The organism is Planktothrix tepida PCC 9214, from assembly GCF_900009145.1.
GTDB classification, from domain to species: domain Bacteria; phylum Cyanobacteriota; class Cyanobacteriia; order Cyanobacteriales; family Microcoleaceae; genus Planktothrix; species Planktothrix tepida.
The window spans coordinates 230687-346029 of the sequence record NZ_LN889812.1 but is presented as its reverse complement, the minus strand read 5'-3'; the positions used below and the strand labels follow the sequence as shown (position 1 = coordinate 346029).

99 protein-coding genes and 1 tRNA gene (2 of these 100 running past the window's edge) are annotated in these 115343 nt (G+C 38.8%); 49 read left to right on the top strand and 51 right to left on the bottom strand.

From position 1 onward, the window contains the following. Positions 1-1535, bottom strand: partial view of an ABC transporter ATP-binding protein/permease gene (locus tag PL9214_RS21400; RefSeq protein ID WP_072721190.1) — the 5' portion only. Its footprint begins 430 nt before the window's first position; 1535 of the gene's 1965 nt are visible here — the first part of the coding sequence; the start codon lies at positions 1533-1535; its stop codon lies beyond the left edge, outside the window. Positions 1536-2179: 644 nt separating this feature from the next. Here PL9214_RS21400 and PL9214_RS21395 point away from each other — a divergent pair. Together PL9214_RS21395 and PL9214_RS21390 are read left to right on the top strand one after the other, a co-directional pair. Next, positions 2180-2500 (top strand): 2Fe-2S iron-sulfur cluster-binding protein, encoded by a 321-nt coding sequence (locus PL9214_RS21395; RefSeq protein WP_072720758.1) that lies wholly within the window; start codon positions 2180-2182, stop codon positions 2498-2500. A 273-nt stretch (positions 2501-2773) separates the two neighbouring features. Further along, positions 2774-2962, top strand: a complete 189-nt coding sequence (locus PL9214_RS21390) for a DUF8621 family protein (RefSeq protein ID WP_072720757.1) — start codon at positions 2774-2776, stop codon at positions 2960-2962. A 104-nt stretch (positions 2963-3066) separates the two neighbouring features. On the opposite strand, the gene PL9214_RS21385 is transcribed toward PL9214_RS21390, so the two are convergent. Then, positions 3067-3264, bottom strand: coding sequence for a heavy-metal-associated domain-containing protein (locus PL9214_RS21385; protein ID WP_072720756.1), 198 nt, complete (start codon positions 3262-3264; stop codon positions 3067-3069). 75 nt (positions 3265-3339) lie between these two features. Beyond that, positions 3340-4194 (bottom strand): 3-deoxy-7-phosphoheptulonate synthase, encoded by an 855-nt coding sequence (gene aroF, locus PL9214_RS21380; protein WP_072720755.1) that lies wholly within the window; start codon positions 4192-4194, stop codon positions 3340-3342. A 500-nt stretch (positions 4195-4694) separates the two neighbouring features. Here aroF and def point away from each other — a divergent pair, with 500 nt between their 5' ends. Then, a complete protein-coding gene (gene def, locus PL9214_RS21375) occupies positions 4695-5258 on the top strand; it encodes a peptide deformylase (protein WP_072720754.1) in 564 nt (187 codons plus the stop codon). A gap of 16 nt (positions 5259-5274) precedes the next feature. Then, positions 5275-5478, top strand: a complete 204-nt coding sequence (locus PL9214_RS21370) for a hypothetical protein (protein WP_072720753.1) — start codon at positions 5275-5277, stop codon at positions 5476-5478. Between the two features lie 179 nt (positions 5479-5657). On the opposite strand, the gene PL9214_RS21365 is transcribed toward PL9214_RS21370, so the two are convergent. From PL9214_RS21365 to PL9214_RS21355, 3 genes are all read right to left on the bottom strand, one after another. Continuing rightward, positions 5658-7571: a hypothetical protein gene (locus PL9214_RS21365; RefSeq protein WP_072720752.1), complete on the bottom strand. Its 1914-nt coding sequence runs from the start codon at positions 7569-7571 to the stop codon at positions 5658-5660. A gap of 21 nt (positions 7572-7592) precedes the next feature. Continuing rightward, a complete protein-coding gene (locus tag PL9214_RS21360; RefSeq protein WP_072721188.1) occupies positions 7593-8735 on the bottom strand; it encodes a restriction endonuclease in 1143 nt (380 codons plus the stop codon). Positions 8736-8818: 83 nt separating this feature from the next. After that, positions 8819-9694, bottom strand: a complete 876-nt coding sequence (locus tag PL9214_RS21355) for an alpha/beta fold hydrolase (RefSeq protein ID WP_072720751.1) — start codon at positions 9692-9694, stop codon at positions 8819-8821. A gap of 262 nt (positions 9695-9956) precedes the next feature. Here PL9214_RS21355 and speB point away from each other — a divergent pair, with 262 nt between their 5' ends. The 7 genes from speB (at position 9957) to PL9214_RS21315 (ending at position 20637) form a co-directional block, all read left to right on the top strand. After that, on the top strand, positions 9957-10877 hold the full coding sequence (gene speB, locus PL9214_RS21350; protein WP_072720750.1) for an agmatinase: 921 nt from the start codon (positions 9957-9959) through the stop codon (positions 10875-10877). A gap of 181 nt (positions 10878-11058) precedes the next feature. Further along, entirely contained in the window at positions 11059-11598 is a 540-nt protein-coding gene (locus tag PL9214_RS21345; RefSeq protein ID WP_072720749.1) for a thioredoxin family protein, read from the top strand. 208 nt (positions 11599-11806) lie between these two features. Beyond that, complete coding sequence (gene pyrH / locus PL9214_RS21340) at positions 11807-12535, top strand: UMP kinase (protein ID WP_072720748.1); 729 nt, start codon at positions 11807-11809, stop codon at positions 12533-12535. Then, on the top strand, positions 12522-13070 hold the full coding sequence (gene frr, locus PL9214_RS21335; protein ID WP_072720747.1) for a ribosome recycling factor: 549 nt from the start codon (positions 12522-12524) through the stop codon (positions 13068-13070). The genes pyrH and frr overlap by 14 nt, the downstream gene beginning before the upstream one ends. A 101-nt stretch (positions 13071-13171) precedes the next feature. Continuing rightward, a complete protein-coding gene (locus PL9214_RS21330) occupies positions 13172-14260 on the top strand; it encodes a geranylgeranyl reductase family protein (RefSeq protein ID WP_072720746.1) in 1089 nt (362 codons plus the stop codon). Positions 14261-14616: 356 nt separating this feature from the next. After that, positions 14617-17421 carry a GAF domain-containing sensor histidine kinase gene (locus tag PL9214_RS21325; RefSeq protein WP_072720745.1) on the top strand — a complete coding sequence of 935 codons (2805 nt, stop codon included), beginning with the start codon at positions 14617-14619 and terminating at the stop codon, positions 17419-17421. 204 nt (positions 17422-17625) lie between these two features. Next, positions 17626-20637: a GAF domain-containing protein gene (locus PL9214_RS21315; protein WP_083580120.1), complete on the top strand. Its 3012-nt coding sequence runs from the start codon at positions 17626-17628 to the stop codon at positions 20635-20637. Positions 20638-20649: 12 nt separating this feature from the next. On the opposite strand, the gene PL9214_RS21310 is transcribed toward PL9214_RS21315, so the two are convergent. Together PL9214_RS21310 and PL9214_RS21305 are read right to left on the bottom strand one after the other, a co-directional pair. Then, positions 20650-22221: a metallophosphoesterase gene (locus PL9214_RS21310; protein WP_072720744.1), complete on the bottom strand. Its 1572-nt coding sequence runs from the start codon at positions 22219-22221 to the stop codon at positions 20650-20652. A gap of 105 nt (positions 22222-22326) precedes the next feature. Further along, positions 22327-24123: an N-acetylmuramoyl-L-alanine amidase gene (locus PL9214_RS21305; RefSeq protein ID WP_072720743.1), complete on the bottom strand. Its 1797-nt coding sequence runs from the start codon at positions 24121-24123 to the stop codon at positions 22327-22329. 187 nt (positions 24124-24310) lie between these two features. On the opposite strand from PL9214_RS21305, the gene PL9214_RS21300 reads away from it, so the two are divergent. The 9 genes from PL9214_RS21300 to PL9214_RS21260 all read left to right on the top strand — a co-directional run bounded on the left by PL9214_RS21300 (position 24311) and on the right by PL9214_RS21260 (position 33219). After that, positions 24311-24763 (top strand): KGK domain-containing protein, encoded by a 453-nt coding sequence (locus tag PL9214_RS21300; protein WP_072720742.1) that lies wholly within the window; start codon positions 24311-24313, stop codon positions 24761-24763. Between the two features lie 251 nt (positions 24764-25014). Then, positions 25015-25503 (top strand): KGK domain-containing protein, encoded by a 489-nt coding sequence (locus tag PL9214_RS21295; RefSeq protein ID WP_072720741.1) that lies wholly within the window; start codon positions 25015-25017, stop codon positions 25501-25503. Between the two features lie 550 nt (positions 25504-26053). Next, entirely contained in the window at positions 26054-26881 is an 828-nt protein-coding gene (locus tag PL9214_RS21290) for a cobyrinic acid a,c-diamide synthase (protein WP_437126730.1), read from the top strand. Positions 26882-27003: 122 nt separating this feature from the next. Next, positions 27004-28155, top strand: coding sequence for a glutamate--cysteine ligase (gene gshA, locus PL9214_RS21285; RefSeq protein ID WP_072720740.1), 1152 nt, complete (start codon positions 27004-27006; stop codon positions 28153-28155). Between the two features lie 135 nt (positions 28156-28290). Continuing rightward, positions 28291-28752, top strand: a complete 462-nt coding sequence (locus PL9214_RS21280; RefSeq protein WP_072720739.1) for a tRNA (cytidine(34)-2'-O)-methyltransferase — start codon at positions 28291-28293, stop codon at positions 28750-28752. Positions 28753-29287: 535 nt separating this feature from the next. Then, positions 29288-31450: a peptidoglycan DD-metalloendopeptidase family protein gene (locus tag PL9214_RS21275; protein ID WP_072720738.1), complete on the top strand. Its 2163-nt coding sequence runs from the start codon at positions 29288-29290 to the stop codon at positions 31448-31450. Between the two features lie 137 nt (positions 31451-31587). Next, a tRNA-Met gene (locus PL9214_RS21270) sits at positions 31588-31660 on the top strand. Between the two features lie 206 nt (positions 31661-31866). After that, entirely contained in the window at positions 31867-32460 is a 594-nt protein-coding gene (locus PL9214_RS21265; RefSeq protein ID WP_072720737.1) for a peroxiredoxin, read from the top strand. A 201-nt stretch (positions 32461-32661) separates the two neighbouring features. Beyond that, a complete protein-coding gene (locus PL9214_RS21260) occupies positions 32662-33219 on the top strand; it encodes a peroxiredoxin family protein (protein WP_072720736.1) in 558 nt (185 codons plus the stop codon). On the opposite strand, the gene PL9214_RS21255 is transcribed toward PL9214_RS21260, so the two are convergent. Beyond that, the gene (locus tag PL9214_RS21255) at positions 33188-33832 is read right to left on the bottom strand and encodes a DUF4241 domain-containing protein (RefSeq protein ID WP_072720735.1); all 645 of its coding nucleotides are present in this window, start codon (positions 33830-33832) and stop codon (positions 33188-33190) included. The genes PL9214_RS21260 and PL9214_RS21255 overlap by 32 nt on opposite strands. A gap of 383 nt (positions 33833-34215) precedes the next feature. Here PL9214_RS21255 and PL9214_RS21250 point away from each other — a divergent pair, with 383 nt between their 5' ends. Then, positions 34216-35565, top strand: coding sequence for a lysophospholipid acyltransferase family protein (locus PL9214_RS21250; protein WP_072720734.1), 1350 nt, complete (start codon positions 34216-34218; stop codon positions 35563-35565). A 196-nt stretch (positions 35566-35761) separates the two neighbouring features. On the opposite strand, the gene PL9214_RS21245 is transcribed toward PL9214_RS21250, so the two are convergent. Together PL9214_RS21245 and bchL are read right to left on the bottom strand one after the other, a co-directional pair. Beyond that, positions 35762-36628, bottom strand: a complete 867-nt coding sequence (locus PL9214_RS21245) for a DUF5331 domain-containing protein (RefSeq protein ID WP_072720733.1) — start codon at positions 36626-36628, stop codon at positions 35762-35764. Positions 36629-36664: 36 nt separating this feature from the next. Beyond that, on the bottom strand, positions 36665-37531 hold the full coding sequence (gene bchL / locus PL9214_RS21240; RefSeq protein ID WP_072720732.1) for a ferredoxin:protochlorophyllide reductase (ATP-dependent) iron-sulfur ATP-binding protein: 867 nt from the start codon (positions 37529-37531) through the stop codon (positions 36665-36667). 130 nt (positions 37532-37661) lie between these two features. Here bchL and PL9214_RS21235 point away from each other — a divergent pair, with 130 nt between their 5' ends. From PL9214_RS21235 to PL9214_RS21225, 3 genes are all read left to right on the top strand, one after another. Beyond that, on the top strand, positions 37662-37901 hold the full coding sequence (locus PL9214_RS21235; RefSeq protein ID WP_072720731.1) for a hypothetical protein: 240 nt from the start codon (positions 37662-37664) through the stop codon (positions 37899-37901). 303 nt (positions 37902-38204) lie between these two features. After that, the gene (locus tag PL9214_RS21230; RefSeq protein ID WP_245824325.1) at positions 38205-38438 is read left to right on the top strand and encodes a type II toxin-antitoxin system HicB family antitoxin; all 234 of its coding nucleotides are present in this window, start codon (positions 38205-38207) and stop codon (positions 38436-38438) included. Beyond that, positions 38428-38643, top strand: a complete 216-nt coding sequence (locus PL9214_RS21225; RefSeq protein ID WP_072720729.1) for a type II toxin-antitoxin system HicA family toxin — start codon at positions 38428-38430, stop codon at positions 38641-38643. The genes PL9214_RS21230 and PL9214_RS21225 overlap by 11 nt, the downstream gene beginning before the upstream one ends. A 52-nt stretch (positions 38644-38695) precedes the next feature. Here the strand turns inward: PL9214_RS21225 and PL9214_RS21220 are convergent, their stop codons facing one another. Both PL9214_RS21220 and PL9214_RS21215 read right to left on the bottom strand, forming a co-directional pair. Beyond that, positions 38696-40522: a ShlB/FhaC/HecB family hemolysin secretion/activation protein gene (locus PL9214_RS21220; RefSeq protein WP_072720728.1), complete on the bottom strand. Its 1827-nt coding sequence runs from the start codon at positions 40520-40522 to the stop codon at positions 38696-38698. Between the two features lie 212 nt (positions 40523-40734). After that, complete coding sequence (locus PL9214_RS21215) at positions 40735-41622, bottom strand: DUF928 domain-containing protein (protein WP_083580119.1); 888 nt, start codon at positions 41620-41622, stop codon at positions 40735-40737. 215 nt (positions 41623-41837) lie between these two features. Between PL9214_RS21215 and PL9214_RS21210 the strand changes: the two genes are divergently transcribed. Both PL9214_RS21210 and PL9214_RS31510 read left to right on the top strand, forming a co-directional pair. Then, the gene (locus PL9214_RS21210; protein ID WP_072720726.1) at positions 41838-43529 is read left to right on the top strand and encodes a transglutaminase-like domain-containing protein; all 1692 of its coding nucleotides are present in this window, start codon (positions 41838-41840) and stop codon (positions 43527-43529) included. Positions 43530-43640: 111 nt separating this feature from the next. Then, on the top strand, positions 43641-43790 hold the full coding sequence (locus PL9214_RS31510; protein WP_186440431.1) for a hypothetical protein: 150 nt from the start codon (positions 43641-43643) through the stop codon (positions 43788-43790). A gap of 65 nt (positions 43791-43855) precedes the next feature. Here the strand turns inward: PL9214_RS31510 and PL9214_RS21205 are convergent, their stop codons facing one another. From PL9214_RS21205 to PL9214_RS21175, 7 genes are all read right to left on the bottom strand, one after another. Further along, complete coding sequence (locus tag PL9214_RS21205; protein ID WP_083580118.1) at positions 43856-44935, bottom strand: UbiA prenyltransferase family protein; 1080 nt, start codon at positions 44933-44935, stop codon at positions 43856-43858. Between the two features lie 43 nt (positions 44936-44978). Continuing rightward, a complete protein-coding gene (locus tag PL9214_RS21200; protein WP_245824323.1) occupies positions 44979-45341 on the bottom strand; it encodes a DMT family transporter in 363 nt (120 codons plus the stop codon). A gap of 45 nt (positions 45342-45386) precedes the next feature. Beyond that, positions 45387-46412: an NAD-dependent epimerase/dehydratase family protein gene (locus PL9214_RS21195; RefSeq protein ID WP_072720725.1), complete on the bottom strand. Its 1026-nt coding sequence runs from the start codon at positions 46410-46412 to the stop codon at positions 45387-45389. A 121-nt stretch (positions 46413-46533) separates the two neighbouring features. After that, the gene (locus tag PL9214_RS21190; RefSeq protein WP_072720724.1) at positions 46534-47100 is read right to left on the bottom strand and encodes a YdcF family protein; all 567 of its coding nucleotides are present in this window, start codon (positions 47098-47100) and stop codon (positions 46534-46536) included. 2 nt (positions 47101-47102) lie between these two features. Further along, positions 47103-48167: an NAD-dependent epimerase/dehydratase family protein gene (locus PL9214_RS21185; protein ID WP_072720723.1), complete on the bottom strand. Its 1065-nt coding sequence runs from the start codon at positions 48165-48167 to the stop codon at positions 47103-47105. A gap of 74 nt (positions 48168-48241) precedes the next feature. Continuing rightward, positions 48242-49699, bottom strand: a complete 1458-nt coding sequence (locus tag PL9214_RS21180) for a GMC family oxidoreductase (protein WP_072720722.1) — start codon at positions 49697-49699, stop codon at positions 48242-48244. 11 nt (positions 49700-49710) lie between these two features. Then, positions 49711-50079 carry a hypothetical protein gene (locus PL9214_RS21175; RefSeq protein WP_072720721.1) on the bottom strand — a complete coding sequence of 123 codons (369 nt, stop codon included), beginning with the start codon at positions 50077-50079 and terminating at the stop codon, positions 49711-49713. 58 nt (positions 50080-50137) lie between these two features. Between PL9214_RS21175 and PL9214_RS21170 the strand changes: the two genes are divergently transcribed. The 3 genes from PL9214_RS21170 (at position 50138) to PL9214_RS21160 (ending at position 53797) form a co-directional block, all read left to right on the top strand. Beyond that, positions 50138-51940: a hypothetical protein gene (locus tag PL9214_RS21170; RefSeq protein ID WP_072720720.1), complete on the top strand. Its 1803-nt coding sequence runs from the start codon at positions 50138-50140 to the stop codon at positions 51938-51940. Between the two features lie 49 nt (positions 51941-51989). Next, complete coding sequence (gene thiO, locus PL9214_RS21165) at positions 51990-53081, top strand: glycine oxidase ThiO (RefSeq protein ID WP_072720719.1); 1092 nt, start codon at positions 51990-51992, stop codon at positions 53079-53081. Positions 53082-53188: 107 nt separating this feature from the next. Then, positions 53189-53797, top strand: coding sequence for a hypothetical protein (locus PL9214_RS21160; protein ID WP_072720718.1), 609 nt, complete (start codon positions 53189-53191; stop codon positions 53795-53797). Here PL9214_RS21160 and PL9214_RS21155 read toward each other — a convergent pair. The 3 genes from PL9214_RS21155 to pgl form a co-directional block, all read right to left on the bottom strand. Then, entirely contained in the window at positions 53778-54284 is a 507-nt protein-coding gene (locus PL9214_RS21155) for an FHA domain-containing protein (RefSeq protein ID WP_072721178.1), read from the bottom strand. The two genes, PL9214_RS21160 and PL9214_RS21155, sit on opposite strands and share 20 nt — an antisense overlap. Before the next feature lie 265 nt (positions 54285-54549). Further along, positions 54550-55287 carry a double zinc ribbon and FHA domain-containing protein gene (locus tag PL9214_RS21150; RefSeq protein ID WP_072720717.1) on the bottom strand — a complete coding sequence of 246 codons (738 nt, stop codon included), beginning with the start codon at positions 55285-55287 and terminating at the stop codon, positions 54550-54552. Positions 55288-55347: 60 nt separating this feature from the next. Then, complete coding sequence (gene pgl / locus PL9214_RS21145) at positions 55348-56067, bottom strand: 6-phosphogluconolactonase (protein ID WP_072721177.1); 720 nt, start codon at positions 56065-56067, stop codon at positions 55348-55350. A gap of 142 nt (positions 56068-56209) precedes the next feature. On the opposite strand from pgl, the gene PL9214_RS21140 reads away from it, so the two are divergent. Genes PL9214_RS21140 through PL9214_RS21130 form a run of 4 tightly spaced genes read left to right on the top strand, consistent with a single transcriptional unit; the run spans position 56210 to position 59341 of the window. Next, a complete protein-coding gene (locus PL9214_RS21140) occupies positions 56210-57415 on the top strand; it encodes a hypothetical protein (RefSeq protein WP_072720716.1) in 1206 nt (401 codons plus the stop codon). Positions 57416-57426: 11 nt separating this feature from the next. Continuing rightward, complete coding sequence (locus PL9214_RS31985; protein ID WP_222425265.1) at positions 57427-57585, top strand: hypothetical protein; 159 nt, start codon at positions 57427-57429, stop codon at positions 57583-57585. A 21-nt stretch (positions 57586-57606) separates the two neighbouring features. After that, positions 57607-58755, top strand: coding sequence for an AAA family ATPase (locus PL9214_RS21135; protein WP_072720715.1), 1149 nt, complete (start codon positions 57607-57609; stop codon positions 58753-58755). Beyond that, on the top strand, positions 58745-59341 hold the full coding sequence (locus PL9214_RS21130) for a hypothetical protein (RefSeq protein WP_072720714.1): 597 nt from the start codon (positions 58745-58747) through the stop codon (positions 59339-59341). The genes PL9214_RS21135 and PL9214_RS21130 overlap by 11 nt, the downstream gene beginning before the upstream one ends. A gap of 23 nt (positions 59342-59364) precedes the next feature. On the opposite strand, the gene PL9214_RS21125 is transcribed toward PL9214_RS21130, so the two are convergent. From PL9214_RS21125 to PL9214_RS21110, 4 genes are all read right to left on the bottom strand, one after another. Further along, positions 59365-60543, bottom strand: a complete 1179-nt coding sequence (locus PL9214_RS21125; RefSeq protein WP_072720713.1) for an LptF/LptG family permease — start codon at positions 60541-60543, stop codon at positions 59365-59367. After that, positions 60540-61268, bottom strand: coding sequence for an LPS export ABC transporter ATP-binding protein (gene lptB, locus PL9214_RS21120; RefSeq protein ID WP_072720712.1), 729 nt, complete (start codon positions 61266-61268; stop codon positions 60540-60542). Before lptB ends, PL9214_RS21125 begins: the two co-directional genes overlap by 4 nt. 22 nt (positions 61269-61290) lie before the next feature. Next, positions 61291-61836: an LptA/OstA family protein gene (locus PL9214_RS21115; protein ID WP_072720711.1), complete on the bottom strand. Its 546-nt coding sequence runs from the start codon at positions 61834-61836 to the stop codon at positions 61291-61293. Between the two features lie 204 nt (positions 61837-62040). Next, positions 62041-62817 (bottom strand): LemA family protein, encoded by a 777-nt coding sequence (locus PL9214_RS21110; protein ID WP_072720710.1) that lies wholly within the window; start codon positions 62815-62817, stop codon positions 62041-62043. Positions 62818-63042: 225 nt separating this feature from the next. Here PL9214_RS21110 and PL9214_RS21105 point away from each other — a divergent pair, with 225 nt between their 5' ends. The 3 genes from PL9214_RS21105 (at position 63043) to PL9214_RS21095 (ending at position 69569) form a co-directional block, all read left to right on the top strand. After that, positions 63043-65844 (top strand): cation-translocating P-type ATPase, encoded by a 2802-nt coding sequence (locus tag PL9214_RS21105; protein ID WP_072720709.1) that lies wholly within the window; start codon positions 63043-63045, stop codon positions 65842-65844. 302 nt (positions 65845-66146) lie between these two features. Then, the gene (locus tag PL9214_RS21100; RefSeq protein ID WP_072720708.1) at positions 66147-67658 is read left to right on the top strand and encodes a NupC/NupG family nucleoside CNT transporter; all 1512 of its coding nucleotides are present in this window, start codon (positions 66147-66149) and stop codon (positions 67656-67658) included. Positions 67659-67763: 105 nt separating this feature from the next. Then, the gene (locus PL9214_RS21095) at positions 67764-69569 is read left to right on the top strand and encodes an SLC13 family permease (RefSeq protein WP_072720707.1); all 1806 of its coding nucleotides are present in this window, start codon (positions 67764-67766) and stop codon (positions 69567-69569) included. Positions 69570-69629: 60 nt separating this feature from the next. Here the strand turns inward: PL9214_RS21095 and PL9214_RS21090 are convergent, their stop codons facing one another. The 8 genes from PL9214_RS21090 to PL9214_RS21055 form a co-directional block, all read right to left on the bottom strand. Further along, positions 69630-70121: a DUF302 domain-containing protein gene (locus PL9214_RS21090; protein WP_072720706.1), complete on the bottom strand. Its 492-nt coding sequence runs from the start codon at positions 70119-70121 to the stop codon at positions 69630-69632. A gap of 100 nt (positions 70122-70221) precedes the next feature. Further along, positions 70222-70494, bottom strand: coding sequence for an acyl carrier protein (locus PL9214_RS21085; RefSeq protein ID WP_072720705.1), 273 nt, complete (start codon positions 70492-70494; stop codon positions 70222-70224). A 209-nt stretch (positions 70495-70703) separates the two neighbouring features. Continuing rightward, a complete protein-coding gene (locus tag PL9214_RS21080; RefSeq protein WP_072720704.1) occupies positions 70704-71669 on the bottom strand; it encodes an acyl-CoA desaturase in 966 nt (321 codons plus the stop codon). Positions 71670-71735: 66 nt separating this feature from the next. Beyond that, the gene (locus tag PL9214_RS21075) at positions 71736-72668 is read right to left on the bottom strand and encodes an acyl-CoA desaturase (protein WP_072720703.1); all 933 of its coding nucleotides are present in this window, start codon (positions 72666-72668) and stop codon (positions 71736-71738) included. A 37-nt stretch (positions 72669-72705) separates the two neighbouring features. Beyond that, positions 72706-73659: an acyl-CoA desaturase gene (locus tag PL9214_RS21070; protein WP_072720702.1), complete on the bottom strand. Its 954-nt coding sequence runs from the start codon at positions 73657-73659 to the stop codon at positions 72706-72708. 71 nt (positions 73660-73730) lie between these two features. Continuing rightward, a complete protein-coding gene (locus PL9214_RS21065) occupies positions 73731-74717 on the bottom strand; it encodes an acyl-CoA desaturase (protein WP_072720701.1) in 987 nt (328 codons plus the stop codon). A gap of 60 nt (positions 74718-74777) precedes the next feature. Next, positions 74778-76523, bottom strand: coding sequence for a fatty acyl-AMP ligase (locus PL9214_RS21060; protein WP_072720700.1), 1746 nt, complete (start codon positions 76521-76523; stop codon positions 74778-74780). Positions 76524-76679: 156 nt separating this feature from the next. Continuing rightward, positions 76680-78179, bottom strand: a complete 1500-nt coding sequence (locus tag PL9214_RS21055) for an FAD-linked oxidase C-terminal domain-containing protein (RefSeq protein WP_072720699.1) — start codon at positions 78177-78179, stop codon at positions 76680-76682. 50 nt (positions 78180-78229) lie between these two features. Between PL9214_RS21055 and grxC the strand changes: the two genes are divergently transcribed. Further along, positions 78230-78487, top strand: a complete 258-nt coding sequence (gene grxC / locus PL9214_RS21050) for a glutaredoxin 3 (RefSeq protein ID WP_072720698.1) — start codon at positions 78230-78232, stop codon at positions 78485-78487. Positions 78488-78536: 49 nt separating this feature from the next. On the opposite strand, the gene gshA (PL9214_RS21045) is transcribed toward grxC, so the two are convergent. The 3 genes from gshA (PL9214_RS21045) to PL9214_RS21035 form a co-directional block, all read right to left on the bottom strand. Then, entirely contained in the window at positions 78537-79658 is a 1122-nt protein-coding gene (gene gshA / locus PL9214_RS21045; protein WP_072720697.1) for a glutamate--cysteine ligase, read from the bottom strand. Between the two features lie 5 nt (positions 79659-79663). After that, on the bottom strand, positions 79664-80701 hold the full coding sequence (locus PL9214_RS21040) for a sterol desaturase family protein (protein WP_072720696.1): 1038 nt from the start codon (positions 80699-80701) through the stop codon (positions 79664-79666). 85 nt (positions 80702-80786) lie between these two features. Further along, positions 80787-81767 carry a DMT family transporter gene (locus tag PL9214_RS21035; protein ID WP_072720695.1) on the bottom strand — a complete coding sequence of 327 codons (981 nt, stop codon included), beginning with the start codon at positions 81765-81767 and terminating at the stop codon, positions 80787-80789. 301 nt (positions 81768-82068) lie between these two features. Between PL9214_RS21035 and PL9214_RS21030 the strand changes: the two genes are divergently transcribed. Continuing rightward, on the top strand, positions 82069-83304 hold the full coding sequence (locus PL9214_RS21030) for an RNA-guided endonuclease InsQ/TnpB family protein (RefSeq protein ID WP_072720694.1): 1236 nt from the start codon (positions 82069-82071) through the stop codon (positions 83302-83304). Between the two features lie 131 nt (positions 83305-83435). Next, a complete protein-coding gene (locus tag PL9214_RS21025; protein WP_072720693.1) occupies positions 83436-88427 on the top strand; it encodes a type I polyketide synthase in 4992 nt (1663 codons plus the stop codon). A gap of 182 nt (positions 88428-88609) precedes the next feature. On the opposite strand, the gene PL9214_RS21020 is transcribed toward PL9214_RS21025, so the two are convergent. The 9 genes from PL9214_RS21020 to PL9214_RS20980 form a co-directional block, all read right to left on the bottom strand. Further along, on the bottom strand, positions 88610-90580 hold the full coding sequence (locus PL9214_RS21020) for a hypothetical protein (protein WP_072720692.1): 1971 nt from the start codon (positions 90578-90580) through the stop codon (positions 88610-88612). A 116-nt stretch (positions 90581-90696) separates the two neighbouring features. Continuing rightward, positions 90697-91173: a DUF6575 domain-containing protein gene (locus PL9214_RS21015; protein WP_072720691.1), complete on the bottom strand. Its 477-nt coding sequence runs from the start codon at positions 91171-91173 to the stop codon at positions 90697-90699. 4 nt (positions 91174-91177) lie between these two features. After that, complete coding sequence (locus tag PL9214_RS21010) at positions 91178-91606, bottom strand: hypothetical protein (protein ID WP_072720690.1); 429 nt, start codon at positions 91604-91606, stop codon at positions 91178-91180. A gap of 97 nt (positions 91607-91703) precedes the next feature. Then, positions 91704-92861, bottom strand: coding sequence for an NAD-dependent epimerase/dehydratase family protein (locus tag PL9214_RS21005; protein WP_072720689.1), 1158 nt, complete (start codon positions 92859-92861; stop codon positions 91704-91706). Positions 92862-92919: 58 nt separating this feature from the next. Beyond that, positions 92920-93510, bottom strand: a complete 591-nt coding sequence (locus tag PL9214_RS21000) for a chromophore lyase CpcT/CpeT (protein WP_072720688.1) — start codon at positions 93508-93510, stop codon at positions 92920-92922. A gap of 132 nt (positions 93511-93642) precedes the next feature. Continuing rightward, positions 93643-94164 carry an ElyC/SanA/YdcF family protein gene (locus PL9214_RS20995; protein WP_072720687.1) on the bottom strand — a complete coding sequence of 174 codons (522 nt, stop codon included), beginning with the start codon at positions 94162-94164 and terminating at the stop codon, positions 93643-93645. Positions 94165-94183: 19 nt separating this feature from the next. After that, positions 94184-95518: a tetratricopeptide repeat protein gene (locus PL9214_RS20990; protein ID WP_072720686.1), complete on the bottom strand. Its 1335-nt coding sequence runs from the start codon at positions 95516-95518 to the stop codon at positions 94184-94186. A gap of 5 nt (positions 95519-95523) precedes the next feature. Next, positions 95524-96927 carry an ATP-binding protein gene (locus tag PL9214_RS20985; RefSeq protein WP_072720685.1) on the bottom strand — a complete coding sequence of 468 codons (1404 nt, stop codon included), beginning with the start codon at positions 96925-96927 and terminating at the stop codon, positions 95524-95526. Between the two features lie 147 nt (positions 96928-97074). After that, on the bottom strand, positions 97075-98085 hold the full coding sequence (locus tag PL9214_RS20980) for a CHAP domain-containing protein (RefSeq protein ID WP_072720684.1): 1011 nt from the start codon (positions 98083-98085) through the stop codon (positions 97075-97077). Positions 98086-98274: 189 nt separating this feature from the next. Between PL9214_RS20980 and PL9214_RS20975 the strand changes: the two genes are divergently transcribed. After that, complete coding sequence (locus PL9214_RS20975) at positions 98275-100920, top strand: protein kinase domain-containing protein (protein ID WP_072720683.1); 2646 nt, start codon at positions 98275-98277, stop codon at positions 100918-100920. Between the two features lie 61 nt (positions 100921-100981). On the opposite strand, the gene PL9214_RS31505 is transcribed toward PL9214_RS20975, so the two are convergent. Beyond that, a complete protein-coding gene (locus PL9214_RS31505) occupies positions 100982-101155 on the bottom strand; it encodes a hypothetical protein (RefSeq protein WP_186440430.1) in 174 nt (57 codons plus the stop codon). Positions 101156-101451: 296 nt separating this feature from the next. Between PL9214_RS31505 and PL9214_RS20970 the strand changes: the two genes are divergently transcribed. Both PL9214_RS20970 and PL9214_RS20965 read left to right on the top strand, forming a co-directional pair. Beyond that, positions 101452-102846 carry a helix-turn-helix domain-containing protein gene (locus tag PL9214_RS20970; protein ID WP_072720682.1) on the top strand — a complete coding sequence of 465 codons (1395 nt, stop codon included), beginning with the start codon at positions 101452-101454 and terminating at the stop codon, positions 102844-102846. Next, positions 102827-104185: a tetratricopeptide repeat protein gene (locus tag PL9214_RS20965; protein WP_072720681.1), complete on the top strand. Its 1359-nt coding sequence runs from the start codon at positions 102827-102829 to the stop codon at positions 104183-104185. The genes PL9214_RS20970 and PL9214_RS20965 overlap by 20 nt, the downstream gene beginning before the upstream one ends. A 42-nt stretch (positions 104186-104227) precedes the next feature. On the opposite strand, the gene PL9214_RS20960 is transcribed toward PL9214_RS20965, so the two are convergent. After that, complete coding sequence (locus PL9214_RS20960) at positions 104228-105376, bottom strand: esterase-like activity of phytase family protein (RefSeq protein ID WP_245824322.1); 1149 nt, start codon at positions 105374-105376, stop codon at positions 104228-104230. Positions 105377-105557: 181 nt separating this feature from the next. On the opposite strand from PL9214_RS20960, the gene PL9214_RS20955 reads away from it, so the two are divergent. After that, on the top strand, positions 105558-106835 hold the full coding sequence (locus PL9214_RS20955; RefSeq protein WP_072721173.1) for a tetratricopeptide repeat protein: 1278 nt from the start codon (positions 105558-105560) through the stop codon (positions 106833-106835). A 35-nt stretch (positions 106836-106870) separates the two neighbouring features. On the opposite strand, the gene PL9214_RS20950 is transcribed toward PL9214_RS20955, so the two are convergent. After that, the gene (locus PL9214_RS20950) at positions 106871-107524 is read right to left on the bottom strand and encodes a GNAT family N-acetyltransferase (protein ID WP_072720680.1); all 654 of its coding nucleotides are present in this window, start codon (positions 107522-107524) and stop codon (positions 106871-106873) included. A 208-nt stretch (positions 107525-107732) separates the two neighbouring features. On the opposite strand from PL9214_RS20950, the gene PL9214_RS20945 reads away from it, so the two are divergent. After that, on the top strand, positions 107733-108914 hold the full coding sequence (locus PL9214_RS20945) for an RtcB family protein (RefSeq protein ID WP_072720679.1): 1182 nt from the start codon (positions 107733-107735) through the stop codon (positions 108912-108914). A gap of 104 nt (positions 108915-109018) precedes the next feature. Here the strand turns inward: PL9214_RS20945 and PL9214_RS20940 are convergent, their stop codons facing one another. Beyond that, positions 109019-109870 carry a DUF3598 family protein gene (locus PL9214_RS20940; protein ID WP_072720678.1) on the bottom strand — a complete coding sequence of 284 codons (852 nt, stop codon included), beginning with the start codon at positions 109868-109870 and terminating at the stop codon, positions 109019-109021. Between the two features lie 29 nt (positions 109871-109899). Between PL9214_RS20940 and PL9214_RS20935 the strand changes: the two genes are divergently transcribed. The 5 genes from PL9214_RS20935 to PL9214_RS20915 form a co-directional block, all read left to right on the top strand. Next, entirely contained in the window at positions 109900-110853 is a 954-nt protein-coding gene (locus PL9214_RS20935; protein WP_072720677.1) for an SAM hydrolase/SAM-dependent halogenase family protein, read from the top strand. 157 nt (positions 110854-111010) lie between these two features. After that, on the top strand, positions 111011-111316 hold the full coding sequence (locus tag PL9214_RS20930) for a YkvA family protein (RefSeq protein WP_072720676.1): 306 nt from the start codon (positions 111011-111013) through the stop codon (positions 111314-111316). Between the two features lie 170 nt (positions 111317-111486). Continuing rightward, positions 111487-112821, top strand: a complete 1335-nt coding sequence (ovoA, locus tag PL9214_RS20925; protein ID WP_072720675.1) for a 5-histidylcysteine sulfoxide synthase — start codon at positions 111487-111489, stop codon at positions 112819-112821. 150 nt (positions 112822-112971) lie between these two features. Then, positions 112972-113229 (top strand): helix-turn-helix domain-containing protein, encoded by a 258-nt coding sequence (locus PL9214_RS20920; protein ID WP_072720674.1) that lies wholly within the window; start codon positions 112972-112974, stop codon positions 113227-113229. A 24-nt stretch (positions 113230-113253) separates the two neighbouring features. Then, positions 113254-115343, top strand: the 5' portion of a protein-coding gene (locus PL9214_RS20915; RefSeq protein WP_072720673.1) for an ATP-binding protein. 3295 nt of this gene lie beyond the right edge of the window; 2090 of the gene's 5385 nt are visible here — the first part of the coding sequence; it begins with the start codon at positions 113254-113256; the stop codon falls past the right edge of the window.

Below are 115343 nucleotides of genomic sequence, written 5' to 3'. Positions count from 1 at the left end.
ATCATATAGGGACGTTGGGGTAAAAATAACATCGACGATAATTCAGGACGAACTAATCGGCCTGTTCCTGATGTCCATAACCCAGCAATTGCCCGTAATAGAGAACTTTTTCCGACTCCACTTTGACCCATAATCACTAATCCTTCGCCCGAAGCGAGAGTCAGAGATAAGTCTTTAACTAATATTTTTTGATAATTAGGAGTATTCAGGGTAATGTGTTCTAAAGCCAGGGGAGAATCAATCGTTAAATCAATCTGTCTATCTCCTTGATGAACCGTTTTTGGATATTTTAAAAATTCAGAAAACGTTGCTAAACGATTAATTCCCGCCGCAAACGCACTCAGAATTTCAATCTCACTGACGACAATAGAAAAAGCACCTAGAACTTGAGCAAAAGCAAAATTAGCTTGAGTAATATCCCCGTATTTAATCGTTCCCGCGAAATAAATAGGAGCCAAAATTAACGACGGTAAAATAATGACTGCATATTCATAGCTCTTAGTAAAATAATTAACATTTCGTTGCCAACCCACTAATAAATTAAAGTTTTCAAAGGCTTTAAAAAACCGTTGTTTAACTTGGTTAAGTTCTTGGTCTTCCCCTTGATAAAAAGCAATAGATTCTGCATTATCGCGGACATGAACTAATCCATAACGAAAATCGGCTTCTCGTCTTAATTGATTAAAGTTTAGGGGAATTAAACGCCGTCCAATTACAACCGTAATTAAAGTCCCAATGAAAGCATAAATCAACAGAAAAACCGAAAGAGATTTGGAAATAGAAAAGAGAATTCCCGTAAAAGAAATCACATCAATAATTGAACCTAGGATAATCAGTAAAAATCTTAAACTGGTAATCGTAAAAGATTTAATATCTTCGGTTATCCGTTGATCCGGGTTATCAATCTTTCCGTCGGATTCGATTTGATAAAAGGCGCGTTGACTTAAATACCGATCTAAAAATTCATCCGTTAACCACTTTCGCCAATAGTTTCCTAAGCGATCGCGGGTATATCCATACAAGACAACGATGGGGGTTCCCACAACAAAAACACCCGCATAAACATAAAGAAATCGCCAAAATTCATCCTGACTTTTTTCAGCTAAAGCCGTTGTAAAAAAGTTACCCACATAGCTAATAATGACATTTAATCCACTCACAGATAGGGATAACAATAAGAGAACGCTTAAAAATGCCCAAGGTTGCCAACGAGTTTTTATTTGATTTCGATACAGGAAAAACGCCCCCATCGGAACTAAAAGCATTAAAAGGACAATAATAATAGAGGGAGAGTAAATAATACTAGCAACAGATTTATATAAACCGGGAGCAATACTATTAAAGAAATCAGGAAAAATATACTGACTTACAATCGAAACTCCACTCACTAAAACAAAAACAGCAGCAAACAAAAAGATTAATAATAAAAACAATAAACTCAAAAAAACTTTCCCGCTTCCTGCTTCTAAAGGATAAAAGAAGGGTTGAGCAATCTTTAAAAATCGATGCCAAAGTAAAGGATCAAGTTGATTCATATTTTTCATTGTTTTGAACACAGACGTCCTATCCTATCAAAGTTCCGTATTCCCTGCTAGTTTCTACAAACTTAGCGTGTGAAATCGGCTAGATTTTTGATTAATTAGTTACAAAAATTGGCACAAGAGGGTGAGGCGATAAACCATCTTAACTCTAACATTTCCCCATAATCTATCCACATCCGATGATCAGAAAGGCTAAAATCACTACAAAATCCGCCAATAAGACTACAAAATACTCGATCAGGCAATTTACGAGACGCGCGGAAAATGAAGCAAATCCCCATAACTGTATTGTGAAAGTTGATCTCTAGTTATAGCAATAACACAAAGACCCTGTAGAATGCACTCTTTTGATCAAATTCGCTTTTTGCTCAAGGGTTCTCTTTTTACTCTTGATCGGAGTGAATTAACAATAGCACAATGCTTTCAACTCTTAGACACCCGATTAAAAAACTCAACTGTAAACTTGAATCTCCTCCAACTGCGTTCATCATTTTGCCAAATATTCATCTTAAGATAGATGACAAGAGTTTATGCAAACTGTCTCAGTAACTTGACGTAACCCTCAACTTTCAGGGAAGGTCATTACTGGAATCGGTGGCACTCAGCGATACAATGGTTCAGGGTTTAAAAAGAACACGATGTCTAAAACCTATACAGTTGAATTTCATTACCAAGGGAACGTCCAAACCGTCGAAGTTCCAGAGGATAAACAAATCCTCAAAGTCGCATTGGATGCCGGGATCACATTACCCAATTCTTGCAATGCAGGAGTTTGTACTACCTGTGCTGCCCAAATTATCGAAGGTGAAGTCGAGCAAAGTCAGGGTATGGGATTAAGTCCTGACCTACAAGCAGAAGGTTATGTCCTGCTTTGTATCGCCTATCCCCGTTCTAATCTAAAACTGGTTCCTGGAAAAGAAGAAGAAGTCTATGATCGCCAATTTGGTCAAGGTTCTTAATTAAAATGACGGTGGATGGTTAACTGTTGCTTGTTATATGAAATCCTCAAATTTATACTACAGATGATCCCTAAATTCCCTGTAGAGACGCGCCATGGCACGTCTCTACACGATACGGATGCGTAGCAAATATTTCAAGATTTCATATTAGCTGTAGCGAGGATATTGCGGTGTTCAGGTGTTGCTGTACCCGTTATCACTCATCAGTTGACCGTCTACTGCCTCTGATTTGTTGAGTTTTTGAAGAGACAATATTGAGGATTAAACAAAACCATGACAACTCATTTTATTACAGCTGAAATTGATTTACAGGAATCTCCAGTCGAGTTAAATCAAGCTATTGAAGCAGAATTACAAAAACGCGGTGAACCCATACGATGGGCAATTACCAGTATTGATTCTGAACAACAAAAAGCTAAAGTTGAAGCTGTTGTCACGGTTCAGAAAACAATTGACAGTTGACTATTAACGGTTGACTGATGACTGATGACTGTTAATTTTTCGTGGGTACTATCATAATCGCACCTGACCTTTACCCTCGCCCGTTTCCAGTCAACTGTCAACGGTTAAGACTCTACGGTATGACCAACGGATACGACCGCTTCTTTAACGGCGGTTTCCGAAGGTTTACCCTTAATATTGACCGTTTTCGTGTCTAAATTAATTTGCACATCAGCCTCAGCATCCAAAGATTTAATGGCTTTGGTAATAGTATTGGCGCAGGCTTGACACACCATCGAAGGAACTTTGATTTCAATAGTCATGGTTCAGGTATTTATATACAATTCTGCTATTTATTATTACTGCTAGAGACGCGCCATGGCACATCTCTACAGCAATTAAACGAATGCCAGTGCTGGAGATTCAACCTGAAGAATCTCTCGTCCGACAGCTACCGCAACGGGACGTAAATGATTAACCAACTCCGCCATATCTTCTAAAGATAAGGCTTGTCTAGCATCAGAAACGGATTTTTCCGGTTCAGGATGACATTCAATAATCAGTCCATCCGCCCCACAAGCAATAGCGGCTTTTGCTAAAGGTTCAACTAATTCTCGTTTTCCGACCGCATGGGATGGATCAACAATAACAGGTAAATGGGTTAACTGTTTTAAACCAACAACAGCCCCTAAATCTAACACATTGCGGGTGAAATTATCGAAACTGCGAATACCCCGTTCACATAAAATAACGTTAGGGTTGCCATGACTTAAAATATATTCAGCCGCCATCACAAATTCTTCTATAGTTGCTGCTAAACCTCGTTTTAATAGAACAGGTTTACCCGCTTTTCCCAAAGCTTTTAATAATTCAAAATTCTGCATATTGCGGCTTCCAATTTGCAGCATATCTGCATAAGTTACAACAGATTCAATTTGTTCAATAGACATTACCTCGGTCACAACAGGAATATGATGGCGTTGACTAATACCCTTTAAAATATGAAGTCCTTCCAAAGCTAGACCTTGGAAGGAGTAGGGAGAGGTTCTCGGTTTGAAGACCCCGCCTCGCAACATTTGTACTGAAGTATGGGCGAGATGGCGGGCGACTTGTTCCATTTGTTCTAAACTTTCCACCGCACAGGGGCCACCAATAATTAATAAGTCTTGACCTCCGACAGTCACGGTATCGGAAATATTAATAACGGTTTGATGTTCAGGATGGGTTTTAGAAACGAGTTTAGCGTCTAACATGGGAATTCTCCTTTTGTGTTCATAGAAACGGTAAGCATTTAAAAAGCCCGAAACCTGTTTGAGGTTCCGGGCTTGGCGTTTGTGAAAACAGCAGCAAACTTTACCCAGAACCTGTTCGGGGCCAAAAATAAAAGCTATAAAACCAAGATTGGATAAAGTTTGTCATTGCTGTTTTGCTGTAAAGCCGAGAAGGTTGACCATTAAAAAACCGCAGCCTTTGTTTCTGCGGTTCACTAGGGAGTTTCCATACACCAATGGATTCACTCTCTGTGAACCGTGCTACACCAAAAATAAAAGTAATAGCAATTCCGAATTGGCATGGGTGTTTTGATCAAACTTATATGTTCGTTTCTACGACCCTAGCACAGTGATCGCTCAATGTCAAGCGATCGCTGTAGGGTGTGTAAGCGCAGCGCACGCACCAACCCCCTTTTAATTGTTAAAATCCATTAAGATAAAAGAAGAACCATATTGTTTCAAAAGCTAAGAGTAACCCTTCCATGACATCACAAGTTTTAGTTGAAAAGAAAAAATTAGAAAAACCGCCCTTTGAAATCCATTATTTAGGCGATCGCGCCTTGAGAACGCCTGCAAAACGAGTGTCCCGCGTTGATGATGAGATTCGCAAACTCGTGCGGGAAATGTTACAAACCATGTATAGTGCGGATGGTATTGGTTTAGCCGCCCCTCAAGTCGCCGTTAATAAACAGGTGATTGTGATTGACTGCGAACCGGATAATGCTGCTAACCCGCCTTTAGTGTTAATTAATCCCACAATTATTAAAAGCAGTACAGAGATTTCACCCTTTCAAGAAGGATGTTTAAGTATTCCGGGGGTGTATATGGATGTGACTCGCCCGGACGTGGTGGAAGTATCATTTAAAGATGAAAATGGCAGACCTCGAACCCTGCGGGCGACGGAATTATTATGTCGTGCTATTCAACATGAAATGGATCATTTGAATGGGGTTTTATTTGTTGATCGAGTTGAGAATCAATTGGCATTAAATGAAGAGTTAGCCAAACATAAATTCTCACCCAAAGCTGTTAAACCCGTTAAATAATATAGGATAATTCGACATGGTTGGCACTCCAAAAAGCATGGTTTTGTTATTAGGGTCTTGTGTCGCTGCGATCGCGGCTGTGGGTTCAGTTTTTGAACTTTCTTCGGGAGTTCCCCAACTGGGAAGTTTAACCACCAGTGTTATTTTAGCCTTGAGTATTCCATTAGGTGTGTTTCTATTTTTTGCCGCCGTCAAAGATGCTCAAATGAATCAAGAATAACCTCGTAGTAAGCCCTGAAGGGCTTAATTCCCCGACTTCGTAGTAAGCCCTTCAGGGCTTAATCCCCTAAACCTAACACTAATAAATTAAATTTATTGTTATTGGTGTTAGGTTTTGCTGCTAAGTCTAGGGAAGAAAGCCCTGAAGGGCTTACTACTTTTAGGAGTGTTAAAAGCCTTTTATCCAAAATTATCAGATACATAACTTTCAGCTAACTTTACAAAATCAACGGTTTTAAGGTGAATATATCCATCCATAAACTTCTGTCCATCCTCAATCATAGATTTTTGATTATATCCTGGTAGCCAAAAACTACTACGAATTTTTAATTTGGGAAACTTTTCAAGTTTCTTTTGCATCAGATATTCATAAACAAACTGCTTTCTAACACTTCTATCTTTTATATCTTCTATATTATTTTTTGAATCTAATAGATAATCAATCTCATAATATTTTATATCAATAATATCAATATAATTATCATTTATAGAGAAAATTTTTTGAAGAGATTGAAGAAATTGATTTAATTGCTCATTAACTTCTTGCTCAGTCATTTCTTGTGTTCCTACCCTTAATAGTGAAGTTTTAATAATATCTTTAAGACGAAAATACCATCCATCTTTAAACTCCTTTTCATTTTGGATCTCAGGTTCAAATTTTTGATTGTTTACTGTTTCCCATAAATCAAAGTTTTTAAGCATATAAATATTGAGGTATATATAAAACAAATGATTAAAACAATACATTTTATACACTTCTTCAATATTTAATTTTGGAGGATTAATTAGCCAAAATGAGCTAAATTCAATAGGCAAAGGTTTATTAATTATTAATTTTTCTTTTGATATGGCGTTGTATTTTTGATGGTTTTTATCCATGTATTTTGTATCATAATTATTCATTAAATCAAATGTATGTTCGTCTATATCCTGGTGAGCATGAGCAATTTTCAATACTTGATCTTGATTTAATATAAATTCGGTGTAATAATTATAATCATTCCAACCTAGATTTGGATAAATTTCATAGCGTCTTTCTTCTATATTATTCAAAATGGATGAAAAAACTACTGCATCAGGAACAAGCGGAAAACCATTGATTTTAAATAAATCATTAGATAAAGGAACTATTTTTGAATAACTATTGAACAATTTAAGCCAATAATTAGAGATAAAATGACTATCTAAATGCAGCAGATAATTAAGATTTTCTTTTACTATATAAGTTAAACACATCGACTCCCAAACACTATGAAAGTTTTTAATTCCCCAGATCTCACCCTCATCCGTTTGACGAAGTTCTCCATATAGGAATAACTCTATTGCATCATAAAATTGCCAATAGTCAATATCTTTAAAGGGGGTATTGTGATCAATTAACTCTAACGCATCTTTTAAACTATCGATCACTTGGCTATAATATTCTTCTTCAAATAAACCATAATTTCCACCGATATAGTGTTGTTTAAACTGTTCTGCTAGAGCTTTAATTTCTACGCCAACTTCCTGCTGAAGTTGTTGTTTGATTTCCCATAAAATATAACAGTACATCGCCACAATATCTGTTGACTGAAAGCGAACCTGTTGACGGGGTAAGTCCATCGAGTCAATATAAGCAGCACCATTCCGTAAAAAAACAGCACGATGTAAAAATTTGTGAATTTGACTATGATCAAAACTGTCTGACCTACCCAGTCGATAAACTAAACTTAAAATCTTGGGTTCATCATGGGCGTTCAATATTCCACTAATCATATCGAGTTTAGAATAAAAAATATTTTCATCTAACTCGTCATCTTCGGTAATATCTGCACCTTTATGAATTTTTACCATACCATCTCGGTCACGTGTAGTCATTTTATTATTTTCTTCTAAATACCCTTTTTCTATACAAATATTCTTAAATTTGTCAAAGACTTTGTAAAGCATAAAAAATAAGTCACGCTTTGTATTAAAGTCAAAGGTTTGAAGTTCTTTTGGTTTATTAGGAAATCCTTTCGGTAGACAAAAACGAATTTGGGAGTTACGCCGTTCTAGTCCAACAAAAGAATATTTTTCATTAACAACCAGTTCAAGATTATTAAAGTTAATCATTTTTGCTTATTTTAATAAAATTTAAAAAGGAATCGGTTTTTGTTCATCTAGATATTCAAAGATATTTTTTGTATACTTAACAAAATCATCATAAGTAATTAATTTAACATCTGTTTGAACAGCTTTTGAAATAAATTCTTCTAGGGGTCTTTTATCTCTAGCAAAAACACTATCCCAAAGATAGAACATTAGTTTACTCTGAATTTCTTTTAAATGTATTTTTCCACTGTCATCAGGTTTAATAAACCAAAAGCCGATTTGTTTATCTTCAATCCTTTTAATAGTCTTATAATTATCTTTGATAATTTCATTAATGCCTTCTAAAATGGGAATCCATTCTAGCTCTATTGTGGATTTTTGCCCATTTGGTATAACTAATTTTACTTCGTTCAAAATTTCCTTGTATTTTAATTCAAACATTTTTTTACTACTTTCGATTGAAATTTGTTCATAAGACCAACGGCGTTTAAATGCAGTATCAAGATAATAAATTGATTCATCAGAAGTATTAATTGTTGCTATAATAGATAAATTTTGAGGAATACTAATTTTGTTTTGCTTGAGAAGCTCTAAAACTCTTAAGCCGTTATTGTTACTTTTATTTTTTAAATCAATTTCTAGTTCTTTACAAAATGTATCAAATAGATTCTCCGTTGTTCTATTCTCATGAATTTTAATTGAACCATCGCTTAGGACATTGATTTTATATCCCATTGAATTTAATAATCCTACTAACTCCATTTCAGAAACATCAACCTCATAACTAGACCAATGATCACTTTCTCGATCTAAAAGTTGAAAAACTGTTCCAAAAATAGCAGCCGCATTCCCTCGGTTGAGTTCATCAATCACTAATAAGTAATGTTCATTATTTCCCTCTATTAACCCTCGGTAAGCCATTCCCAAGACTTTTAAAAAATGTCCAGGGTAAAACTTATACATTACGTTAGTTCCCTGAGTCAGAGGTAACAGTTTACCCATGAAGTCACCATAGGTATATTCAGGATGGAATACCGTTTTGACCGTATTTTTAAGAATTTTAGTATCTGAATCAAAGGTTATGTTTAGCTGGTTTTCAGCAATTTCGCGAATTTTGTAGCTTTTCCCTGTCCCTGGACAGCCAAACAGAATTTTTTGGATGGGTGGTTTAATAGTGTCGGTCATACTGGAGCAAAATTTACTGGTGGAGGTTAGTTTTATGCTGGGTCGATTTAGTTTATTATATCGCATGAGAGCGATCGCTAATTTTAAGACAGCATCCAATCTAATAAAATAGGATTAACTAATTCGGGGGCTTCATCCTGGGGACAATGACCGACTCCTTCTAATCGAATAAACTGTTTAACTGTTGAATACTGTTTAAATTCTTCTCCCAATTCTATCGGTTCCCAAGGATCATCCGTTCCCCATAATATTATTGCTTTACAGGGTAATTTAGGGAATAAATCTTCTGGTAATGGCCCCTGAGAATAGCGAGTAAAGGCAGCAAAAACATCTACTGCACCTTGATCTTGGGCAGGTTTTAATAACATTTCGACTAATTCATCCGTAACGGCTTCATCCCGTTGATAAGCTTGTAATAATACTTTTTTAACAGTTTGAGGCGTTGCTAATTGTTTAAAAAAGAATTGATTAAACCAAGAATATTTTAATAACCCTTGGGCAACACTCGCCCCATAATTACGATACCAAGGAAGTTTATCCCGTTTGCGATCGTGTAATAATCTTAAAGAACAGTTTAATAAAGCAACTTCTTGAACAATATCAGGGTGATCAATGGCGGTCTGCATCACCGCAATACAACCTATTGAATTTCCGACTAAAAAAGCAGGTTCTTGAACAACTTCTCGACAAAAATCAGCGATTTGTTGTCCCCAAGTTTCAAAAGTATAACTGATTTCTTCCGTCGGTTTGGGTTTAGCTGACCCTCCAAAGCCAATTAAATCTAATGCAAAGACGCGACAATGTTTTGCTAAGTCAGGGATATTTTTTCGCCAATGTCCCCAAGATGCACCAAACCCATGCACTAGAATCACCGCAGGGCCATTATTACCCTCCCTCACATAACAAATGGGGAAGCCTTTCCAAATCCAAGTTTGCGAAACAGATGAAGCAATCAACATAACTCTTAAGGTAGAAGCAGTAAAAAGTAAATAGTCTGTAAAATTCTAGCCAAAACTCATGTATTCCGTAATTGCACGGTTAACGATCGTCCCCGTTTTGTGTCAAAATTAAGAGGTGTTAATCCCTTAGTGCAGCGTAGCAAAAATAATTGATTCCTGATCAGTTAATCGTTAAGAGTTCTCGATCAGGGATGACTGCTGATTGTAAAATCCTCTGCTTTCGTGCACTAGCCCACTGAAATTGCTTCGGACTAAATTGAAGATGAGATCAACTTTCCCTTCGACTGCTGTTGTAGACTTTCTAGGTTCTGAAATTGTCCCTGACTACGAAACGGCTAAAGTCGTAATTTTACCTATTCCCTATGAAGCCACAACCAGCTATCGCAAGGGATGTGAAAATGGCCCTGCTAGTTTATTAGAAGCTTCTCATCAATTAGAATGTTATGATGAAGAACTTGATCGAGAAGTCTGTTTTGATGCGGGAATTTTTACCCATACTCCGATTGCAGATACTCGCAATGGTAAGAGTGTTTCCGCCGAAGAAATGTTGAGTGTGACTCAACAAACTCTGAAGTCTTTAATTGAAGACCAAAAATTTGTGATTTCCATTGGTGGAGAACATAGTATTACCGCCGGGGTTGTACAGGGATATCGTCAAGGATATCAAGAACCGTTTACGGTGGTTCAAATTGATGCTCATGGCGATTTAAGACATGAATATGAAGACACAATTCATAGTCATGCTTGTGTAATGCGTCGGATTGTTAATATGGGATTACCCACTGTTCAAGTGGGAATTCGAGCCATTTGTCAAGAGGAAGCTGATTTAATTAAAGAGAAAAATTTAACGGTTTTTCGAGCTAGAGAAATGGCGTTTAATCTAGATTGGATTGAACAAGCGATCGCTAGTATTCCTACAGAAAAAGTGTTTTTAACCATTGATGTTGATGGGATTGATCCGAGTTTAATTCCTGGGGTAGGAACCCCCGAACCAGGTGGATTAAATTGGTATTCTACCCTCACCTTTTTGAGGCGATTATTTGAGTCTAAAGATGTGATTGGCTGTGATGTTATGGAATTAGCTCCGGTGGTTGATTCCGTTGTTTCTGAATTTACCGTTGCTAAATTAACCTATAAATTAATCGGGTATCAAGCCCTATCAAAGGGATGGATTAAGCAATAACCAGGGACAAGGGAGGGATGGGATATTCCTTTTTCCTCCCAGTAAAAATCTAATCGACTCACATCCGATCAGGTTTAGAATAAGAAAGGGTGCAGCTAGATCATCGGTTAAACCTTTGAGCCAGAAAGATTACATCTACTCAATACAATTGCACTGTTTTAAGAAGGTGAGAAGACTAACTATGCAGGGTACTTTAATTCATAGCTACGCTCCAGATTTTGAATTACCAGGAGTTGATGATGAAGTGCATCATTTAGCTCGTTATTTAGAAGAATATCGAGCCGTTGTTGTTATATTTATGTGTAACCATTGCCCTTATGTTCGTTTTTATTTAAACCGTCTGAAACAGTTGCAACAAGAATATCAGGAACAAGGGGTAATTTTAGTGGGTATTAATGCGAATGATTCCAGTCAATATCCTGATGATAGTTTTGAAAATATGAAAATTTTTGCGGAAGAACAAAAGCTAAATTTTCCGTATATTCGAGATATCACTCAAGAGGTTGCTCACTGTTTTGGAGCCTCTCATACCCCAGAAATTTTTTTATTAGATCATCAAGGAATTATTCGCTATCGGGGATTAATTGATGATAATCCGACATCGGCTGAAGCCGTGACAACCCCTTATTTAAAAAATGCGATCGCCCAACTCCTGAATAACCAACCTATTACTCCAGAACATACAGATTCTATCGGATGTTCGATTAAGTGGAGACATTGAAGTTGTCGGCTGTGTAGAGACGTACCTGGACACGTCTTACTGGTTGTTGGCTGTTGAGTGTCAGCACTCCCAACAAGAGTTAACCTTCAACTTGAACTATAAATATCCTGATATGATAACGCCAATGTCTAGGCTAATAGTAACGATAAACCCACTTCGTTTACGAAAATTGGCGATGTTGATTACTACAGAGGCTATGGGAGTATAAATGGGAACAGCGTACAAACGCATTTTACTAAAATTAAGTGGCGAAGCCTTAATGGGAGATTTGGGCTATGGTATTGATCCAGCCGTCGTTCAAGACATTGCCCAAGAAGTCGCCGAAGTTGTCAATATGGGCGTACAAGTCGCCATTGTAGTCGGAGGCGGTAACATTTTTAGAGGGGTGAAAGCCGCCGCTGGGGGAATGGATCGCGCAACCGCCGATTATGTCGGGATGATTGCAACAGTAATGAATTCCATTACCTTGCAAGATGCTTTAGAACAAATTGGAGTTCCGACCCGGGTACAAACGGCGATCGCCATGCAGGAAATTGCAGAACCCTATATCAGACGCAAAGCCATACGCCACCTAGAACTCAATCGGGTGGTTATTTTTGGGGCGGGTTCAGGGAATCCTTTTTTCACAACGGATACAACCGCAGCATTACGAGCGGCGGAAATTGATGCCGAAGTGATTTTTAAAGCCACCAAGGTAGATGGTATTTATGATAGTGATCCCAAAAAGAACCCAGACGCAAAACGTTATCAAACCTTGACCTATGGCTACGTTCTCACCCATGATTTACGGGTAATGGACAGTACAGCCATTGCGCTGTGCAAAGAAAATAATATCCCTATTATTGTATTTGACCTGACTGTCCGGGGAAATATTAGCCGTGCGGTGAGTGGTGAACCTGTTGGAACCTTAGTAGGAGGTTTGTGTGAAGTTACCTGAAGTTGAAGATCACATGATCAAAGCGCTGGAAGCAACTCAGCGCTCCTTTAATACGATTCGGACTGGCCGAGCCAATACCAGTTTATTGGATCGAATTACAGTGGAATATTATGGCAGTCCCATGCCTTTAAAAGCCGTGGCAAATATTAGCACCCCCGATGCCACCACCATTGCGATTCAGCCTTTTGAACGCAATATGCTTAATATCGTTGAAAAAGCGATTTTAGTCTCTGATATTGGGTTAACACCCAATAACGATGGTTCTATTATTCGTCTGAATATCCCCTCCTTAACCACTGAACGACGGAAAGAATTAGTCAAACAAGTGGCTAAATTAGCTGAAGAAGGGAAAGTCGCGGTGAGAAATATTCGTCGGGATGCCATTGACTCTGTACGGAAACAAGAAAAAAGTAGCGAACTCTCTAAAGACGAAGCGGCTGATTTACAAGATTCCGTCCAGAAACTCACAGACAAATACATTGCTAAAATCGACGAAGCCTTAGCAGCCAAAGAAAAGGACATCACGACTGTTTAATCGCCGTTGACAGTTGATAGTTGAGTGTTGACAGGTCTGACTTAACCGTTAACTGTCAACGTTCAACCGACAACATAATCCCTAAAATACCCATGACAACGATGTTTGACTGTATTATTGTTGGTGCTGGCCCAGCAGGGGGAGCAGCAGCCTATCATTTAGCAAAACGGGGACGTTCCGTGTTAATTTTGGAACGATCTGCCTTTCCTCGCTTAAAACCTTGTGGTGGGGGTGTTTCTCCCGCCATCGCCCAATGGTTTGATTTTGATTTTAGTCCGGCTATTTCCACAACCGTTGAGCGAATTCGCTATACCTGGCAATTAGATGATGCGGTGGAATCAGAAATTCCCACTCCGATGTGGATGGTGCGGCGAGACGTTTTCGATCAGTTTTTAGTGGATCAAGCTAAAGGTCAGGGGGCGCAACTACAGGATAATACGGAAGTCACAGGGATTCAATTTAAAAGCGATCATTGGCAAGTGAACACCGCCACTGAACCCTTAACGGCGCGATATTTAATTGGGGCTGATGGGGCGAAAGGTTCCATGGCAAAATGGTTAGGCTTGAAACAGTCTAAACTGCGTCAAAGCCAATTTATGGAAGTTTCAACGGATCAATCGTTGCTACCGAGTTTTGAGTTTGGCCTGGTGAAAAATGGCAGTATTTGGGGGTTCCCGAAAGCTGATGGTTATTCCCTAAGTATTGCCACCTTTATCGGGGGAGAACCTAAAGATCTCAGCAAGGACTTACTAAATTATTCAGCTAAAGCAGGTTTAGGGAATTCTACAATTTATCAGCATCCCCTGTGTCTCTGGGATGGAGATAAAACCCTTCATACCCAAAATGCCCTAATTGCAGGGGAAGCCGCCAGTTTAGTTGACCCATTATCGGCGGAGGGAATTCGTCCTTCTATTCTCAGTGGAGTTAAAGCCGCAGAAGCGATTGATCAAGCCTTAGGGGGTCTGGGTAATGCCTTAGAACGCTATACCCAAACGATGAAGGAAGAATGGGGTTCCGATATGGTTTGGGCTGGACGTTTAGCGGGTGCATTTTATCGGTTCCCAAAAGTAGCTTATAAAGCTGGGGTGAAAATGCCCGCCGCCACGAAAGTGATGAGTAAAATTTTCTGTGGTCAACTGCGGTATGGAGATATTGCTAATAAAGCCATTAAACAATTAATGCCATTCTAAAGCCATCAAAACAACTGCCAATTCCTGAGAAAACCGGGTTTCTGATCACCAGGAACCCGATTTTTATATCCAGCCGTATTGGTCAGTACGCCACGTTATAGTCCCTATTCATAATTCGTAATTCGTAATTCATAATTCCCTATTCCCTGTTTCCTAGCCAACAAAAAACCGTTGATTCGGTATAAAATAGAACTGTTTTCAAGGACGCATCATCCTACCCCAAGAAAGATAATTTGAGATCAAGGTTAGGGGAAAAATTTAAATAGTCTGTTTCGCTGTGAACACTCAAGATACTTGAGTGCTGTTTTTTTCATTATCTCAGTGAAGCTTAAAAAAGCTTGCTATAGGACAAGATTATGAATGGGCTGGAAAATACACAACAACTTCAATCTCAATTAGATCAACAGGTTTTACTGCATCGGATTACGAACCGGATTCGACAATCCCTAGACTTACCCGGTATTTTAACAGCCACCGTTGCCGAAATCCGTTCATTTCTAGGAACGGATCGGATTATGATTTATGAATTTAGTCCCGATGGCAGTGGGGAGGTGGTAGCAGAATCTCGGTTTGGAGATCGCCTCCCGTCCTTATTGGGATTACATTTTCCCGCCGATGATATTCCTGCTTATACTCGTGAAATGTATTGTTCCCTCCGTCAACGCACCATTGTGAATGTTGCAGGGGGAACTATTGGTATCAGTCACCATTTAGAAGAGACTGGAACCTCATCGGGGATTGATTATCGCACCCTTGATCCCTGTCATCAAGCTTATTTAACCGCTATGGGGGTAGAGGCTTCTCTGGTGGTTCCGATTTTACTCCATCCCCTCAATCCGGTTAGTTCTGAGAAACCTAAGCTTTGGGGATTATTAGTTTCCCATCACGCCGAACCTCAACCTATTTCTGAATCCGATATCCACCTTGTCCAATTATTAGTCGATCAACTGGCGATTGCTATTGCTCAGGCAAATTTACTCAGTGAGACGCAACAACAAGCCCAACAGGAAGCCACGATTAACACTGTTGTGTCTCTCCTCCATGAACGCCCCACCATTGAACTGTTAGCAGCCTTAGAAGCAACGGTGAAAGCGTTGCAAGGAGTGGGAGGACGGCTTTATATTCAACCCAATGCGCCCCATTCCCCGGAAGTCTTTACCTGGGGGAAACAGCCCCATCCTCCTGCTGGAATTCCTTCAGGGATTTTAGAAGAACATCCGTTGTGGCAACATTGGTTAATCAATGGTTATGGAGCCTCCTCTCAAGCTAACCCCACCCCGAATCCAGCCTTATCTCCTTGGGTAATTACGGATGTTTATAAAGAACCTCAATGGCGAGTCTTGCTCCGCAATTTTCAATCAACACCGATTCGAGGAATATTAGTTTTACCGATTCAATATCGTCAACAATTATTAGGGGTTTTGACAATTTTTCGGGACGAAATTGATACCGAAACCCTTTGGGCGGGAGAATTTGACCCTAGTGTCAAACAAATGATGCCTCGACAGTCCTTTGAAATTTGGCGAGAATCTAAACAAGGTCAAGCCCAACCTTGGACAGAAGCAGAATTAACCTTAGCCAAAGCATTAATTCATCAATTTGCAATGGCAATTCAACAATATCGATTATATCAAGAAGTTCAGTGTTTAAACCTGAATTTAGAGGAGCAAATTGATGAACGAACCAATCAACTTAAACGAGCTTTAGATTTTGCTAAAACTTTAGAACGAATTACGGATCAAATTCGTCGAACGTTAGATTTAAAAACTACATTGTCGTGTTTAGTCCGAGAAGTTAGAGCGTTATTAGATACGGATCGGGTCGTTATTTATCAGCTGATCAATCAACAAGCTGGAGAAGTCGTATTTGAAGATCGGCGAGACTCCATTCGTTCCATTGTCGGGATGCAAACACCGGAGGATTGTTTTCCTGAAGACATGGTGATGCTTTATCGACAAGGACGAATGAGAGCAATTTGTGATGTTTATAATGAAAATTTAGCACTGTGTCATCAGGAATTTTTAGAAAGTTTGGGGGTGCGGGCTAATTTAATTGTTCCCATTAACCAAGAATTGAAGATCTGGGGATTATTAATTGCCCATGAATGTACCCATCCTCGCAATTGGGAAACTGAGGAATTGGATATTTTAAAACAATTAGCGGATCAAGCTGCGATCGCCATTGCTCAAGCTGAATTGTATGAACAAAGTCGCAGAGCCGCCCAAAATGAACAAGCTAAAGCTGAACAACTGACTCATACCCTCAATGAACTCCAAAAAACTCAAAGTCAACTAATTCAAACGGAAAAAATGCTCAGTTTGGGGCGATTAGTTGCGGGGATGGCTCATGAAATCAATAATCCAATTAATTTTATCTTTGGTAATTTGCTATATGCCAGTGAATATACCCAGAATTTATTAAATCTAATTCAACTTTATCAACGCTATTATCCCTATCCGACCTCAGAAATTGTTAACTATATTAGTACCATCGAGTTAGATTTTATTGCTAAAGATCTGCCTAAAATTTTGGAATCTATGCAAAGTGGAGCCGACCGCATTCGTCAATTAGTGTTATCCCTTCGCAATTTTGCCCGACTCGATCAAGCGGATTTAAAATTTGTTGATCTCCATGAAGGAATTGAAAGTACATTATTGCTGTTACAACATCGTCTCAACATTAATTCCGACGCTCCCGAAATTCAAGTTAAGCGACACTATGGCAACCTTCCTCCGGTGGAATGTTATGCCAGTCTCTTAAATCAAGTGTTTATGAATATTCTCAGTAATGCCATTGATGCGTTAGCATTTAAAACACAAGGATCGAATCAGACTTTTTCCACCTCTGAACAGACACAACCCTGCTTAGAGATTCGTACCGCTTTGAGGGATGAAATTACAGCTTTACCGAAAATTGTGATCTCGATCATTGACAATGGTACAGGGATTCCTAACGCATTACTTCCCCATATCTTTGATCCGTTTTTTACCACAAAACCTGTGGGCCAAGGAACAGGGTTAGGATTATCAATTAGTTATCAAATTATTGTTGAAAAACATAAAGGATCGCTAAAATGTCTTTCTCACTGGGGGCTGGGAACCGAATTTAAAATTGAAATTCCCTTGCGGCAATCTCTTTCGGATGTTACCCTCAATTCCTAAATTACCCAATTGAGATCCGCTAGGATAAGCATTTTTTAACTCATATACGGAGGTCAAATCAATGATTTAAAACTAAATTTTTGTATTAGAAAAGCAGGGATCAACTTTCTTGAATATCATCAATGTGAGCCCATCTCAGGTTGGTTAAATTTCGGAGAACTTCAATTTTTTAGGATAACTTAACATCATTTTAGGCGCGAGTGTATGATCGTAAATCAGCATCAATGGGAGCAGTTACGAGAATGCTGTCGAAATGACGTTGCATTTGCTCAATTACAGGAAATTTTAAATCTGAAACTGTTACCGTCTGAACTAGAAATAGCGGGTTTGACGGGTTGGGTAGACTTAGAAGATCTTGCCAATAACAGTGAAGATATTTTTATTGAATATGATCTGAATTTACGTTATGTTCAGATTAATCTAGCGGGAGCGATCGCGTTAGGGATTCATCCATCTGACATTGTAGGAAAAAGAAATCAAGACTTTTTTAATCAGCAAGCCAGAGAACTTGATCAATCTGTACAGTATGTCTTAAAAACGGGTGAAAACTTACGGGTGAATCACGAAATTTCTTTACCCACGGGCGGGAAAGTTTATAATAGTTTATATACCCCGATTAAAGATCCCGATGGAACAGTGACAGGTGTGATTGGAGTGTGTCGAGATATTAGCCATTTACGGCAACTTCAAGAACTATCAAATCCTCCCTTAATTCAAGCCCAATTAAAATATCAACGCTATCAATCTTTATCCACAATCATTGAACGCATTAATCAATGCCTGGAATTAGAAACCCTTTTACAAACTGCTACCCGCGAACTTCAAAACGATCTGAATGTAGATCGGGTTGCCATTCTACAATGGTATCCCCAAGCAGAAGAAATTAAAGGGAAATATATTGCAGAAACCGTTTTAACTGCGTTTCCATCTTTGTTGAATTTTGAGATTACCACTGAGGAATTATTAGGGTTTAATCTTAACCATCCATCGCAGCAAGCGATTATCATTCCAGATATTTATTATGGAGGATTTAATCAATTACTGTTACAATGGAGTATTGATTACCAAATCAGAGCCAACTTAGGGGTTCCTTTATATACAACCCAACAGTTGTGGGGATTTTTATGGGTGCAAGATTGCCACCAACGCCGAGATTGGCAACCTAATGAAATTGAATTTATCCAAGAAATTGCTAAACATTTAGAAACCGCGATTCAGCAACGAGAATTATGGCAAGCAACCTCTCGACAATTAGACCAACGAAAAACCTTAACACGGGTGATTTCTCGAATTCGGAACACGTTAAATTTAGATCAGATTTTTCAAGCCACAGTCACAGAAGTTCGACAACTTTTAAATGCAGATCGGGTTGGTATTTTCTATTTTAACCCTAATTCAGGATATGGAGAAGGGGAATTTATCTCAGAAGCGGTGGTAGCTGAATTTGATTCAGCTTTAGAGAAAAAAGTCAATGATCATTGTTTTTCTGAACGATTTTATCATCTGTATCAGCAAGGAAAAATCAACGCCATTTCTGATATTAATCAAGCCAATTTACAAGACTGCCATTTTCAGATTTTGGCAGAATTTAAAATTCGAGCTAATTTAGTCGTTCCTCTATTAAAAGCTGAAAAATTATGGGGTTTACTCTGCATCCATCAGTGTAACAGCCCTCGCCATTGGCAATCAGAAGAAATAGAATTTGTGAGTCAAATTGCTCAAAATTTAGAAGTTGCTTTACAACAAATTGATTATATTGAACAAGTTCAAGAACAAGCTAAAAAACTGGTGCAGTTAACGGAACGAGAAAAAGCAGCAGAACAGCAAAAATTATTATATCAAGTTGTTGAAAAAATTAGAAACTCCTTAGATATTGCCACTATTTTTAATACCACTGCTGCCGAAGTCCGAACCTTTTTAAATGTAGATCGAGTGGTGGTTTATCGGTTTAATTCCGATTGGTCAGGTTATTTTGTAGCAGAATCTGTGATTGAGGGATGGAATTCTTTATTTGATACCGTTCCCATGATTCAAGACACCTATTTACAAGAAACTTTAGGAGGACGTTATCGAGATAATAAAACCTATGCCGTTGATGATATTTACACCGCCGGACATCAAGAATGCCATGTGAGATTATTGGAACAATTACAGGCGAGATCCTATATTATTGTTCCGATTTTGCAAGGACAATTTCTCTGGGGTTTACTCGCTGTTTATCAAAATTCCTATCCCCGTCATTGGCAAGATGAAGAAATTAAATTATTAGCTCAAATTGGCACTCAATTTGGAATTGCTTTATTACAAGCTGAACTTTATGCTCAAACCCAAAAAAGAGCAGAAGAACTCGCGCAAGATTTACGACAAACCCAAACTCAATTAGTTCAAAGTGAAAAGATGTCAAGTTTGGGACAGTTAGTGGCTGGAGTTGCTCATGAAATTAATAACCCTGTTAACTTTATTTATGGAAACTTGAGTTATGTCACGGACTACACGAGAGATTTATTAGATTTAGTTCAATTATATCAAGAAAAATCCCTAAATGCTGAACCCGAAATAGAAGAAAAAATTGAGGAAATTGAATTTGATTTTATTCGGGAAGATTTACCGAAAATATTATCTTCAATGAAAGTTGGAGCCGACCGGATTCGTCAATTAGTATTATCCTTAAGAAACTTCTCCCGCTTAGATGAATCTGAGGTTAAACCCGTTGATATTCATGAAGGTATTGATAGCACCCTGTTAATTCTTCAACATCGCTTAAAATCCAAACCGGAGCGTCCTCCGATTGAAATTATTAAAAAATACGGGAAATTACCTAAAGTGGAATGCTATGCGGCTCAACTCAATCAAGTTTTTATGAATATTATTAGTAATGCCATTGATGAATTAGAATCACTGAGTAAGGAATGTTCAGAAACCCAATATTTAATGATCCAAATTCAAACTGAGTGGCTTTCGAGTACCAAAGAACATCCCCTAGAACGGGTCAGAATTGCAATTCAGGATAATGGTCATGGCATCCCTGAACACATCAGAAAACATATTTTTGATCCGTTTTTTACAACCAAACCTGTGGGGAAAGGAACGGGTTTAGGATTATCCATTAGTTATCAAATTGTTGTGGAAAAACATAAAGGGATGATTGAATGTCAAGCCTTACCAGAACAAGGAACAGAATTTATCGTGGAGATTCCGGTTCATCAAGGGAGATAAAACGTTTCCCAGTTAAAGTATAAAAGCGTTCTGTTCTTGGGTCTTCCATCGACTTTTAAATCGTTCTGTAATTAAGGGTTTGACCCTAAATTTCGGTGATTTTCCCCCTAAAACATCAATGCGTAAACCCGAATAGGGGCGACGTTTTTCTCGACCCTGACCTGTACGACCTACAAATAATAACGATTCCGCAATTGAGCGCGATTTTACTCCGGTTTCGGTTTCAAAAAACTCCATTAGTTGATTCCCTTCGGGGCGTTGTCGGCGTAAACTATAGCCACTTCCCCCACAAATTAACCAATGAATATAGGAATCTGCAAAGCCTGTATTTCCTGTATATAAATGTTCTAAACAATGAGCATGACCATTCAAAACTAAATCTACAATCGGGCGATTTTCTATCAGGTTGCCAAGGGTATTAGACACTTCATTTAAAACATAACGCAAGTTATTTCGCACAGCAATAGTTTGAGCTTGATTCCATTTTGTGGCTTCTGTAACATAAGGAGGATGATGGAAATACAGCACTCGTCCTCGCACTTCTGAAGTATGCCAAGATTCAATTAAACGTTGTTTTAACCAGTTCAGTTGTTCAAAATCAATGGTAATATCTTGAGGAGCATTCAGTTGTTTCTGAATATCCATTTTTTGTTCTTCTAATTGTTCTATTTTTTCTAAATAATCATGAACAATTTCATCGCTTTTTCCCGGCTGACCTTGAAGGATATCTAATTCTTTCATGAATTGTTGTTTTTCCAGTTCAATTGTATTAGATCGTTGCTGCAATTGCGATCGCAAATCTTCCCCCTGAAGCGTATTCGGTAAGGGTTCAGGAGCATTAAAGGTATTAGAATCTAAGGCAAAAAAATCAATTTCACCATAACGAAAGGTATAGTAACGATTCGGTAAACGAGTAAACAGTCCGGGTTGATAGCGCAGACATCGACCTGTATTGGTTTTAGCGGTATAATGTTGGTCTAAATGGTGTTGAAGTTGTAAAGGATTAATCGTTGCTAAATAATCTAAAAACGCTTGAGCATAAGCTTTTCCTTGAAACGAACCATGCCAACCAATATCAAAATCAAATTGAGAAAAGAGAAGATGACGAGGCAACCAAATCAACTGAGCTAATAAACTATAAACCCAAGGTAAATCATAATAATCATGATTACCTAAAACGGGTAAAAAAGGCAAATTAAATACCATTCGATCATAAGGAATCTTTTGAGGAGTTTCCCCTCCAACTAAAAATTCTCGATAGGGATGAATAAAATTATCCGGGTAATATTCACTCGAACCGACTAAATAAACAACATCTCCCGTATGAATAATAAAACGGCAATTCTCCTGGTTTTCTAATAACAATTCTGCAACTTTTCGTTGAGGACTGGGATTCGGTTTATACCCTGTTCCACTATCTCCAATTACTAAAAAGGAAAATTCAGTATCCTGATTTTTTCCATCGTCAATGACTAAAGAGGTTTGATCAATACCTTGATTCATAATTAACGGATCTTGCCACCGAACCCGCTCTTTCATTTTATTGATTTTTCTGGCAATGGGAGGATCAAATACAAACTGCATATTAAAAATTTTTTCCGATTTAATATAAGTTTTAAAATCTCAGGAGGTGCGTACACGATGCTTACGCACCCTACTGGTTATTGTAACACTTAAAACCTATCTTAATTATTGGGTTAATTTTACCCATTCTACTATCCCATCTGCTAAAGTTATAGCTAATTTTTGTTGTTCTTGAGGATTAACAATCCATTCAAATTCTTCTGGATTAATCATAAATCCTAATTCCAGTAAAACCGATGGCGCGACCGTGGGACGAGTTAAGGCTAAATTATTCCAAAAGACCCCATAGGAAGGACGGTTTAATGTCTTCACTAAATAGTGATGTAAAAACACCGCTAAACTATGAGCTTGGGGGTTATACCAAAAGGTGCTCACTCCTTTTGTTTTAATGGCATCTCCATTATCGGGCAAAGCATTATAATGAATAGAAATTGATAAATCGGGTTCTTGTTTATTGATCATTTTTACTCGGTCTTGGGGATACAAATCCTCATCCCCTTGGCGGGTCATAAACACCGAAGCACCGCGTTTAATCAGTTCTGCTTCTAATAGTTTAGAAACCACTAAAGTAACATCTTTTTCAGGATAACCCGTTGGCCCTTTTGCCCCTAAATCATTTTGACTCCCATGACCTGGATCAATTAAAATATTTAACCCCGATAAAGGTAAATTTGATTGTAATTGCGGGGGATTTTTGAAAGATAAAACTAAGGTTGTACCATCATAACGCAATTTATAACCCCATTGTTGTTTTGTTTTAAAATGAAAGGTATATTGCACCGCATCTTGTGCTTTTTCTCCCAAAGGAGATAACACAGGTTGCCAATCCATACGGGAAATTAAAGCATTATCATTAAAACGAATTGTATCCGTTTGAGCCGTTGTATTATAGAGGGTTAAAGTAAAACTTTGATCTTCTTGTTTAACCGTTATTGGAACAGGTGTTTGGAGGGGAAATGACACTTCTAACCAGTCTCCAACTTGGCGAGAACTTGCACTTCTAATTAGAGAATTTGGTGGTATTGGTTCGGTGGTAATTCGGGTTTCATTCGCTTTAATCCACCCCCCATAATCAAGCCGTAAAAACTCCCCTTGTCGTCCTATAATTCGAGCACGAGTTCCTTTAGGCAAGGGGGTTAAACGAGAATTATCGGTACTAGGCCCGGTGCGTGCAGTTCCTTCCTCCGCAATCACTTCAGCAATTTCAAATTGAGTGGGAGAAAGAATAGAAATTTGCCCGGTTGCATTTTGAGTAAGGGTCTGATTATTCAGGGTTAATTGATACTCAGGTTTGCCTAAATCTAATATTTTTTTATCTGCTGAAAAGCTTAAATTGTTTGCAATGACACCACAGCCTTGATATTTTACAGTATTGGCTTTGATAGGTTGATTCTGTCCGGTTAAAACGGCTTTGTTATCGGGTAATTCTAAGCTTTGAGATTGTGAGGATAACGGAATTGTTTGTCCCGCTAATTTAACAGAAACCGTTGCCTTTTGCGGAGCGATCGCACTAAAACAAACAAGCTCCCCTGGAAGTATAGCGATATTCTCAGAGGGAGTCAATGAATCCTTTAAAAAGCTTACTGTTTCTAAGGGAGTAGCTTCCGTTGAAATTCGAGTAATATTGAGTTTGATTTTTTGATTTTTATAGCGTAGAATGAAGGTGTTTTCCCCAAGCTGCAATCGAACAGTGGGTGCAAAGTGACCAGCAGGACTTCGGGGAATAACTTGACCATTAATTGACACTTCTCCTTCCTGTGCAGCCGTTCCAATTAAAAAAATACGGTCAGATGTTGTTTTGTGATCATCGGGTGGATAAGCAACATATAAAGGTTGTTCTGCCGATATTGAAGATGACAAAGCCAAACTGATCATGGCTGTTAATCCTAGAATCTGTTTCATGAGTGTTGTTTGAATTCGTTCTCAACTTATTTTATCCGTTTAGGGAGTATGATACTACCCTTATTTTCTCCCTGTTTTGATCAAGTTTAATTTTTATTGCCTGATGCAATAAAACTTGATAAAAAAAAAGCAGCTAAGTTAGGGTATTAGGGTGCAGCCAAGAAAAATAGCCATAAGGAAGCCTACCATGAATCATGAGTTTTTTAGCTTAACTGAAGATGAGTATATTGTTAAGCTAGGGAAAGATACCTTCACAATTTCACGATTAAAAGAATTAATTGCGATTCAGTTTGAAGAGCATATTATGAATTACGGAGACTTTTTTAATTTGACATTTTCTCCAGCCAAGCATGATGCTTTTTGCTTTGATATGCGGAATGTCTTGTTAATGTTTCCTTTGGAAGGAATGAGTGGTTATTTATTGCCATTGGGTTCTAAAGATTGGATTTCAGGTCAAGTCAGAATTCAAGCCAATTTAAACTCAGATCCCGAAACTTTGAATCAAAATTTTTCCGTCGAGATTCAGTTTGCTGCGGATGAACCTCGATTAATGAATCTCTTTCATTATCCTAGCGATTTTCAGGAAGAACCTAATTCTAATCACAAACTTTCTTCTTGTCATTTAGTCCATCAATCCTAATTGGGGATACTCTTAATTCTCGAATTCCCAAAAATTTCATCTACGGCTTGAATCAAATTCAATTCTCTCTAACCATCAGGGTCTTCAATAACCAATAATCGCCTCAATCCCATATAATTTGAATTTTGTAGAAATAAAATTTTTAATCAATTAAACTTCACTTAAAATTTAAGCTAATTTTGTGAGATAATTCAAAATATAGGTGTATCAGCAACACACACCCATCCTAACTGAGTTGAGGCGTTAAACCGATGAGTGAATTGTTTGTTAAGTTGGAACAGGATGACGATATTGTCATGTTGGGGAAGGATACATTTACAGTATCCAGGTTGAAAGAGTTAGTGGATGAGAATATGAAAAGTAAACTTTTCGCTTACAATAACGTTATTGCAAATACTAACTTTGCTGTAGTTGATTTCTTATGCCGTAACTTAAAAATAACAGATAAATCAATAGAACTGAACTTAGAAGAATTTAGATTAGTATTTCCTCTTGATGGAATAGACTGCCAGTTACTTAAGTTAGAGTCTAGGTATTGGATTTCAGGTAAAATCAGATTTCAAGTTAATGCAGATTATAAAAGAGATGATTTAAATACTCGAAAGAAGATAGTTAATATTGAATTAGAATTTGCTCCTGATGAAATAATATCTAACGAAACACAAGAACAGAAAAATGCTAATTCCAATGAAAATTTAGATGAAATTAGAGCCAAATTAAACCAAATCAACGCTCTTTAATTGTAGGGTGCGTAAGCAAAGCGCACGCACCAATATTTTATTAAAATCAATCAAAATCATGAATAACCTCAAAGAATACGTTAATCAAACCGCCTAACTGATTCATTTATCCATTCCTCCTGAATATCATCAAGGTGTCATAATTAAGAAGTAGGATAATCTGTGACTGTATTTTCCACAATGCAGTAAACCTAGAAGGGTCAGGAAAATGAATCAGACACTTGGGTAAATCTGGTCAAAGTTTAGCGTGATCGAAATCCACTTTTGATTGTGATTAATGTCACATTAGTAAAAAAGGCTCAATGGGCTCTGCGAAACGGGAAACTATCAAGACACAATTCAGCCAAACGGTAACAAATATGGCTCAGATCCCTTAGAATTAAAGACAATTCATCCAGTATTTTAGGGCTGACTTACTAGAGTCCAGATTGTCATTAGAAATCAACGGGAATCTTTGGGTAAAGTGTTTGAGGTTTAGAGGGAAATCTAAACCCAGGGGAAGAAGCAAGAGTGGATCACGGTAAATCAGCTTGATGGGGAATGAAATCAGATGATGAATCTTGAATACAGCGACGAACAACAGAGCGATTTTGCACGCCTGATGAGCCATAATATTTTATTTGATAAATTGCCCATTGAGGTGCAAAAGTGGGCTGAAAGTTTGCCCTGGAATCAACGGCGTTATGTCCTTTCTTTATGTTATATTTTATGTGCTTCTTCCCCAGAAAAACAAGCGGAATTTTTAGATGAATATACCGCCGACGGCTTAATGGCGAAGATGTTAGAAGATATTGATACGCTGCAACGAATCAAACAATATCTCAGTTGTTTTCGGATTAAAGCCGCCTTAAATGAATCGGTTTTACGCGGTTATATTCGGCAATTTTATATTCATTCTGCCCAAGATGCTCGTTGTCAACCCGGCCAATATTTAGAGTCGGCTTTAAAGTTGGCATTAAGTCCGAAAGATAAAGATAATGTGTTTAATTATATTCTCGGATTTGAACTCATTAAACTCATGTTTCAAATGAGTTGGCTACAACAGGAACGACTTTCTCGATTACAAACTAATCAGGACTATTTTATCAAAAATTATCTCAAGCCGATTCAACACGCCCATCGAGTTAATGGCATTATTGTTCCTAAAGACGAACGGGTCTTTTTTGCTAAACGAGATTTCTATGTTCAGAAACCCGAAATTAAACCCAGAACCTTAATTGAATTAGTCATAGCAACCTTTACAACTAGCCAAGTCATTGCTTGTGGATTTTCTTTGACTCGTCATAGTCGAGCGTTTGAGTTTGATTATGATTATATTTTTAATTCTAACGAACCCGACAGCATTTTTCCCTGGGGTTCAGAATCCATGTTAGGATAAAAAATGGCTCTTGTTTTGTAACAGCCACAAACCCTAAATTTAAGGTTCAAACTAAAGGAAGTTTAATTAACTGATTGCTGTTCTATTGATTAGCTCTTTACACTCCGCCCAGGAACTGAACTATGCTCTTATCCAAAGGTTTTGAAGTTGAAATGTATACGGGAACTCCCCAGGGCGATATTGTGGGGCTGTCCGATAAAATTGTTGCGGATTTAGACGGATTTGTTCGAGAACCTGATAGCCGAAACGTCGAATATACCACCGCCCCCCTGTGTAATTATGATCGTTTGTTGTGTGCCTTGATTCGACCTCGACGGATACTGCGAAATTATTTACAACAGTTGGGAGACTATACCCTGTTACCGGGAAGTACATTATCCTTGGGAGACACAAAGCATTTTTATCGGTCTGATCCGCAAAATCCCTATCATACTTATATTGAACAAACCTACGGTACCGATGTCGTCACCGCCAGTATTCATATTAATGTTGGCATCGCTGACCCCGAACAGTTAATGCAAGCCATTCGCTTAGTGCGGGTTGAAGCCCCCCTTTATTTAGCGATGAGTGCCTCTTCTCCCTTCTTAGGCGGTGAAGTCACGGGGTATCATTCCACCCGTTGGCATCTGTTTCCCAAAACCCCAGCCTATGTCCCCTTATTTGAAAGCCATCGCCATTTTATTGACTGGACAGAAGAACAACTTCAAAAAGGAACCATGCAGAATGTTCGTCACCTGTGGTCATCGGTACGGCCCAATGGCGATCGCCGTCCCTATAACTTAAATCGTCTGGAACTGAGAATTTGTGATTTGATGGTTAACCCCATTGCCTTGTTAGCGGTCACAGCTTTATTAGAAGCACGCCTTTGGCAACTGTTAGAGAACCCTGACCTAGATCCACTCCAACACAGTGAACTTCCGGCAACTCGTCGTGCTGAAGATTTAGTTGCCCTGAGCGATGAAAATGAAATCCAAGCCGCTCACCATAGCTTAGATGCCCAATTGCGACATTGGCAAGACGGACGTTTAATCATCGCTAGAGATTGGATTGAACAACTGTATCAAGAAGTTTGGCCAATTGCCAAAAAACATGGGTTTAGCTGTTTTTTGTCTCCGGTGAAAAAATTACTGCGAGAAGGCTCTACAGCCCAACAATGGGTGAATTTGTCCCAACAAGGTTGGGAAACTCGCGCTATTGTTCAGCACGCCATTCAAAACATGGAACAGCAAGAGCAAGAATTTGAAGATCAGATTTGTCAACCGTTAGTAGCGTGAAAAATGGCCCATTTTTTGATGAGAATATCTTATCGATAAATTTCTTTACAAAACATAAAGAAAAACTATAGATTTGTTCTCAATGCCGGGGGGTGAGCACCCCCTAAAGTCCTTGTTTTCTGGTTTGATTACCTCATGCCTCACGTTGTCTTAGTTCAGCCACAAATCCCACCCAATACCGGGAATATCGCTCGTACCTGTGCAGCCACCTGTACCCAATTGCATTTAGTCGGGCCATTAGGATTTGAAATTAGCGATCGCTACCTCAAGCGAGCGGGTTTAGATTATTGGCCCTATGTTTCCTTAACCTATCATCCCGATTTCTTCACCTTTGAGACCTATCATCAACAACAGAGTGGACGTTTGCTGGGATTTAGTACCAGAGGTGCTTCCAACTATGCCCAGTTTCAGTTTCAAGATTCAGACTGGCTACTGTTTGGAAGTGAAACCACAGGGCTGCCCTCCGATGTGTTGGACGCTTGCACCGCCACCGTCTATATTCCAATGGCCCAGCCCGGAGTTCGGAGCTTGAATCTCTCCGTGAGTGTTGCCATTAGTTTATTCGAAGCCCGCAGACAATTGGGTTACTTTGCCTAAAATCGGTGAATCAAAACCCCCGGTTTTAGGAAAAATTTCTGTGATAACTTTTTTTTATAAATACCCGGATTCAATTGACCCCCAACAGTGATAGATTTTATTCATCTAAACGGGTGTTTTTTGACCCGGGTCAAAAAAGCCCAAACCCTTAATTGACTTCAATCTTAGCTTCTTCACCGTTGATTTGCGAACTATCTGGCAAGCTAATCTCCATAAATTCAAGGGATTCCATTCCTATTGTATTTCTGGTAGAAACTGGTGTAGATTCTCATCTGGACTCTTGTAACAGAGTTCACTTAATCTTTAAAGTTCCTCGACCCTCAAGGGTTATTGTTTTTAAGAACGTTAGTTTTCAGGGTTTGCCTTTCTATGGAACTTTCGCTTTTCTTGCCGAAATTGAAAAAGCAAGGTAATCTGACGTAATCAGGATTATTGTCAGTGATTTCAATCAATCATTAATGTGATTAGATCTACTGATATTACGTTCTTGAGCGGTTCGAGGACAGTTCAGCGCTTCTCCATAGGAGGTCGTTCTTTGAAAGGAACAGTTCCAAATCATGATCAACCTGTTGCCATGCCTAATTTAGATTTAGATTCCGGTTTAGATTTAGATCAGAGTGCAACAGGGCAGACCAAACAACAGGTCTCACACTCTGGCAGTTATAAGGTTCGTACCTCTGTCGCATTTTTGGGTTTAGCCATTGCTTCTGGGATTCTCAGCAATCAAGCCAATGATTATGCCGTGGCGGCAGAGTTATCCAATCCTGATCCGAATCCAGCCTTGCAGTCATCCTCCGCGATGACCGATGCGTCTCCCAATCAAGTCAATACGGGCTCTGGGGAACAAGCATCTCAATCGGACTGGCAGCCGTCCCTGTTACGAACAGTTTCCCGTCTCAATGCAGGCGAGAACGTTGTCAACAGGAGCAGTCAATCTCCTGATGTCGGGCTAGAAACATCGGATCGAACCGATGTAGAAGCGGTTTCTACACCAGAGTCTCAACCTAGTGTTTCCTCGGAATCGTTGCCTCAATCGGTTACGCTGAACGAATCTCGCACCCCATCCATTGGGCAGATTCGTCCCTCCCATGAAGTTGAAACCTCAGCAACTCAGAACTCTTTAGATCCATCGGTGCAGATTTCAGAAACGCCCACTGAAGCGACTCAGGAATTGCAGCCAAACCATACGGCTCAGGGTAATTCCTTAGATACACTCTCCCAAGAGAGCGCTGGAGCGTTTGTGATTCCGACCGATGCGAGTAACCCAACTGTTGCAGAAGTTTATCAGGTGGGTTCGGGTGACACCTTAGATCGGATTGCTACACTGCACAATGTTTCTGTAGATGCCCTGATCAAGGCAAATCAACTAACAGATCCTAATGTTCTTAGTGTTCATCAAAGTCTAAAAATTCCTAAGCAACTGGCGAGTAGTTTTTCTAGCAGTCCGTCTTCTCCAGTAACGAATTCTGGGCCAGATTCTCAAATTCGTTTAGAGGCTTCCCCCTCTTCACAACAGCTTTCTTCAACCACAGACTTAAGTGCTTTAGGCGGGAGATTACCTCAAGCCGTACTTCCAGCCGTCATTCCCTCAGAACTCAATAGCAAGGGTTCTTCAGTCACCGATTTTCCGAAGGAAGCGGTTGCCACCTTGAGTTCAATTCCGACCCACAGCACTTTAAATCAACTATCGTTAAACCAATTAGCTTCCCGTGTGGTCAATGGGGTTGAATCTCCTACTCCCGTTGCGGCTGAAGCGGTTTCCATTCCTGTTGAAGTAGAAAAATCTTCCCTGTCTCAACAGATGGCCGTTCAACAGGTTTCTGTCCGTAAATCAGAAGCCGTTAATAAGTTGTATTCAGATCGCCTGAGATCTGAAGTAGAACGCCTGCGAGAGGAATATAAAGCCCAGAGTGGCTATCAGGTGATGAATATATCCTTAGAGTCAGGTGAAGAGTCAACGGTGAAAACCTTGACCTCGGTGACGACGACTTCTGCACATCGGCAAAAACGAATTAATCCAGAGTTCAATCCTCAAGGGTATTCCCAGCAGCAAAAAGCCACTCAAGTTGAACAGAACTTATCTGCTCAACAGTTGGCGCAAGTGTCTCGGAATGCAAATAGAACTCCATCGACTCAACTGCAACCGGAGTCCAGACGTTCGGTGGTCGCTACGGCTCCCATTGGGGCTAAAGCCTACGATCCGTTAAATAACCCTACCTTGGGTCAGATGGTTTCTCCGCAGTTACCACCCCTGCCTGGGCCAGATGCTTACTTGCCTAATGGTTCCATGCGCTTCAATGGCTATATTTGGCCGGCTGCTGGGATTCTGTCTTCTCCCTATGGTTGGCGCTGGGGACGGATGCACAAGGGAATTGATATTGCTGGCCCTATCGGAACTCCGATTTTTGCGGCGGCTCCTGGGGTTGTGACCTACGCAGGATGGAATGATGGTGGCTATGGCAATTTAGTCGAAATTGAACATCCCGACGGCAGTTTAACCGTTTACGCCCACAATGATCGTGTCCTGGTCAACGAAGGCCAAAAAGTAGCTCAAGGGGAGCAAATTTCAGAGATGGGAACTACAGGTCGCAGTACAGGGCCGCACCTGCACTTTGAAATCCATCCCAAGGGTGAAGGTGCTGTTAACCCAATTGCCTTCTTGCCTCCCGACAGTTCAATGGTGTCTCAGAATTATTAGCTAGGGGTTAAGGGTTGACCATTGAGAGTTGACCGATGCCCAATCTCTGATTCCTTAAACCCCCTAAAAAAAATTTAAACAGGGGGTTTACATTTGGGAACAAGTTGTGCGATATTAATAAATCGTGAATCAATCAAGGCTCAGTAGCTCAGTGGTTAGAGCAGGGGACTCATAAGCCCAAGGTCGCAGGTTCAAATCCCGCCTGAGCCATGTAAACGAAATGGTATAAGCCTCTGCTGTAAGGCATTGAGTCAGTCAGATGATGGCTGACTTTTTTGATAAATCTTGTCTAACTGTACTCATTTCGAGTATGATATAATTGTAATAAATTGTAAAACAATCAAAAAATTGGGATTAACGCTATCCTAATTTTCTTGAAGGAAACTTTACCATCATCAGTTTAAGGAGTATTATTCATGGCTGAGTGCCTGCGTGTTGGCCAAGTCGCCCCCGATTTTACAGCGACGGCAGTTGTTGACCAAGAATTTAAAACGATCAAACTCTCTGACTATCGGGGTAAGTATGTGGTTTTGTTCTTCTACCCCTTAGACTTTACTTTTGTTTGTCCGACTGAAATTACTGCGTTTAGCGATCGCGCCGAAGAGTTTACAAAACTCAACACTCAAATTCTCGGCGTGTCTGTAGATAGCGAATTCTCTCACCTGGCTTGGATTCAAACTGATCGTAAATCCGGTGGTGTAGGTGATCTGAACTATGCTTTAGTGGCTGACCTGAAAAAAGAAATCAGCACGGCTTACAACGTTCTTGATCCCGATGCCGGAATTGCCTTGCGGGGTCTGTTCATCATTGACAAAGAAGGGGTAATTCAACACGCTACGATCAATAACCTCGCCTTTGGTCGCAACGTGGATGAAACTCTGCGGACACTGCAAGCCATTCAATATGTTCAAGCCCACCCCGATGAAGTTTGCCCTGCGGGTTGGCAACCGGGTGATAAAACCATGATCCCTGATCCCGTCAAGTCCAAAGAATTCTTTGCTGCGGTCTAGGTCTAAGATTATTCCCGACAAAAAACTATTCACAACCCGTCTTAACAATTGTGTGAAGGCGGGTTTACATTTTATAGTAGTGGCACCTGGGGTGTTAGGACATAGACTGATAACCGTACACTCCTATGAACCTATCTGTTCCCTGTTCCCTGCTATATAAGATTGTTTTAAACTGGGAAGAGTAATCAACAACAAACTCTTATGCTGACTTCTAACGATTTTACGGGTTTAATTAATCGCCGATTTTGGAATAACTTTTTTCCGATCCCCGCCACCAGTAATTTACAGTTGGGGATGAAAACGCCAGATTTTGCATTACCGGATATTACCAATGGTCAATTAATCCGGTTGTCTCAATTTCGAGGGGATCGCCCTGTGATTTTGGCTTTTACCCGCATTTTTACAGAAAAACAATATTGCCCGTTTTGTTATCCCCATATTAAAGCCCTGAACGAACACTATGAAGAATTTGTTCAACGGGGAGTGGAAGTGTTAATGATTACGAGTACCGATGAACGTCAAAGCAAAATTGTCGTCAAAGATCTAGGATTAAAAATGCCATTGCTAAGTGATCCAAGCTGTGGCATTTTTGGATTGTATCAAGTAGGACAAGCTCTAGGTGCACCCTTACCTGCTCAATTTGTTTTAGATCAAAAAGGCATTCTGAAATATAAACATTTGTTTTCTTTTTTGGATCACAATGCCAGTATTAAAACCTTACTGCAAGTTATTGATCCTCTCGCAACTCAAACAGTTTAAAATCGGTGACTAAACAAACTGGATTACCTTGTTGATCATAACCCCAATAGGAGGAATAATACCCTTCTCCCCAACCGGAATGAAAGGCAATAATATTCAATCCGGTTGATTCTTCTAAGCAGAAATTGGCCCAATCCCAAGTATCCAGATAGGTTTGATCTAAGGTTTGATCTAAGTGATGATAATAGGTTTCAAACTCAGTTTGTGACAGGGAAGATAACCGTTGAACCACTTCGCCATCCATAAAACATCTGGTTCCTGAATCCACAGGATAACCCGATTCTGGCACTCCCTGAAAAGAAACTGCTAATTCCCATGTTACCGCAGGTTGCTCTTGAAGGACTAACATTGCACAGGCAACTCTTTGCTCTTTTCGGTCATGGAATGTGGCAATACTGAGTTTAACCGGATAACGACCTACGGGCAGGGGTTGAGTCAAACACAGATGAGGATTAAGCGGAACTAAAGGATCACAAAGGGCAATTTTTCCAGTGGTTACAACTAATTCACCGATGGTCTGAACAGAATAGGTGACTTGATCTGTATAGTGATCAAGGGGGGTTGGGAAACAATAACCAGTTGGAAATGCTTGGGTCAAGTCGGTGGGGTTCATCCTTTCTACCTGCCTTCTAAGAGAAAATTTGATAATTTGTCCTTTTACTTTTAAAGGAAACCGTTTTTAGGTGTAAAGTTCGGTTGTCATTGTAACGAATTATGGGTAAATTTTAGACATTGACAGAAATATTCAAGAGTTCTATGATGATGTGTTTTACCTAATGCAGAGTCAGGTGTTGTAAACAGGAGAAGCATTTAGGCAAACAATAAGGAAAACAACAAAAACTCTCTGACTGAATGTTATGCTGAACAGCAAACGATCATCAGTGCAGGAACATAGAAATTACTGGATGATTAACTTTTTATTTTCTCATCCCCTTGCTGGCAATTGGCTGGGTTAAATAAGCGTTAATACTTATTAAATTTTCTCAACCTTAATTTATGGTTAATCTGATTACTAATATACAACCCACCCTGGATTTTATTCCTCCTAATTTTAATCCGTTTGTGCTAAAAATTTGCCAGTGGGGAATTCCCTTTTGGATTAAATGGAAAACACCGTTAGTAGAGATTAAAGGAGAAAAAGTTGAACGCTTAGTGAATCTTTATCAACAGTTCCAAAGCGGAAAAATTCGATTTTTATTAGCATTTCGTCATCCCAATACAGATGATCCGTTTTGTATGAGTCAATTATTATGGCGATTTGTTCCTGAAACTGCAAAACAACAGGGAATTGCTTTATCTGATCCAATTCATGCTCATTTTATGTATGATCGGGGTATTCCCTTATGGGCGGGACAATTTGTTACTTGGTTATTTCCAAAATTAGGAGGAACGTCAATTTTAAGGGGAAAAGTTGATCGATTAGGATTACGTTCGGCGAGGGATTTATTTCTAACAGGTCAATTTCCCTTAGCTGCTGCACCAGAAGGGGCAACCAATGGGCATAATCAAAGTATTAGTCCTTTAGAACCCGGAATTGCTCAATTAGGATTTTGGTGTGTAGAAGATTTAGAAAAAGCAGAACGAACTGAAGAGGTTTATTTAGTTCCCATTGGAATTCAATATTTTTATATTCAAGATAATTGGCAAGATTTAGAAAGATTAATTTCTCAATTAGAAAAAGATTGTAACTTACCTCAAAAAACTGAAGAATTAACAACTCAGTCTCTCTATGGTCGTTTAATGCGATTAGGAAATTATCTATTAGATACGATGGAAAATTTTTATCGCCAATTTTATCATCGCAGCATTCCTCAAGATGAAACCCTTGATTTTTCAGAACGTTTAAAACGATTATTAGATATTGCGTTAACTGTTGCTGAAGAATATTTTAATCTGAAACCAACGGGGGATTTAAATAGTCGTTGTCGTCGTTTAGAACAAGCAGGATGGGATTGTATTTATCGATATAATCTTAAAGGAAATGATAACTGGTCGGTCGTAGAATTGGGATTAGCGGATCGGGTGGCAATTGAAGCGAGTTTGAGAATGTGGAATATGAGATTAGTGGAAAGTTTTGTGGCGGTAACGGGTCGTTATATTCGAGAAAATCCCACGTTTGATCGGTTTGCAGAAACAACTTTAATTGTTTGGAGAATGATCAATCAGTTAAAGGGGAATACTTCGATTAAACCTCCTAACTTAGGGAAAAAAAGAGCTAAATTAACCGTTGGGGAACCGATTTCTGTCAGTCAAAAATGGTCAGATTATCAAACGAATCGCCGTCAAGCAGTTGCGAATTTAACCCAAGATTTACAAAACGCTTTAGAGCAGATGATTGAGTATTAAATTTCAAGTCATTGTAGGGGCGAGGCGCGCCCCATTGGCGTCAACTTAAGGAGCGATCGCCCCAAACCTGCTGTGTAAGAGCATCAATTTCTCGATGTCGTTTTCGAGTGGATTTGACCAAGCCAAATAACTTCTAATGTTTGGTTAATGAAATTTCTGACTTGAAGAAACCGGGTTTCGGGATGTATTCGTTAATTCATGACAAAGNATCTAAGCCCATGTCTAGGTCATCAGCACCCATCTCATCGGAATCTAAGCCCATGTCTAGGTCATCAGCACCCATCTCATCGGAGTCTAAACCCATGTCCAGGTCATCAGCACCCATCTCATCGGAATCTAAGCCCATGTCTAGGTCATCAGCACCGACGGCTTCTGATTCATCCTCCAACCCTAGATCAAAGTCTTCCTCGGCTACGCTAGCCGTCTCTGTGTCGATATCTAAATCCAGATCCCCATCGACATCAGTGTCCTCCATTGCCTCTGCATCCAGATCATCCATTCCGAAATCATCATCCATGCCGGAATCATCCAGGCCCATCTCATCGATGGTGATTTCTTCTTCGGTATCAAGCTCGAGTTCATCGGAGTCATCCAGGGTATCGGCAATCACCGCAGCCCCTCCAACAACAGCGGCAGCACTGGCAACGGCCACGGCAGCACCCGCTATATTGGGTTGTTCTACCAGAGTCACTTCCTCCTCTAAATTCAGTGTCTCTGGAGGGGCCGGAGGAACCGGAGTTGGCGTTGGAACAACTACCGTTGGAGATTCTCCTGGGGTAGGCCTAATGCCCAACGCTATATCGGGATCAAAATTCAGCCCTAAAACATCAATCAGTTTTTCAGGATCTGGATTGAGTTTAGAAAAGGGCAACATGAGTTGGGCTGCCTCTGGGTCAAGCGCGTTGATCGTTCCCAAAATGAGGGAGGAGGCGGGTCTTCGACCCCCATCGGGGGTCGGTATTGAATTCAAATCCATTTGCAGTACCAGCCACTCTCGATTGGCTTGGTAATATTGCAACCACTTATCTTTAAGCGCGGTGGTAAAGTCTTTGAAGAAAGCCATAACCTCTATATCCTCATCCTGAGATAGCTAGACATATTAAACCATCATCAGGTCTAGCTCATCTTCCTGACTTTGAACAAGGGGTTGAGTCGGATTTAGATAAAAATCTGATAACAAGGTGAATAAATCCCGATCTGGCGCGTCTTGAGGAACTACTCCTTCGGGTTGTGACAGCAGTTGATCGGCAATATTCAGATAATAATCACAAACGTAGTTGAGGGATGGATCACTTTCGGCCATCTCAAACAAGGTTTTTCCTTTAACGCGGGACACCCGAATGTCCTCGATTAAGGGTAATACCTCTAAAACAGGCATGGGAACGGATTCAATATATTTTTCAATCAGATCCCTTTTGGAGGTGCGATTTCCGATTAATCCAGCTAATCGTAAAGGGTGAGTCCGGGATTTTTCGCGGACTGAGGCGGCGATGCGGTTGGCTGCAAATAGGGCATCAAAGCCATTATCGGTGACAATGACGCAATAGTCGGCATAGTTGAGGGGGGCAGCAAACCCACCACAAACCACGTCCCCTAAAACGTCAAACAGAATCACATCGTATTCGTCAAAGGCGTTGAGTTCTTTGAGGAGTTTGACGGTTTCTCCCACAACGTAACCGCCACATCCTGCGCCTGCTGGAGGGCCACCTGCTTCTACGCAATCGACACCCCCATAGCCTTTATAAATCACGTCTTCTGGCCAAATATCTTCGTAATGAAAGTCTTTTTCTTGCAAGGTATCAATAATCGTGGGGATTAAAAATCCTGTGAGGGTAAAGGTGCTGTCGTGTTTGGGATCGCAGCCAATTTGCAGGACTTTTTTACCTCGTTTGGCTAAAGCGGCTGAGATATTACAGCTTGTGGTTGATTTACCAATTCCGCCTTTACCGTAGACTGCTAATTTCACGCTGGCTTCTCCTTAATCGGTTTTTATTAAAAACTGTTGACGGTTGACTGCTGGAGCAGTGGGTTTTCTGGTTCGATACAGCCATTATTGGCATAACTACCCCAGAAAATAAAGGGGCAAGTTTAATGGATTGGGCTATAAACTCAAGCTTTCTAGTTTATTAAAGATTTATTTTAATTTAATCAACCCAGAATCAGCTTCAAGCTTTCTTTTAAAAAAAATTATTATTTTATATAACAATTTTTATAAAAATGGTTACAATAAGCAAAAAAATAAAATAGAAGTGTCTGCAACGGTAAAAAAGTTACCCCCACTGATCACCCCAGATCAAAGAGAGTTAGGAGTCTTGACCAAGGGTTTCCCTGGGTAAAATTTTGATGAATATTAAATCTTTCCGGTGTAATTGAGGAATTTTTTCAAAAAAACACTAAGCAATTGTACGGATTATTTTCAGGAAAAACCTTTAAAAATCTCAGGATCAAAATCAAAGGAGTTAAATGTTAATTTTTGCAAAATTCTCTGAATCACACTGGAAAGTAGAAAGTGAAAAGTGGAACGGGTGTCCCGCCCGTCAAAAGTCTTCAAAAGTCAAAAGTTTCAGGAAAACAGGCAAGATGCCTGTTCCACGAGATGAGCGATCGCCAATCAGTTAAAATTAAAATCAAGACTGATAATGCTGATAGCCATGAAGATTTTACAAGACTATACGATTGTTACCCGTCCTGATGATAACGGAACGTTTGTTGCTTATGTTCCAGCAATTTTGGGTTGTCATGCTTGGGGAAAAAGCTCACAAGAAGCTTTATCTGAATTAGTTTATGTTTTTGAAATGATTCAGGAAGAATATCAAGACAAAGGAGAGACATTACCGGAAGATGTTGAGTTGGTGGTTGCTAATGCCAGCTAAAGTTAAAGAGTTAGAAAAAGTTGCCCGAATATTAGGGTTTGAAAAAGTTAGACAGAAAGGAAGTCATGCTCGTTGGCAACATCCAGATGGACGAGCAACAACAATCCCGATTCATGGGAATGCTGAAATAGGTGGTTGGCTGTTGTCCCAAATTTTGAAGCAAATGGGAATTACTGAAACAGAATTTAATCAATTTAGAAAGTAGCTTAATCATCTGATAACTAAGTTAGGGCGGGAAAACCCCGCCCCTACTGGGATTAAGGGGTATAAGTAACACCAAAATAAATTCCATCATCTTGAATATTATTGCCTCGATCATCGATACCAATGAGGGGAAGACCATAATCAAGGCGGAGATTTAACCCGGAAACTGGTTGCCAAATTACGCCTAATCCTGCACCTGCTAAAAAGGTTTTACCAATAATCCGGTTGGGATTTCTGTCATTGTTCCAAACCCCACCAAAATCAATAAAGGGCGCTAGTTGAAATACAGGTTCAGAGTCTTGATTTCGATCTAGGGTAATTCGATCTTCGAGGGAAATCCGAAAGCCATTATCTCCAGCCCGGACGTTTTGACGATATCCTCTTAAAGATAAAGCTCCTCCAATCACAAATTGCTGGGAAGGAAATAACGGATCAGCCGATAGTTGAATATCGCCTTGAGCAATTAATAAATTATCTTCCCCTAGTCGTTGTACCCGTTGGACTTGACCTAACCAACTCAAAAAGGAAGCATTGGGTGTGCCGACATCCGTAGCGCCGAGAATATCTAAACCCAGGTTAAATTGCGATCGCAAAGCCCAAGCCCCTTCCGTATCTCGAATCACATAATCTTGTCCAAACTTCAAAACACTGGTGCGCGTATACCCATTACTATCTGGCCCGGATGCAAAAGGTTCTCCGTTATTATCTAAAAGGGTTTGACTATCTTGATACGCAAAGCCAAAAGATAAAGCTAATTCAGCGATGGGGTTACGGATAATTGGCTGACGATAACTGATTTCATAGCGTTGAGATTTTCCTTCAATATTCAACGCATCAAAGGGATCTTGAATAATGCGGTTTTGGTAAGGTTGGACTCGCAATTGTATAGTTCCGTTCATGGGGTTGATGGGAATGCTATACAAGGCGTCGATAATATCCGATTCACCATCCGCAATTAAACGAGTCGTATTGTAGGATAGTCCCAGAAAGTCTCCCCGACCTGTTAGGTTAAGATGACGCACACTAATTCCCATGCGTTCAGAACCGATGCTTGGGGGGGAATAGTTATCAATATTGAGACTCACCCCGAAAGGCGGTGCTTCTACCACTCGAACAATCAGAATACTTTGGCCTTCTTGGGTTCCCGCCCTTAAACTAGCTTCTACACTTTCAAATAAGGGATTAATGCGTAACAGTCGCAATTGATCTTCTAAGGAGGCCGTACTCAGGGGTTTTTCCGCGCCTAAACGAATGCGACTGGTGATATAGGACGGATGGAGGCGTTTGATTCCTTCAACTTCAATATTTTCTAAAGTTCCTTCAATGACCTGAATCTCGACAATGCCATTGTTAATCGTTTGTTCAGGAACAATTGCCCTAGAGGTAATGTAACCTCGTTCTAAATAAATCGCTGTAATTTTATCGGCGAGTTCCCGTAGTTCCGTCAGAGTCACAGAACGATTTTCTAGGGGGGTAACTAAGGTTTGAAGTTCCTCTGAAGTGAGAATTGTGCTACCTGTAACGTTAATTTTTTGAACGGGAATGGGGGTTTCATCTGTGGGTGGGTTCGGCGTTGGGCTAGGAGTGGGAGTGGGTTGTAACTCTGGGTTATTGGGGGGTTCCGGTTTAGGCGGAATAGGAGGTCGTGGTAAAAATCGATCTTTGTTGGGATCGGGTTGGGGAACTTGGGGCGGAATATTAATTGATCCGCCTTGGGCCAAAGTCGGACAATTTTGGCGATCGCACAACTCCCCAGTCGCAGCAAAGGAACGAGTTTGAGAAAGACCTTGACGAGAAAATAGGGATAAAACCAGCAATAGGGTACTGGTTAAAATCACTCCACACTGACGAAAATGAATCAGATTTTCACTCCTACCCATAAAATGCCTACTTTTGGTGAACGATGGGGTTGGTGGCTAACTAGGTTAAGTTTAGTTTAGATTAGAAAACAGGCAACAGTGAATAGGAGCGGAATTGAATACGGTCGAGATTAATGCAGACAACCCCCAAAAAATCGGGTTTCTGAAAAAAATATCTTGATTTTTCTCTCTAAAATTAGAGTCAAAAACTCGGTTTTTAGAGAGGGACTGAATTAATTGATTTGAATTTTTAAAATAGGCGCATCAAGAATTGTCTGAGCTTTATTTTTTTCATTTTGAGTTTCTTTTAAAGCCGGATCAAAACCAATAGATTGTAAGAGTTGATTCCATTGATTTTTAATCGCTACATCTCTGGATTGTTCTAATCGTAAGCTGGCTAAAGTTGCAATTGTTTCATACCAAAGTCCCTGTTGAACATAGAGTTTAAGCTTTTCTAAGGGATCTTGAGTTTGCTCTAATTGACGTTTTTGATCATTCGTTAAAGTGGCTAAATTAATCCATCCACTTACAAGAATATCTTTTGAAGAATCACTGACATCACATTTAATAGTCAGATACCAGCGATAATTTTTATCGTCTTCTAAAGTAATAAATTTAGAGTTAGGAGACCATTGAATTCCCACAATTCCAGGGCGATCAATATTGAGGGTAAAGGTGGTTTTATATAGGGTTTTATCGATTTCATCGGTAATTTCAAATTCAGTTACCTTTTGATCGAGTGTCCCTGGAATATAAAGAAAAAAGGCAGGTTGTTTTGACGCTGTGCGCCCCATTGTAGACTCTGGGATTAAGGCAGTCACTGGACTGGGACAATCTCCACCCCGAGTTCCGCCCCCTTCCCGACGCCCCGGTACACCCCGTTGAGGTGGGGTAAAGGCATTCCAATTCGTAAAGGGTGAATGACCCGTGGGCGAGGAGGGTTCAGAGTTCTGAGCCTTGTCCCCCTGTCTAGGAGTGATTCCCTGCTGTTCATCTCCCCCAAGAGGAGGTAAAGATGCTGAATGGGCGATGGGTACAATTAAACTATTGCCCAAAATGATTTGCAACAGTAACGTTAGTCCAAGTGTTGCACGGTGGAGGAAAAACATTGGCCTAGCCATAATCAATGAAGCTCACCGATTAGCAGAGTAGCATTTCTTGACAGAACTATTGTATCCAATGTTCCTGCGAAAGTTGTCAAAATCTGTGCTTAATCTTAAATGTTTGAGGCGAAATCGGATTTGAGGAAACGGTTGGTTTTGTTTCCGATGGTTAATCTGAAGTTTGACCTCATACACGCACTAAAGATCGTTATTTTATCACCATGACAATTTCTATGAATCTTAACTCACCAACTTTGGGGCAAAATACGGGTTTTAAACCCCGGACAATTCGACCGATGGGGGTTTCTGCTTTATATGGGTTAATTGGGGTAGGAAATTCCTTATTTGCCGTTGATACCTTACGCGGATTTTTACTTAAAATTGACCCCAAAACCGATAATGCAACGGTGGTTAATCCTGATTTAACGTTAGCATTTAGAGATGTTACAGGGTTAGCGGTCTGGGAAAATACCCTTTGGTTTACTCGCGGTCGAGAAGTTTATTATTGTCCCCAAGTGATTGCAGGGAATTCTATTGTTAATCTTGAGCCTCTATTGTTTCTGGAATTACCTTATGCTGTCACCGGAATTGCGGTTTGGGAATCTACCCTTTATTTAGCTTGTGATCGACTGGCTTCTATCTTAGTTTATAGTCGCAATACCCGACAGGAAATTACGCGCTTCCATTCCCCAGGAATTGGAGTAGAAAATCTCACGATTAAAAATGAGGAATTATGGGTTTGTGATCGAGAAGAACAAACGGTATATTGTTTAGAACGGGGAACGGGAGAAACGCGATTTAGTGTGTTAACACCGTTTGAATCTCCCACGGGATTAACCTTTTATACTGATCCTGAAACGGGTGAGGAAGTTCTTTATGTTGCCTATGCTGGGGATGAGCTTTATATTCGAGATAATCCCAGTTCCTATGAACAATTTCAATTAGCAAAACGCGATCGCACGTTTATCCATCCTCTCTATTTTCATTATAACGAATCCGAGCATTATGCTACATCTAATGGCTATTTGATCGAAATGTCTTATGTAGAAGAGTTAGAACCGTTAGATGCCGTTTACATTGAAGATTTAGAATGGCGAATTGCTTTACCGTCTAATACGAAACGGCAAAAAGTTGTGGAAGTGTCTTATATTGGGATTCCCTTTAGGGAAGAAATTGAAGAGGGGGAAAAAGTCGCGGTTTTCAGATTTAATCCGTTAACTTCAACAGAACGTTTAATTTTTGGTTGGAAAGCGTTGTTAGAAGTTAGAAGTATTAAATATCAAATTAATCCTCGTCAGGTGGAAAATATTCCTCGTTTGTCACCGGATTTTCCCCAAAAATATTTAGTTGATGATGATCATTTAGCCATGAATACGGCTATTGTTCAAGAAGCCGCCCAAGCTGCGATTCGCAATGAAACTAATTTTTTACGGCAACTTTTAAGTATTCGCAATTATGTTTATGATCAGTTATCCTATAGTCTGACTTCTAAGATTGAAAATCCTGATGTGGTTTTGAAGCGAGGGATTGGTTCCTGTGGGGAATATGTAGGAGTTTTATTAGCTTTAGCCCGATTAAATGGCATTGCTTGCCGCACCATTGGACGGTATAAATGTCCGCAGTTTGCTGACCGTCGAGGGGTTTCTTTAGAACCTGAATATAATCATGTTTGGTTGGAATTTTATATTCCGGGTTTCGGTTGGGTTCCCATGGAATCTAACCCGGATGATATTCAAGAAGGGGGGCCCTATCCGTTGCGGTTTTTTATGGGTTTAGCTTGGTATCATATTGAAATTGGCAAAGGAATCCGCTTTCAACGATTAACCAATCAAGGGGTTGATGTTGACCGAGAAAAAGTCTCTGTGGGTACTTTAGCAATTAATCATGTTCGGTTTACTATTTTAGATGAGTTACCTGCGGTTTAAACAGTACAAACTCGGTTTCTCGGTTGTAGAAGGGGTGATGATCAATGAATTGATGTCATCTCTCCTACCTTTTCAATTAAAATGGATAAAAACTGCTTTTTGAATTGACCTATGGAAGTTTTACAACAGTTGACAATTGTTGATATTTTGGTATTGGTTGCTTTCTCTCTGCTGATTATTTTTACGGGGGGTGTAATTTATTTAACTCTCGCAGAATGGCGCGATCGCAGACGCAGAGAAGAAGAAAAACGTCTACGGTAAGTCAGTTATCAGTAGAGACGTGCCATGGCACGTCTGTACCAGTTATCAGTTATCAGTTCTATATTTTAATGAAATAAATGAATATTAAAATACAAGATTGCTAAATAACTAATCAGCCAAGCCCCTAAACTTAATTTAATCGTAGTATCTTGAATTAAAATGCGGCTGGGTTCTTCTCCTTCAGCTAAAACTGTAACTAACCATTTATAGTGCATTACGGCATAATAAACAATCGGGACGGTAATGACTAAAGAAGGATTTTTACCCGATGTTATTGTAAATAAAGCATAACACATAATGGTCATTGTTGCTGTGCTATTGAGAAGAGAATCTAAATAAGGTAAGGTGTATTGAGAGAGAACTGGACGTTGTTGGTTTTTTCTTCCTCGTTGATAAAATAAGTGCAAATAAGAGCGTTCTAACGGTGCTGATTTTTCATGTTCTGGAGGTATATTTTCAGACTCTAAACTGTCTTGATGGTTTTGAAAATGCAAGAGAGATAAAAGTTCAGAACGTCGCTTAGAAAACCCTAAAAATAGAGTTAGAAAAAAGGTACATAAAACAATCCAAGCCGTTGGCATATCTCCTAACGCATAGATTCCTGCTAATAGCCTTAACACAAACCCAAAGGCAATGCAATTCACATCAAATAAAGCTATATTTTTAAGTCTGAGAGAATAAGCAATATTATTAATGGCGTAAAGTAAAACACAAATTAATGTGGGAATTCCTAACGAATAAGCACCTAAAAACGAAAGCGTTGCTAAACAAAATGCGATCGCTAACCCCAGTTTAACTGAAACTTGACCACTCGCAAGGGGACGATACTTTTTTTTCGGATGCAGGCGATCGCGTTCTCGATCTTGAATATCATTAAAAATATAAATGGCTGATGCCATTGCTGAGAAGAAAATTACCGTTAATCCTGATAGCAAAATGCTCTGGGGTTGTAATAGTCTACCACCAAACAAAAGTCCGGCTAAACAGAATAAATTTTTTGTCCATTGGTGGGGACGAAGAAGTTTGATTAGGGGGGGAAGGGTTTTAGATTGAGTCGATACAAATAAAGGATCAGTGGTATCAGAAATTGTCTCTAATACAGAAGTAGAATCACCTGAATAATAATCTTGATTTGCTGGTTTCATGAATCCTTTAACTCCTCACAGCTTACTTTAATGGTTTTTTATTTCAACGAGACATAATAACAATTCCAGCCACAATCAAGCTTAATCCTATCATTTGATTGATTCCAAACCGTTCTCCTAAAAATAAACTTCCCATGAATGCAACTAAGCTAAAACCAATAGCAGCAAAGACAGGATAAGCAATGGAAACGGGTAAGCGATCTAAGGCTTTAGCAAAGACAATTAAGTTAATTCCATAGACGAGGATTGCAGCAATAAACCAAGGAGATAATAATAGAGTCAGTAAACTGGGATCAGGGGCTTCTAGTCGGGATTTTTTTAGTAATAAATTGCCAATTCCCGTGTTCATAGCCGCAATTAAAACTAAACTCCATGAAATCCAATTAGCTGAGTTAATATTGTTCACGATTTGTTATTCAAATAGCTAAGTTAATCATTGTTAAAAATTAGTTTAGGAGAGTTGTTTTAACACCCAAAGTAATTTTTCTTTGACGGGGCGACGATGGGCTGAACCTGCTTTTTCCGCTTGCAGTTGATTATAGTTCTTTTGGAACCAATCATAACTTTCTCGGAACATTTCATCATTAGAATATTTGGGTTTCCAGCCGAGTTTTAGCAGAGGATCAACATCAAAATAAAATTCTTTGTGATAGGTTAAATAATGCCAAGGGGCGAGAGGACTTAACCCCATCCAGTCTAATAGTTGTAAAGTTCCAATTGTTAGTCCAGTGGGTAAACTTTTAACTTGAGATTTTGTTCCTGCATATTCAATTAAATGTTCTAATCCTTCTCGTAACGTGCCAAAACGATCGGTTCCGACATTATAGATTCCGGGTTGACCTAAATCAAGAGCAAGAAGATAGGCATCCATCAAATCATGAGCATGAACAAACTGAAATTTAACGTTACCACTTCCAATCACATAAACATTCTTTCCTTCTTGAATCCATTCAAATAATATCTGAAAAATCCCTAATCTTCCTTCGCCTAAAATAGTTCGGGGACGAATCACAATTAAGGGTAAACCACCTTGATCACAAATCTCTCTAACCGCTAATTCTCCAGCTAATTTTGCCCGTCCATAAATCTCAACAGCTTTTGTCGGGGTATCGTTGGTAATCGGACATTCAGCCTCTCCAAATAAAGCACTAGAACTCATGTGAATAAAACTTTTGACTCCGGCTTTTACGGCTTCTTCGGCGGCGATTTTGCTTCCTTCAACGTTGACCTCCCAGAATTTATTACCGGATTTTGTTAAGGGAACTAAAGCCACATTATGATGAACAATATCAATTCCTTCCATCGCTTTTGCAACCCCAGTGCGATCGCAAATATCACAGTTAATAAATTCAATTTCTGGGGGACGGGTCGGATCTTCCCAAATATCTAAAATTTTAACGTCTTCTCCCCGTTCATATAATCGACGCGCAATTAAATTTCCTAAAAACCCTGATCCCCCCGTAATTAAGTGCTTCATAAAGTTCTGTTTGTCCTCAACACCATTTGTTTTTTCGTATCATAAACGAAAGTTACCCATTCGTAAAGGTTAAACTCTAGGAACTTGATTAAAATAGTAAGTCGATACTAAGTTTATTTTTTTAGGTTGACAATTTAGAAGAAACCTTCCATACATAAAATCTAATTAAATCATACACTAAAGCCCCCCACTCGTAAACTAAATTAGCGGGCAAATAATGATAAAATAAAAGACGAAATGGCATTCTTCGATAGGCGAGTTCAGGATAAGAAGTAATAACTTCTTGGACGTTATAGCCACAGAGTTTAAACATTAACTGACTTCGTAAAGCATGGGGTTTATTACAATATAAAATAACATCATCTAATGGCCATTTTTCTTGCTGTTCTAACCATTTTCTTAATAATCTAGCATTATCAAAAGTATCCAAATAGGGACGATCTTTAACATTCTCAGGAACAATAACTTGGAGTTCAGGACGATAATGTAAAAGATATTTTGCAGCACACTGTTCTTCTGATTCAGGACAATCAAAGGAATTACCCGGAGAAATAAAGACTTTTTCCTCAACAGAAACCTGCTTTAAAACTTGTTGTAAAACTGCTTCAAAATAATTGGATAAAAAGTAGTATTGGGCGAAATCTTCCCGATAAACTAATCCTTCTGTTACGACAATATGGCTAACCATGATTAATCTAATCCTCCATAATTTTCAAAAATCCAGGTTAAGCTTCTTCGCATTCCTTCTTCTAAGGAAATTGTAGGGTGATACCCTAATTCTCGTTGAGCTTTAGCCACAGAACAAGCAATGGTTTTATTCATTTCTGAGAGAACATGAATTTTTTGATGATAGAATCCTAGAGCTTGTAATGTTCCATCTACCACGAAAGCAACTTCACTGGCTAATCCCGGTAATTTTAAGCGTTTATGGCTACAAGATTGGTTAAATTCTGTTTCTAATAATCGTTCAATGGTATCAATAATTTCATTCATAGAGTAGGGACGTTCATCGGCTATCCAATAAATTTCTCCATTGGCTTTTTCAGTAATTGCGGCTAATAATAATCCTTGACAAAGATTATCGACATAAGCCATTGACCGGAGATTATTCCCATCTCCAACAATCGGCCCTTTTCCATCTCGAATCATTTTAAAAAAGAGGGTTTGGCGTTGAGGTTGATGGAGGCCATAAAACCAAGGAGGACGGATAACAACGGTTTCAATTTCTCCCTGTTGCTGATAGTTTTTAACTTCTAATTCCATCAGCATTTTTGAACGTCCATAGTTCATATAGGGATGATAGGGAGAGATTTCATCGAATAAATGATCAGGATGGGGATTACAACCACAGGGAGAATTGGAAGAGACAATAATCGCTCGTTTTACACCTCTACAAATGGCAGAATTTAATAGATTTTTAGTTCCTTCTACATTAATTTGATAAAAGTCTGATACTTTTTGCGGGTGAATAATTCCAGCCGTATGAAATAAAATAGCATTTTCGGCATTTTCACAAAAGCGATCGCAATCTTGGGGGTTTCTTAAGTCCCCTTGATAAACTTCAATTTGATCTGAGATCTTTTGCAATAGGGTTATATCTTGATTGGGTAAAATTAAACACCGAATTTTCAAGTTATTTTGAGGTTGATTTAAGGGTTCAAAATCGGGTAATCCTTTAACCAAAGATTCGACTAAACGAATCCCTAACCATCCTAATGCACCTGTTACTAAAATAAGGTTAGTTTTTAATTCCATAACTTTATTATTCTTTATTATGGTTATAGTTTAGCATTAATTAGGGATATAAGAGCTAAAAAAAGTAATTTTTTCTAAATTTTATTTAAGAATTTTAGCGCATTTCGACGAGCGATCGCCATAATTGAACCTTGAGGATTGACCCCTGGTGCGGTACACAGTAAACTAGCATCAGCAATATATAAATTATTGAATCCATGAACTTTTCCAAAGGAATTAACGGCACATTTTTGTAAATTTTCTCCCATTGGACAGGAGGAAAAAACATGAACGGTCATTAGATTTGTTTGTTTTATCGGCAATTGTTCTGCTATTGTAGTTAAATCTTGGGGATGGGTCAAGGGAGAAGTATTAGAAATACTAGGATAGAGAATTTTAGCATCCGCTTCAAACAATAATAACGCTAATTTTTGTAAGGCTTCTGATAAATCTTTTAAATCTTGAGAAGTTAGTTTATAGCGAACTAAAGGATCATTATAAAAGGGAATATTTCTGACTGTCCCAAAACTTTCCCCAGTAATCATAGCATAATAAATTGCCATGTTTTGCCAATGTTTTTTAACGGTTTCTGTATATTGAGGATGGTCAGTCATTCCCACCGATAAATAAGGGGGAGAACTAATCGAACATCCGAAACTAAATCGAGGAAAAAATTCTTTGACTTGATGAACAGGAACCCCCATATCTAAGGCGTTAATTTCTTGATCAAATTGAGCAATTATTTTAACGGTTGGGTGCATTTTTAAGGAGTTTCCAATATTATTTTTAATTCCGCTTCGTCTTAATAACGCTGGAGTTTGAATTGCACCACAACAAACAAATACGGTTTCGGCTTGAATTTTAATCGGATTTTCTGGGATATTATTCCCTTGACGAGTTCCTGTTAAAATCCAAGTTTTATCTGTTTCTTTAAGGGTTTTAATCCGAGTGTTTGCTAAGAGTTTACAGCCAGCTTTTAAAGCTCTAGGAATAAAGGTTTTCGTCATAGATTGTCGAGTTCCTTTGGGAACGGAAGTTTCATCAGATTCTTCATAACGAAACCATCGAGGAACTTCTAAAGATTGCCAACCTAAACGCATCGCACCTTCGTGTAATTTTAAAGATGCGGTTGGAGCTTTCCCCGGTAAATAACAGACGTTAACCGCTTGTTCACAGGCTTCAAAATGAGGGATTAAATCAGCTTCTGTTAAAGCATCTACTTCAAATTCTGTGCGCCATTGTTCTAAAATATTCAAGGGTGTTCGATGATAAAGTCCGCTATTAATTTCACTTCCTCCTCCGACACATCGACCTTCAACATATTGAATTTTGGGTTGACCAAAGGCTGCGGTTAACCCCCCATTTCGGTATTTTTGTACCATTTCTTCAACGGAAAAGGGTTGACAGGATTCTAAGGGTAAATCGTCGCCTTCTTCTATTAATAAAACATCCCGTCCGGCTTCAGCTAATAAACAGGCGGTAATTGCTCCCCCAGGGCCAGAACCAATGATAGCAATTTCAACTTTTAAATCACATTCTGAAGCTTGAAGCATAATATTAATAATCAGTTACTTGATGAATGAATTGACTCAGATTGCCAATATAATACCACTAGACTTTCATAAAATCGCATCACATCTCGACAAATTTGGTAGGGTGAATTTTTCCAAGTTTCAACTTGAAGTTTACGAATAGATGGGGACTGACAATGAAAGAAGGAACCTCGACGAAGCAAACCCCAAAAATCAAAAATTAACGTTAATAAAAATAAGGGAAATTGTAGATAATCAGGCATTCGATTCTGTTGTTCTAAAACAAACTTAACAACAGAATTATGGGGAAATTTTAGGGGAGTACAATCGGCTGGAAAACGCTGATCAATTAAAGAATAACACAACGCAGAGACAGTATTCACAAACAGTTGTTGAATCATAGTTGACAATCCGGCTTACTTCATTTAAGATCTGGCAATGTTTTTATGATAATCTCGAATGAACCTGCGTGCGCCATCTATTTCTACTCACATTCCTTTAATTATTTTATATCTAATCCCTCCCTTGGCAACGGCTTCGTTTATTCTTTATTATGGAGTCGATGTCCCTTATCATGATCAATGGATATTACCTAATTTATTTGAGAAATTTAAAACCGGAACTTTACAATTTATTGATTTATTTAATTTACATAATTATCATCGATTAGTTTTCCCTAAATTAATTTTTTTGAGCTTAGGTTTAACGTCAGATTGGAATATTTATGCAGAGCTAATTTGCAGCTTTTTACTAGCAATTCTAACCTTTTTATGTCTTTATCAACTCTCCAAACTCACGAACCCTGCTCAACAAGATAACTTGTTTCATCTGACAAACCTGCTAACCAGTTTAGTGTTTTTTTCTTGGATTCAATATCAAAATTGGCTTTGGGGATTTCAAGTTGCTATATTTTTAATTAATTTTTGTACTATTTTTGCTTGTTTATTATTGTCTTATCCTAAGTTTTTATCGACTAAATGGCAATATATTGGCTCGGCTATTTTATGTGGAATCGCTAGTTTTTCTTCGGCTCAAGGTTTAGCATCTTGGCTGGCTTTAATTCCCTGCGTTTTAGGGTTAGAAGGAAATTTGACTCAAAAGCGAAAGCGTCTCTTCGTTTGGATTTTATTATTTTTAATTTCTGTATATCTTTATTTCCTAGGTTATCAACCCGATGAAGCGTTAAAAAATGATGCGTTTAAAAATAATCCTGATTTAGCTCAAAATCCTACTTTATTTTTAATTCATTTTCTATTTAATATTATTGCTTCTCCCTTAATAGGTTCCCTGCAATGGTCTTGGATTTTGGGTTTGATCATCCTTTGCTATTTCTTTTATCTCCTCTATGAACTGTTAATTAAAAATCCTCATCTCTATTCTTTAACCTTTCCTTGGATATCCATTGGGTTATTTGGCTTGCTTTCAAGTGTTCTGATTGCCAAGGGACGCTATTATTTAGGCTCCGATTATGCTATTTTACAAGGTTCTCGCTTTACCACTCATACTTTATTATTATTCGTCGCTATCTTTCAACTGAGTTTGATTTGGGTTCGCTTCAAACTTTCTGCTTTAGACTTATTAAAGAATCAGGTAATTAATACTGTCCTAACCTATGGTGTGTTAGTCGGTATTGTAGGGATTTTAACAATATTGAGAGGGGAATATGCTGTTATTCAAGCAACGGATTTAAGTTTTTTCTTAAAGAGTGGTCAAACCTGTTTAACACTCATTGATTATCTGGAAGATTCTCCTTTTCTGAACACTTCAGTAGACAGTTGTTTAGTCAGAATTTATCCTGATGCTTCCTTTTTAAGACAGGAGGTAAAAAAACTAAAAAACTTACAATTAAGAACTTTTGCTGAAACAGTTCCTTTTGTATCTGACCCTAATTTAAAATATGGGTATCTTCATCCTTTACCCAATAATGAGCCTTTAGTCATTCGGCGCAAAATGCCGATGAGTTTAAGCGGGTGGGCAATTCTCCCAGATTCCCAACAACAACCTAATCTTATTTTTCTGTCCTATAATAATCAAAAATCCTTTTTTGCGAATGCTTATATTACAGTGGCTAGACCTGATATTGCTGAATTATTAAAATCAAAATCCTATACAAGAGCCGGATGGCAAATTGTTTTTTCAGGGGAATCTCTTCCTGTAGGCGAGAACAAGATTAAAGCCTGGGTTTATGATCCCAAACGTCAACAATTTATTCAATTAAATGGGGAAATTTCTGTAACCGTTAAACCCAAAAAGAAACCCTAAACCCTTAAAATAGAAAACAATAGAATTATTAGAAAAATATTTACCCGTTATGAAACCAGAAAATGAAATTATTTTAATCGGAGGCGGTTTAATCGGATTATCCCTAGCCGTTGAGTTAAAATTACGAGGGGCAACGGTAACCGTTCTAAGTCGAAATCAACAGGAAGCAGCAGGTTTAGTCGGGGCTGGAATGTTAGCTCCCCAAGCCGAACAAATTCCTCCTGGCCCCATGCTAGACTTATGTTTACGTAGTCGCGCCCTCTATAACGACTGGACACGCAAACTGGAGAAACTCACAGGATTAGAAACTGGATATTGGCCCTGTGGGATTTTAGCCCCCGTTTATGAACGTCCCGACTCTACGACCTTACCCCAAACCCCAGATACACCGAGTTACTGGCTAGAACGAGAAGCGATTTTACAGCAGCAGCCGGGGTTAGGGGATGACGTTGTGGGGGGGTGGTGGTTTCCCCAGGATGGTCAAGTGGATAACCGTCGGGGGTTAGTCAAAACCTTGTACAGGGCGGCTCAGGAATTAGGCGTTAAAATTATAGAAGAAATCACAGTCAAAACCTTAGTAACTTCCCCAGAAAAGGTAACGGAAATTATCACCAATCAAGGAAATTTTAGCGCCGATCATTATATTTTAACAACGGGAGCTTGGGCTGGAGACTTATTATCCATTCCCGTGTATCCCCGCAAGGGACAAATGTTATCCGTTCGAGTTCCTGATGATTTTGAACCCTTACCTTTAAAACAAGTTTTATTCGGTTCTAATATTTATATTGTCCCCCGTCGAGATGGTTTAATTGTGATTGGCGCGACATCAGAAGACGTGGGATTTACCTGCGGTTTAACCCCCAATGGTATTGAAACCTTACTCTCAGGAGCGATACGATTATATCCGATTTTAAAAGAGTTTCCCATTCAAGAATTTTGGTGGGGATTTCGACCGGAAACGCCTGATTTATTACCCCTATTAGGGCCGAGTTATTGGGACAATTTAACCTTAGCCGTCGGTCATTATCGCAATGGAATTTTATTGGCTCCGGTTACGGCTGAATTAATTTCTAATTGGGTTTTAGACGGACAATATGATCCTTTATTCGAGCAGTTTAGAAGCGATCGCTTTCACCCCTAAAATCTAAAATTATCAGATATATAGAAAGCTGAAACCCTTTCACTTCTTACTGTTTGCTGTTCGCTGTTCCCTGTTCCCTGTTCCCTGTTCCCTGCTATAAAATCCTTATGAAATGGGTCTATGAAAATTGGGATTTAGAAACCGACCTAGGGTTTATCATCCAGTGGATTTTTGTCACCCTAGCGGGATTTTTAGTCAGTTTAATTTGGATAGAAATTGGAGAAAGACCTGATTTAGGAGCTTTAGAAGGAGCCGTTGGCGGATTAATTATTAGTGTGTCTCAATGGTTTGTTCTCAAAGACCATATTTCCCAGAGTTGGCGATGGATTTTTGTCCATGTTTTAATCTGGACAATCATTGGGTTAACTCCCATAGGACTCTTGGGTTGGGTCATTCCCCGAACCTTAAATCTCACCCCTCGAATTGTTTATGGTGTAATCGAGGGAGCCAAATTAGGACTTTGTTTAAGCATTGGACAATGGTGGGTCTTACGCACCGAAGTCTTGAAACCCTGGCGATGGATTATAGCTAGTGTACTGTCGTGGGGGATAGCATTACCCATCGGTTGGATGTTTGGGGGAATTTTACGTCAGGGGACAAGTTTTTTTCTGGGAGATGTGTTGGGTTTAGTCCTGGTTTGGACAATCGTTGCAGGGATGACAGGAATCGCACTAACTCGGTTATTGTGGTATCCTGTTAGATCGGGTAATTGGTAGGAAGCATCAATTGTTTACGAAGATCAACCTCCGTTGTCTCTTCCGTGTGATTGGGAAAGAATGGCTCAGAGGAAACTCCAGGTGAAGTTAAAACTTCCACGGAATACACTGGTTCCGACTGATGCTCCTGTTGCTGGGATGAGTGATGCACCTCTATTCCTCCAGTAAAAATCAATTCTGTCGGATCAGGTTGAATATTTAAGAGAATTTTGGGCCCCGATATCGCTAAGTGAATTACTTGTCCATCCACTAAGGGAACTTGTTGAACCGCTTGTCCATTAACATAGGTTCCATTGGTTCCCAGATTCACAACAACCCAATCTTCACTTTGGCGACGAATCTCGACATGATACCGAGACACAACCGCACTATAGAGAACAACATCATTCTTGAGCGATCGCCCAATCCGAATCACATTGTCCTTTTTAAAGACCCAACTGCGGACAGGAATCGATTGGAGAGGATGTAATAATGTTAGTTTAATCACATTGGCAAAATCTAACAATCAACAGCTACGCCCTAAACTTATTTTAAATGGGAAATCTCAGATTTTGGATGGGGATATAGGGCGATTAAGGATTAAGGTTTCCCCCGAATCAAACATTCAGGAGAACTCACTCCCCCCACCATCCAAAAATCCTGGCTTTCAAAAGCTCTCGTGCAGTTGGGCATTCATTGATAACGGGTAAATTTGCTGTTTTGTACTGAACGACCCTCTACCCTCTGCCCCTGTACTCTGAGTTCTGAATCCTCTAGGACAGTTGAAAAATAAACGAAACTAAATCTCCTTTTCCTAAAGAAATGCGATCGCCGGGTCTTAACCGATGTCGATTTCCTTTGGGAAGAGAGATATTATTAATATAAGTGCCATTTGAACTGCCCACATCTTCAATATAGTACGCATCGCCCTCCATCCGAATATCAGCATGGGTGCGAGAAACAATTTCTGAGTTGGGAAATCCCGAAACATCAACATCCGGGGGCACTAAATCATTAGGTTTTCCTAAATGAATCACCGAGACATTTTGAGGTAATTCTACAGTGGCATTGGTTTGAACATGAATCAGCTTCGCCGCCTGTCGCTGTAACTGAGTCGCAGCCGCCTGGAAAGCTTGAGCTATATTAGCTGGGGGTTCCGCAACCGTCACGACAGGAACTACAGCCGGAGGAGTCGTGAGCGTCGCATCAGGAACAGCCGGAGATTTTTCTAAATTCGGCCCGGAACTGATCACCGGTTGAGGCTGAGGTTCAGCGATGGGTTCATCAGGAGGGGTAACCAAAGTCGGAATTAAGCCTTCGTTTTCACCTGAATTCGTTGGGGTAGATGTAGGCTGTAAATTCGACCCACATTGACCACAAAAAGCCGCATCCGTTTGTACCGTCGCCCCACAATGGGGACAACTCGTCATCGAAGGCAAAGGCGTATAACAAGCTTCACATTGCGTCGCGCCTTCTGGATTTTGATAATTACAATTGGGACAAACAATCATGGATTTTGATGGAAAAATTTGAGTGAGATTAAGGGTTCAGATGCTTAATTTTGGCAAATTTTAAGTTAAATTGGCTCCTGCTGCGGCATCTAATAACCACCATAATTCCCCAACCGGTTGAATCAGTCGGCTAGGGTAGGCGATCGCATCGGCTTCCGAGGCAAACACCTGGGCCAAAGGTTCCTGTTTATTTGCCCCCGTAACCAAAAACATCACACAGCGAGCGTGATTAATCAGGGGTACGGTAAAGGTAATCCGAGGTTGACCGTCTTTATTGCCAACGGTAATCAAGCGATCTTGAACGGTTAAGGCTTCGGTATGGGGAAATAACGATGCCGTGTGAGCATCATCCCCCATCCCCAATAAAACCACATCAAAAACGGGGAATTCTCCGGCATTGAGATGAAAAAACTGCTCTAATTCCCGATTGTAGGTTTCGGCATCAACCTTGGGGTCGTTAGCTGCCGTTGGCATCGGATGAAGATGAGTGGGGGGGAAATTAACTTGATCTAGCCAAGCTTGTCGCGCCATGCGTTGGTTACTGTCGGGATGATCAGACCGAACATAACGTTCATCTCCCCAAAAGACATGAATTTTATCCCAAGGTAACGCTTGTTGAGCTAACGCTTCATATAACGGTTTAGGGGTGCTCCCTCCTGCTAAAGCGATTGTAAATTGATCCCGACTTTGAAGCGCGTCTTTAATTTTAACCAGAAGAATATCTAAAGCTCGCTGAGTGATTTCTTCTTTATTCGCTAGAATTTCTATAAATTTTTCCATTAGGGTAGCCTCAAAGGTTAATTTAGGCATCAAAGCAACAGGCTACAATAATGATAAGAGGTTTTGTCCGTTCGCGGTTGAGGTTTANCATCCCCTGACTTCCCCTGTTCCTTTCAAAGCAGCAATAAGCTGTCTGTAAGCTATGTCTATTTATAAACGACTTCCTGAATTGATTCGTACTGTGGGAGAAGAATTGCAGTTTCTTTTACAACCTCGTATTTGGGGTTCTGTCAGTGTGGTGGTGGTGGTGGGAATTTTCTTTTGGCAGTTTTCCGAACACCCCGAATGGTTTAGTTTGGATCAAGAATCAACCCTTGATTCTGGTAACTCCGCGAGTCAACTTACCCCAGAAGAACAATCAATTGCGGCGGATATTGATAGTTCTAAAGTGTTATTAGATGAGTTAAATCACAATAATTCATTCCTTGCACCTTTAAATACAACGATTTCACTCGGAACAGACTTATTTAAACAAGCTCAGGAAGCTGCTAAAAAGCCGGAATCCTCCTCGAATTCCAATCCTCTCGTAGACGCTATCCTCTCAGAATCAGCCCCCAAAACTCAACCCTCAATATCGGTACAGGGGAATACTTCAACTCCTGTTAACAATCTGAATTCAGGTTCTGGTAATCCTTCAACTCCTACCGAGTCCAATCCTAACATCGGTTTAAATCAATCCGCAGAAACAACCAACCCCCAAACGACAACCACGGCTTTACAACAAGCGATGCAGAACTATCTGCAAACCCAGCAGACCGAAAATAAAGATCTGGCTGTACCCTCTAACACAGCGACTGAATCCTCACCAACCTCAGAAGTCCAAGAAACCAAGCCATCAACACTTTCACCAAATACCCTAACAAATCCCAACGCCGCGTTAAATCCCCTCTCAGGAACACCAGTAGGTGTGACACCCTTTACAGCTACTCCCACCATTACAGGACAGGCGATTCAACCGAGTTGGAGTGTTCCCAGAGCCAATACTAATCCTGTGGTGGGTACAGTTCCCCTTCCCGCTCCAAATCCCTACCAAACCAACGTGACCCTGCCTCCGGTTGTTCCTACCGTGCCCACAGTAACACCTGGAACAGCCCCCAACCCTGGATATTCTAACCTCAATTCACTTCCGATAAATAACACTGCACCCTCCTATTCCGTCACGCCGAATACAGGGAGTTACAGCACGGTTCAACCCGTTCAACCGAATAGTTACATGACCCCCAGTAATATGAATCCCAACCTACAACCGGGTCAAATTGGTCAAACCCAACCTAATTTTTCTGTTCCCAATCGTGTTCCAGGTCGTTATATTGGAGGGGGGGAAATTAATACGTTTGCCAATCCTTAGTTACTAATTAAATGGATGATAGCGTTAAAATCAGCGTCGCACTCTGGGGCAGTGGGCTAAAGTTTTGCTGTCAATCTTTAACTTCTCTAACTTTAAAACCTGAAATTTTACTTTGGTGTGATTTAATTCCTGATTTATGGGATAATAAGAATGATAAAGATCATTTATGATAATTGCTAATCACAAAAAATATGCTGACGCGGATCTATGTTAATAACTTTAGATGCCTAGTCAATTTTGAATTGACATTAGATAGCTTAAATCTCTTTCTAGGTTCAAATGGTTCGGGAAAAACTACTGTTTTTGATGTTTTAAGAAAACTACAAAAATTTATTATAGGTGATCAAGCTTTCCAACAAGATTATAAAGTATCAGATTTGTTTAAAAACAATGATTTAACAAGATGGCAAAAATCCCAGATTCAAAAATTTGAATTGGATATTCAAGGAAATGGTGGCATTTATAAATATACCCTAGAGATCGAACATCAAGGAGAGTATGCACCTCCTAGAATGCGACTAGAAAGCTTAACTTTTGACGGACAACCTCTATTTAATTTCTGGGTTGATGCGGGCGATAGAGGTATGCCTGTAGGTCAAGCTAGGCTTTATAATGACGATCCTAATCGTGAAGGTGCTTTTTTACCGTTTTTTGATTGGTCGCGTTCTGGTATTGGTTTTATTTATGAAAGACCTGACAATCAAAAGCTGACCTGGTTCAAAAAAAGGATTGCTAACTTTTTTATTGTCGAGATCAACCCTTTTGTCATGGAATCAGAAAGCCGTCAGGAGGCAAGTTTGCCGACTTGGGATATGTCAAACTATGCAGCTTGGTACAGCTATTTATCTCAGGAATCTCAAGGTAAAATACTTAAACTAACGCTGGAATTACAAAATATTATCAAGGGATTTGATTCATTTCAAAATCCTAAATCTGGTGATGTTAGGATTTTATCAGCATCTTTTACCCGTCCTAGCAAAACTACTTATCGACTTAATGAATTATCGCAAGGTCAAAAAGTTTTGATTGCGCTATATACCTTAATATATTGTTCTCCTGATGAGAATTTTACGTTGTGTATTGATGAACCCGAAAATTTCCTAGCTTTACCGGAAATAAGACCTTGGTGGGATCAGGTGATGGAGTATTGTGTTAACAATGAAGCACAAGTAATGTTAATTTCTCATCACCCATCATTAATTAATTACTTAGCAAGCAATTCAGGTTATTGGTTTGAACGAGAAGATAATGAAACTGTCCGCGTACAGCGAATTACTGATAATAAAGAAGGTTTATCAGTTGCTAAACTTATAGAACTTGGATGGATTTATGACGAGTAGATATTATGATTTACCAGAAGTAACTATTCTCTGTGAAGATATTGACCAAGAGCGATTTATTAGAGAATATTTGATCTGTCGGGGATTTAACAAGCGCAAAATTAAAGACTTTGGCAATCCTAAAGGGCAAACAATTAAGAATAACAATGCTTTGATTGTCAGGTATTATCCAAAGCTTATTAACAGTTATAGAAGTCGTAACTATAGAAATATTGCTGTAGTAGTGATGATTGATGCTGATAACGATACCCTATCTCATAGAATGCGTTCTTTACATATAGCATTAGACGAAACAGCAGGTAAGTTAAACCAAGATCCTCGAAAATCTGGTGATAAAGTTGCTATTTTTGTACCAGCTCGAAATATTGAAACGTGGTTTCGTTATATTAATAGCTATCCGTCAAGTCATCACTGTGATGAGATGACTGATTATAAAGATAAAACAATGAGTCCAGAAGAGAGGATTGAATTAGCGGAAAGATCAGCTAGAATATTGGCTAGAGAAATATGTCCTCAAGGAGTCGATGCTATTGCTTTGCCTTCTCTACGTTATGCTTGTAGGGAGTTGCAAAGGTTATGGTTGTAAATTTGGAGATCAGCATCATGTTTCTACTTAGAAGCACGAACTAATAAAAAACTTGCAATTCCAATACCTAAAAATGTTGGCAACCAAGCCGCGAAAAAGGGAGTGAGAATTTCTTTTTGACCCAAGGCTCCGGTGATAAACGAGAGTAAATAATATCCGAAAATCACGATAACGCTAATCCCGAAACTGGTCGCTCGGCTGGTACTTTGGGGTCTACTGCCTAATGCTACCCCCAATAACGCAAAGACTACACAGGAGAATGGGAGAGCATATTTTTGTTGAATTCTAACCTTGGTTTTAACAATTCTTTGTTGATCACCGCTCAATTTCATTAACTTTAAATAATCTTGAGCTTGAGCAATATTCATCTCATCAAAATCTCGTTTTTTGGACGCTAAATCCATTGGAGTGCGAGAGAGTTTAAGCTGTTTATGATCAAATCGAACAATATTACGATAAGAACCATCGGGATTAACAATATACACCGTACCATTAAAGAAATCCCAAGTATTTTGGGCGAAATTCCAATTGGCAGATTTGGAAGAAATAATTTGAGTTAATTCCGGTTGAGAACGATCTAAAATCGTCACTTCCAACATTTGACCGCGATCAAATTTTTCAGCATAAAACAATCGCACTAAGCGACTAAATTTTTTATCTGTTCCTTCAATTTTTATTTTCTCATATTCGGGATAAAAAATATTATCTTCCTGAATGGGAAGGTTGCCTTCATTTAACGCTTGTTCATAGGTGACAGAGGCTTGATAATTAGCAGCCGGAACAATCACTTCATTAAACGCAAACGTTAAACCTGTAATCAAAAAACTAAAGATTAAAGTTGGTATTAGTAACCGATATAAACTAATTCCACAACTTCTGAGAGCAATTAATTCACTATCACTGGATAAACGGCCATAAACCATTAATGCACTTAAAATCATCGCCATCGGAAAGGCTAAAACGATGAATTCCGGCATTTTTAAGAGAAAAATCTGAACAGCAATGGAAACCGCCATCCCCGATTCTGCCACTTGTCGAACTAGGTCAAAAACCGTTCCCACCGTGAGGGCAACGGAGCTAAATAATCCGACTCCAAAGACAAAGGGCGGAATGATTTCTTGGATTAAATATCGATCTAAAATTGAGAGATAGGGCAGGAAAATTTTACCTGAACCCAACGGTTTAAAAAGAGTAATTTTCATAGTTGAAAACTGTCACCAAGATAATACTGCCGCACTAGGGGATTATTGTAGAGTTCTTCGGCGGTTCCCGATGCAAAAATTTGTCCATCCCGCATAATATAGGCTCGGTCTGTAATCGCTAAGGTTTCTCGGACGTTATGATCCGTAATTAAGATTCCCAGATTGCGAGTGCGTAATTGAGCGACGATTTCTTGAATTTCAGAAACCGCAATCGGGTCAACTCCGGCAAAGGGTTCATCTAAGAGTAAAAACTGAGGCAATTCTAACCCCGCCGCTAAGGAACGAGCTAATTCTGTGCGTCGTCGTTCTCCTCCAGAAACTTGATAGCCTAAAGTGGAGGCAACTTTTTCTAAACGAAACTCCCGCAACAGAGTATGCAGACGTTTTTGCCATAAATGACGCGGAACACGAGTTTCCTGCAAAACCAATAAAATATTATCCCTGACACTGAGATGGCGAAAAATACTGGCTTGTTGAGTTAAATAACCAATGCCTAACCGGGCGCGTTGATGAATGGGTAAATGGGTAATATCAAGTTCATTGAGATAAACATTTCCTTGGGTTGGTTTTTCTAACCCCGTTGCAATATAAAATGTCGTGGTTTTTCCGGCACCATTTGGCCCTAATAATCCCACAATTTCCCCTTGAGAAACGGAGAGATTAACTCGACTGACAACGGTGCGTTTACGGTAAGATTTGTGAATATTCTCCAGCACTATTTTCATAACGGGGTTTGTTAGAAATAATTTAAGGGTTACGAGGTGCTGAAGGTGAACTTAACGGGGTTTTAAACGCAGGTTTAGGATTAAAAGGTTCCACCGTTGCGTTTTTAGGGCTGGCGGTTTCATCGGGGACTAAATACATCGATTCTACTTGTCCGCCTCCTTGAGGTAAAGCAATAAATCGTCCTTCATCAATCAAATAGGTGACGGTTTCACCTCGAATAGTGTTGCCTTCTTGCAAAACAAACACATTCCCACTCAGAACAATGCGACGTTCTCGACTAAAATATTGCGCTTGGGCGGCAGTGGCTTGAATACTGCGGGCGGGATAGTTAATCTGGACGTTACCCCGTGCGGTAACAATTCCCGTTTGAGCATCCGCTTCTTGAATATCAGACCGAACGGTCATCGCCCGTCCCACAGCGTTTTTAGCCGCAGGTACGGTTTGTGCATAGCTAGGGGAGGAACTCATCACGCTATCTGTGACCAAACTACTGATTAGAGCAAAGGGTAACAGCAGTGTGAACCCCAAGGGGAGAGTGATTGATTTTAACAGCTTGGCAATCAGCATTATGACCTTAAAAATCCTAAAACGGTAACTGGGTGATGCAATTGAGCAATCAACGGTTTTAATACGAACAATAAAAGTTTATTAAGTCTGTGTGCCTATTGTACTCGATTATTGAATGTTGACGGTTAGCGGTTGATTCCCCCTCTTCTCTCTCCGTTTCCCCTTCTCCCCCTTCTCCCCGTTTCCCCCTCTCCCCTCAGTCCTCTACGGAATATTAACTTTAGGAACTGTTTTATCCTCAGCTTGGAAATAAGGTTGTTCTTGAAAATTGAAAAGGGAACTGATCAAAATATTAGGAAAAGTTTGTAGAGATTGATTATAATTCTTGACAGCTTGGTTATAGCGTTGGCGTTCTGTGGCGATGCGATTTTCAGTTCCCGCTAGTTCATATTGAAGATTACTAAAGGTTTGAGAAGATTGCAGTTGGGGGTTAGTCGCTGCATATTGATTCAATTGTTGAATAACCGTACTGATTTGAGTGCTGGCTGCTATTTTTTCGGGGATAGAATTGGCTTTTAAATAAGATTCTCTGGATTGAATTAAAAGTTGAATAATTTCTTTTTCCTGTTTAGCTTGGGCGTTTGTAACTGCGACTAAATTAGGAATTAAATCGGCACGACGTTGCATTTGGTTTTCTACTTGCGCCCAGGAAGCATTAACATTTTGTTTGTGGCTGGCAAGAGAATTATAAATCAAAATACTCCAGAGTAGGATAACGCCAGCAATTCCCATCCCAACTTTTTGTAAAACTTTATTTTTTTCTTGAGATTGTTGCCGTTCAATCTCTTGTCGTTGATGTGTCTCCCGAACTTCTTGAATCGCTTTTTCAATCAATTCTGGGGGGATGGATACTTCTTTTCCAGCCTGTTGTAACGCTTCTACAGAATAACTATTATTGGATTCAGAATACAGTCGAGATGCAACTTCTAACACTTCAGATGCAATCTCTTCAGGAATTTTAGAATTTTCGGGATTGTTCATAGGAGTTTCTCTCCATCAATTTTAGCATTCAAACCCCTAAAATAGAATATTTTTATAGGGATTAAAAAGTGTTAATCTTTTTGAAAAAGGCTTTTTTTAAAGGGTAATAAGTATTATTTCCTCTGGACTAGCCTCAAAATAGATCGGATGCGGGTTTCCAGACATCCTACAAATCACCTATCATTTGATTAAAGTAGATTAGCCGGAACGTTTAGGACGTAGACAATGGTATCTCCCGAATCCTCATCAATGTCTTCTGATTCGACCTTAGAACCCATTACCACTTGGCACAGCTTCGCTGCTGAGAAAGCCCTTAAGGTACTCGATACAGATAGCGAAACAGGGTTAACCCCACAACAGGTGACTCAACGACAAGAACAATATGGTCTGAATGAATTAGAAGAAGGCGCGGGTCGCAGTCCCTTGGAGATTTTATGGGATCAGTTCACGAATATTATGCTCGTGATGCTGATTGCTGTCGCCATTGTATCTGCCTTTATCGATTTACGAAAGGGGGCTTTTCCCAAGGACGCCGTTGCCATTTTTGCGATTGTGATTTTGAATGGGATGTTGGGCTATTTCCAAGAAAGCCGTGCAGAACAAGCCTTAGCTGCCCTAAAACGGATGTCTTCACCCAAAGTTAGGGTGATGCGGGACGGTAAGCTGTTGGAAGTTTCAGCGAAAGAATTGGTTCCAGGGGATATTATGTTTCTCGAAGCGGGGGTGCAAATTCCGGCGGATGGTCGCTTAATTGAAGCTCAGAATTTGCAAGTCCGAGAAGCCGCCTTAACGGGAGAAGCGGAAGGGGTGATTAAAAAACCCAGTGTGGAATTACCCGAAGATGCACCGTTAGGCGATCGCATTAATATGGTATTCATGGGGACGGAAGTTGTCCAGGGACGGGGAGAAGTCATTGTCACCAATACCGGAATGACGACGGAACTGGGACGCATTGCGGAAATGATTCAGGGAGTCGAAAGTGAACCCACTCCCCTCCAGCAACGGATGTCTCAGTTAGGAAATGTGTTGGTTAGTGGGTCTTTAGCCTTAGTCGCCTTGGTGGTGATTGGTGGCGTGATTAGAACGGGCAGTTTTAGTAGTTTAGAAGATTTATTAGAAGTTTCGCTGAGTATGGCGGTGGCCGTTGTTCCCGAAGGTTTACCGGCGGTGGTAACGGTGACTTTAGCCATTGGAACCCAACGCATGGTACGACGCCATGCCTTAATTCGTAAACTCCCGGCGGTGGAAACCCTGGGTTCTGTTACCACTATTTGTTCGGATAAAACCGGAACTCTCACCCAAAATAAAATGGTGGTACAATCAGTTTATACCTTAAATGAAGTGTTTCAAGTCACCGGAGAAGGGTATGCTCCCGTTGGGGAATTACGATTGATCACCTCTGATGAAAATAGCACCCTCTCTCCTGCTGCTGAAGTTTTACAACCTATTTTAACAGCCTGTGTTTTATGTAATGATGCTCAATTACAACAAGATAAAAATCAATGGATTATTTTAGGAGATCCCACAGAAGGAGCGTTATTATCGTTAGCGGGAAAAGTCGGTTTATTTAGAGAAACTCATAATCAACAAAACCCCCGTATTGCTGAAATTCCTTTCTCTTCAGAACGCAAGCGCATGAGTGTGATTTGTCAATCTGATGATGAATTTTCGATGTTTACAAAAGGATCACCGGAGTTGATTTTAGCTCAATGTGATGCTGTTTTGGTGGGGAATACAACGGTTTCTTTAACTGAAGTTGACCGCCAACGAATTCTCGACCAAAATAATGAAATGGCCGGAAAAGGATTACGAGTTTTAGGATTTGCCACTCGATCTTTAACAACATTACCTGAAGAAGGCACTGAAGAAGCCGCCGAACAGGAATTAGTTTGGTTAGGATTAGTGGGAATGTTAGATGCGCCCCGTCCTGAAGTTCGAGAAGCGGTTAAACGGTGTCGAGAAGCCGGAATTCGTCCAGTGATGATTACCGGAGATCATCAATTAACGGCGAAAGTCATTGCTCAAGATTTAGGGATTGCTTCCCCTGATGATTTAAGTTTAACAGGTCAAGAATTACAGAAACTTTCTCAAACAGAATTAGAACAAGAAGTTGAACAAGTCAGTGTTTACGCCAGGGTTTCTCCTGAACATAAACTTCGCATTGTTCAAGCCTTGCAAAAGAATGGTGAATTTGTAGCCATGACCGGGGATGGAGTCAATGATGCTCCCGCCTTAAAACAAGCCGATATTGGCATTGCGATGGGAATTACCGGAACCGATGTTAGTAAAGAAGCCAGTGATATGATTTTGCTGGATGATAACTTTGCCACCATTGTTGCCGCCACAGAAGAAGGACGAGTGGTTTATAGTAATATTCGCCGTTTTGTTAAATATATTCTCGGTAGTAATATTGGGGAAGTTTTAGTAATTGCCTCTTCTCCGATTTTAGGTTTAGGGGGTGTTCCTTTATCGCCATTACAAATTTTATGGATGAACCTTGTCACGGATGGTTTACCTGCTTTAGCCTTAGCGATGGAGCCCGCCGAACCTGCGGTGATGCAACGTCCTCCTAATGATCCCCGTGAAAGTATTTTTGCGCGAGGATTAGGATTATATATGGTGAGAATTGGGATTATTTTTGCCATTTTAACGATTGTTTTAATGGTTTGGGCTTACGATCATACTAAAATCGCGGGTAATCCTGAACGTTGGAAAACAATGGTGTTTACAACCTTATGTTTAGCCCAAATGGGTCATGCTATAGCAGTACGTTCTGATAACCAATTAACAATACAAATGAATCCCGCAACCAATCCTTATCTTTGGGCTGCGGTTTTATTAACTACCGTTCTTCAGTTACTATTAATTTATGTTCCGCCCTTACAAAGTTTCTTTGGAACTCACCCGTTAACGTTCACTGAATTGTTAATCTGTTTAGGTTTTAGTGCCTTAATGTTTATCTGGATTGAAATGGAAAAACTGGTTCAAAGATGGTTTTTCCAACGTCGTCAAACCCCCAGTTTGTAAAGGATAACTCTTAATTGAAACCCCAAGATAACGATTATAAACTCGGTTTTTGGGTCTGGTGACATTGACGTTTGACAGGGTTAGTGGTAGCGTTGCACTCAACAACCTACGGCTAACCCTATCCTTTTTAAAACGGTCTTTGTTGTGTTTGGGTTTCGTCCCTGAACCTAACTTCCGAGTGGGTGTTGTGAGTTTCACTCAACAGTATTGCCAATTGACCCCATTCGCCATAGAATCAGGACGAGAACCCAGGGTGCTGGAAATGGGGAAATAATTAATCAGGAATATAGCCAAAAACACTTATGAGTTACCTAAATTTAATTTCTTTTTTGGGAATCTTTGGCTTATGCTTTATAGCTTGGTTATTCTCAGAAAATAAACGAGTCATCCCTTGGCGAACAATGGGTTTAGGGATTGGCTTACAATTGGTTTTAGCCTTTTTCGTATTTCTTTTCCCACCCACCAGAACGGCTTTAGAATGGTTTAGTAGCCTCCTCGATAGCTTATTTACAGCCGCAGATACAGGGGCTAGATTTGTTTTTGGGAAAAATATTGTCCCCATTCCTGGGCAAACCCCCGATGTAAATTTAGGTTATATTTTTGCATTTAGAGCTTTACCAACCGTTATTTTCTTCTCTGGCTTAATGGCACTGTTATATAACTTAGGTGTGATTCAAGTTGTTACCAATATTTTTGCTAAGTTATTCTATAAAACGATGCGTTTAAGTGGGGCAGAAGCCTTAAGCGGTGCAGCCAATATCTTTGTCGGAATTGAAGCCGCCATTGTGGTTAAACCCTACTTAGAAAAGATGACCCGTTCTGAACTGTGTGCGATTCTAAGTTGTTGTTTTGGAACGGCTGCTTCATCAACCTTAGCCATTTATGTCAGTTTCTTAAGACCCGTTTTTCCGAATATTTTAGGGCATTTAGTGTCCGCGTCTATCATGGCGATTCCAGCCTGTTTTGTGATTTCTAAAATCTTAGTTCCTGAAACCGACAAACCCTTAACATTAGGAAAATTACCCGAAGAAAAGAAAGAAGAAAACTTAATTACCCACGAAGACGGAGAACCCCATTTAGAAACCGTTGGCGGTGAACTGATGGAGCGAGTTAGCCCCCTAGACTCAGCCATTATTGGAGCCTTAGATGGGGTGAAAATGTCCGTAGCCATTGCTGCGGTTTTGATCTTAATTTTAGGATTAGTTTCTTTAGTGAATCAATTTTCAGCCTGGTTAGGTTTATTACCAAGTCCGGTGGGAGATGTTTTTAAAGTTTTAACGTTAGCGAATATTTTGGGATTTATATTTTATCCCTTAACAATTTTAACAGGAGTTCCCTTTGAAGATTCTTGGACAGCTTCAGTCATTATTGGTCGTCGGTTATTAGAAACAGCAATTCCTCCCTATCAAGCCTTAGCAGAAGCCGCCAAAGAAGGATTAATTACTCCTAGAACCGTGTTAATTGTTAGTTATGCTTTATCAGGTTTTGCCCATGTAGCTTCGGTGGGAATTTTCGTGGGGGGAATGGTCGGTTTAGTTCCTTCTCGGCGAAAAGATATTTCCGAATTAGGGTGGAAAGCTTTATTTGCTGGAACATTAGCTACGATGATGATTGCTTGTTTAGCCGGATTCTATGATAATGGGAATCCAAGTATTATGGGTGAACCTGCGACAACCCCGGCCGTTAGCACCCCTGCGGCTCCTAATACAACGGTTTCACCCACGCCAACCCCTGCGCCGACGGTAACTCCAACCCCTAAACCTTCTCCTTCCCCTAAAGCGACAACAGCACCCTCTGAAAAGCCTAAATCTTAGGTCAAGAGAGAGTAGCAGCTGACTGAATTATGGGCGGGATGACCCCGCCCCTACAAACCCCCAATTGCGATTTTCTGAGTTTCGATACACCCGATTAGATTTTTCATGACCAATATTATTCTGACTCTTAGTATTGTTGTTCTGGCTTTAATTGCCTTTATTTTTGAGTGGCTTCCCGTTGATTTAACAGCCCTCACCGTTACCGTTGTATTAATGATTTTGAAGCTCGTTACACCGGATGAAGGCATATCTGGGTTTGGTAACTCTGCCACAATTACGGTGATGGCAATGTTTATTTTAAGTGCTGGAATTACTAAAACAGGAGTTGTACAAACCGTTCGAGATGGGTTAGTGAAATGGGGCGGAAAAACCGCTAACCAACAAATTTTCGTTATGGGATTAATTGTTGGCCCCATTACGGCATTTATTAATAACACCGCAGTAGTTGCGATTTTCTTACCCATTATTGAAGATTGGTGTCGCAAACAAAAAATTTCCCCCTCTAAATTATTAATTCCTCTTTCCTATGTAACCGTTTTAGGGGGAATGATTACCGTCATTGGAACCTCAACCAACGTTTTAGCCAGTGGTATTTCTAAACAACTTGGATATGGGGAATTTCAGTTATTTCAGTTTACGGTATTAGGCATTGTCACCTTTATTATCGGTTTAATTTATTTAGCTATTATTGCTCCTCGGCTCTTACCTGACCGTAAACCCCCCAATTTTGAGGTTCTTGAACAGGAATATGGGTTAAAAGATTATGTCAGTGAACTCGTGATTACTCCTCGTTCTAGTTTGGTGGGACAAACCGTTAACGAAAGTGAAATTCAACGCAAATTTGATTTAGATGTACTTGAATTAATTCAAAATAAAATGCGCTTTCCCCAACCTTTGGGGGATAAAGTGTTAAATGCAGGAGATATTTTAATTGTTCGCAGTAGTCGAGAAGATTTACTCAAAATTCGCGATGAGAGAGGTTTAGAACTGCTTCCTGATGTTAAGTTTAAAGAGGAATCCTTAGAAACAGTATTGAGTTCAGGAGAAGAAAAAATAGCCGAAGTTTTAATTTTATCTAATTCTCGATTAATTGGAACAACTTTAAAAGATTTAAGATTTCGTCAACGCTATAACGCAACGGTTTTAGCCATTCGTCGTGGTTCAGAATTAGTTCAAGGACGATTAGGGAAAGTTCCCTTAAGATTTGGGGATTTGTTATTACTTCAAGGCCCTAAACAAAGCTTTATTGGGTTACAAACCACACGGGAACTATTAGTTTTAGAAGAACGAGATGTAGAAAACCTAAGACAAGATAAAGCTTGGGTCGCACTGGCAATTATTTTAGGCGTTATTGTTCTCGCTGCTTTTAATATTATGCCAATTTTGGTTAGTGCTTTAGCAGGTGTGATTTTAATGGTGATTACAGGATGTATTAAACCCGGAGAAATCTATGGTGCTGTCCGTTGGGATGTCATCTTTTTATTAGCAGGATTAATTCCATTAGGAATTGCAATGGATAAATCCGGTGCAACTCAATGGTTAGCTGATACATTGGTCGGTTTTGGCGGTCATTTATCCGGTTATTGGATTTTATTATTCTTCTATATTGCCACATCAATTCTGACAGAAATTCTCTCGAATAATGCAACGGTTGTTTTAATGATTCCGATTGCGGTAAAAGTTGCTATAACATTAGGCTTAAATCCCTTTGCCTTTATGTATGCTGTTACCTTTGCCGCTTCTAATAGTTATATGACCCCCATTGGTTATCAAACGAATACAATGGTTTACAGCCCTGGAGGATATAAATTTTTCGACTTTACCCGTGTTGGAGCTCCTTTGAATTTAATCCTAACTATTGTCACCCCATTATTAATTGTTTGGTTATATGGATTATCCCCCATCAAATAGTAGAGAAGAAGCGGTAGTTCACCAATACTAAACCCCGGGTTAATTCTAATTTTTGCTATACTATTGAACAGCCATTGTCACTAATTCTTGGAGCTTTTGATCGAGCATTTCTGCAACTCTCAAAATTTTCGGATTCTCAAATCTACCTAATAGAGATGAAGGTTGATCATAGGTAATATAAGTTTTGCCATTATATTCATCATACACAAACAATCGCAGGGGAACGTAAAGACCGACTGCCGGGTCTTCTTCAAACATTTGATTCGCAATCAGGGGATTACCAATTATATAAAGTTTAGCTTGTTTAAATTTGCCACATAAGGAAAGCACTTTACCAGATTCAAGGTGTGTAAAAATCATTAAATCATGTTTACCCACCATTGATTTAACTGCATTTTCTACTTCTGTAAAAGAGGCATTTGCATCTATCAACTTTTGAAAAATCAGATTATTAGCTTTACCAACCATTGACTCTATAGCCGTGGTGACTTGGGCAAAGGATTTTTCTGAAGACACTTTTATGTGGTTTACGGTGAAATTAATAGTTTCCATATCTGTTAATTTCGGCTTTTACAAATATTTTAAATATCTAATTTTTAAACCCCTAGCCAATAGCAAGGGGTTTAATATTTTTTTTCAGACCTGAATTAGCTTATAATCCAGCTAGATATTTTGATAAAGACTCAATTGAGGGGTAATCATAGGTTATGGTTGGATCAATAGAACCTCCCAACCAGTTCTCTAAATCGCTAGTTAATCCAATAGTCGCTGAGGAATCCAAGCCATAGCGGTCAAAAGAAGCTTTAACATCAACTTCATTGGGATCAATTTCCAGAAGTTGGGCTATATAAGAAACCAACCAAGCTTGAATAGCAGATTGGTTCTTGTGGGTTTCAACAGCGATTTCTTGATTTTGAATTGCCATGATAATTTTTTCCTGAATGGGTCTGGGATAAAAATTTTGCTCACCAAAAATGGGAGCAATGGATTGGGTCGTTAAAAGTCCCTTCCCTAAATTATAAACCTAAATTTCTGGGTTTTTTTCTGGGTTTTTATGAGTGAACATTAAATTTCTAAAACAAGAAAATTAGGTTCATAATTAAGACAGTAGACGAGATAGATTTTAGTATCCTGCTATGTTGCCTTTCTAGCTGCTAAAAAAGCTTTTTTAGCTTTGATAGTATCGGCTTTAGGAATCTTGACATCCCAAATTAAACCCAGCTTTTCTAAAATGAGGACAACCCAGCCCCCGATATCAACTTGCCACCAGTCGAAACCAAAAATGGCTGATTGCGGAAAAGCATGGTGACTATTGTGCCATCCTTCACCCAAGGAAGGAAGAGCCAGCCAGAGATTGTTCCGGCTGTGATCAGGGGTATTAAAGGAGCGACCGCCAAGGACGTGACAAAAAGAGTTGACGCCATTGATGAGGTTATTGACAAAGAACATCCGCACCAGTCCTCCCCAAAGAAAGCCTTGAAAAGCTCCCAGCCATGAGTTTGTCAAAACACCGCCTAGGATAGCAGGAATGACCAGTCCTAAAATCACCCACAGCCAATAATATCGGCTCGCTGTTGTTAGGGCTTTGTCCCGCAGTAAGTCTGGAACATAGTGGATGGTATTGGGGTGTTCTCTGTTGGTCGCTAACCAGCCATCATGAGCGTGCCAAAAGCCTTTGATCTGATCCGTAACTCCTTCTCCAAAAAGATGGGGAGAATGAGGATCTCCGGGTTGATCGGCATATTCATGATGACGACGATGGGCGGCTACTGCCAACAGCAAGGGGCCAGGGGCTGCCATAGAACCTAGAATTGCTAAGGTCACTCTAACAACGACATTAGCTTTAAACGCATTATGGCTAAAAAGGCGATGCCAACCCACAGTAAAGCCAATTTGAGTTAAGAACCACAAACTGATAAACAGCCCTAAGTCCACCCAAGTCATAGGAATTCCGAACAATAGTAAAACAATGGCGGTGATGAATCCCAAAAAAGGTACAACTTCAAACAAGATGAAGTGTATGGTTTGAGGAACTCTCAGGTGAGGGGCTGTGACGGTTTTTTGTCTTTTGTCTGGATTAACAAGAGGCTCTGTAATCATTGGATCAGCTAGGTTTATGATTGCGGTTAATCATTGCTTTTCTGGGTTTAATGCTCAACTTGAAGGCTAGTTGCAGGCTTCATTACAACTCACCTTTCTTTTTTTAGCGGCGATCGCTTCGGCTGTAGGCATTTTCAAGTCCCAAACCAAACCTAGCTTTTCCAGTAGTCGAATCACGAAGCCACCGACATCGATTTGCCACCAGTGGAAACCATGAATAGCCGCATAAGGAAAAGCATGGTGGTTGTTGTGCCATTCTCCACAGGTGAACAAGGCAACCCAGAGGTTATTGCGGCTATAGTCGTCAGTCTCAAAGGGACGATTTCCTAAGAGATGGGCCAGAGAGCCAACCGTCCAAAAACCTAAATGGTGTTGAAGGAAGATACGGAGAAAGCCGCCCCATAATGTTCCGGTCAACGCCCCCATCCAAGTTCCGGTGATTACTCCACCAATAACACCAGGAATCGCTACTCCCAAAAATAGCCACAAATAATAAAGTTGGCTAATTCTGTTCAGCATGGGATCTCGCACCATGTCTTTAGCAAAGACAAAGGTGTTCGTGAGTTCATGATTGAATGTCCAACCGACATGAGAATGCCATACACCTTCTAAAAAGCCCAATTTTTGCTCTTCTTTAACAAAGGGAGAATGGGGATCTCCGGGGGTATCGCTGTATTTGTGGTGACGGCGATGGGTGGCTACCCAATAATTGAGGGGGCCTTCTGCGGCCATAGAACCCAGGACAGCCAGGATAATTCTCACCGTCTGATTAGCCCCGAAGGCGCAGTGGGCAAAGTGTCTATGCAGCCCTACTGTTACGCCAATCGCTGTTAAAAAATACATAATTAGCAATAGCCAGATATCTACGGCACTAACACCGATCTGAAAAGCCAGGACTACTGCTGCTACAGATCCGCTTAAGGGAATGATGAGATTGCTGATGCCGTGAATTTCTTGTTGTCTTTTCAGGCGATCGCTTTTAATTGTGATTGCTTGCATTGTTGGCTCAACCTACATAAGTTTTGTAGTCGGGACTTTAATCCTGAGCTAGGGTAATTGTTTTCGCCTCTATCATCTTGGCGGTGGGCAGATTTACATCCCAAGCCCAGCCTAATTTTTCCAAGATCCAAATTACTGCATAACCAATATCAATTTGCCACCCTTTCAAACCGATAGCAGCAGAGCTTTCAAACGCATGGTGATTGTTTTGCCAAGACTCGCCAAACGTTGGGATAGCCACCCAAGGGTTATTCTTGCTTTGATCGCCTGTCTTAAAACCACGAGTCCCATAAACATGAGAGACGGAATTAACGCTCAATATGATGTTATCTACAATAAACAGGCGCACAACACCACCCCAAAGAAAGCCTTGCAATGCTCCTATTAGGGACAAATGAAGTAGTCCGCCGATCATAGTAGGAATCGCTAGACCCAGAAGCACCCAAACTAGATACAATCGGCTAATTTTGGATATGCTTTGATCTCGCAGGAGTTCAGGGGCATAATAGGTTGGATTAGGATAATCATGATCAATCAGCCAGCCAACATGGGAATGCCATAATCCCTTGAGAGTTCCGAGAAATCCCTGACCGTGAAGATTAGGGGAATGGGGATCACCGGGTAGATCACTGCACTCATGATGGCGACGATGAACGGCTACCCAGGAAATTAAGGGCCCTTGGGCAGCTACAGAACCCAATATGGCGAATATCACCCGAATGCTCTGGTGAGTTTTAAAAGCACGATGGGTATAGTAGCGATGAAAACCGACACTCACCCCGGTCATGGTCAAAGCCCACATCACAATCAGCATTCCGATCTCGATTGGCCCAATGGGTAGCCACAAAAGAGAAATGATCGCCACAATTGTTCCTAAAAAGGGAATGAAATTGTACCACCAAAAATGTTTATATTGCAGTCCTTTAATGTAGTCATTGCTAATAACCTTTGTCTTCTGATTGGGTATGGCAGTATCGAAATGTGTTGTCATTCTCTGAACTCCTAATAGATGACGCAATACAAAAATTTGGCAGTGAAAAAATCCGGATTCAGTCAAGTTTACTAGAAATTGCTGGCATCTATTGTTAAATTTTCTGACTGTTTGTTAACCTTCAACTTTTCTGCAATCATCCCGGCTGTGGGGGTTTTGAGATCCCAAGCTAAACCTACTTTTTGGAGAGCCAGAATCACCCCACCGCCAATATCAATTTGCCACCATTTCAGACCTAACAAGGCTGAGTGTGGAAAAGCATGATGATTGTTATGCCAAGCTTCTCCAAAGTTGGCTAGAGATAGCCAGAATGTGTTGTGGCTTTGCTCTTCGGTATCAAAGGGGCGTTGTCCATAATAGTGAGCAATGGAGTTAATCGTCCAAAAGGCATGATTAACCCAAAAGATTCGCACCAATCCCCCCCAGAGAAATCCTTGTAAAATGCCTATCCAAGTTCCCGTGAGAAGTCCGTCTACAATTGCCGGAATGGCTAAACCCAGGATAACCCAAGTCAGATAGAAACGATTGACTTTGGTAATTATTGGATCTCTGAGCAAGTCTTTAGCAAAAACAACCGTATTGGTAACGTCACTGTTCAACATCCAAGCAACTTGACCATGCCACAATCCCCGCAGAGTTGCCCATTTTTCTCCTTTGTATATTAAGGGGGAGTGGGGATCCCCTGGGCGATCGCTATACTTATGATGCCGACGGTGAATACTTGCCCATTGAATAACAGGCCCTTGAGCGGACATACATCCTAATATTGCTAACAGGATTCTAATGACTGTATTTGTCTTAAAAGCACCGTGAGCAAAATGTCGATGAAAACCCACTGTTATTCCCAGCATTGTCAAGGTATACATGACCAGAAATAGTCCAATGTCTACTGAACTGATCCCAAACTTAAAAGTTGTATAAATGGCTATTAATAACCCAAAAAAAGGAATCAAGATAGTAGCAAAGGCGTAACGCTGTTGCAGGGATTTAAGATAATCATTTTCTAGGGTGATCTTGGGGCTTATATTGGGTGTTGGGCTATCCACGGGTATAGACATTGATCTTTCCTCAATTTACCTAGGTTTAAATAGCAGGGGAAAATTTAAAACTCAAGGAATTTATAACTCCGATTTTCCAATCTTTCCCCCGACAATATTGAGAGTTTCGCACAGAAACTTTTCTTTGCAAATACGCCGTTGAATTTTGCCACTGGAAGTTTTAGGAATACTCCCCGTTTTAATCAGTACCGTGCCATAAGCCTGGATTTCATGTTGCTGCATGATGGCTTCGCCGATTTCTGCTACGACCTCTTTGACATTCAGATGTCGTAAATGTGTCCGTTCGACTTCAGCTACTATGACTAACTGCTCTGTATTATCTTTTTCTATTGCAAAAGCTGCACAACAATTGCCTCGCAACGCTGGATGGCTGGTTTCTACTGTTATTTCAATATCTTGGGGGTAATAATTGCGACCTCTAATAATAATCATATCTTTCATCCGTCCCGTGATGAATAGCTCACCCTCTCGCAAAAATCCTAGATCTCCAGTGCGGAGAAACGGCCCATGATGAGGATCTGCTAGATAAGCTCCAAAGGCTTGTTCTGAAAGTTCCGGTTGGTTCCAATAGCCTTGGGCAACACTTTCACCCGATACCCAGATTTCCCCGACTTGACCTGAATGACATTGCTGAAAAGATTCGGGTTCAACGATGACAATTTTGGTATCTAGCCAACCTCGTCCACATCCAACGAGATGTCTAACATTTTCAACGTCTTTAGATGCTTCTGTCACCCCATTTTGCTCTAATGCGTCGGCTGCAACGGTGCAGTAAATGGGTTCTTCTTGAACCAGTCCCCCTGAAATCATTAAGGTAGATTCAGCCATCCCATAGCAGGGATAAAAACTCTTAGCCGGGAAACCACAAGGGGCAAATTTAGCAATAAAACGCTCTAAAGTTTCTCTCCGCACGGGTTCAGAACCACTGTAAGCACTTTCCCAGCTACTGAGGTCGAAGGTTTCAAGTTGTTCATTGGTAATCTTCTGAACGCAAAGATCGTAGGCAAAATTAGGCCCGCCGCAGTGGGTTGCTTTGTAGTTTGTAATTGCCTGTAGCCATCGCCAAGGGTGTTGGATAAAACTTTCGGGTTTCATCAATACGCCCATAAATCCGGTGTACAAAGGCTGAATAATTCCATCAATTAGACCCATATCATGAAAACTGGGTAGCCAGCTAACCGATATACTGTCTTGTGTCAGTTGAAAGGCTTGTTTGATATACTGCGAATTGTGGAGTAAATTACCATGAGTTACCATTACTCCTTTTGGTGTTCCTGTCGATCCAGATGTGTATTGGAGAAAAGCTAAAGAATCTATTGTTGTTGTTGATTTCTCCCAATTTGAAGCTAGATCAATACTAATTTCATCGCTAACTATTAAAGGTAAAGTTGCTAATTCGGGATAATGAGTTAGTTGTGATTTGAGTTTGCTGAATAGAGATGTTGTAGTTAGTGCTAATGTTGCTTGTGAATCTGATTTGATTGTTAAAAGCCGAGTTGCTGGTCTGTTGGGTCGAGGAGGATTAACAGGAACTGCGATCGCATCAGCATATAAACATCCAAAAAAAGCACTAATAAATTCTAAACCGGGTGGATATAATAATAATACTCTTTCGCCCCGATTAATTTTCTGACCCAGTTGATAGGCAATTGCTCTGGCTTTTTGATCCAATTCTTGATAGGTTAATTGATCTGATTCTTGTTCTCCATTTGGAAGAAACTTAAATGCTATTTGGTTAGGTTGAGCAACGGCCTGATCCCGTAGTATTTCTACTAAAGTTAAATCCCTTTTTTCTATTTTCCCCATTATTAATACTCAAAAGCTATATACAGCACATCTACGACATACTACCATTGTTACAATGCCTAAGTGAAGTACCACTGTCAACGTTTCACTAATGGCAGTGGGTACTCCTGCTTCATAGACAAACGCCTCGCCCCCTACTCCCCAAAACCCAGATCACTAAAATACTTCTAAATCTGAAAACCGCCCCATTTTTTGAGCCTGTGCAGCTTCACCACAAGTCGGAGGTGTGGGAAACATCTTACCTGGATTTGCCAAACCTTGAGGATTAAAAGCTAGGCGCGGCCATTGCATGGTATCTAAATCAATATGATTAAACATTTCCGGCATCAAACATTTTTTATCAGCACCAATACCATGTTCTCCAGAAATACTTCCACCCACTCTCACACAAAGTTTTAGAATTTCGCCACTTAATTCTTCAACCTGTTTAAAAGCACCAGGAACGGAATGATCATAAAGAATGACTGGATGTAAGTTGCCATCACCCGCATGAAGGGCATTAGCAATACGATACCCATATTGATTTCCTAAAGCTGAAATTTCCTTAAGAACAGCGACTAATTGAGTCCGAGGGATCACTCCATCTTGAAGAAAATAATGACTTTGATAACCTAATGCAATTAGGGCTGTTTTACGTCCTTGCCAAAGTTTGATTCGCCTTTGTTCGTCACTAGCAATGATTACATTTCTGGCTCCGTTTTGTTGGCAAATTTTAGCAACCTGCTGTTTACTGCTTTCAACTTCTACTGCTAAACCATCAACCTCTATCAACAAAACTGCCTCAGCATCTCTAGGATAACATCCGGTATTAATAACATCTTCAATCGCTTTAATCGTAGTCCCATCCATTAATTCCATTGCCGCCGGAATTATTCCAGCACTAATAATATGAGTAACCGTATCACCTGCGGCTTCAATAGTGGTAAAGTCTGCTAGAACAGTACCAATGGCTTCAGGTGTTTTAATAATGCGTAAAGTAATTTCTGTGGCAATACCTAGAGTGCCTTCTGAACCGATAAATAAACCCGTGAGATCATAACCGGGCATTTCTGAAATGATTCCCCCAACATCAACTACAGAACCGTCAGGAATTACCAATTTTAATCCCAAGACATGATTCGTTGTTACTCCATATTTCAAGCAATGAATACCCCCCGCATTCTCCGCAATGTTACCCCCAATTGTACAAACCGTTTGACTGGAAGGATCTGGTGCATAATAAAAACCTTTACCACTAATGGCTTGAGTCACCCAATTATTGATCACACCAGCTTGCACAATAATTCGCTGATTTTCTAGGTCAACTTTTAAGATTTTGTTCATTAAGGTGGTGACAATTAAAACACAATCTTCAACGGGTAGTGCACCTCCAGATAAACCTGTTCCCGCACCCCGCGTCACCCAAGGAATTTGGTTTTCATAACAGATTTTTACTACCTCTGCTACTTGTTCAGTAGTGCGGGGTAGTACCACTAATGCGGGACGTTGACGATAGCTTGTTAAACTATCACATTCATAGGTGAGCAATTCTTCCTGACGTTGGACAACTCCTTTTTTACCCACAACCGCCTCAAATTTTGGGGCAATTTTTTGCCATTGAGACACGCCATGGCTCTTCTGTACTTGTAGAGGAGAGGCGATATTCTGATTAATCATTTTGTCGATCACGCTAAAATAAAAAACGATATCCCTCGATTAAACATACCATGACGGCTAAAGTAGAAATTTACACTTGGACTTATTGCCCTTTTTGCCCTAGAGCCAAAGCCTTACTTAAGAAGAAAGGGGTTGAATTTACTGAATACTCTATTGATGGGGATGAAGACGCTAGAGCTAAGATGGCAGAACGAGCTAATGGCAGACGGAGTGTTCCTCAAATTTTCATCAATGATCAACATATTGGTGGTTTTGACGATATTTCCGCATTAGATAAGCAGGGAAAACTGGACGAACTTTTACAATAACAGTATTCAAAGCCCACGTCTTTCAAGCGTGGGATGTAGAATACCTGCCTTAATGGTCAAGTTCTTGCTTGACCAGTTCTTGAATATCTTGGGTAATAATTGAGCGAATATCAGTACCTTGATCATACATTTTTAACCACTTTTGTGCAGTATTTCCTTCCTGTAAAATTGTTTGTATAGGTAAGAGAAAATGCTCAAAGCCTTGCTGTTTTACGAAGGGCAAAACATCATTATAAATTTCATTAATCCAATGTCGAGCTAGAATTTTTCTACCGTCTTGCCAATGTCTTAACTCAGCTTCTAAACTAGATACTTTGACGGCGGCTTCATTCGCTTTTGTTAAATCAATTAAGTCTTGTTTCCGGGTTGTTGCTGGTAATTGACTCATTTCTAAAGGGTCAATTCTCGGATCATTAATCAATTGCAAAAGCCGCGCTTCTAACAAAGCGGTAATAGCCAGAAGAGAATGAGGATCTGTCACTAAATCACAAATTCTGAGTTCTAGCCGATTAAGATCATAAGGTCGGCGATCGCCATTGGGTCGAACATTATCCCAATGATGACGAACATTAAACATTGTTCCTGTGGCTAAATGTCCTTCTACCCATTCAATATATTCGGCCTGATTTTCAAATAGGGGAATATGATATTGAGAATGGGGTAAAATGTGCCAGCGTGTAGAGTGATAACCCGTAATTTGATTATCCAGAAATGGAGAGGAAGCACTTAAGGCTAAATATAAGGGTGCTTCCATTTTAATCAGCCGACAAGCTCGGATCAGCAGTTCTGGATCACTAAAACCAATGTTGATATGAACACTAGCAGTAACCACATTAGTTCCGTGGTTGCGCTCAATATATTCTAAATAAGGATTTGTATCTCCTGAACGATAAAAGCGATCGCTTCCTCCTAATGATAATGTACTTCCAGGAATTAGGGTATATTCTCCCAAGGTTTGGAGATATTTTCTGAGTTGAATTCGCGGTAATATTAATTGACTTAAAAGCTGGTTATAGCTGGCAAGAGGTTCAGTTGTATATTCTATATGGCGCTCGTCTGTTTCTTGCATAAACCTATCCACTTTGCCGATAATTTTTTCAGCCAAAGGAATCGGATCACCTTGGGGAGTACCCAGAAATATTTCTAATTCAAAGCCTTTCGTTAATAGCATAATATTTAATCCAAGTTAATGGTTTTAATTCCACTTTTTCCAGGAATTTTGGCAATTAGTAAATTAATGGCATTGACTACCGGATCTAAATAAGCCTGGGTTAAAGTCGGATAAGGCTGAGGTTGGTTTTTGCCAATACCAAATTCTAATTTTTCCTCTTTTTCGGGTAGATATAAAGTCCCAAACATCCAGTCCCAAATTCCCAAAAACTCCCCGTAGTTCTTGTTAATGTGTTGGGGTGCTATGCTGTGATGAATTTGGTGTAGAACTGGACTTATAAAAATATGGTTCCCTATCTTTCCATAATCAAGCCAGATGTGAGAATGGGCAAGATTACCACCTGCCATATAATATAGAGCGACCAAAAAATTCAGACCAAATAGAGTTATAACATGGATTTTACCAAAAAATAGATAAATTAGTATCCCTTGTAAAGGAGCGCTGATGGCTGTAGTAATCAGCTTTTTATTAAGTTCATATAAGGGGTGAGAACGATATAAACTAATGGGGGTCAAGACTTCACTGGAATGATGTAGACTGTGAAATTGCCACAGGATAGGATTTTGGTGATGCCAAGCATGGTTAAGGTAAGATGCAAAGTCAAAAACTGCAACAAATAAGAGGGTAAAAATCACGAGCGATCCCAAGTTTTCGGTTGTGAATCCGCCAAAATAACCAAAGGTTGCTTGCAGCCAATTATTGACTAGAGATGCTACTAATGATGTTTCAAACCACGCTAAACGCAAATTACCAGGAGCGAGAATATTATTGATGATAAAGATTTGATAATCTAGCAGGGCTGAAGGATGAAAGTAGATTTCTTTGGGGAAGCAAAAACTAAGAAATCCTTTAAAGTTAAGATCAGACTTAGGTTGCGATCGCCAATAAACCAGTCCAGCCAATAACAGAGAAGTTAATAAATATAGCCAATAAAGGCGACGGCTACCATTAAGGTGATGGAAGATTTGACTGCGAAAATATTCAAGAATTTGACCTAGTAATCTTTCTAGGTCTGCTACCCAAGTTGTTAATTCTGGTGTCATGGAATGTTTAGAAACAGAGAGTAGGGGGTGCTGAAATTTGCTAATTTTTATTACTGATTTAGCATTGGAGCCGAGACAAAAATATTTAGTCTGAGTCAACAGTAATTTCTTGAATGGCTGCTTTCTGAGAACCTTGAGCAGATTTAGCTAAATATATCCCAGCCAACACGGCAAAAAACGCTACCCAGTTGAGGATAGTGAGTTTTTCGGAAAATATTACCCAGGCTAATATGGCAGTAATAATTGGATCAAGCAACAGAAACAAAGATACAAAACCTGATGAAAACTTTTTCAGGTTATGGAACATAATCACCGTCGCTAGAACTTGACAGAAAAGTGCGAGGGAAATTACGGCTAACCATCCATTCACGGAAATGGGAAAAATTTGATCATCAAAAATCAAAGTTATGGGTAACAGCCAAAGAGTTCTGAACAAACAACTCCATAATATGATAGTTGTTGCCGAAAACTTAGCTCGTAGTTTTTCTGCACAGAGAGCATTGCCCGCATAAAATACAGATGAAAGTAAAGCGATCGCATCTCCTCTAAAATGAGTGCTCGTTAAGTTAAAATCTTCAAAACCAATAGTTAACGCACCGACTGAAGCTAAAATCAAACCCATAATAAATTTGCTGTCAAACCTGTGTTTTAAAAATAGCCAACCGCCTAAAGTGGCAAAGAATGGGGTGAAATTATGCAATAAATTGGAATTAGCGATATTGGTTTGAGTTAAAGACCAAGCCCAAGCCGTTAAATTAGCCGCACCAAAACCCGCAGCTAGTACAAATAATCCTATATCCTGAAGAGTCCAAGACTCCTGGGGTTTAGGGGGTTTCTGGGATACTTTACTACTGATAATTGTGATGATCTCCCAAACCCCAAGGATGACAGTAGAAATCAAAAACCGATTAAAGACTGTAGCATTAGGACTAATTTCTTGTTCGCTGACTCTGATAAATATTGGTGCTAGAGACAACATAAATACTGCTAGGGGAATTAACAGTAAAGTGTTCAGAGTTGGTTTTGTTTCAGTTTGTACTTCTGGAACATTGACTGTGATAGTCATAATTTATTAAGGAATGTTGATTGAACGGCAAGTATATACTTGGTGATGCTCAGACTACATATTGCAAGTTATTCTACAATATACCTGATTAAGCTTGATTCTATAATAGAAGATTAAGTATTTTAACTGACGAGGGGGTTTGGGGGAGCGATAAGTCCCACACTGAATTTCACACTCACCAAAAGATAACCACCAAATCAGTGTGGGTTACATGGACTCCCCCAAGTTAATTTTAAGCGGTGAATCCCGACAAAATTAACAATAATATGTTAGATTATATCTAATAGTTTTGAAAGCGATAATGTTTCAAGGGTATAAGTTCCGAATCTATCCAACGATTGAACATCAGATTGTCTTAGCCAAAAGCTTTGGCTGTTGTCGTTGGTATTGGAATTATGCCCTGAATTTGTGTCAAGAAACTTATAAACAAACAGGAAAAGGGTTATCAAGAAAAGCGATTCAAGGATTATTACCTCAACTGAAGAAGGAATATCCTTGGTTAAAAGATGCCTATTCTCAATGTTTACAAGTTGTCGCTCTTAATTTATCTACCGCTTACAAAAACTTCTTTGAAAAACGGGCTAGATTACCTCAATTCAAATCCAAACACGGTAGACAATCAATCAGTTATCCTCAAAATGTTACCTTTGAAGGGGATTATCTGAAATTACCCGGCAAGATTGGGTTGATTTATTGTCGTCGCCACCGAGAATTTGAGGGGACAATTAAAACCGTTACTATCTCAAAGAATCGTGACGGGAAATACTACGCATCCATCTTGGTTGATGATGGCAAGGAAATACCTAATTCATCAACTAATGGAAAAGCGATTGGGATTGATTTAGGATTAACCCATTTTGCAATTACCAGTGATGGTGATAAATATAGTAACCTCAAACACTTTGCCAAACATCAACACAACTTAAAACGAAAACAACAAAAATTATCTCGTAAACAAAAAGGGAGTAATAGTAGACAAAAGGCCCGATTAAAAGTTGCTAAACTCCACGCTAAAATCGCTCGTTGCCGAGAAGATTTTCTGCACAAGCTATCCCGCAAGATAGTTAACGAAAACGTAGAGACGTGCCATGGCACGTCTGTACTTGCTGTAGAAGATCTGGCAGTTAAGAATCTGGTCAGAAACCCTAAATTAGCTAAGGCAATTAGTGATTGTGGTTGGGGAATGTTCTGTACAATGTTGAAGTACAAAGCCGAAAAAGAAGGGAAAACCTATATCGAAATTGATCGGTTTTTCCCTTCTTCTAAAACTTGTAATGTCTGCCTTAATCAAGTGGGTAGTTTACCCCTTGATATTAGAAGTTGGACTTGTGAAAATTGCCAAACTCTCCATGATCGAGATATAAATGCTTCAATTAATATCAAAAATGAAGCCTTGCGGATTCTGTCGTTAGGAACTAGCGACACTGCCAATCTGAGGGGATGTAAGTCATCTGGTAAAACTTTTGTTCTATCAGATGCTATCCCCGTCGAAGTTGGAAGCCCGTACAGACGTGCCATGGCACGTCTCTACTCGTAGAGAAGTGTGGGTAGTTCACGAGGCATCGCTCCAATATTGCTAGAAGTGGTAAAATCCTAATTCAGCTATTCTCCTAGCTGCCACTATGGTTATTACTAACAATTCTCAAGCAATAAATAAAGAATATTTTTATGGAAGCTATCGCAATAATTGGAATGGGTTGTCGTTTCCCCAAAGCTCAAGATATAGAATCCTTCTGGAGACTACTGAAGGAAGGCCTAGATGCCATCACTGAGATCCCGATACAGCGATGGGATATTAATGATCTATATACTCCCAAAGCAGGTACACCGGGAAAAACCGTGTCCCGTTGGGGCGGCTTCTTAGATAATATCGATCATTTTGATCCTGACTTTTTCGAGATTCCCGTCGGTGATGCCCAGCGCATAGACCCCCATCATAGACTGGTATTAGAGGTGGCTTGGGAATCTTTAGAAAATGCTGGTATCGTCCCCCATACATTAGCAGGTAGTAAAACAGGGGTATTCATTGGCATGAGCCAAAGCGATCATAATAGACTGCTTTATAAAGATATATCTGCCATAGATGCTGAAGATGGGCCCCACACATTTCTTTGTTTTGTAGCTAATCGCTTATCTTACTTGTTAAATTTGCAAGGGCCTAGTTTAGCGATTGATACCGCTTGTTCTTCCTCTCTTGTTGCTGTACATTTAGCTTGTGAGAGTTTACGCACTGGTGAGTCTAATTTGGCTATTACTGGAGGAGTATCTTTACGTTTATCTCCAGAAGAATCAATTGCTCTTTCTCTCAAAGGGATGCTATCTCCTGATGGTCGCTGTAAAACTTTTGATGCTGAAGCGAATGGTTTTGTTAGGGGTGAAGGGTGCGGAATTGTTGTTCTCAAACGCCTTGATGATGCCCTTAAAGATAGAGATAATATTCTAGCTGTTATTAGAGGGTCGGCTGTTAACCATAATGGTCTGAGTCATGGGATTACATCTCCTAATGGACTGGCTCAACAAAGACTGCTTCAACAAGCGCTGGAAAATGCTGAAGTCTCACCCAATCAAATTGGTTATGTGGAAACCCACGGGACTGCTTCGGCTTTAGGAGATGCTATTGAATATAAAGCCTTAAAAACAATATTAATGCCAAATCGAGAACCAGATCAACCTTGTTGGCTGGGCTCAGTTAAAAGTAGTATTGGTCATTTAGAAGCGGCGGCTGGAATAGCAAGTTTAATTAAGGCAACCCTATCCCTGCAACATCGACAGATTTTTCCTAATCTACATATTAAACAAGTCAATCCTTATATTTCTTTAGCCGGGACAACTTTCTCGATCCCAACCGCTTTAGAGCCTTGGACTTCAAGCACAGAGTCAAGATTTGCTGGAGTAAGTTCTTTTGGTTTTGGGGGTACTAACTGTCATGTCATTTTAGAAGAAGCTCCGTTATTACCTCGGAAAAGTATCACCCCGATGGAACGTCCCCTACATCTTCTGACCCTATCAGCCAAGAGCGAAAAGGCACTATTAGACCTGGCAAATCTTTATAGAGAAAACTTGCAGAACAGTGATGCTAATTTTTCCCTAGCAGACTTCTGTTTCAGTGCTAATACCGGAAGAACTCATTTTGACCATCGTTTAGCTGTTGTGGCAGAATCACAGGCAGTATTGGTAGAAAAGTTAGCGACTATTGCTCATCAAACTGATATTTTGGGAAGGGATAAAAAGCGATCGCTCAAGGGTCAGCAACCCAAAATAGTATTTTTATTCCCTGGACAGGGGACTCAATATCTTAATTCCTGTCGTCAACTCTACGAAACTCAACCGACTTTTCGGGCTATTTTAGATCGCTGCCAAGAAATTCTCCGCCCTTATTTAGATCAGCCACTACTAAAAATTTTATATCCAGAATATCAGAACACAGCCACTCATTTATTAACTGAAACAGCCTATACCCAACCTGCTTTATTCGCCCTGGAATATGCCTTAGCTGAGTTATGGAAATCTTGGGGGATCATCCCGGATGCTGTTATGGGTTATAGCCTGGGTGAATATGTAGCAGCTTGTGTGGCTGGGGTGTTTAGTTTAGAAGATGCCCTCAGTCTAGTCGCCCAACGGGGACATTTAATGCAATCTTTATCGCCGCAGGGAGTAATGGTGGAGGTTTTGGCGGATGTGACCCAGGTGGAAACTGCTATTGCACCTTATCGATATAAGGTGGCGATCGCAGCCGTCAACAGTCCTAAAAATATCATTATTTCGGGTGAAATTGAGGCAGTTGAAGCCGTCGTCGCAACTTTGCAAAATGATAATATTAAAACCCGAAAGTTAAACTACAATCTAGCTTTCCATTCTCCTTTAATGGAACCCGTTGCCACCGCCTTTAAACCCATTGCTTCAACCATAACTTATTCATCCCCAAAAATTAGGATCATTTCTCCGATTACGGCACAGCCCATTCAAGCAGAAATCGCAACTCCTGAATATTGGTGCAATCAGATTCACCAGCCAGTCCGATTTGCTGATAGCATCAAGACTCTTGATCATCAAGGTTATAAAGTCTTTGTGGAGGTAGGCCCCCAATCTCTACTTTTGGCAATGGGTAGAGAGTGTTTAGATCCGGGTGTGGGGGTTTGGTTAACGGGGGCTAGTTCCGATGGGTCAGACTGGCTACAACTCCTGCAAAATTTAGCAACTTTATATTTACAAGGAGTTCCTGTAGATTGGCATGGTTTTGATCGGGATTATCCTCGAAATTGGCAATTACTACCAACTTATCCCTTCCAAAAACAACGATACTGGTTTGATCAAGATGCCAATAGTTTTTACCAAACTACCCCATTATCAAACCCAGTATCAAACCCAGAAATAGCTTGTCAAAATAGTCTGAAAACCCCATCAAACCCCGATTTAAAAACAACTCTAAATTCTGATTCTACTGACGATTTAGCTTCATTGGTTTTGACTCCTACAGCCGAATCAATTCAAAATTGGATAGTCAATTGGCTGCATCAAAATTTACCCGGAGAAATTCAATTAACAGACAATAGCAAATCAGGAAAATCTTTTCTGGATTATGGACTCAAATCCATAGGAGCAGTAAAATTAGCTAAAGATTTAGAACAATTGCTCGGACGTTCCTTAGAAGCCACAATTGTTTGGAATTTTCCGACTATTGAATCTTTAGCGCTGCACTTAGCTGGTGATCCAGAAAACCCAGTTTCAACGGTTGAAGAGGAGCACAAAAAGTTAATCAGTCCATTCCCCGTTGGCAAAAAAGCGATGCAATTTAGCTTATTATATTTTGCCAGTAACGAAGCTGAATTCAAAGATGACAAGTACAGATTATTAATAGAAAGTAGCCAATTCGCTGATAAACATGGCTTTAGCGCAGTTTGGATACCCGAACGCCATTTTCATGCTTTTGGTGGACTTTACCCCAATCCTGCGGTTTTGGGTTCTGCTCTGGCAATGGTAACAGATCGCATTCGTATTCGTGCGGGTAGCGTGGTTTTACCCCTACATAACCCTATCCGAGTGGCTGAAGAGTGGGCGGTGGTGGATAACCTTTCCCAAGGGCGTGTAGATGTTGCTTTTGCTCGGGGTTGGAACCCAAATGATTTTGTTTTAGCGCCTAATCAATTTGCTAATAGTGCAGAAGTGATGTTTTCCGGGATTAAAACTGTGCAGAAGTTGTGGCAAGGTGAATCAATTTTGTTACAAAATGGTATAGGTAAAGAAACTGAAACCCGGATTTATCCCCTACCTAAACAACAGGAAATAGCGATTTGGATTACTTGTACTGGGGGAAAAGAAAGATTTGTTGAAGCGGGTGCGATGGGGGCTAATGTTTTAACTGCACTTCTGTTCCAACCCATTGAAGAATTAGCCGAAAAAATTGCTTGTTATCGAGAGTCATTGGCAAAAAATGGCTATGATGCAGAGGCGGGACAAGTGACTTTGATGCTGCATACTTTCATTGGCGAAGATATGAATTTAGTGCGCCATAAAGTTAGGAAGCCATTTACTGCTTATTTAGAAAGTTCTGTGAATCTGTGGAGACATGGAATTACGAATCTGGAGGGTTTGGAGTCCAAAGAAAGAGTACATTTATTGGCTTATGCTTTTGAGCGTTATTTTCAAACTAGCGCTTTAATTGGTACGCCCGAAAGTTGTGGGTTAATGGTGCAACAATTACAAGCTATTGGAGTTGATGAAATTGCTTGTTTAATTGACTTTGGAATTGATTCAGATTCTATTATGGCTTCTCTCTATTCCCTGAAAAAACTCAAGGAAAAATCTGAGTTAATGAGAGTATCATCTGATTGTCATCTTAATCAATCACTGACAGAAAAAGAGAAACCGTTAATTAATTTAGAACCGTCACAAACCTCACCCAAATGGATTATTGATCGTCAAGGAAAACCCAATGCTAAGTTGCGTCTTTTCGGTTTTCCTCATGGGGGAGGAGATATTTCTGTGTTTAAAAATTGGTCAAATCGTTTACCACCAGATGTTGAAGTTTATGCTATCGGACTTGCTCCTCAAACATATACTGGAAGTCAACCGACTTTTGAGTATCTGACTCCATTAGTGGCAGATTTGGCAGAATTTTTGTTACCTTATCTTGATCTGGAATTTGCTTTTTATGGTCATAGTTTAGGAGCATTAATTAATTTTGAACTGTGTCGTTATTTGCGTCGTCATCATCATAAGCAACCGATTCATTTCTTTGTCGGTGCTCAACACGCTCCCCAACTTCTTTATCCCTATCCTTCCTTAGAAAACCTGTCTCACTCCGATTTACTCAAGTTCGTGAAAGATTTAACGAATATAGAACTATCTAATTCAGTTGGAGAAGATGATCCATTTTTACAAGTGTTGCTAAATTCCTTGAAAGTAGCATCTGTGCTCCAAAAAGATCACTATTCTTACACAGAAGAAAAACCGCTAGATTGTCCTATTACTAGCTTTGTGGGTTGTGGGGATAAATTTTTGAATCAAGACCATCTTTCCGCTTGGCGCGTTCATACTAACAAGTCATTTAAGCTACATCAGGTTGATGGTAAACATCTGTTTTTGGATAGTCATCAAGAGCAGATTTTGCAATTGATATCCCAAGAGCTATTAGCCTATCAACCTTTCCCCAATTCCTGAGCACTTTGGGTATAATTTGGATCTGATCAACCCGTTCTTTATACAAATTTAACAGCGAATCTAATAAAGAATCAGACAAATAATGGGGTTATAATCCTAAATTCAAAAATGAAAATATAGAAGCTCAAAAAAAAGTTTTCTGAACGGAAAAAGGAATCCCTGTGAGGGTTAATAGGGTCTGATTATTGATTTTTCTGCTGGTTTTTTTGGGCTACTGCTTCATGATTTGTTCGATAAATTTTTAGTCGATCTTGACTTTCAGGATAAATAAAAGAATCTTTAGGAATAGATTCAAGTAAATTAATAGATTGTTTCCATTTTTGTTCTGATTCCTGCCAAACACTCAGAGATTCTGGAGGATTTTGCAGCATAACTGATGCTTCCATAGCAAGTTTTTTAGCAGATTCTAAATCATTTGTTGCTTTTTGTTCTTTATTTAAAATTTGGCTAATGGAGTTATAATCTTTTTGATAAATTTGTAATTTTTGGTTGATTTTTTCAGAGTCAGAATAATTTTTAGGTATTGCTTCTAATAGTTGAATAGCATCTTGCAATTGAGTTTGAGCTTGTTGCCAAACCGTTAAAGGATGGGGAGGATTTTCAATGAGTTTGGATGCTTCTACTGCTAACTTTTCAGCCGTATCTAAACGACTTTGAGGAGTTTCTGAAGCCAAAATATTTGGATTTTCTTGCTTAGACTTAAAAGGATTAAAAATTAACAGTCCAAGTCCTCCTAATAAGATTACAGCAGCAACAATTATCATTAACTGACGAATTTCTTTTTCCTTTTTCTGTTTTAATTCAGCTTCGCGTTGATGTCGCAATTCTTCCTGTTGCTGACGTTGTAATTCTTCTTCCCGTTGACGCTTTAATTCTGCTTCTTGTTGACGTTGTAATTCTTCTTCCCGTTGACGTTTTAATTCTTCCTGTTGCTGACGCTGTAATTCTGCTTCTTGTTGACGCTTTAATTCTGCTTCTTGTTGACGTTGTAATTCTTCTTCCCGTTGACGTTGTAATTCTTCCTGTTGTTGACGCTGTAATTCTAATTCCCGTTGACGCTGTAATTCTGCTTCTTGCTGGCGTTGTAATTCTTCCTGTTGTTGACGCTGTAATTCTAATTCCCGTTGACGCTTTAACTCTGCTTCCTGTTGACGCTTTAATTCTGCTTTTTGCTGGCGTTGTAATTCTGACTCTTGTTGACGTTGTAATTCTAATTCCTGTTGACGTTGTAATTCTAATTCCTGTTGACGCTGTAATTCTGACTCTTGTTGACGTTGTAATTCTAATTCTTGCTGACGCTGTAATTCTAATTCTTGTTGACGTTGTAATTCTAATTCTTGCTGACGTTGTAATTCTAATTCCTGTTGACGTTGTAATTCTAATTCCCGTTGACGTTGTAATTCTAATTCCCGTTGACGTTGTAATTCTTCTTCCTGTTGACGCTGTAATTCTTCTTCCTGTTGACGCTGTAATTCTAATTCCTGTTGACGTTGTAATTCTGCTTCTTGCTGACGCTGTAACTCAAGGGAAGTTTGAATTAATTGTTCATACTGTTCATTTAAACGCAAGCGATAAGTTTGCAAATGAGCAAAAATTGAATTAATATTAATTTCAGATTGAGTAATTAAAGGATTAGCAGAGGTTAAATTAAGGGATTGTTCAAACTGCATTAAAGAATCAATTAAGCGACTCCAATCATATTTTTCTATAAATTCTCTACTATCGTTCTCATCTGTCCAGTTGTTTAATTCGATTAAAATAATATCGACTAAATAGCAGAGAGCATTTTTAATCACGGGATATTGTTCAGAATCAAAGTAATATTCTAGTAACTCAACAAGATTCAATAATAACCCGCTATCAATAGCAATCTGATTCATCAAATCTAGGCGTTTAGCATATTGAATTTTCTCTTGTTTTGCAGTATCTTGATTAGCATCCATGAACGATAACTGATCAAGCGCACCAAAAACTGAATGATTTCTTTTCTCGTCGTTGATTTTAGTATTTATGGTTTTTAAATCGGGTTTAATTTCTTGTATAAATTGCAAAATATTAGAAGAGTCAAGTTCAGAACTGCTAAGAGATAATTGTATTTTTTCTACGATATTAATTAGCTGATTTTTTAAGCTTAAAACTTTGACAACATCCATTATTATACCTCCTGGCTAGTCGGATGAATACTTATCTAACTGTAATTTACCATAATATTTTCTTTAGTAGAAAGTTAAAAGTATCTCATTTTCAGCGAGAATTCCTAAAACAATATCTAAAGTTTCTCTGAAGTAAGGACTACCACTTGATTACCTTTTTTAGGAATAATTAAATTTTTAATTAATTTAATATCTTCTTCACCTCGTTCAGGATTTAATAATGAAGGATCATGATAAGAGTCTTCTTCGGGGACATAAGAATCCGGTAAATTCTCAGGAAGTACCCAAAAAGTATTTTTAACTTCTAAATCATTATCAATATCAATCGCATAATGAAAACCATCAACAGGATTTAAAATTAAATCTCTTAAAGAAACTTGACCCTGTAGATAATTTTGCAGAGAATTTTTAGTTACTCGAAAAACTAGCCATCTGTTATAAACAGCATTAACATCAGACCAACAGTAAAGATAGCTTTCTCCAGATTGATTTTCAAATAATGATAATAATGGCCCATCAAAATAAATCAGATCAGCCACATACTGAAGATGAAGTGGAAATTTATTTAAAGAACAACCATTTAAAAGATTCATAAGCTTAACTTGTCTCTAATGGAGTAATAATTTCAAATTTTTGCGATAAGTCTGTATGTTGAAATTCATGAAGACTAAAATGTCCTTTTTGATCGACTGATGAAGCAATACCATCTGTCTTGTCAATGATTCCTTTTGCAAGATGAGTTCCTAATGTTTGACTGATATTAGGTCGGTTTTTTCTTAGCTGATTATAGCGTTGTTCTGCATGGTTTTGAGTATTAAATAATGACAGAGCATAACCTTGACAACATTGTTGAGGTGTATTAAATTTTCGGTGAGGTTTTATGATCAAAACAGGTAAAAAACTATTTTCTGACTGTTCCTGATTTTCCTCAAATACAAACCGATAAGCTGTCATTTCTATGGGTTGATAATCTGTAGGTGGACAATTAGAAAGTTCATTAATATGTTCTTGATACTTAAACGTCAATCACGACCCTCCCGATTCAGTCTATCATAACACTTTACAAAACCCAAAGCTTACTGTAGAGAACCTAAGCTTTCTCTACAGTAAACATGATCCTAAATTAACCGGGATTACGCCATAAGACTTTAGGCATAATTTGGGTATTATCAACCCGTTCCTTATACTTAATAGCGAAATTCAACAGCGAATCTAACAAAGAATCCGATAGGAAATGGGGTTGTAATCCTAAATCCAATAGATTGGTATTTTTAGCGTTGAAATAATGGTCTTCTAATTCAACACGGGGATTAGGAATATTCTCGACTTCCACATCTAATCCTAAAGCAATTCCCGCTTTTTTCACCATCATGGCTAAGTCACCGACGCTATGTAATTCGGTAAACTGATTAAAGACGCGGAATTGTCCAGAATCCGCCGGATTTTCTAATGCTAATTCAATACAGCGTACCGTATCCCGAATATCTAAAAAGGCTCTAGTTTGTCCGCCTGTTCCATAGACCGTTAAGGGATGACCAATAGCGGCTTGAATACAGAAACGGTTTAACGCAGTTCCAAACACACCATCATAGTCGAGACGGTTAATTAACAACTCATCCATCCCCGTTTCTTCCGTCAGAACCCCATAAACAACGCCTTGATTTAAATCCGTTGCCCGTAAACCCCAAATTTTACAGGCAAAATGGATATTATGGCTGTCATGTACCTTGCTGAGATGATAGAAACTGCCGGGTTGTTTGGGATAGGGTAAAGTATCTTTACGACCATTATGTTCGATGGTAATATAGCCTTCCTCAATATCAATATTGGGGGTTCCATATTCTCCCATCGTTCCCAACTTCACCAAATGACAATCGGGAAAATTTTCCCGCATCGCATATAACAGGTTGAGGTTGCCAATAACGTTATTTGCTTGGGTGAGAACGGCGTGTTCTCTATCAATCATTGAGAATGGTGCAGAACGTTGTTCTCCAAAGTGAATAATGGCTTGCGGTTCAAACTTGAGTAAACTCTTGATCAGGAAATCGTAGTTATTGATATCCCCAATAAACAGGTCAATAGACTTTCCTGTTAAATCTTTCCAACGTTGAATCCGTTGCTGAATCGGGGCAATAGGGGTTAACGTATCAATACACAGTTGTTGATCCCAGTGACGTCGAACTAAACTATCCAGAATACCGACTTCATAGCCACGATTGGACAAATACAACGCTGTGGCCCAACCGCAGTAGCCATCACCACCAATAACCAGGACTTTCATAAATACACTTGTTGAATCTTGATGTGCCAATATTGGGTAAATTTATCAGGAAAGGGGATCAAATTTTTACCTCGTCCGCAAAACTTGTCCAGCGCACAAATTCAAATGGCCCTGCTAAGGCACCCCATAGTTGTTCATCGGTTTTGGGGTCGTGTCCTCGGTCGTGACTAATAAAGCGATGTTCATCAATTTCAAATTCACTCGCTAGATAGGTGACGTTTCCTTTGCGTTCCACTATACATCCTTTACCTGGTTCGACTTCTCCTTTAAAACTATGTCCTGTCCAATGGGTAATAAAAGAACATCTTTCCATTTTTTTCAAACGGTCTTTTGTTAACTGTTGTAGTCGTGCGGGTTCACGGGAAGCACCATAAAATTCCTGCTCGTTTTCAATCACATAATTCTCAATTTCAATGTGATTTTGTTTATCGACTAATTTCAACACCCGCACACGATAGGGTTGTTTTAAGTTAATATCATAGGCTTGTTCTAAATACAAGCTAACACCGTCTAATAAGGCGACAGGTAAGGGACGCATACAAACCCGAATATGGGCAAAAAAAGGCGGGTTTTCAAAGGCTTGCGCTTGGTTACTGAAGTCAGCCGCCATTAATTGCGCTAGTTTGATAATATCAGTGGAATGAGTCATGACAAAATTGGATTGAGATCAGAATCAAAGTTATTATAATATAGATGACATTCCACAGTTCATTGATGTATTCTTTTGTCCCGATTCTATACCGACAACACTGACACAAGCTGTATCTGGGAGTTATTACTCCTATCTATATTTTTGAATCCATTTTTTCTTGTTGATTAAAATGTGTTTTTCAATATTAGGAAAAATTGCTCCTAAGCATTGAATAAATAGAGAGGGAATTTGTGCTAAATAAATCAAGGGTTTTTCTTTTCTTTGTAATTTAATTATTTTGACTGGATCATCTCTAAAAATGATTTTAGCTAAACAATTTATTTTAAAATAACGAACTTGATCACAGTATATATAAATAGCTTGAATTTGATAATATTCCAGATTATCTAAAAATCGCTTTGAATATAATAAATTGTGTAAAGTTGTTAAAGATTCTTCTTCTAAACATATATCTATATCTAATATTTTAGTTCTGATTAATTCTTTCATTAATTGAGCTTCAGAAATATTTGATCCTGTAAAACTACATCCCCCACTAAGAATTAATTTATCTATCTTATCCTCCGTAATATAAAAAATTACCAAATCAATATAATTTTTTAAGTTATCATCTACAATATTACCATAGCCACAAACAATTCCTATTTTCATATTGATTTCCTTAGATTTTTTAGTTTGGTCTACCCAGAATCCAAGTATAAGCTATTTTTAGCATTCGCCTGAATCTAACGCCATTTAAAATTCCAACTTGAGCATAGGATTGAAAGCCTTTAATTAAGAAGAAAAAGGATTTCAGAATTTGTTTTTGATACCAATAAGCTAAAGCTAAATCCAATAAACAACTAGCTGTTCCATGCAAGTTAAAAATGGTTTGTCTAATTTCTAGTGCTATTTTAAAATTTTGGATAGCCGTTTCACCATCATTTTCTGCTAGATTAATCAGACCTAATTGTTCATAACAATCAGAAATTCCTCGGAAATCATCTAATTTTTTATACCCTTCAAAGGCTATTGTTGCTAATTTTTTTGCTTCTGTCAAATTTCTTTGGTTAAGATAGATATAACCTAAATGATGAGCAATAAACACTTGAGCTTGAATATCGTTAATTTGTTGCGCTTTTTCTTGAGCATTTTGCAAAATTTTAATTCCTTGGTCATACTGTCCTTTTCTCCGTAAAATAATGCCTTGATGCACTTGTGGAGTAATTATTCGATGAATTAATCCCCGTTCTTTTCTGAGGCTAATAACTTGCTCATAAATTTCTAAAGCTTGATCAAAATGACTAGCATTCATTTCATAATAAGCCAAAATCTCAAGCATTCCCGTTTTAATATCATCAAGCTGAAAATCTGATTGAGCTAGATTTTGATGCTTCAAATTTTCATCAATAATCACTAACCATTTTTGCAAGTTCCTGATTCCATCTTGATAATTTCCCAAGGAAACTTGATACATTGCTAAATGGCAATTTGCTTTTATATGTTGTAAAGATTGAGGATGGGATGTAGCAGAAATTTCTTCAAGAATCTGAAAAACCTGTGTCGGATTTTGATTTAAACTACTTAACGTTATAGCTTTTAAAAGTAAAATATCATTTAAAACCTTGCTACTGGTTTTTAATGAATCTATAATTTCTTGAGTGACCCCCAGTAAAGTTTGATAAGAACCTTTGAAAGATAGATATTCAGATAAAGGGAGTAATAGATTAGTCGTAGAAGGATTAATAGCAATAGGAAGTTCAAAAATAGTGATTATAGTAGAATCAGTTAGTACCCATTCGGGAATTGTACACAGGTGATGTAAAGCGTATAAGCTATTGTTGACTTTTTGTGAAGATTGTTCATCTGAATGAGTTTTATAGTCACTCAAAAACCTAACCGTAGCTTTATAATTCATCCGTTGAAAACGGGGTAGGGTTTTAAAAAAGGCAGAATCAAGATTTAATTGTTCTAAAATCAAATCAATAGAGTTTTGATATAAAGCTTGATTTAAGAGTTGAGTCATCAGAGTTAATCCATGTTTTTCAGATATTCTAGGGCGATACTGCGGATTAAATTATGCTGTCTAATTACAGATTGATTATTTTCTACACTATCTTCAAAAAGAAAGCGATCGCGCAATGTTTCTAAAGCAATTTCTTGTTCTTCTTCTTCACAATCATCTTCTAATAAACTTAACCAATAATCAGGAGTCACAGCACAGCGATAGATGGAAGCTGAACAGAGTAGAAGATAAGCATTAAACGCATCTTTTTCTAAACGACTAAAGGTAATTTCTAGTCGAGAACGGACTCTTTTTCTGAGATTCCCAGTATATCGGTCTAATTTCCATTGGTCATTCGCACCTTGAATTATACCTTGTTCTTTAGCTTCTGCGATCGCTTTTTCTACTTCTTCAATTTCCTTTCCGTATGTATTCCAGTAAGCAATCACATTACCAAAAAAGGGTTTGTCACCAATTTCACCGGAAATAACCCTTAAAGCTAAAGGATGACCTTCATACGCTTTACCAATACGCTCTAAATAAGGTTGATGACCAGAAGCAGGTTCAATATCTAATCCTGTCTTTTCAAACAATGCTAGTTGTTCTGATGCTTCAAGTCCACTTAAAAGTTGAGAATCCCAAAAATTTTTATAGCGAGAATCTATTTGTCCGGGTAATTCTTGAGTCGTGAGAATTAAGCGACTTTGACAAATAGAACTCGCTAATAAACCGTGAAAAAACTTAACCCACCCTTCATCTTCAAAATCACTCCAGCCTTCGTCTTCATTCCCTTTCATAATCAATTCTAGGGAATCCATAACCACAAGATAACGATTTTTAACCAAGAAATTGACTAAACGATGGAGGATTTGTTCTGTATTTTTACGGTCTTCTAAGGTAACAATCTGTCCCCATTTTTCAAGCCAACGAACTGCAACACTAGCAAAATCTGAGGCTTGGTTTTGATTATCTAAATTCTCTGAATGAAATTTTGTCCAGTCATCTTTTAACCAATCTTTCCGTAAATCAAAGACTAATTTTTCAGCTAAAGCTGTTTTCCCAATTCCTGTAATTCCTGTAATAATCAAAACTCGACAACAACCTTCTATTTTCTGTTTTAATTCGGTGAGGAGTTGTTCTCGACCAACCCAAGATTCATCAAATTGAAAAAATTCGGGAACTTGTTCAGGTTGAGAAGATGTCGGACTAGAATGATCGACAACATCCTCCCACTTTACACCAACAGTTTCACAGAGTTTAATGAAAGCATCTTGGCTGATTGCTTTTCCTTCTCGAAATCGTTTCAAGGTAGCTGGTGATGTAGGAACGTAGCTACACCACATTGAAGAATTAGCTGACCAGCCTTTCTTTTTGCGGGCTTGCTCGATGGATACTCGGCCTGATTGTGAGGCTCTAAGACTAACTGACATTATAATAGGAGTAATTGATTTCTTAGGGTTATTAGCTTTAATAATCAGATTTTAATACATTTGGGGAAAATTATCTCAAATCATAGGTTGCTTTTAGAAATGGGGTGAGATGATTGATAAAAAATCATTCACCCCATAGAAAGAAAATTAAGCTGAAAGAAAATCAGATGAAGAATAGCGGATTGTACTATTAGCTGTGGATACGTTACGAGCAATCGCTAATACTTCACTATTATTACTGCTTAAAACAATTGCAGTATCATTAGCAGAATAGCCGTAAAGATTGCCAGGCTTAAGGGCATATTGACTTAAACTACCTTGGATTTTGATATAGTCATCCCGCCAGTTGAAATCTTCAATGACAGCATGACCATTTCCTAAGTAACCTTTGCCGTAATAATCTCCAATCACAAAGGTATCTACACCTGCATCTCCTCTTAAGTAATCAATTTCTCCATTACCACCAAGACCACTGTAATAAAAGGCATCTAAGACATCGTTACCATTACCACCCGTTACGGTATCGTTTCCTGTCCAACCTAGTAATGAATCATTCCCATCATTGCCAAATAGTTGATCGTTACCACTATTACCATTTAGGGTATCATTTCCTGCTGCTCCTGATACAGTGTCATTTCCAGCTAAACTATTGATATTGTCGTTACCTGCACCTCCGGTAATATTATCGTTGCCAGATGTAGGAGTTCCCCCTGGAGGTGGAGTTGTTCCACCTGTTATCGGTACAAATTTCGCACTATTAAATGCAGTTGTTCCAGGATATACAGTGCGAGAGTTAAAATATTGTCCCGCCCAGTTGGCTTCTGATAAAGTGAATGAACCATCAGAATTAACTCGTTCCACAAAACCTACATGACCGACAGAACCGGCTCCCGCTTGCCCGGGATCCCAAACCACAAAACTATTAGTTTGGGGTTGACGAGTCCATCCTCCCAAATTATCATCCCAGTAGCCAGCATTACCAAAGTATTTGGCTCCGAAACCTTGATTATTTTGAAATAATCCCTTTTCAATTGCACGACCATAAGCAAATTCAGTACACCAAAAAGTAGGATCATTGTTACCAGCAACAATCTTATTACCTGCCGCTTGATAGTTAATAGAACTAAGATTAATTCCAAAGTCTGAAGGACTAGGCATAAATTGTTCTCCTATTATTGTATTAAGGTTGAATGAATTGGGAAAAGGCTTAACCTTCTTTCCTCGGCAAGAAAGGTTTCTCGCTTCACTACACCTTGATTATTCCAAGAGATGATTTAAGCTGTCATATCTGCTAAGATCGGCTTATTCCTGATCTCAACTGATCTTGACAATGAATTAAAACTAGGTATGGTAGGTCAAACCTTTACAGCCTCGAAAGAAGGGCATCAAAAGATTCAAACTGCGATCGCAGATAGAAAATGGAAAGTCAGCGAACAGGATACTAGGCCTTTGGTTATTGCTTGTTATAGGTATATTGAGGAATATCAACAAAAGCATCAGCTAAGTGATAATGACCCTCGGTGGTTGAAAGATTTTGAACAAATTTTTCGAGTTGAAAGGGATAAACGCCAAACTCAAGAACAAAAACAGGAAAAATTAGATAAAATCAAGTGGGAAATTTTAAAAAATAATAAATTTACTTTTTTAGGAAAAATTAAAACATTGATTGATTCTGGGGAAATTTATGTTCAAAATATTTCTTGGGGAACTTGGAGCCGATTTGCTTCTCATAAAACAATATATCCAGTTAACGTAAATGCTTTTAAAATTTATTGTGCTATTCTGGATTTAGATTGGCGAAAAATAGCTGAGAATGAACCTCAACAATTTGATAATTTTTCCTTAAAATCTAATTTAGATGAACTTCCCCATCAGCCTATATTTTATGGAAGAGAAAATGAGTTAAATCAGTTATTAGAATGGCTGAGTAATAAACAAACAAGAGTTATTTTACTATTAGGAATGGCTGGAATTGGTAAAACAAGTTTAATCGTAAATCTTTTAGAGCAAATCACAGATCAGTTTGAGTGTATTATTTATAAAAATTTATCTAATCCTAAGCCTTTTTCTTTATTTTTGCATGATTTAACTGAACAACCTACAAATGTTACAGGAGATATAAAACCCATTATTGATTATTTTCGTAACCATCGTTGTTTACTGATATTAGATAATTGGGAAGAACTTTTAAAATCCGAACATTTAGCGGGTTATTACCGCCAGGAATACGAAAAGTATGGAGATTTATTAAACCAAATCGCTAAAACATCTCATCAAAGTTGTGGGCTTTTTATAAGTCAAGAAAAACCGAGACAATTTGAACTGTTATTATCTCAACAAATGCCAGTTTATTCCTGGGATTTAAAGGGATTAGATCCAGCATCTGCTCTCCAGATTTTTGAACAGCAAGGATTGGGAAAAGATACTCAATCTTTAACTAATTTAATCAGACGTTATAGTTATCACCCTGGAGTTCTTAACCTGGTAGCACAGGATATTAAACAAGAATTTAATGGAAATATTTTACAATATTTTAAACAAAGTTCACTCCTAGTAAGTGATGTCATTAGTAACTATATTATCCAGGCATTTACTAAACTATATAAAATCATTTCTCTGTTTCAACAAGAAGCAAAAGTATTACAAAAATTAGCTCATCCTGGTATCCCTAAAGGTTATGATTACTTTACTATTACCCCAGAAGTTTATTTAACGCCATTACATTGTTTAGTCATGGAAAAAGTTACTGGAGAAAATTTAGAACAGTGGTTAGAAAAAAATCAAAAAATTACCGATATAAAAATGGCAATAAATTGGTTAAAACAACTAACGGAAACTATTGCTCTAATTCATCAAGAGAAACTGATACACCGAGATATTAAACCAGAAAATATTATCCTAAAGTCTGAGGGAACTTTAGTTTTAATTGACTTTGGTGCTGTTAGACAAATGACAACAACTTATTTAATTAAGATGGGTAAAAATGAATCTGGTACAAAAATTGTATCTCCCCTATATACACCACCAGAACAAGAATTTACAGGTTTATGTTTTCCTCAATCAGATTTTTTTGCATTAGGGCGCACTTTTGTGAGTTTATTAACAGGAAATAATCCTGAAGATTTTGCCAAAAACACACTTAAAGATGAATTTCAATCTTTAGCAAAATTAATTAACTATATGATCGAAGAATATCCGGGTAAACGTCCTCAGAATACATCAATTATTTTACAATACTTAGACGCGATAGAACAAGAAAAAAACGAAAATATTAATCAAATTTTAGAGCTAATAAAACACCAAAATTATTGGCATTATTTCTTTTTAATTCAAAAACAAAAATTTTTATTAAATACAATTCCTATAGCTACCTTTTTAGTTGTAACCTCTCTAATTTTATCTTTATTATCACCTCAAATTGCTAGACAACTTAATGATCGTGGTTTACAAGCATTTAAGCAATCCAATTATAATAGTGCTTTATGGCAATATCGTTTAGCCTTATTTTTCAATAATAAATCTGTTTCGGCTCATCATAACTTAGGATTACTTTATGACAATCAAGAACAATTAGGTTCAGCCAAAAATGAATATCAAAAAGCTATTGATATAGGAAATTTGGACGAATCTTACAATAATTTAGCTCGTTTAGAAATCTTAACAGGTAATTACAATCAAGCTATTACTTTAATTGAGACCAGTTTAAAAATTAATCCTAATTCTGAGATTAACCCTAAACATGATCTATATAAAAATTTAGGCTGGTCACAATTAAAATTAGGACAATTATCAGCAGCTAAACAATCTCTAAAACAAGCTATTGACTTAAAGTTAAATCTAGCACCCCCTTACTGTTTAATGGCGCAAGTATTAGAAGCTGAACAAAAGCCAGCACAGATAGAATGGCAAAAATGTTTAACTTATTCTGCTCCAGATAATCAGCCAGAAATCAAAGAATGGCAGGAATTAGGAAAGCAGAAAGTTAAACAATAATGATTTTATAAAACCAAACTAGACTGCCTATAATCTAGGCAAATCTAGTTAGAATTACAAACTACTTTGTTCCTCCTGTATTACCATCTGGACAATTATGATTAACCTTAACTTCAAAAGGATCTGGAGAAGCAAAAGCAGGTTGATTATAAGGCAAAATATCACCCATGAATCTTACAGTATGAACCATTAAACTCACAATCAGTAAAATTTGGGTTAAAGAAAGACGTTTCATCACAGATTACCTCTCAATAATGGGATGAGAAGCTCGTTGGCCAACTGTGCTTACTCGTATATTTCCAGAATGCTTGATAATGAATGGTTTGAAGGCTCAGTTTGTTCAATCTACTTGGCGAAATAAAATGAACTAAAACTGAACCCTTAAACCTATAAATCAATGTTCTCGTAGCGAGTCAAAATGGTCGATACAGCAAAAATCTAGTTAAAATCAGGACTTTAACATCTGATATAATGAGAAGTCAGGTAAAGTCAGGTAAAGTCAGGTAAAGTCAGGTGAGGGTGTTTAATCTTATGACAGAGCAATTCAGCAACTTAAGTGAAGATGAAGCTTTGGAAGTAGCCAACAGATGTTTTTATGAAAAATTTGGAGAGAAACTTAGTGATATTGAGACAATTATTTTTAGAGAATCTTGGCAGAAAAAAACTTACAATACAATAGCTGAGAGCCATGCTTATAGTCAAAACTATCTTCAAAAAGATGTAGGAAATAAATTTTGGGATAAACTTTCAGAAGCATTAGGAGAAAAAGTAACTAAAAGGAATTTTAAAGCAGCTATTGAACGAAATTGTAAAGGCTATCAACAAACCAATACTTTTGGTGGTACTCCTAAAGAGTATAGTGAAGAAACTTGGCAAAAAGAAAAAACTTATGGTCAATTTGTAGGACGAAATCCTGAAATAGAAGAACTCTTAAAATACCTAGAATCTGAACAAAAAAATAAAGTTTTAGGGATAATTGGAATACTGGGTATCGGTGGTTTAGGAAAAACTGCCCTTTGTCATCAATTAGTATCCCAAGCTTATCATGCTAAATTATTCTCAAAAATTGCTTGGGTCAGAGCAAAAGTATATCAATATTATCCGGAACAAAATCAAACTAATTCTAGCTCACGAGATTCTCGTTTAACCTTAAAAGATGCTATTAAAGACATTGGGAGTGAACTCAAATTACCTCATTTCGTATTACAAGATATTGAAAAGTGTAAAATTGAAATCAGTAAGATATTAAATAACACGCAAACTCTAATAGTTATTGATGGTTTAGAAGACACAGAAAGTCCTAAAGAATTAGCTAACGAACTACGGAGTTTATTAGGGCAAAGTACCTTGATTTTAACCAGTAGAAAGGGAACAGAGAGTGATATTTTTGAATATAGACTTGGTAAATTAAATCGTGATGTATCGCGTGAATTTATTCAAGTCATTTCAAAAGAAAAATATCCAGTTAGTCAAAATCCTATTCTTCAAGCTACAGAAGCTGAAATGGAAAAAATTTTAAAGATTACTGATGGAATGCCTTTGGCGATGAAGCTTTTGGCCAGTCAATTGAAAAATTTGGATTTAGATCGCATTGTTGAACGCTTTGAGAATGTACCAGAAGGACAAGCATTGTATGATTATCTTTTTGAAGATAGTTGGCAAGAACTTTGTAATTTAAATGCTGTTTGGACTCAACATTTATTAATTAATCTTGCGGCTCGTAATCAACCCGTTCCGGTGAGGTTATTGTATGATCTTACTGATCAATTATCAAAAAACGAAGTTGATCATGCCTTGAGACTTTTAGTTAGATTATCTCTAGTAGATGTAAGTTCAGGATTAAGTAAACAAGTATCTTTACACTCTTTTACAGCCCGTTATTTTCGCTATACATTAAGAGAGAAATATGAACAACTTACCCAATAATGTTGAATTTTATAAAAATTATCTGAATTTATTGTATTCTAGTCCAGATACCTGGAGTCAAAACTGGTTAAAAAAAGCTCAAAAACTTAATGAAAAATTATTTAGTAATCAACCAGAACAATCAGAATCAGTAACAGAAATTATTGGGCAATTGCGAGATATTTTTGAGCAAATTAATTATGATGTTAATCAACAGAATTATGATGTTAATCAACAAAATATAAGAGATTATTGTCGAGTAATATTTAATTATTGTGAATTAACCCAAGATTGGCGAGATTGGGGAAATTGGACTGAACAAGAAATTGCTAAAGGTGTAGGAACAGATGCACCTTGGTTATATTGTGGTTTAGGACGTTATCTCGAAGAAATTGGTCAACTTCAAAAATCTATAGACTATCATCAAGCAGGAATTTTAGCCAGTCAAGAAGCTGGTGATAAAATATTTTTAGCTTGGAATCATTTAGGAGCAGGAATAGCACTTCAACGTTATAATCAACCTGATGATGCAGAAAGACATCTTTTGCAAGCTTTAAAACTATTTGAACAGCAAAATCATCTTTATTTACAAGCAAATACATTAGCTAATCTAGGCAGTTACTATGATCGATTTGACAAAAGTAATCTTGCTGTTAATTGTTATCAAGAATCGGCATCGATTTTGCGAGAAATAGAGAACTATTTTGATTTGGGTCGGATTCTTTATAGCCAGGGAATTGCTCATTTGAACCTGAACCAAATCAAGGAAGCGGAATTAGTTTTCTTAGACGCTCAAGAATTATGTGAAACAACAGAAAATTGGTATTTTCTTGCCTTGAGTTATTATGGAATGGGTTGGTTAGAATATAAAAAAAGTCATTTTCTAAAATCTAAAGATTTTTTGGAAAACTCCCTGCGACAAATTAAAAAAGCAAAGGAATTGGGAACAGGAGCAAGTCGGTTATCTTTCCCTGAAATTGAGGGAAATATCTATATTTTAGCAGCAGCAGCTTATAGCAAAGGTTCTCAGCCAAATTTTGAAGCTGCTGAAAGATATTTAGATCAGGCAGAACTAGCTTATAATCAGTTAGATTATGCTACAGAAAAGCTGCTTAATGTACTTGCAAATCGAGCAAGAATATATGAATATTCTGAAAATTGGTCTCAAGCGATATTAGCTTTTTCAGAATTATTGAAAGAAGGAAAACGCTTAAATTCCATGAAAATAATTGGAGATGCTGCTATCCATCTCATTCGTATCTACTATAAAAAATCAGCGTCCTTGGGAGAATGGCTGAAACTGTTGAATCAATTAGGTTATTTGGGCTTTATAAGTTTAGCAAAACGATTTCACCGTTAAGCTACTATTATATTATTAATTATTAGCCACTATTTATTTAATTCAACTTTGTTTAAAACTGAAGAATAAAACCTGAGTTTTATGATAATCATCTTCACCCATTAAGACTAAACTTTGATTTCCATCCGGTAAACGAGAGCCTAACGTCATTCCATTTAACTGTTGTAAAGATATTCCTAAATCTTGTAAATCAAGTAATAATTTTTTTCGCACAGGTTGTACTTTAATTAAGTCTCCTTGTAAACTCACCATACGAGAGGTGTCCGTTGCATCTCCGGTGAATAACTGATAAATTTTACCCGTGTCTTTTGATTGTTCTAAACTCAGTAATATTCCCCCTTTAGCCGCTGCAATATCCACTAAGCGTTGAGAGGTTTCATCTAGTAGATATAAGGTTTCAGAAACTAGAAAAGAAGCTCTATCTGCGATGACATAATGCAATAATCTTAATTTAGTTGAATTTTCTGGATCTCGATCTTGAATTAAAGGTTTTTCTGTCACCGTAAATAATCTAAAGGGATCTCGACCATCGGGACTAAAGCCATCGGGAGAAATTGTTAAGCCTTTAAAGCCAAATTTAGGTTCGACTCCTTGGGTTTGTTCAGATTCATTAAATTGGGGAAAATAAAAGGGAGAAAGAGGAACAGTATTTTTTAATTGTCCGGTTATTAAATCGTATTCAGCAATTAAGGGAGGAGTGTTAACATTTTCTAAATTTTCCGTCGAAATAAACACAGAATGACGCGGAGAAAAGGCAATACTTTCAGGGTAAACTTGATTTTCCAAAAGCGGTTGATCCTGTTTATCCTTGAGTATTGTTAATCCGTCTATGGTAATATCTTTTAACGGGATAGATTCAGACGGATCTAAGGTAAAGTTCAAGGTGTAAAACTTAGCTGGGGACTCTGTTTTTGCTGTATCTGATAACCCATAAAATCGAATTCTGCTATCCGTTGAGGTTCCATACCCCGGAACTTGATAAGTCAGAGATGATAACTTCTCGACAGATTGATGTTTCAATGTTGTTGAGTTTGATAATTCATATTTCCCTAAAAAACTGAGCGATAAATCAACAAACATTCTCTCCTCTGCGGACACTTGCGGAATAGAACAAGCGGTTAAAAATACCAAACTACAGAATAAAATTGCCAGATTTTTAAAAAAGCTTTTATATTTTTTGCCAACTCTCAATTTTCTTTCCTCCTGAATTCTATCCTGCTATTATCCCATATTTTATCAGGTTTCAGTAGCATTGACGGTTGCTTCTAGGGTACAATTGATTTATGCTGGCTATAATCGCTTTTAAGAATACACCGTTAACCTTATGATCAATCGCAAAAGTCTTACCATTCAAACATTAAATTATATTGTAATGGTTGTTGTTATAATTTTATATGGTTTCGGAAATATGGGAATTGCGATCGCAGAAAAGAAAAAAGAAACTGAACCTGAAAAACCCTTATTAGATGATTTTTCTCCTAACCCGTTATTCAGTAAAGAACCCGACCATTTACTTCCTTCTCCCCCTTCTGAAGGACAAATTTTAGGCAAAAGTCAACAGGACATATTAGAACCAGAATTAGCCAAACTGAATGTAGAAGCCACCGCATTATTAGCCGCCCAAAATATTCCGGGTGCGTTTGAATTATGGAACCGAGAGTTAAGAATTCGTCGTTATTTTGGATTATCTCAAGAAATTGCTGCTTTAAATCGGGTGGGATTAATTGCTTGGAATAATAGTCAACGACTCTATATAAAATTTATCACTGAACGTCTGGATCAAATTTTACAAAAACTGCAAACAGAAAAGAATAATAATTTAGAATTATGGCAATTTTTGGGATTAGCTTTTAAGAATGTTAGAGCTAAAAATCAAGCTTTAATTGTTTATCAAACTTTATTAGAAACGGCTAACAAAAGTCAAGATATTTTAGCCGAAGAACAATATTTTAATGAGATTGCTCAAATTTATATGAATTGGTTAGATTATCCCAAAGCCTCGGAAACCTATGAAAAACTATTAGAATTACAGCAGGAAATTCGTACCGTACAAGGGGATAGGCTACCTCCTCAACCCCAACCAGCTACACCCGAAAATCCCAACCCGACACCACCACCGAGTGAAGTGCGATCGCTGCAACAATTAGCGTTTATTTATGAACAAATTGGAGAATATTTAAAGGCTATTTCTGTTCGGGAAAGACTAGCAGGCTATTATGCAAATCAACCTAATTTATTTCCCATTCCTGAAATTAAATTAGCCATTGGTGGGAATTATGAAAAATTAGGACAATTTGAACAAGCCGGATTAACTTATCAGGAAGCTTATGGTATTGCGACCTCTATTCAACAGTTTGATAACGCCAGTGAAGCATTAGGAAGATTAGGGAAACTTTATCGTTCTCAAAACCAAATTAAAACCGCTTTAGATATTTATCAAGCTCAAGTTTTAGTCAATCAACAAGCTTATAATTATTATGGCATGATGAATGCTTATGATCAAATCGGGGATATTTATTTATCTCAAAAAGCCTATCAATCTGCGATCGCAGCCTTTCAACAAGGATTAGCCTTAGCACAACAGTTAAAATACAGAGAGGATTATTTTGTGAAAAAAATTGATATTGTTAACCGTCAAATGAATCAATAATCAGTTGTCAGTTGTCAGTTGTCAGTTGTCAGTTATCAGTTATCAGTTAGAAGAATATTGTCATTAATATTTTCAATCCAATTAAAAATAGGATCGTTAGGATGACAATGGTAAACGACTTGATATAACTCTCTAATTAACTGTTTAACAATGGTTGGATTTAATTTTTCTAAGTTATGATCATGAGGCATAACCATCAACAGCATCTCTGTGGTTTTAGTGCCATCTAAAGCAGGTAAAATATAAATAATATTTTTTAACGTTTTTGCTCCTAAGCGTGTATAAAATCCGACTCTGCGTTGCTTTAATTCCCGATCTTCTCCAAAATCAGGATGTTCAACTTCTAAGACTAAAGTTTTAGATTGGTTTTTAACGAAATCAATTATATAATTCAAAAATTGAGAGCCGATTTTAATATTTCTTAAATGGGGAACTGTTGCTAAATAAGCTAATAAGATAAAATCCTGACTGGGAAGAAAATATAAAATTGACATTAAAGCCAATTGATCTTGATAATAACCCCCCCAGAGTTGAGCTTTTTTCGCTAGAATTGCTTCTTGTATGCAAGCAACCGAAACTCGTTCATAAGCAGGAAATGTTTGTTCATAAAGAGCGATCGCCACTTTAAAATCAGGATGATCAGGATTTTGAATGAGCTTAAATTGAATTTGCGGATTAGTTGAATACATAGGAGATTTTAGTTTAAAGGGAAATGATCGCCGTCCAGAAACCAGGTTTCTCCACAGATCTTAATTTGATACCATTAATCTCCCATAGAAACCTGGTTTTTAGTTCACGCAACTTAACCCTACCATAAATCCGCACACCTCTTGACAGTATGTTACAAATGTAATATAATTGACATAAATCAATATTTAGATAGACTATAAAACTCTTATGCCTTACGAAACCTTAAAACTTTCCACCCCTAAACCCGTCCTATCTTGGGCAAATCATGAGTTAGGTTCCGAAGAAACCAAAATGGCAAAAAACGTCGCTTCTTTGCCCTTTGTGTTTAAGCACGTTGCTTTAATGCCCGATGTTCACTTAGGAAAAGGGGCATTAGTTGGTTCTGTTATTGCTACAAAAGAAGCCATTATTCCAGCGGCTGTGGGCGTTGATGTGGGTTGTGGGATGTGTGCCGTTAAATTACCTTTTATTGGCGAACAAGTCGAGGGAAAACTCAAAAAAATTCGCCAAGAAATTGAAGCTGCTATTCCAGTTGGATTTAATGACAATAAAGAAATTGAAAAAGCTGTTACAAACTGGCAAGGATGGCGAGAATTTAAAGATCTACATTCTAAAGTTCAAAACTTAGAATCAAAAGCCATGAAACAAATGGGATCTTTAGGAGGGGGTAATCATTTTATTGAACTGTGTTTAGATGCAGAAAACAACGTTTGGTTAATGCTGCATTCTGGTTCTCGTCATATTGGTAATATGTTAGCCCAGAATCATATTGACACTGCAAAACATCTAGCAAAATTAGCTGAACTTAAACTACCTGACCCTGATTTAGCTTATTTTGTATCAGGAACTCCCGAATTTGCAGCCTATTGGAATGATTTACAATGGGCACAACATTATGCTCGATTAAATCGAGATATTATGATGGCACGGTTTAAACGAATTGTAGAAAAAGCCATTGCGGGAGGTAAACCCACCAAACCTTTATTAGAGGTTAATTGCCATCATAATTATTCTGAAAAAGAAGTGCATTTTGGCGAAGAAGTTTATGTTACTCGTAAAGGTGCAGTTCGGGCAGCAGAACAAGATTATGGGATTATTCCAGGTTCAATGGGAGCAAAATCTTTTATTGTTAAAGGCAAGGGAAATCATGATAGTTACTGTAGCTGTTCCCACGGCGCAGGGCGTTTAATGTCTCGAACTAAAGCCAAAAAACAATTTAGTTTGGATGATTTAATTCAACAAACTCAAGGGATTGAATGTCGCAAGGATGAAGGAGTGATTGATGAAATTCCCGGTGCTTATAAACCCATTGATGAAGTCATGAAACAACAATCCGATTTAGTTGAAGTGGTAGCCACTTTAAAACAAATTCTCTGCGTCAAAGGGTAAAAATTCCGTAGGGGCGAGGTCTTCTCGCCCTCTAACTTAAAAATTTTTTTTGTATCAAAAAATAATCATTATTTAATGTAGGCTATAGGGATAAAACCTGACTCCTAGGATTGTTTATACTCTGTAACTAATGTTAAACTCAACCATTCTCCTTTATCATTATATTGACGAATTAAACGCTGTCGAATATCAGGCTTAATTAACCAACCTGCTTCAAAAAAGAAGGGTTTTCTTAACTCTACTCGTTCAGGAATTGTAGCAGATGCCCCATCCGGCAATAATATGACTCTAACTGGGTTTTTCCCTTGATCAAAGCGAATCATTGAACCCTCAATTCTAGCTTTTGAGGATATTTTAATGTCTTGAACCCCAAACGTTAAATTTTGCAGCAGTTGATATTTACTATCAGACTCTAATTGCAACTGCATTCGAGTTGGATAAATATCAGGAGAACGTAAATCAGGATAAAGGGTAATTCCTTCACCTTTCCACTCTCCTAATAAGGCTTCAAGGGTTAAAGCAGGGCGTTCAATATCATTGCTTCCCTGACGTTTTTCTCGAATTAAAGTTAAGCTTTCTAAATAACCATCAAGATTAAATAATTCTACTAGGCGCAACCGTCGATTTTCATGAATAAACCCAAACTCTGCACCAGATTTTGAAATCGGAGACAGTTGAATAGTGCCTTGAGAAAAAGTACCATTCTCAAAAAATAAAATATCTCGTCCCAGAGATTGGTATTCTCGAACTAATTCTTTAATTTCCGGTTCAAGTGTTGGATCGGAATTAGGATAAAATCGTTTTAGGGTTAGGCGGGCTGTTCGATTTTCATTAAAACTTTCTAGGGTAAGATGACTGGGAATATCATTAATGAGTTCTCCTTGGGGTGAGAACTGGGTAAAAGACCCTTGCCATTCTCCCAGATTTTTTAGAAAACTTTTCCATTGACTGTTCATTTTGATTTTTATTAATTATAAGGTTTATAATGTTACCAAATTATCCAATCATAACACTTTTAACAGATTTTGGCTCAAAAGATATTTATGTCGGGGTAATGAAAGGAGTTATTAGTCAAATTAATCCTCAAATTAATATCATTGACTTAACCCATGAAATTCCCCCTCAAAATATTGCTATGTCCAGATTTTGTTTAATGAATGCTTATTCCTATTTCCCAGAAGGAACCGTTCATATTGCTGTGGTTGATCCTGGGGTAGGAACCCAACGACGAGCGATCGCGATTAAATTTAAAAATAGCTATTTAGTCGGGCCGGATAATGGATTATTAACGGGACTATTAGAACCCTTTTTAACGTCTAAAATTGACATTAATTCTAATCATTTAGAATCCCCGGAAATTATTGCTGTTGAATTAAATAATCCTAAATATTGGCGAACCTCTCAACCGAGTACAACCTTTCACGGTCGAGATATTTTTGCGGCGGTTGGTGCTCATTTAGCCTCTGGTATTCCCCTAGAACAATTGGGAACCTTCATTGACCTAAAAACGTTAGTACGCTTATCTTTACCATCCTGTCGATTGACTGATGATGGCATAGAGGGATGTATTCAATATATTGATGGGTTTGGAAATTTAGTCACCAATATTCCTGGGGAAGCCGTTGCGGATAAAAACTGGTATATAGCAATCAGCGAAGGTAAGAAAAAGCCCAAAAACAAAAAACACAAACCGAAAAAAAATAAACTTAAAAATAAGAAAAATTCTAAAAAAATATTGCAAACAGAGCAACATAAACTTGCGGGTTTATCTTGTCTGATTCCAAAAGGTCAAACCTATGGAGATTTGCCATCAGGTCAATTGGTCGCCTTAGTAGGTTCTCATCAGTGGTTAGAAATTGCCATGAATGGGGGAAATGCTCAACAACAATTAAAACTAGATTTAGGAGCAAAAGTCCAGGTGATTATCAGTCATCAGTAATTAGGGATTGAAAATAAAACCCTACATCTAACAACCTCACCATTACGGAAAAATCCCTGGTGAAACATCCCTACAACCCTACAGGGTTTTCTACACTTCTCGCTCCCAGTTCAATTTGTCATTATGTAAATTAGGTAGACAACATTAGGGCTGTGAAATGAAAGATCTTATTCAATCCTTTTATAATTGGTATCGCGTTACCCTACGGAATACAAAATATCGTTGGGTTGTGATTTTAGGAAGCTTACTTTATTTAGTGAGTCCGATTGATATTTCTCCTGACTTTCTACCCGTTGTCGGATGGTTAGATGATGGGATAATTGCGACCATTTTAGTCACTGAAGTATCGCAATTACTCATTGAAGGTTTAAACCGCCGCAAACAAACCCGTCAAGGGACAGAGGTTAATGAAGTTGAATCTGTGAACCGTGACCAAACCGTTGTAGACGTTTCTGTCAGCTAGATTAATTTTTTTGATATAAATCTTAAAAGGGAGTAGAGAAAATTAACCCTGATCTCTACTCCCTGTTTTAATAATAATTAATAGGAGGAGACATCTTTATTGATAAAATCAAGGAATATAACCCCAAAAAATCGGGTTTAATTCTCAGGAAACATTCATTCCCATCCACCATGAAGACTCTGACATCTAATACCCCTCCCAAACTTAATTGTTGCGATCGCAAAACTCTTCTCAACTATTTTCAGGATGCTTGGCAACTCGAAGATCTGCTCCTAAAAAGTTTAGTCGGAGAAGATACATTTTATCTGAATCCTGACCCTTTGAGAAATCCGCTCATTTTTTATCTCGGGCATTCGGCGACTTTCTATATCAATAAATTAATGCACGTTGGATTATTAGAAGAAAGCCTTAATCCAGACTATGAAATTCTGTTTGGAGTTGGGGTTGATCCCGCAACACCCACCGAATTAAATCAAGCGATCGCCCATTCGGAATGGCCGGAGGTTGCATCGACTTGGAAATATCGAGAACAAGTCTTAGAAAGACTATCAGAATTCATTGAAAAAACGCCGATTACTTTGCCAATTCTTCCCGATCATCCCCTGTGGGCGTTAATCATGGGAATTGAACATCAGCGCATTCATGTCGAAACCTCTTCGATGTTATTTCGTCAGCTTCCCCTAGAGCGAGTTCAACGCCCTTCAGACTGGAAATATGCCCCGTCTAATAATTTCACTCCTGAGAATGAAATGGTAAAAGTTGCAGGTGGAATTGCAAAACTGGGCAAAACTTTTGATGATCCAACTTATGGTTGGGATATTGATTATGGTTCACGCACTGTTGAAGTTGCACCTTTTTTAGCGAGTAAATATCTCATTACCAATCGCGAATTCCTGGATTTTGTTAAGGCGGGTGGCTACGAAAATCAAGACTATTGGGATAAAAAATCTTGGCAATGGAAAACTGAAAATAATATCCAACATCCCAAATTTTGGCGATTAGAAAAGGGCAGTTATAAATATCGCGCCCAGTTTGATGAAATGGATGTACCGTTAGATTGGCCGGCGGAAGTCAATTATTATGAAGCAATGGCTTATTGTCGTTGGAAAGGTGAAGGAACTCGGTTAATGAATGAAGCTGAGTACAATGTTGCTACTTACGGTAATGGTTTAGTCGAAGATGTAGACCATTATAATCTCAATTTTAAATTCGGTTCACCGAGTCCGGTGGGATTGTTAGAAACGGCAAAAAGTTACTCTGGACTTTATGATTTGCGGGGGAATGTTTGGGAATGGTTGAGTGATCATTTAAACCCCCTTTCAGGGTATGAACCCCATTTTCTTTATGAAGATAATTCTGCTATCTTTTTTGATACTCAACATCAAATGATGTTAGGAGGCTGTTGGATCACAAATGGCACGGAAGCTTTAAAATATTATCGCAATTGGTTTCGTCCGAATTTCTATCAACACGCTGGTTTTCGGATTGTTCAAGATATTAACTAATACAGTTATCAGTTATCAGTTATCAGTTATCAGTTATCAGTTATCAATACCCTTACCTGGAAAAAATAACTCTATCTTTAGATAGATGTTATGTTTAATATAACATCTGGTATGGTTCGAGCTAATTATTAATCCTTTTTACCTTTTGTTATGAAGGCTACAGAGCAACAAAGAGTAGCACAGTTAATTCGTGAAACTCGTCAGTGTCTGAATTTGTCTCAAGTTCAATTTGCCTTAAAATTAGGGGTATCATTCCAAAGTGTCAATCGATGGGAGAATGGGCGAACCAAACCCCTACCTTTAGCCTTAAATCAGATTAAGCAATTACTTGATCAGATGAGTGCTTCGCCAGAACCAACTCTGCAACAACGAAGTCGGGATCTTCTGGCTCAATATTTTTCCGACTAAGGACTAAAATAGGGGTTCAAAAGAGTGAACATTAACCTCTCAACAGATTCGTTCAGTGGGCAAGGGGAAATTCATCAGTTAATCTGTACCTTAGATTGGTCAAAAACCCTTCTCGGCCCACCGTCCCAATGGCCTCAGAGTTTACGAACCGCCGTCAGTATTATCTTAAACTCTCGCTATCCGATGTTTATTTGGTGGGGCGAAGAATACATTAACCTCTACAATGAAGCGTATCGCCCCATTTTAGGAACCCGAAAACATCCTCAATTTTTCGGACAATCTGCGAAAGATTGTTGGGCTGAAGTCTGGGATGTCGTGGGACTCTTAGCCGAAAGTGTGCTGCATACAGGTCAGCCTACCTGGTCAGAAAATCTGATGCTGATCATGCACCGTTCCGGTTATACCGAAGAAACCTATTTTACCTTTTCCTATAGTCCGATTACCGACGAAAGTGGCGGAGTCGGGGGTATTTTTTGTGCTGTAACCGAAACCACCGAACAAATCATCGGAGAACGACGACTGCAAACCCTGCGGGAAATTGCCACAGCCACCACCGACGCTAAAACCGTTGAAATAGCTTGTCAGCGTGCAATTGAGGCGATCGCATCTAACAACATGGATATCCCCTTCGCCCTGCTGTATCGCATTCAAGATGGAAAACAAGCTTATCTTGCGGGAACCGCCGGAATAGAACCGAATCATCCCATTGCCCTATCCCCGATTAACTTAACCGAAAATTCTGATCCTTGGGAGTTAAATCTTGTTAACCAAACTGGGGAAACACTGCTATTAGAAGACTTAAATACTCGGTTTGACAGCTTACCGATGGGGGTTTGGGATGAACCTCCCCAGGCTGCGATGGTCATCCCCTTAACTCAAAAGCCCCAATCTCAGTTAGCCGGATTTTTAATCCTAGGAATTAGCCCCCGACGTGCCTTTGATGACTCCTATCGGGGGTTTTTTGATTTAATTGCCAATCAAGTCGCCATCGCCATCGCCAATGCTCAAGCCTACGAAGCTGAACGACAACGCTCCGAAGCCTTAGCAGAACTCAACCGAGCCAAAACTGCTTTTTTTAGTAATATTAGTCATGAATTCCGCACTCCATTAACCTTAATCTTGGGTTCCTTAGAAGAAACCCTTCTCAGTCCCAACTCCCTCAATCTTGATCAACAGGAACAATTACAAGTCGCCAAACGCAATAGCTTACGACTTCTCAAACTCGTGAATACTCTCCTCGATTTTTCCAGTTTGGAAGCCGAACGATTTCAAGCGGTTTATGAACCCACTGATTTATCAAGGTTTACCACAGAACTTGCAAGTATGTTTCGTTCGGCTATTGAACGAGCCGGAATGCAGTTGATCATCGATTGTCCTCCCCTCCCAGAACTTATCTATATTGATCGGGAAATGTGGGAAAAAATAGTTCTCAACCTCCTTTCAAACGCCTTTAAATTTACCTTCAAAGGCAAAATTACAGTGTCTCTGCGGTGGATGGGGGATCACGTTCAACTGAATGTTCAAGATACCGGAATTGGGATTCGCAGCAAAGACATTCCTCATGTATTTGAACGGTTTCATCGTGTTTCCGAAGCGCAAGGCAGAACCTATGAGGGATCGGGCATTGGTCTATCCTTAGTCAAAGAGTTAGTCCAGTTGCACGCAGGTACGATTGAAATTAGCAGTATTCCAGGGGAAGGGAGTTGTTTTATCGTGTCCATTCCCTCTGGCTGCGCTCATCTGGATACTGATCAGATTTGTCAGACAACTCGCTACAATTCCTCACCCCTAGAAGCCACAGCTTATTTAGAAGAGGTAATGAGTTGGGAAAATCCGTCTTGCATCGCCCCGTTAAAACCTTTTTTATCCCCTACTTCCCGCATTCTGCTGGTAGAAGACAATGGGGATATGCGGAATTATATGCAGCGTTTGTTGAGTCAACACTATCAAGTCGAAAGCGTTCATCATGGGTTAGCAGCCTTAGAAGCGATTCATCGTCAGAAACCGGATTTAGTCGTCTCTGATATTATGATGCCGGAATTAGATGGTTTTGAACTGCTGCACACCCTACGACGAGATCCCAGAACTCAAGAAATCCCCATTATTCTTTTATC

Bases quoted from the DNA above. Each gene is read 5' to 3' on its own strand.
- PL9214_RS21395 (WP_072720758.1), top strand. From the start codon at position 2,180: ATGTCTAAAACCTATACAGTTGAATTTCATTACCAAGGGAACGTCCAA.
- PL9214_RS21390 (WP_072720757.1), top strand. From the start codon at position 2,774: ATGACAACTCATTTTATTACAGCTGAAATTGATTTACAGGAATCTCCA.
- PL9214_RS21385 (WP_072720756.1), bottom strand. From the start codon at position 3,264: ATGACTATTGAAATCAAAGTTCCTTCGATGGTGTGTCAAGCCTGCGCC.
- aroF (WP_072720755.1), bottom strand. From the start codon at position 4,194: ATGTTAGACGCTAAACTCGTTTCTAAAACCCATCCTGAACATCAAACC.
- def (WP_072720754.1), top strand. From the start codon at position 4,695: ATGACATCACAAGTTTTAGTTGAAAAGAAAAAATTAGAAAAACCGCCC.
- PL9214_RS21370 (WP_072720753.1), top strand. From the start codon at position 5,275: ATGGTTGGCACTCCAAAAAGCATGGTTTTGTTATTAGGGTCTTGTGTC.
- PL9214_RS21365 (WP_072720752.1), bottom strand. From the start codon at position 7,571: ATGATTAACTTTAATAATCTTGAACTGGTTGTTAATGAAAAATATTCT.
- PL9214_RS21360 (WP_072721188.1), bottom strand. From the start codon at position 8,735: ATGACCGACACTATTAAACCACCCATCCAAAAAATTCTGTTTGGCTGT.
- PL9214_RS21355 (WP_072720751.1), bottom strand. From the start codon at position 9,694: ATGTTGATTGCTTCATCTGTTTCGCAAACTTGGATTTGGAAAGGCTTC.
- speB (WP_072720750.1), top strand. From the start codon at position 9,957: ATGAGATCAACTTTCCCTTCGACTGCTGTTGTAGACTTTCTAGGTTCT.
- PL9214_RS21345 (WP_072720749.1), top strand. From the start codon at position 11,059: ATGCAGGGTACTTTAATTCATAGCTACGCTCCAGATTTTGAATTACCA.
- pyrH (WP_072720748.1), top strand. From the start codon at position 11,807: ATGGGAACAGCGTACAAACGCATTTTACTAAAATTAAGTGGCGAAGCC.
- PL9214_RS21330 (WP_072720746.1), top strand. From the start codon at position 13,172: ATGTTTGACTGTATTATTGTTGGTGCTGGCCCAGCAGGGGGAGCAGCA.
- PL9214_RS21325 (WP_072720745.1), top strand. From the start codon at position 14,617: ATGAATGGGCTGGAAAATACACAACAACTTCAATCTCAATTAGATCAA.
- PL9214_RS21315 (WP_083580120.1), top strand. From the start codon at position 17,626: ATGATCGTAAATCAGCATCAATGGGAGCAGTTACGAGAATGCTGTCGA.
- PL9214_RS21310 (WP_072720744.1), bottom strand. From the start codon at position 22,221: ATGCAGTTTGTATTTGATCCTCCCATTGCCAGAAAAATCAATAAAATG.
- PL9214_RS21305 (WP_072720743.1), bottom strand. From the start codon at position 24,123: ATGAAACAGATTCTAGGATTAACAGCCATGATCAGTTTGGCTTTGTCA.
- PL9214_RS21300 (WP_072720742.1), top strand. From the start codon at position 24,311: ATGAATCATGAGTTTTTTAGCTTAACTGAAGATGAGTATATTGTTAAG.
- PL9214_RS21295 (WP_072720741.1), top strand. From the start codon at position 25,015: ATGAGTGAATTGTTTGTTAAGTTGGAACAGGATGACGATATTGTCATG.
- PL9214_RS21290 (WP_437126730.1), top strand. From the start codon at position 26,054: ATGATGAATCTTGAATACAGCGACGAACAACAGAGCGATTTTGCACGC.
- gshA (WP_072720740.1), top strand. From the start codon at position 27,004: ATGCTCTTATCCAAAGGTTTTGAAGTTGAAATGTATACGGGAACTCCC.
- PL9214_RS21280 (WP_072720739.1), top strand. From the start codon at position 28,291: ATGCCTCACGTTGTCTTAGTTCAGCCACAAATCCCACCCAATACCGGG.
- PL9214_RS21265 (WP_072720737.1), top strand. From the start codon at position 31,867: ATGGCTGAGTGCCTGCGTGTTGGCCAAGTCGCCCCCGATTTTACAGCG.
- PL9214_RS21260 (WP_072720736.1), top strand. From the start codon at position 32,662: ATGCTGACTTCTAACGATTTTACGGGTTTAATTAATCGCCGATTTTGG.
- PL9214_RS21255 (WP_072720735.1), bottom strand. From the start codon at position 33,832: ATGAACCCCACCGACTTGACCCAAGCATTTCCAACTGGTTATTGTTTC.
- PL9214_RS21250 (WP_072720734.1), top strand. From the start codon at position 34,216: ATGGTTAATCTGATTACTAATATACAACCCACCCTGGATTTTATTCCT.
- PL9214_RS21230 (WP_245824325.1), top strand. From the start codon at position 38,205: ATGCTGATAGCCATGAAGATTTTACAAGACTATACGATTGTTACCCGT.
- PL9214_RS21225 (WP_072720729.1), top strand. From the start codon at position 38,428: ATGCCAGCTAAAGTTAAAGAGTTAGAAAAAGTTGCCCGAATATTAGGG.
- PL9214_RS21220 (WP_072720728.1), bottom strand. From the start codon at position 40,522: ATGGGTAGGAGTGAAAATCTGATTCATTTTCGTCAGTGTGGAGTGATT.
- PL9214_RS21215 (WP_083580119.1), bottom strand. From the start codon at position 41,622: ATGGCTAGGCCAATGTTTTTCCTCCACCGTGCAACACTTGGACTAACG.
- PL9214_RS21210 (WP_072720726.1), top strand. From the start codon at position 41,838: ATGAATCTTAACTCACCAACTTTGGGGCAAAATACGGGTTTTAAACCC.
- PL9214_RS31510 (WP_186440431.1), top strand. From the start codon at position 43,641: ATGGAAGTTTTACAACAGTTGACAATTGTTGATATTTTGGTATTGGTT.
- PL9214_RS21205 (WP_083580118.1), bottom strand. From the start codon at position 44,935: ATGAAACCAGCAAATCAAGATTATTATTCAGGTGATTCTACTTCTGTA.
- PL9214_RS21195 (WP_072720725.1), bottom strand. From the start codon at position 46,412: ATGAAGCACTTAATTACGGGGGGATCAGGGTTTTTAGGAAATTTAATT.
- PL9214_RS21190 (WP_072720724.1), bottom strand. From the start codon at position 47,100: ATGGTTAGCCATATTGTCGTAACAGAAGGATTAGTTTATCGGGAAGAT.
- PL9214_RS21185 (WP_072720723.1), bottom strand. From the start codon at position 48,167: ATGGAATTAAAAACTAACCTTATTTTAGTAACAGGTGCATTAGGATGG.
- PL9214_RS21180 (WP_072720722.1), bottom strand. From the start codon at position 49,699: ATGCTTCAAGCTTCAGAATGTGATTTAAAAGTTGAAATTGCTATCATT.
- PL9214_RS21175 (WP_072720721.1), bottom strand. From the start codon at position 50,079: ATGATTCAACAACTGTTTGTGAATACTGTCTCTGCGTTGTGTTATTCT.
- PL9214_RS21170 (WP_072720720.1), top strand. From the start codon at position 50,138: ATGAACCTGCGTGCGCCATCTATTTCTACTCACATTCCTTTAATTATT.
- thiO (WP_072720719.1), top strand. From the start codon at position 51,990: ATGAAACCAGAAAATGAAATTATTTTAATCGGAGGCGGTTTAATCGGA.
- PL9214_RS21160 (WP_072720718.1), top strand. From the start codon at position 53,189: ATGAAATGGGTCTATGAAAATTGGGATTTAGAAACCGACCTAGGGTTT.
- PL9214_RS21150 (WP_072720717.1), bottom strand. From the start codon at position 55,287: ATGATTGTTTGTCCCAATTGTAATTATCAAAATCCAGAAGGCGCGACG.
- pgl (WP_072721177.1), bottom strand. From the start codon at position 56,067: ATGGAAAAATTTATAGAAATTCTAGCGAATAAAGAAGAAATCACTCAG.
- PL9214_RS21140 (WP_072720716.1), top strand. From the start codon at position 56,210: ATGTCTATTTATAAACGACTTCCTGAATTGATTCGTACTGTGGGAGAA.
- PL9214_RS31985 (WP_222425265.1), top strand. From the start codon at position 57,427: ATGGATGATAGCGTTAAAATCAGCGTCGCACTCTGGGGCAGTGGGCTA.
- PL9214_RS21135 (WP_072720715.1), top strand. From the start codon at position 57,607: ATGCTGACGCGGATCTATGTTAATAACTTTAGATGCCTAGTCAATTTT.
- PL9214_RS21130 (WP_072720714.1), top strand. From the start codon at position 58,745: ATGACGAGTAGATATTATGATTTACCAGAAGTAACTATTCTCTGTGAA.
- PL9214_RS21125 (WP_072720713.1), bottom strand. From the start codon at position 60,543: ATGAAAATTACTCTTTTTAAACCGTTGGGTTCAGGTAAAATTTTCCTG.
- lptB (WP_072720712.1), bottom strand. From the start codon at position 61,268: ATGAAAATAGTGCTGGAGAATATTCACAAATCTTACCGTAAACGCACC.
- PL9214_RS21115 (WP_072720711.1), bottom strand. From the start codon at position 61,836: ATGCTGATTGCCAAGCTGTTAAAATCAATCACTCTCCCCTTGGGGTTC.
- PL9214_RS21110 (WP_072720710.1), bottom strand. From the start codon at position 62,817: ATGAACAATCCCGAAAATTCTAAAATTCCTGAAGAGATTGCATCTGAA.
- PL9214_RS21105 (WP_072720709.1), top strand. From the start codon at position 63,043: ATGGTATCTCCCGAATCCTCATCAATGTCTTCTGATTCGACCTTAGAA.
- PL9214_RS21100 (WP_072720708.1), top strand. From the start codon at position 66,147: ATGAGTTACCTAAATTTAATTTCTTTTTTGGGAATCTTTGGCTTATGC.
- PL9214_RS21095 (WP_072720707.1), top strand. From the start codon at position 67,764: ATGACCAATATTATTCTGACTCTTAGTATTGTTGTTCTGGCTTTAATT.
- PL9214_RS21090 (WP_072720706.1), bottom strand. From the start codon at position 70,121: ATGGAAACTATTAATTTCACCGTAAACCACATAAAAGTGTCTTCAGAA.
- PL9214_RS21085 (WP_072720705.1), bottom strand. From the start codon at position 70,494: ATGGCAATTCAAAATCAAGAAATCGCTGTTGAAACCCACAAGAACCAA.
- PL9214_RS21080 (WP_072720704.1), bottom strand. From the start codon at position 71,669: ATGATTACAGAGCCTCTTGTTAATCCAGACAAAAGACAAAAAACCGTC.
- PL9214_RS21075 (WP_072720703.1), bottom strand. From the start codon at position 72,668: ATGCAAGCAATCACAATTAAAAGCGATCGCCTGAAAAGACAACAAGAA.
- PL9214_RS21070 (WP_072720702.1), bottom strand. From the start codon at position 73,659: ATGACAACACATTTCGATACTGCCATACCCAATCAGAAGACAAAGGTT.
- PL9214_RS21065 (WP_072720701.1), bottom strand. From the start codon at position 74,717: ATGTCTATACCCGTGGATAGCCCAACACCCAATATAAGCCCCAAGATC.
- PL9214_RS21060 (WP_072720700.1), bottom strand. From the start codon at position 76,523: ATGGGGAAAATAGAAAAAAGGGATTTAACTTTAGTAGAAATACTACGG.
- PL9214_RS21055 (WP_072720699.1), bottom strand. From the start codon at position 78,179: ATGATTAATCAGAATATCGCCTCTCCTCTACAAGTACAGAAGAGCCAT.
- grxC (WP_072720698.1), top strand. From the start codon at position 78,230: ATGACGGCTAAAGTAGAAATTTACACTTGGACTTATTGCCCTTTTTGC.
- gshA (WP_072720697.1), bottom strand. From the start codon at position 79,658: ATGCTATTAACGAAAGGCTTTGAATTAGAAATATTTCTGGGTACTCCC.
- PL9214_RS21040 (WP_072720696.1), bottom strand. From the start codon at position 80,701: ATGACACCAGAATTAACAACTTGGGTAGCAGACCTAGAAAGATTACTA.
- PL9214_RS21035 (WP_072720695.1), bottom strand. From the start codon at position 81,767: ATGACTATCACAGTCAATGTTCCAGAAGTACAAACTGAAACAAAACCA.
- PL9214_RS21030 (WP_072720694.1), top strand. From the start codon at position 82,069: ATGTTTCAAGGGTATAAGTTCCGAATCTATCCAACGATTGAACATCAG.
- PL9214_RS21025 (WP_072720693.1), top strand. From the start codon at position 83,436: ATGGAAGCTATCGCAATAATTGGAATGGGTTGTCGTTTCCCCAAAGCT.
- PL9214_RS21020 (WP_072720692.1), bottom strand. From the start codon at position 90,580: ATGGATGTTGTCAAAGTTTTAAGCTTAAAAAATCAGCTAATTAATATC.
- PL9214_RS21015 (WP_072720691.1), bottom strand. From the start codon at position 91,173: ATGAATCTTTTAAATGGTTGTTCTTTAAATAAATTTCCACTTCATCTT.
- PL9214_RS21005 (WP_072720689.1), bottom strand. From the start codon at position 92,861: ATGAAAGTCCTGGTTATTGGTGGTGATGGCTACTGCGGTTGGGCCACA.
- PL9214_RS21000 (WP_072720688.1), bottom strand. From the start codon at position 93,510: ATGACTCATTCCACTGATATTATCAAACTAGCGCAATTAATGGCGGCT.
- PL9214_RS20995 (WP_072720687.1), bottom strand. From the start codon at position 94,164: ATGAAAATAGGAATTGTTTGTGGCTATGGTAATATTGTAGATGATAAC.
- PL9214_RS20990 (WP_072720686.1), bottom strand. From the start codon at position 95,518: ATGACTCAACTCTTAAATCAAGCTTTATATCAAAACTCTATTGATTTG.
- PL9214_RS20985 (WP_072720685.1), bottom strand. From the start codon at position 96,927: ATGTCAGTTAGTCTTAGAGCCTCACAATCAGGCCGAGTATCCATCGAG.
- PL9214_RS20980 (WP_072720684.1), bottom strand. From the start codon at position 98,085: ATGCCTAGTCCTTCAGACTTTGGAATTAATCTTAGTTCTATTAACTAT.
- PL9214_RS20975 (WP_072720683.1), top strand. From the start codon at position 98,275: ATGGTAGGTCAAACCTTTACAGCCTCGAAAGAAGGGCATCAAAAGATT.
- PL9214_RS31505 (WP_186440430.1), bottom strand. From the start codon at position 101,155: ATGAAACGTCTTTCTTTAACCCAAATTTTACTGATTGTGAGTTTAATG.
- PL9214_RS20970 (WP_072720682.1), top strand. From the start codon at position 101,452: ATGACAGAGCAATTCAGCAACTTAAGTGAAGATGAAGCTTTGGAAGTA.
- PL9214_RS20965 (WP_072720681.1), top strand. From the start codon at position 102,827: ATGAACAACTTACCCAATAATGTTGAATTTTATAAAAATTATCTGAAT.
- PL9214_RS20955 (WP_072721173.1), top strand. From the start codon at position 105,558: ATGGTTGTTGTTATAATTTTATATGGTTTCGGAAATATGGGAATTGCG.
- PL9214_RS20950 (WP_072720680.1), bottom strand. From the start codon at position 107,524: ATGTATTCAACTAATCCGCAAATTCAATTTAAGCTCATTCAAAATCCT.
- PL9214_RS20945 (WP_072720679.1), top strand. From the start codon at position 107,733: ATGCCTTACGAAACCTTAAAACTTTCCACCCCTAAACCCGTCCTATCT.
- PL9214_RS20940 (WP_072720678.1), bottom strand. From the start codon at position 109,870: ATGAACAGTCAATGGAAAAGTTTTCTAAAAAATCTGGGAGAATGGCAA.
- PL9214_RS20935 (WP_072720677.1), top strand. From the start codon at position 109,900: ATGTTACCAAATTATCCAATCATAACACTTTTAACAGATTTTGGCTCA.
- PL9214_RS20930 (WP_072720676.1), top strand. From the start codon at position 111,011: ATGAAAGATCTTATTCAATCCTTTTATAATTGGTATCGCGTTACCCTA.
- ovoA (WP_072720675.1), top strand. From the start codon at position 111,487: ATGAAGACTCTGACATCTAATACCCCTCCCAAACTTAATTGTTGCGAT.
- PL9214_RS20920 (WP_072720674.1), top strand. From the start codon at position 112,972: ATGAAGGCTACAGAGCAACAAAGAGTAGCACAGTTAATTCGTGAAACT.